Source organism: Marinobacter sp. L-80 (assembly GCF_056859395.1).
This window is the reverse complement of sequence record NZ_JBSXOI010000076.1, coordinates 56,202-171,544: the sequence shown is the minus strand read 5'-3', so window position 1 is coordinate 171,544 and position 115,343 is coordinate 56,202. Positions and strand designations below refer to the sequence as shown.

General features: G+C 55.6%; 93 protein-coding genes, 1 other RNA gene and 1 pseudogene (2 of these 95 cut by a window edge). 79 read left to right on the top strand and 16 right to left on the bottom strand.

Annotation, left to right across the window (positions count from 1 at the left end; translation table 11 throughout):
• The 4 genes in view from AC13E3_RS19400 to AC13E3_RS19385 are tightly spaced (at most 27 nt apart) and all read left to right on the top strand, a layout consistent with a single transcriptional unit that may run on beyond the window.
• Positions 1-966 carry the 3' portion of a polysaccharide deacetylase family protein gene (locus AC13E3_RS19400; RefSeq protein ID WP_482902387.1) on the top strand. It extends 21 nt beyond the left edge of the window, so 966 of the gene's 987 nt are visible here — the last part of the coding sequence; the start codon falls outside the window, past its left edge; the stop codon is at positions 964-966.
• Positions 963-2,093, top strand: a complete 1,131-nt coding sequence (locus AC13E3_RS19395; protein ID WP_482902386.1) for a glycosyltransferase — start codon at positions 963-965, stop codon at positions 2,091-2,093. The genes AC13E3_RS19400 and AC13E3_RS19395 overlap by 4 nt, the downstream gene beginning before the upstream one ends.
• 27 nt (positions 2,094-2,120) lie before the next feature.
• Positions 2,121-2,756 carry a GNAT family N-acetyltransferase gene (locus AC13E3_RS19390; RefSeq protein WP_482902385.1) on the top strand — a complete coding sequence of 212 codons (636 nt, stop codon included), beginning with the start codon at positions 2,121-2,123 and terminating at the stop codon, positions 2,754-2,756.
• A 21-nt stretch (positions 2,757-2,777) separates the two neighbouring features.
• On the top strand, positions 2,778-3,710 hold the full coding sequence (locus AC13E3_RS19385; protein WP_482902384.1) for a glycosyltransferase family 2 protein: 933 nt from the start codon (positions 2,778-2,780) through the stop codon (positions 3,708-3,710).
• Between the two features lie 198 nt (positions 3,711-3,908).
• Here AC13E3_RS19385 and asnB (AC13E3_RS19380) read toward each other — a convergent pair whose 3' ends face one another.
• Positions 3,909-5,804: an asparagine synthase (glutamine-hydrolyzing) gene (asnB, locus tag AC13E3_RS19380; RefSeq protein WP_482902383.1), complete on the bottom strand. Its 1,896-nt coding sequence runs from the start codon at positions 5,802-5,804 to the stop codon at positions 3,909-3,911.
• 482 nt (positions 5,805-6,286) lie between these two features.
• Between asnB (AC13E3_RS19380) and AC13E3_RS19375 the strand changes: the two genes are divergently transcribed.
• The 11 genes from AC13E3_RS19375 (at position 6,287) to xrt (ending at position 20,922) form a co-directional block, all read left to right on the top strand.
• On the top strand, positions 6,287-7,684 hold the full coding sequence (locus AC13E3_RS19375; RefSeq protein ID WP_482902382.1) for a hypothetical protein: 1,398 nt from the start codon (positions 6,287-6,289) through the stop codon (positions 7,682-7,684).
• Between the two features lie 78 nt (positions 7,685-7,762).
• A complete protein-coding gene (locus AC13E3_RS19370) occupies positions 7,763-8,653 on the top strand; it encodes a glycosyltransferase family 2 protein (protein ID WP_482902381.1) in 891 nt (296 codons plus the stop codon).
• Positions 8,654-8,813: 160 nt separating this feature from the next.
• On the top strand, positions 8,814-9,845 hold the full coding sequence (locus AC13E3_RS19365; RefSeq protein ID WP_482902380.1) for a polysaccharide deacetylase family protein: 1,032 nt from the start codon (positions 8,814-8,816) through the stop codon (positions 9,843-9,845).
• Entirely contained in the window at positions 9,838-11,253 is a 1,416-nt protein-coding gene (locus AC13E3_RS19360; RefSeq protein WP_482902379.1) for an O-antigen ligase family protein, read from the top strand. The genes AC13E3_RS19365 and AC13E3_RS19360 overlap by 8 nt, the downstream gene beginning before the upstream one ends.
• Positions 11,250-12,374 (top strand): glycosyltransferase family 4 protein, encoded by a 1,125-nt coding sequence (locus tag AC13E3_RS19355; RefSeq protein ID WP_482902378.1) that lies wholly within the window; start codon positions 11,250-11,252, stop codon positions 12,372-12,374. The genes AC13E3_RS19360 and AC13E3_RS19355 overlap by 4 nt, the downstream gene beginning before the upstream one ends.
• 1 nt (position 12,375) lies before the next feature.
• On the top strand, positions 12,376-13,890 hold the full coding sequence (locus AC13E3_RS19350; RefSeq protein WP_482902377.1) for an oligosaccharide flippase family protein: 1,515 nt from the start codon (positions 12,376-12,378) through the stop codon (positions 13,888-13,890).
• A 48-nt stretch (positions 13,891-13,938) separates the two neighbouring features.
• A complete protein-coding gene (gene asnB / locus AC13E3_RS19345) occupies positions 13,939-15,870 on the top strand; it encodes an asparagine synthase (glutamine-hydrolyzing) (RefSeq protein ID WP_482902376.1) in 1,932 nt (643 codons plus the stop codon).
• Between the two features lie 76 nt (positions 15,871-15,946).
• Positions 15,947-16,831 (top strand): glycosyltransferase, encoded by an 885-nt coding sequence (locus AC13E3_RS19340; RefSeq protein ID WP_482902375.1) that lies wholly within the window; start codon positions 15,947-15,949, stop codon positions 16,829-16,831.
• Between the two features lie 47 nt (positions 16,832-16,878).
• On the top strand, positions 16,879-18,123 hold the full coding sequence (locus AC13E3_RS19335; RefSeq protein ID WP_482902374.1) for a carboxylate--amine ligase: 1,245 nt from the start codon (positions 16,879-16,881) through the stop codon (positions 18,121-18,123).
• A gap of 57 nt (positions 18,124-18,180) precedes the next feature.
• Positions 18,181-19,338 (top strand): GNAT family N-acetyltransferase, encoded by a 1,158-nt coding sequence (locus AC13E3_RS19330; RefSeq protein ID WP_482902373.1) that lies wholly within the window; start codon positions 18,181-18,183, stop codon positions 19,336-19,338.
• 33 nt (positions 19,339-19,371) lie between these two features.
• The gene (xrt, locus tag AC13E3_RS19325) at positions 19,372-20,922 is read left to right on the top strand and encodes an exosortase (protein WP_482902372.1); all 1,551 of its coding nucleotides are present in this window, start codon (positions 19,372-19,374) and stop codon (positions 20,920-20,922) included.
• Between the two features lie 54 nt (positions 20,923-20,976).
• Here the strand turns inward: xrt and AC13E3_RS19320 are convergent, their stop codons facing one another.
• The 7 genes from AC13E3_RS19320 to AC13E3_RS19290 form a co-directional block, all read right to left on the bottom strand.
• Positions 20,977-21,663, bottom strand: a complete 687-nt coding sequence (locus tag AC13E3_RS19320) for a PEP-CTERM sorting domain-containing protein (protein ID WP_482902371.1) — start codon at positions 21,661-21,663, stop codon at positions 20,977-20,979.
• Positions 21,664-21,844: 181 nt separating this feature from the next.
• The gene (locus tag AC13E3_RS19315) at positions 21,845-24,427 is read right to left on the bottom strand and encodes a tetratricopeptide repeat protein (RefSeq protein ID WP_482902370.1); all 2,583 of its coding nucleotides are present in this window, start codon (positions 24,425-24,427) and stop codon (positions 21,845-21,847) included.
• Between the two features lie 50 nt (positions 24,428-24,477).
• Complete coding sequence (prsR, locus tag AC13E3_RS19310; RefSeq protein ID WP_482902369.1) at positions 24,478-25,851, bottom strand: PEP-CTERM-box response regulator transcription factor; 1,374 nt, start codon at positions 25,849-25,851, stop codon at positions 24,478-24,480.
• A 102-nt stretch (positions 25,852-25,953) separates the two neighbouring features.
• Positions 25,954-28,089, bottom strand: a complete 2,136-nt coding sequence (prsK, locus tag AC13E3_RS19305; protein WP_482902368.1) for an XrtA/PEP-CTERM system histidine kinase PrsK — start codon at positions 28,087-28,089, stop codon at positions 25,954-25,956.
• 236 nt (positions 28,090-28,325) lie between these two features.
• Complete coding sequence (locus tag AC13E3_RS19300) at positions 28,326-29,273, bottom strand: SDR family oxidoreductase (RefSeq protein ID WP_064226974.1); 948 nt, start codon at positions 29,271-29,273, stop codon at positions 28,326-28,328.
• Positions 29,273-30,088, bottom strand: a complete 816-nt coding sequence (locus AC13E3_RS19295; protein ID WP_482902367.1) for a lysophospholipid acyltransferase family protein — start codon at positions 30,086-30,088, stop codon at positions 29,273-29,275. The genes AC13E3_RS19300 and AC13E3_RS19295 overlap by 1 nt, the downstream gene beginning before the upstream one ends.
• The gene (locus AC13E3_RS19290) at positions 30,085-31,008 is read right to left on the bottom strand and encodes a D-hexose-6-phosphate mutarotase (protein ID WP_482902366.1); all 924 of its coding nucleotides are present in this window, start codon (positions 31,006-31,008) and stop codon (positions 30,085-30,087) included. The genes AC13E3_RS19295 and AC13E3_RS19290 overlap by 4 nt, the downstream gene beginning before the upstream one ends.
• Before the next feature lie 118 nt (positions 31,009-31,126).
• Between AC13E3_RS19290 and AC13E3_RS19285 the strand changes: the two genes are divergently transcribed.
• The 21 genes from AC13E3_RS19285 to AC13E3_RS19185 all read left to right on the top strand — a co-directional run bounded on the left by AC13E3_RS19285 (position 31,127) and on the right by AC13E3_RS19185 (position 50,238).
• The gene (locus AC13E3_RS19285) at positions 31,127-31,882 is read left to right on the top strand and encodes a 2OG-Fe(II) oxygenase (protein ID WP_482902365.1); all 756 of its coding nucleotides are present in this window, start codon (positions 31,127-31,129) and stop codon (positions 31,880-31,882) included.
• A 101-nt stretch (positions 31,883-31,983) separates the two neighbouring features.
• Positions 31,984-32,080, top strand: an RNA gene (gene ffs, locus AC13E3_RS19280) — signal recognition particle sRNA small type.
• A 151-nt stretch (positions 32,081-32,231) separates the two neighbouring features.
• On the top strand, positions 32,232-34,196 hold the full coding sequence (dnaX, locus tag AC13E3_RS19275) for a DNA polymerase III subunit gamma/tau (protein WP_482902364.1): 1,965 nt from the start codon (positions 32,232-32,234) through the stop codon (positions 34,194-34,196).
• Between the two features lie 3 nt (positions 34,197-34,199).
• The gene (locus AC13E3_RS19270; protein ID WP_053115401.1) at positions 34,200-34,523 is read left to right on the top strand and encodes a YbaB/EbfC family nucleoid-associated protein; all 324 of its coding nucleotides are present in this window, start codon (positions 34,200-34,202) and stop codon (positions 34,521-34,523) included.
• Between the two features lie 31 nt (positions 34,524-34,554).
• Positions 34,555-35,157: a recombination mediator RecR gene (gene recR / locus AC13E3_RS19265; protein ID WP_069183494.1), complete on the top strand. Its 603-nt coding sequence runs from the start codon at positions 34,555-34,557 to the stop codon at positions 35,155-35,157.
• A gap of 31 nt (positions 35,158-35,188) precedes the next feature.
• Positions 35,189-36,346: a ribonuclease D gene (locus AC13E3_RS19260; protein ID WP_482902363.1), complete on the top strand. Its 1,158-nt coding sequence runs from the start codon at positions 35,189-35,191 to the stop codon at positions 36,344-36,346.
• A complete protein-coding gene (locus AC13E3_RS19255) occupies positions 36,343-36,636 on the top strand; it encodes a YcgL domain-containing protein (protein WP_069183496.1) in 294 nt (97 codons plus the stop codon). Before AC13E3_RS19260 ends, AC13E3_RS19255 begins: the two co-directional genes overlap by 4 nt.
• Positions 36,633-37,079 (top strand): YcgN family cysteine cluster protein, encoded by a 447-nt coding sequence (locus AC13E3_RS19250; RefSeq protein ID WP_069183497.1) that lies wholly within the window; start codon positions 36,633-36,635, stop codon positions 37,077-37,079. The genes AC13E3_RS19255 and AC13E3_RS19250 overlap by 4 nt, the downstream gene beginning before the upstream one ends.
• Positions 37,079-37,423 carry a hypothetical protein gene (locus AC13E3_RS19245; protein WP_482902362.1) on the top strand — a complete coding sequence of 115 codons (345 nt, stop codon included), beginning with the start codon at positions 37,079-37,081 and terminating at the stop codon, positions 37,421-37,423. The genes AC13E3_RS19250 and AC13E3_RS19245 overlap by 1 nt, the downstream gene beginning before the upstream one ends.
• Positions 37,424-37,443: 20 nt before the next feature.
• The gene (locus AC13E3_RS19240) at positions 37,444-39,579 is read left to right on the top strand and encodes a VWA domain-containing protein (RefSeq protein WP_482902361.1); all 2,136 of its coding nucleotides are present in this window, start codon (positions 37,444-37,446) and stop codon (positions 39,577-39,579) included.
• A 17-nt stretch (positions 39,580-39,596) separates the two neighbouring features.
• On the top strand, positions 39,597-40,439 hold the full coding sequence (locus tag AC13E3_RS19235; protein ID WP_482902360.1) for an AAA family ATPase: 843 nt from the start codon (positions 39,597-39,599) through the stop codon (positions 40,437-40,439).
• A gap of 34 nt (positions 40,440-40,473) precedes the next feature.
• Positions 40,474-41,652: a vWA domain-containing protein gene (locus AC13E3_RS19230; RefSeq protein WP_482902359.1), complete on the top strand. Its 1,179-nt coding sequence runs from the start codon at positions 40,474-40,476 to the stop codon at positions 41,650-41,652.
• A 345-nt stretch (positions 41,653-41,997) separates the two neighbouring features.
• Entirely contained in the window at positions 41,998-42,546 is a 549-nt protein-coding gene (locus tag AC13E3_RS19225) for an AraC family transcriptional regulator (RefSeq protein ID WP_482902358.1), read from the top strand.
• A gap of 6 nt (positions 42,547-42,552) precedes the next feature.
• Positions 42,553-43,959: a tetratricopeptide repeat protein gene (locus AC13E3_RS19220; protein WP_482902357.1), complete on the top strand. Its 1,407-nt coding sequence runs from the start codon at positions 42,553-42,555 to the stop codon at positions 43,957-43,959.
• Positions 43,956-46,763: a tetratricopeptide repeat protein gene (locus AC13E3_RS19215; protein WP_482902356.1), complete on the top strand. Its 2,808-nt coding sequence runs from the start codon at positions 43,956-43,958 to the stop codon at positions 46,761-46,763. The genes AC13E3_RS19220 and AC13E3_RS19215 overlap by 4 nt, the downstream gene beginning before the upstream one ends.
• On the top strand, positions 46,753-47,238 hold the full coding sequence (locus tag AC13E3_RS19210) for a tetratricopeptide repeat protein (RefSeq protein ID WP_008171831.1): 486 nt from the start codon (positions 46,753-46,755) through the stop codon (positions 47,236-47,238). Before AC13E3_RS19215 ends, AC13E3_RS19210 begins: the two co-directional genes overlap by 11 nt.
• Entirely contained in the window at positions 47,239-47,586 is a 348-nt protein-coding gene (locus AC13E3_RS19205) for a hypothetical protein (protein ID WP_288365455.1), read from the top strand.
• A 16-nt stretch (positions 47,587-47,602) separates the two neighbouring features.
• Positions 47,603-48,229 carry a MotA/TolQ/ExbB proton channel family protein gene (locus tag AC13E3_RS19200; protein ID WP_053115389.1) on the top strand — a complete coding sequence of 209 codons (627 nt, stop codon included), beginning with the start codon at positions 47,603-47,605 and terminating at the stop codon, positions 48,227-48,229.
• Positions 48,226-48,756 (top strand): biopolymer transporter ExbD, encoded by a 531-nt coding sequence (locus AC13E3_RS19195; protein ID WP_482902355.1) that lies wholly within the window; start codon positions 48,226-48,228, stop codon positions 48,754-48,756. Before AC13E3_RS19200 ends, AC13E3_RS19195 begins: the two co-directional genes overlap by 4 nt.
• Positions 48,753-49,241, top strand: coding sequence for an ExbD/TolR family protein (locus AC13E3_RS19190; protein ID WP_405419934.1), 489 nt, complete (start codon positions 48,753-48,755; stop codon positions 49,239-49,241). Before AC13E3_RS19195 ends, AC13E3_RS19190 begins: the two co-directional genes overlap by 4 nt.
• Positions 49,234-50,238, top strand: a complete 1,005-nt coding sequence (locus tag AC13E3_RS19185) for an AgmX/PglI C-terminal domain-containing protein (protein WP_482902354.1) — start codon at positions 49,234-49,236, stop codon at positions 50,236-50,238. Before AC13E3_RS19190 ends, AC13E3_RS19185 begins: the two co-directional genes overlap by 8 nt.
• Positions 50,239-50,283: 45 nt before the next feature.
• Here the strand turns inward: AC13E3_RS19185 and AC13E3_RS19180 are convergent, their stop codons facing one another.
• Entirely contained in the window at positions 50,284-50,769 is a 486-nt protein-coding gene (locus AC13E3_RS19180; protein ID WP_008171821.1) for a MaoC/PaaZ C-terminal domain-containing protein, read from the bottom strand.
• Positions 50,770-50,957: 188 nt separating this feature from the next.
• Between AC13E3_RS19180 and AC13E3_RS19175 the strand changes: the two genes are divergently transcribed.
• From AC13E3_RS19175 to AC13E3_RS19165, 3 genes are all read left to right on the top strand, one after another.
• Positions 50,958-52,634: an AMP-binding protein gene (locus AC13E3_RS19175; protein ID WP_482902353.1), complete on the top strand. Its 1,677-nt coding sequence runs from the start codon at positions 50,958-50,960 to the stop codon at positions 52,632-52,634.
• 123 nt (positions 52,635-52,757) lie between these two features.
• Entirely contained in the window at positions 52,758-56,693 is a 3,936-nt protein-coding gene (gene hrpA / locus AC13E3_RS19170) for an ATP-dependent RNA helicase HrpA (protein WP_482902352.1), read from the top strand.
• A gap of 149 nt (positions 56,694-56,842) precedes the next feature.
• The gene (locus tag AC13E3_RS19165; RefSeq protein WP_482902351.1) at positions 56,843-57,964 is read left to right on the top strand and encodes a beta-ketoacyl-ACP synthase III; all 1,122 of its coding nucleotides are present in this window, start codon (positions 56,843-56,845) and stop codon (positions 57,962-57,964) included.
• A 12-nt stretch (positions 57,965-57,976) separates the two neighbouring features.
• On the opposite strand, the gene AC13E3_RS19160 is transcribed toward AC13E3_RS19165, so the two are convergent.
• Positions 57,977-58,384, bottom strand: a complete 408-nt coding sequence (locus AC13E3_RS19160) for an acyl-CoA thioesterase (protein WP_041645241.1) — start codon at positions 58,382-58,384, stop codon at positions 57,977-57,979.
• Between the two features lie 91 nt (positions 58,385-58,475).
• Between AC13E3_RS19160 and AC13E3_RS19155 the strand changes: the two genes are divergently transcribed.
• The 5 genes from AC13E3_RS19155 to dinG are packed head-to-tail and all read left to right on the top strand — an operon-like array spanning position 58,476 to position 65,421.
• Positions 58,476-59,264 carry an MlaA family lipoprotein gene (locus AC13E3_RS19155; RefSeq protein ID WP_482902350.1) on the top strand — a complete coding sequence of 263 codons (789 nt, stop codon included), beginning with the start codon at positions 58,476-58,478 and terminating at the stop codon, positions 59,262-59,264.
• A gap of 29 nt (positions 59,265-59,293) precedes the next feature.
• Positions 59,294-60,781 carry a DUF3336 domain-containing protein gene (locus AC13E3_RS19150; protein WP_482902349.1) on the top strand — a complete coding sequence of 496 codons (1,488 nt, stop codon included), beginning with the start codon at positions 59,294-59,296 and terminating at the stop codon, positions 60,779-60,781.
• A 1-nt stretch (position 60,782) separates the two neighbouring features.
• Positions 60,783-62,489, top strand: coding sequence for an ExeA family protein (locus AC13E3_RS19145; protein WP_482902348.1), 1,707 nt, complete (start codon positions 60,783-60,785; stop codon positions 62,487-62,489).
• Between the two features lie 2 nt (positions 62,490-62,491).
• Entirely contained in the window at positions 62,492-63,217 is a 726-nt protein-coding gene (locus tag AC13E3_RS19140) for a general secretion pathway protein GspB (RefSeq protein ID WP_014577213.1), read from the top strand.
• Positions 63,217-65,421 (top strand): ATP-dependent DNA helicase DinG, encoded by a 2,205-nt coding sequence (gene dinG, locus AC13E3_RS19135; protein WP_053115381.1) that lies wholly within the window; start codon positions 63,217-63,219, stop codon positions 65,419-65,421. Before AC13E3_RS19140 ends, dinG begins: the two co-directional genes overlap by 1 nt.
• 264 nt (positions 65,422-65,685) lie before the next feature.
• Here the strand turns inward: dinG and AC13E3_RS19130 are convergent, their stop codons facing one another.
• Positions 65,686-68,406 carry a winged helix-turn-helix domain-containing protein gene (locus AC13E3_RS19130; RefSeq protein WP_482902347.1) on the bottom strand — a complete coding sequence of 907 codons (2,721 nt, stop codon included), beginning with the start codon at positions 68,404-68,406 and terminating at the stop codon, positions 65,686-65,688.
• Positions 68,407-68,652: 246 nt separating this feature from the next.
• Here AC13E3_RS19130 and cysB point away from each other — a divergent pair, with 246 nt between their 5' ends.
• Positions 68,653-69,630: an HTH-type transcriptional regulator CysB gene (gene cysB, locus AC13E3_RS19125; RefSeq protein ID WP_008171800.1), complete on the top strand. Its 978-nt coding sequence runs from the start codon at positions 68,653-68,655 to the stop codon at positions 69,628-69,630.
• A gap of 27 nt (positions 69,631-69,657) precedes the next feature.
• Here cysB and AC13E3_RS19120 read toward each other — a convergent pair whose 3' ends face one another.
• Positions 69,658-70,398 carry a phosphoadenylyl-sulfate reductase gene (locus AC13E3_RS19120; protein ID WP_264622573.1) on the bottom strand — a complete coding sequence of 247 codons (741 nt, stop codon included), beginning with the start codon at positions 70,396-70,398 and terminating at the stop codon, positions 69,658-69,660.
• Between the two features lie 216 nt (positions 70,399-70,614).
• Between AC13E3_RS19120 and thrH the strand changes: the two genes are divergently transcribed.
• On the top strand, positions 70,615-71,229 hold the full coding sequence (gene thrH / locus AC13E3_RS19115) for a bifunctional phosphoserine phosphatase/homoserine phosphotransferase ThrH (protein WP_008171796.1): 615 nt from the start codon (positions 70,615-70,617) through the stop codon (positions 71,227-71,229).
• 65 nt (positions 71,230-71,294) lie between these two features.
• On the opposite strand, the gene pabB is transcribed toward thrH, so the two are convergent.
• Positions 71,295-72,635 carry an aminodeoxychorismate synthase component I gene (gene pabB / locus AC13E3_RS19110; protein ID WP_008171793.1) on the bottom strand — a complete coding sequence of 447 codons (1,341 nt, stop codon included), beginning with the start codon at positions 72,633-72,635 and terminating at the stop codon, positions 71,295-71,297.
• A gap of 234 nt (positions 72,636-72,869) precedes the next feature.
• On the opposite strand from pabB, the gene AC13E3_RS19105 reads away from it, so the two are divergent.
• The gene (locus tag AC13E3_RS19105; RefSeq protein WP_008171791.1) at positions 72,870-73,460 is read left to right on the top strand and encodes a hypothetical protein; all 591 of its coding nucleotides are present in this window, start codon (positions 72,870-72,872) and stop codon (positions 73,458-73,460) included.
• Between the two features lie 156 nt (positions 73,461-73,616).
• Positions 73,617-74,585, top strand: a complete 969-nt coding sequence (locus AC13E3_RS19100; protein WP_008171789.1) for a DUF6160 family protein — start codon at positions 73,617-73,619, stop codon at positions 74,583-74,585.
• 137 nt (positions 74,586-74,722) lie between these two features.
• Here the strand turns inward: AC13E3_RS19100 and AC13E3_RS19095 are convergent, their stop codons facing one another.
• The gene (locus AC13E3_RS19095; protein ID WP_008171787.1) at positions 74,723-75,340 is read right to left on the bottom strand and encodes a hypothetical protein; all 618 of its coding nucleotides are present in this window, start codon (positions 75,338-75,340) and stop codon (positions 74,723-74,725) included.
• Between the two features lie 189 nt (positions 75,341-75,529).
• On the opposite strand from AC13E3_RS19095, the gene AC13E3_RS19090 reads away from it, so the two are divergent.
• From AC13E3_RS19090 to AC13E3_RS19045, 10 genes are all read left to right on the top strand, one after another.
• Positions 75,530-76,564, top strand: a complete 1,035-nt coding sequence (locus AC13E3_RS19090; RefSeq protein WP_008171785.1) for a DUF58 domain-containing protein — start codon at positions 75,530-75,532, stop codon at positions 76,562-76,564.
• A gap of 5 nt (positions 76,565-76,569) precedes the next feature.
• Positions 76,570-78,651: a transglutaminase TgpA family protein gene (locus AC13E3_RS19085; protein WP_482902346.1), complete on the top strand. Its 2,082-nt coding sequence runs from the start codon at positions 76,570-76,572 to the stop codon at positions 78,649-78,651.
• Positions 78,644-79,675 carry a DNA polymerase III subunit delta' gene (locus tag AC13E3_RS19080; RefSeq protein ID WP_405419913.1) on the top strand — a complete coding sequence of 344 codons (1,032 nt, stop codon included), beginning with the start codon at positions 78,644-78,646 and terminating at the stop codon, positions 79,673-79,675. The genes AC13E3_RS19085 and AC13E3_RS19080 overlap by 8 nt, the downstream gene beginning before the upstream one ends.
• Positions 79,676-79,792: 117 nt before the next feature.
• Entirely contained in the window at positions 79,793-80,143 is a 351-nt protein-coding gene (locus AC13E3_RS19075; protein ID WP_008171779.1) for a PilZ domain-containing protein, read from the top strand.
• 28 nt (positions 80,144-80,171) lie between these two features.
• Complete coding sequence (locus tag AC13E3_RS19070; RefSeq protein ID WP_482902418.1) at positions 80,172-81,107, top strand: alpha/beta fold hydrolase; 936 nt, start codon at positions 80,172-80,174, stop codon at positions 81,105-81,107.
• Positions 81,100-82,014, top strand: a complete 915-nt coding sequence (locus AC13E3_RS19065; RefSeq protein WP_104271217.1) for a DUF4892 domain-containing protein — start codon at positions 81,100-81,102, stop codon at positions 82,012-82,014. The genes AC13E3_RS19070 and AC13E3_RS19065 overlap by 8 nt, the downstream gene beginning before the upstream one ends.
• Before the next feature lie 5 nt (positions 82,015-82,019).
• Positions 82,020-83,234 (top strand): patatin-like phospholipase family protein, encoded by a 1,215-nt coding sequence (locus tag AC13E3_RS19060; RefSeq protein WP_039881905.1) that lies wholly within the window; start codon positions 82,020-82,022, stop codon positions 83,232-83,234.
• Between the two features lie 88 nt (positions 83,235-83,322).
• Positions 83,323-84,225, top strand: coding sequence for a 50S ribosomal protein L3 N(5)-glutamine methyltransferase (gene prmB, locus AC13E3_RS19055; protein ID WP_104271219.1), 903 nt, complete (start codon positions 83,323-83,325; stop codon positions 84,223-84,225).
• A gap of 37 nt (positions 84,226-84,262) precedes the next feature.
• Positions 84,263-85,357, top strand: a complete 1,095-nt coding sequence (aroC, locus tag AC13E3_RS19050; protein ID WP_014577195.1) for a chorismate synthase — start codon at positions 84,263-84,265, stop codon at positions 85,355-85,357.
• A 122-nt stretch (positions 85,358-85,479) separates the two neighbouring features.
• The gene (locus AC13E3_RS19045) at positions 85,480-86,664 is read left to right on the top strand and encodes an MFS transporter (RefSeq protein ID WP_482902345.1); all 1,185 of its coding nucleotides are present in this window, start codon (positions 85,480-85,482) and stop codon (positions 86,662-86,664) included.
• Between the two features lie 3 nt (positions 86,665-86,667).
• On the opposite strand, the gene AC13E3_RS19040 is transcribed toward AC13E3_RS19045, so the two are convergent.
• Positions 86,668-87,540, bottom strand: coding sequence for a LysR family transcriptional regulator (locus AC13E3_RS19040; RefSeq protein ID WP_092032463.1), 873 nt, complete (start codon positions 87,538-87,540; stop codon positions 86,668-86,670).
• Between the two features lie 424 nt (positions 87,541-87,964).
• Between AC13E3_RS19040 and leuC the strand changes: the two genes are divergently transcribed.
• From leuC to cobA, 20 genes and pseudogenes are all read left to right on the top strand, one after another.
• Positions 87,965-89,383: a 3-isopropylmalate dehydratase large subunit gene (gene leuC / locus AC13E3_RS19035; protein WP_008171760.1), complete on the top strand. Its 1,419-nt coding sequence runs from the start codon at positions 87,965-87,967 to the stop codon at positions 89,381-89,383.
• A gap of 16 nt (positions 89,384-89,399) precedes the next feature.
• Positions 89,400-90,047, top strand: coding sequence for a 3-isopropylmalate dehydratase small subunit (gene leuD / locus AC13E3_RS19030; RefSeq protein WP_008171758.1), 648 nt, complete (start codon positions 89,400-89,402; stop codon positions 90,045-90,047).
• Between the two features lie 59 nt (positions 90,048-90,106).
• Positions 90,107-91,180 (top strand): 3-isopropylmalate dehydrogenase, encoded by a 1,074-nt coding sequence (gene leuB / locus AC13E3_RS19025; RefSeq protein WP_482902344.1) that lies wholly within the window; start codon positions 90,107-90,109, stop codon positions 91,178-91,180.
• Between the two features lie 131 nt (positions 91,181-91,311).
• A complete protein-coding gene (gene asd, locus AC13E3_RS19020; RefSeq protein WP_273156528.1) occupies positions 91,312-92,427 on the top strand; it encodes an aspartate-semialdehyde dehydrogenase in 1,116 nt (371 codons plus the stop codon).
• 314 nt (positions 92,428-92,741) lie between these two features.
• On the top strand, positions 92,742-95,990 hold the full coding sequence (locus AC13E3_RS19015) for a FimV/HubP family polar landmark protein (protein ID WP_482902343.1): 3,249 nt from the start codon (positions 92,742-92,744) through the stop codon (positions 95,988-95,990).
• 107 nt (positions 95,991-96,097) lie between these two features.
• Positions 96,098-97,006, top strand: coding sequence for a tRNA pseudouridine(38-40) synthase TruA (truA, locus tag AC13E3_RS19010; protein WP_273085490.1), 909 nt, complete (start codon positions 96,098-96,100; stop codon positions 97,004-97,006).
• Positions 97,003-97,632 (top strand): phosphoribosylanthranilate isomerase, encoded by a 630-nt coding sequence (locus AC13E3_RS19005; RefSeq protein WP_482902342.1) that lies wholly within the window; start codon positions 97,003-97,005, stop codon positions 97,630-97,632. Before truA ends, AC13E3_RS19005 begins: the two co-directional genes overlap by 4 nt.
• On the top strand, positions 97,625-98,833 hold the full coding sequence (gene trpB, locus AC13E3_RS19000) for a tryptophan synthase subunit beta (RefSeq protein WP_373274847.1): 1,209 nt from the start codon (positions 97,625-97,627) through the stop codon (positions 98,831-98,833). Before AC13E3_RS19005 ends, trpB begins: the two co-directional genes overlap by 8 nt.
• 19 nt (positions 98,834-98,852) lie before the next feature.
• On the top strand, positions 98,853-99,665 hold the full coding sequence (gene trpA, locus AC13E3_RS18995) for a tryptophan synthase subunit alpha (protein ID WP_008171746.1): 813 nt from the start codon (positions 98,853-98,855) through the stop codon (positions 99,663-99,665).
• A 46-nt stretch (positions 99,666-99,711) separates the two neighbouring features.
• Complete coding sequence (gene accD, locus AC13E3_RS18990; RefSeq protein WP_008171745.1) at positions 99,712-100,638, top strand: acetyl-CoA carboxylase, carboxyltransferase subunit beta; 927 nt, start codon at positions 99,712-99,714, stop codon at positions 100,636-100,638.
• On the top strand, positions 100,622-101,944 hold the full coding sequence (folC, locus tag AC13E3_RS18985; protein ID WP_482902341.1) for a bifunctional tetrahydrofolate synthase/dihydrofolate synthase: 1,323 nt from the start codon (positions 100,622-100,624) through the stop codon (positions 101,942-101,944). The genes accD and folC overlap by 17 nt, the downstream gene beginning before the upstream one ends.
• 123 nt (positions 101,945-102,067) lie before the next feature.
• A complete protein-coding gene (locus tag AC13E3_RS18980; protein ID WP_008171743.1) occupies positions 102,068-102,739 on the top strand; it encodes an SPOR domain-containing protein in 672 nt (223 codons plus the stop codon).
• Between the two features lie 91 nt (positions 102,740-102,830).
• Positions 102,831-103,400: a CvpA family protein gene (locus AC13E3_RS18975; protein ID WP_008171742.1), complete on the top strand. Its 570-nt coding sequence runs from the start codon at positions 102,831-102,833 to the stop codon at positions 103,398-103,400.
• A gap of 34 nt (positions 103,401-103,434) precedes the next feature.
• Positions 103,435-104,961, top strand: coding sequence for an amidophosphoribosyltransferase (purF, locus tag AC13E3_RS18970; protein ID WP_092032484.1), 1,527 nt, complete (start codon positions 103,435-103,437; stop codon positions 104,959-104,961).
• Between the two features lie 26 nt (positions 104,962-104,987).
• Positions 104,988-106,229, top strand: a complete 1,242-nt coding sequence (locus AC13E3_RS18965; protein ID WP_008171739.1) for an O-succinylhomoserine sulfhydrylase — start codon at positions 104,988-104,990, stop codon at positions 106,227-106,229.
• Between the two features lie 6 nt (positions 106,230-106,235).
• Complete coding sequence (locus tag AC13E3_RS18960; protein ID WP_008171737.1) at positions 106,236-108,818, top strand: DNA translocase FtsK; 2,583 nt, start codon at positions 106,236-106,238, stop codon at positions 108,816-108,818.
• A gap of 12 nt (positions 108,819-108,830) precedes the next feature.
• Positions 108,831-109,478, top strand: a complete 648-nt coding sequence (gene lolA / locus AC13E3_RS18955; protein WP_008171735.1) for an outer membrane lipoprotein periplasmic chaperone LolA — start codon at positions 108,831-108,833, stop codon at positions 109,476-109,478.
• Positions 109,478-110,815 (top strand): replication-associated recombination protein A, encoded by a 1,338-nt coding sequence (locus AC13E3_RS18950; protein WP_008171733.1) that lies wholly within the window; start codon positions 109,478-109,480, stop codon positions 110,813-110,815. The genes lolA and AC13E3_RS18950 overlap by 1 nt, the downstream gene beginning before the upstream one ends.
• An 88-nt stretch (positions 110,816-110,903) precedes the next feature.
• A complete protein-coding gene (serS, locus tag AC13E3_RS18945; protein WP_288365511.1) occupies positions 110,904-112,178 on the top strand; it encodes a serine--tRNA ligase in 1,275 nt (424 codons plus the stop codon).
• A pseudogene (cobA, locus tag AC13E3_RS18940) lies at positions 112,091-113,032 on the top strand (uroporphyrinogen-III C-methyltransferase); the annotation flags it as partial. The gene serS and the pseudogene cobA, both read left to right, overlap by 88 nt.
• Positions 113,033-113,059: 27 nt before the next feature.
• On the opposite strand, the gene AC13E3_RS18935 reads toward cobA, so the two are convergent.
• A complete protein-coding gene (locus tag AC13E3_RS18935) occupies positions 113,060-114,136 on the bottom strand; it encodes a 3-deoxy-7-phosphoheptulonate synthase (protein ID WP_288365512.1) in 1,077 nt (358 codons plus the stop codon).
• A 175-nt stretch (positions 114,137-114,311) separates the two neighbouring features.
• Between AC13E3_RS18935 and AC13E3_RS18930 the strand changes: the two genes are divergently transcribed.
• A protein-coding gene (locus AC13E3_RS18930; RefSeq protein ID WP_482902340.1) for a DUF1631 family protein crosses the window boundary here: on the top strand, positions 114,312-115,343 show its 5' portion. The gene runs 792 nt beyond the window's last position; only the first 1,032 of its 1,824 coding nucleotides appear in the window; the start codon lies at positions 114,312-114,314; the stop codon falls past the right edge of the window.

Sequence of the window (115,343 nt, the reverse complement as noted above, 5' to 3'; positions counted from 1 at the left end):
GCCGGGTTATATTTTCCGGAGTTTCTGGTCAAAAGGCATATAAACGAAAACCTTGAAGATAGCATGGGTTATATCCTGATGTATCACGAGGTGTTGCCTGAGAACGCATCTGTGCCAGCCTGGACGGTAGTCAAGGAAGATCAGTTTCGTTGGCAGATTGAATTCCTGCAGAGGCACTACGATGTAGTGTCCCTGGATGAGGCCCAATCCCGTATATTGGGCCAAAGCAAAGGCAACAGGCCCTTCGTCGTTATTACCTTCGATGATGGCTATTCCGGTAATCTTTCGACCGTGCTGCCGTTGATGAGGTCTCTGAATGCGCCTTTTGCAATCTATGTGGCAACAAAGGCCATACAGGATGGGGAACTTTACTGGTACGATCGGATTATTAATCTTCTACAGTCCGGTGAGGATATAGTCTGGAAACCCTCCACGGGCGACGCAACAGAGATCTTTCGTGTCCCGGCGAAAGGCACAGATGATCAGCGTTGGGTCGCAGTACAGGAGATGCTCACCTGGCTCAAAACCCTCAACGAAGACGAGCGACAGCAAGAGGTCGGTCGTATTGTTGATGCTTTCCCGGGGTTGAAGCCGAGTCTGCGAATGCTGACACCTGAAGAGCTCGGCCACCTTGCGGCTGATCCTCTTGTGACGATCGGTTGTCATACTCACGCCCATGAACTTCTTGACCAGTTGGATGACGAGTCTGTTTTAAGCTCGGTTAACACTGCCAATCGATTACTGGAAAAATGGACAGGTGAATTGCCCGTTCATTTCTCGTATCCCAACGGCAACGTAGATGAACGTGTCCGACAGTTGATCGAGAAAGCTGGATTTCGCAGCGCCGTGACTACGCAAAACCGGCCCTGTTCTATCGGAGACAATCTGTTCGCACTGCCCCGACCAGGGGTGGGGCGATTCGACAGCAGAGGGCAATTCAAGGCAAAAATGGCTGGGTTTCTATGAGCGACTCGCAGCCGATGAGCATTGTTTACGTTATTGATTATCTGTTCAGCGTAAACGGTGGAACAGAGCGCCAATTACACAGGCTGATCCGGGGAATGGTTGAAAAAGGCCATAAGGTCCGGCTTTATGTTTTCCGCCATACAGAGTTTACCAGGAACCTGGAATCATTTGAGTGCCCTGTAGAATCCCTTGAGATCGATTCACTGATGTCCTTGAAGGGGATCAGGCGCCTTCGAAAGTTCCGGAATATGTTGGAGCGTGACGAGGTTGACATTGTGCACGGGTTTTTCAATGACGTGGCCCTGGTATTTCCTGTTTTATTCTTGAAATCCACGTTAAGAGTGTTTACCTCAAGGCGCGACATGGGGATTTGGTACACGACGCCCAAGCTCATTCTCTTACGAATGTTTTTTTGGTCGAATGCTCGAATAATATGTAATTGTGAGGCCGTCGCTGACTTGACGGCGAGCCGGGAGTGGAAGCCAAGAAAAAAGATCGATGTAATTTACAATGGGATCGACAAGCAATACCAACAACCTGAAGAACTAAAGCCTGATGTTCTGGCTGACAAACTAAAAGAAACAGAAGGTATGACGAGGGTGGTTCTTGTTGCTAATGTACGACCTATTAAGAAAATATCAGATCTCATTTCCGCTGCGGCAATTATGAATAAAGATGACGTCCATTTTTTTATTATCGGTCATATTTCGGATAAAGGATATTATGGCGATCTACTAAGCCAGATTGATAGACTTCATCTCGACCGTTACTTTCATTTTGTGGGGCCGATTTCAGAGCCCCGTAGTATTTTGAAGTATTTTGATATTGGCGTATTGTGTTCTGAGTCAGAAGGCCTTTCCAATACTGTTATGGAGTACCTTGACTCAGGCCTGTCAACGGTAATATCAGATGTTGGGGGAAATCATGAGCTCGTTGAGCATAGTGTCAATGGATTTCTGTACGAGGTCGGAAACACCAGAGAATTGTCTAACTTCATGTTATCTCTGATTTATGATTCAGATTTGCGCTTCCATTTTTCAATAAAATCTAAAGATATGATGTCTGAGTTGAGTGTTCCGCGTATGGTTGAAAGTCATATCCGGGTTTATGAAAATAGCTTGGGGTAGGCGCAGGGATCGAGAGGTGAAATCGGCATGGCTGGCCAATTAGTGGATAAAATTAGTAAAAGATATAAAGAATCTGGCCTTTTAGGGTTGGTATTGCTGTTGATCAAAAGAATTGGTGTTTTTGATTACATATGTATTTTTTATTTTTACAGGGTGTCTTCAGATCTGATTATAGGACATGCAGGGTTTCCTTCAGGTATTGATGTAAAAATTGTTTCTTCTTTAGAAGGTGTTGATGAAATAATCAGGGTCCTTGATAAGGGCGACACCTTCAGGGACCGCTTAAATAAAGGTTTTTTCTCGGCAGTGATCTATGTTGACGACGTTCCGGTCGGTTATGTCTGGGGCCAGGTAGGCCCCGGGCAACACAGGGAAGAGCGATACGGATTCGTGATCGATGTTGAGACTGACGAGGTCTATGACTTTGATAGTTATATCGACCCGGAATATCGAGGCTTGGGATTGATGAAATATCTTACCCAAGGGTTTATTGAGCATGCGAAGAAAGAATACTCGAAAAGCCGTGTGACGGCGATTGTAGAAAAAACAAATTTAAGGTCGGTTCGCATACATGAGAGGCTAGGATTTAAACGAATGAACCTCCAGATCGCCTTCAAAATTTGTTCCCGAAGTGGCAAATTTTTTGCTCGAAAATACTCGTGATTTGTACTAGGAATTTATTTAATGGATCCCTTGGTTTCTATTGTGATTTTGACTTTTAATAGGCCCAAAGAAATATTTCGGAATGTAACCGAAATTCTTTCAAACGAGTATTCTCCGCTAGAAATAATAGTGGTTAATAATGGAGATGAAAAAGATCTTAGCGAGTTACCTTCTACTGACAGTAGACTGAAGATAATGCATTTAGATGATAATATTGGTGTGGGAGCTCGGAACATAGGGATCAGAAACAGTTTGGGCGAGTACATCATAACGTTGGATGATGATGTTTTCGGGCTAACCGATGAAGCAATACGATTGATAATTAAAAGATTCCATAAAAATAATAATCTCGGTGCGATTAATTTCAAAGTAATCGATGACCTTACAGAGCAACAGGTGAACTGGATGCACCATAGGAAAATTGAGGAGTTCCAAAATATCGAATTTGAGACTTATGAGATAAGTGAGGGTGCAGTGGCTTTCCGTAGTGATCTGTTACTGCAAACTGAATTATATCCTGAGAGTTTCTTTATAAGTCATGAGGGTCCTGATTTAGCCCTTCAAATAATGAAACTAGGCTCAATAGTCATTTATTTTCCAGAAATTGTTGTTCGACATTCTCATGCTGAAGGAGGAAGGTTGAGTTGGAGGCCTTACTACTACGATACCCGAAACCAGATATTTTTGGCGATTCGGCATTATCCGGTTTTTATGGCAATTAGAAAACTTTTTGTAGGCCTGGGAGCAATGTTTGTTTACTCTTTGAGGGACGGTTTTTTAATTTACTTTTTCAAAGGTTGCTTTGATGGTATTCGCTCATCTAATAAGTTATTAGTTGGAAGGAAGGCAATATCTGGGGATGTTTTAACGCACTATCTGGAAATAGAAAAAGAGAATCCGTCAGTTTTTTACATGTTAAAAAAGCGATTGTTCAACCGCAAGGTAAGAATATAGCCAGAAACTACCCGTCCCTGGCTATAAATTTTTAATTAAATTGGTCAACAGTTAATTTGATAATTGGAAATAATATAGTCGAACATAACAATATTTGTTGGCGGAATATCGATTAAAATTAAAAAATACTCTATATTTAGTTGCTTATGAAATTTGCCCATATTCATCGGGCAGAGCTACCGATGTCCAGATGCCAGGTCAGGCAACTTTTCCAATTCGGTGCGCGAAAATAGAACTCCATTGCATCACAGTGAACGCAGTGAACAGGCGCTTGGCGTGGTCTGCTTTACCTTCAATGTGTTCTTGGAGAAAGTGTTCGAGAGCCGAGTGATTTAGGAAGCTTTGAGCGTTATGAGCATCTTCTTTCATTGCGTCTCTAAATACTTTTTGGCCTTCCTCCCTTAGCCAGCTAGCAGTTGGCCCTTCGAAACCCTGCTTGGGGTGACTTAAGAAGCTCTCAGGCAGCCAAGGTGATACAGCTTTTCGGAACATTATTTTTTTGCTGCGGGTGGATACTAAATCTTGAGTTGGCAAACGAAAAGCTAACTCTGCCAGGACGCGATCGGCTAGGGGGGTTCTTATCTCTAGTGAGTGCCACATCCCAATTCGATCAGATAACGCAAGAACATCTTCTGGCAGGTAGGTGTTAAAATCCACGTACATTGCTCTTTTCACTGGATCAAGACCGCCGCCGCGGATTTGATGATCGCGAATGTGCCGATAAGTAAGGTCCATGTCTAGTTTTTCCAAAACGCGAGGCGCCAGGAGTTTCCGGCGAACCTGTGGTGTAGAGGCGGTGATGTACCCCAGGTAAGCATCATCTGATGAAGCCCCCAAGCTTTCTGAGAAACGTTGAAGCAGGTCTCCTCGGCGGCTCCCAAGCCCTACAATTCTGCCTGCTAGTTGAATTAGAGGGCTTAGAATGAAGCGTTTCGAAATTCTTGGTAGCTTTGTAATAATCCCGTGTAATGCGACCCCTTGATACCTGTTGTAGCCGCCAAACACCTCATCTCCACCAGCTCCGGACATTACTACTTTTAGCCGTTTAGCGGCCAATTCTGAAATAGCCATACTTGGGACTATTGAGTCATCTGAAAATGGCTCATCGAATGCAAGAATTGCATCGTAAGTTGAAGAATATTTGGAAGAGTCGACCGAGTGGACATGCAGGTCAAAGCCGTGGGCCATTTTTAACTCTTCGGCATAAGTTGTTTCGTCAAAGAGATGACTTTTGCTTTCAAACTTTACGGACAAAGCCTGGATGGGAAGGGGGGTTTGGTGCTGCATCCTGGCTACAATAGTGCTGCTATCAACCCCGCCGGAGAGAAATGCGCCGACCTCTACGTCACTGGTGAGGTGAGCCTTTATCGTATCATCGATGCTTTCTCGGATGTCGGAAATAGATGGCGTATCACCGTCTAGTGAATCCAATAAATCCCAATATCTGTGTTCTTCAACTTGCCCTTTATGCCATTTTAAATAATGACCCGGCTTAAGTTTATTCACGTTTTTCCAGATCGATAGGGGGGCTGGAATATAGGTATAAGCAAAAAGCGCATCAAGTGCCTGGCCATTTACATCTAGCTTCTCAGGTAAAACCTCTAGTAAGGCCTTAATTTCCGAGCCAAATATTATTGAGGAGTCATCTGTGCTATAAAAAATAGGTTTAATGCCTAATTGATCACGAATTAGCAACAATTCTTCAGTAACGGTGTTCCATATTGCAATCGCAAACATTCCCCTAAGCCGGTTCAGGGCTTGAAGACCCTCTTTTTCAAATAAATTGACAATGACTTCAGCGTCACCGTGCGAGCGGAAGTTAAAGCCACAATTTGTAAGCTCATCTCTCAAGGCTTGATAATTGTAGATTTCTCCATTAAATACAGCAATGTACTGGCCGCTCTGGCTGTGGACAGGCTGTTGGCCATGCTCGATATCAATGATACTGAGCCTCCGCATCCCCAGACCTACGCTGTCATTGACGAAATGCCCGGAATCGTCAGGGCCTCTCCGTTTCAATGCATCAGTCATTTTCTTAAGGTCTGTCCCAGTATACTTGTTATAGTTCTGACAGTAGCCGGCGATTCCGCACACTTGTGTTCCTCCTTGAAATGCTTAAAAGTATAGACTCCCAACGGCGTAAGAAGTAGAGCCGAGAGTTGCGCATTATAGCCTGAATCTGTAGCGCTGTTGATTGCCCCGGCATGGTTTTCCGGGTGGCTTTGAAGAGGCTGCTGTTGTCCGTCGTCTGTCAAGGCCAGTCCGCAATGGGGTGTATAGAGTTCGGTTCGGGGTTCTTGGAGAGTGAAAGTACGTATGAGCCGCATGCATTGACTGGGCGAAAGGATGCCAGGGGATATTGTATCGCAAAAAGCCTTGTTATTGCAGGCTTTGGGCGTAGTTTTGGAAGCTTGAAGTCACGGATTCAGGTGATAGTTATATGTCGTTGTTAGATACACGTTTTTTAAGGTAAAAGTATGTTGTGTTATGTCTTGCCGTGATTCAGGTCTGATTTCTTTGCGCGTGTGTGTTTAGACTGGTTACACTGAAAACATCACTTGGAAGAGGCTAATGAGATGGTCATTGAAAAGCTCCGGGGAGTCAATGAAAAAAACCGCCGCACGGGCCGCTCTGCGGGGTTAAATGGATTTGGCCGAATTGCGGCCTGTTTTATTTTTACATTTTCCCCGCTGGCTTCGGCTGTTGACGTAACTAGGGTGGAGGTGGTTGCTGGCGAGCAGCTCGTTGTTGAAGGTAGTGGTTTTGGTGAAAGGCCCGGTCAAGCCCCTCCCGTGTTAATGGACTTTGCGGAGTACGCGTACGAAAACGGGGTATTGAATGATCATCATGCAAGCTTTTCGCATGGTCAGGAGATCCAGAGGCCGAACACTGACCCAGAAACCTTGTGGGTGAAACCCCAGGTAGGATCTACTTTGGAGGTCAGTGCTCCGGTATTAGATAGGCTGGCGAACGATCGTCTTGAATCAAGCGAGGCGCATTACTTCATGAAGGGAGCAAACTCCTTCTTGGGTTGGCCCAAGGCTTACGGAGGCTTTGACACCCCTGTGGATAACTCGCAGCTTTATGTGGCCTGGTTTATGAAGCCGAAATATGATGCGAGGTTTTATTGGTCAACGACGCCTTTGAACCAGCGTGGCCAATTCATCCCTAATGAGGCGGTAGTTATCAATGGTATAGAAGGAAGCTTTATTGGTCGAAGCGAGATCGGGATTTCGAAGGACATGTTGCAATTTGTGCTTCCCGGCCAACGTAATGCCAATAATCTTGTTGGTCAAAAATTGGTAGGATTAAAGTCAGGGGCGGAGCTTACTTTTCATACGGATTTTGCAGGCGATTCGGGTACAGGATATCTTGCCCCGGGGGCGAATAAATACATTCGGGTCTGGGAAGACCCTAACGGACGAGAAGGCATCCGATTGGCTTGGACCAACAGGCTGATCGGCGGCACTGTAGGTTTCAGCCAGGAGCAAGCCAAGTTCTTGGCTGATCTTATGCCGGGCCAATGGAACTTTATGGAGCTATTTATTGATTCGAGTATTGGCAAGGTTACGGCAAGAGTGAATGGGAAAAAGGAGTTTGAAGAATTTTTCGGCCCCGGTAAAGATTTTGAGGGTAAGTGGAGCCCCACCATAGCGCTTCTGGGTTTCAATGGTAAAATCCAGGTTTTCCAAGAGGTCGAGGTCGATGATATCTACATGGACCATCGCTTCAGTCGCGTTTTGATTGGCGACAAGCCAAAGTTCAGTGATTTAAAGTCTTATAAGCTGCAGGTTCCCGTTGAGTGGTCGAACAACCGAATCACGATAAACCCGGGTAGGAATGATGTTAATTTTACAGAGGCAGCTTACTTGTACGTCGTTAATGAGGATGGGCAAGTGAATGAGCTGGGCTTTCCCCTCTGCGAAAGTTGCGGCAGCGCTCCAAACCCACCGCCGCGTGTGCAGGTTGAGTAAGTTCATGCTGCAGCGTAGCGTTGCGTAGAAAATCCCAATCAGTAAGGATGTTTTGTTACATGGATGAGGAAGAGTGATTTGAAGGAGGACGATAAGTGGGTGTCGGTAATAATTCCGGCATTCAACCGTGTGAGGTACATAAAAGAAACTGTGGACTCTGTCCTGGCCCAAGACTACCCAAACGTAGAGCTGATCGTTGTGGACGACGGCTCCACGGATGGCACCTACGAAATTCTCTTGGAATACGCCGAACTAAATAAGCTGAAGTTGCTGACTCACCCAGGACGGAAAAATAGGGGGCAGTCTGCCGCTCTGAACCTGGGGCTCGAGGCCGCATCCGGAGAATTTGTCGCCATTCTTGATAGCGATGACCTGTTCCTGCCCGGAAAACTCACTGCCCAGGTTGAGTATTTAAACAGCCATCCGGAAGTTGGGCTGGTGTACGGAATGGGGGAGGGTGTTGATGCCGATGGCCGCTGGCTCTACGACATCCACTCTCCCCATCATGTCGAGCCGAATGATGCCAACGCCGTTCTGCTGGACTGCTATTTTCTTCTTCCGCAAAATGCGCTGGTGCGTCGATCTGTTTATGATCAGATTGGTGGTTTTGAAGAGAGTTTTCGAGCCGCACAGGATCACGACATGCTGATTCGCATTGCGGAAAAGACCCGTTTCGGTTTTATTCCGGTAAAGGTTTTCCAGTACCGTCGCCACGGTGATTCCATAAGCAGTAACGGTCAACGGCGGCGCTGGACAAATGGCTTTGAAATTCTTCGCCGCGCCCAGGCGCGTTTTCCCTATCAGCCATCCACCATTCGCAAGCGCAAAGCCTTGCTGAACTTTCGCATGGCCCAGGTTTGCCGACAGGAGAAACGGTATATAGGCGCGCTCGCTTATCTGTTAAAATCCGGGGCGCTTGATCCCTTGCGTGCGTTAAAAGTGATAACGGGCAGGGAGCGTTTAACGTAGAGCCGCAAAAAGGTTGAGGCAAGGGAATGCAGTCCAGGGAACCCGTGTTATTTGTCATAGGCCGGCTGCTGACCCCCTATGCGGGTACTGAAAGCCAGCTTTTAAAACCGCTTGAAGAAATATCCTCTCCTGATTACGAGCCCAAGTTGCGGGTATCATCATGAATCTTTCACCTTTAGTCCGATTTCTGGGGCAGTGGGGCGGTTACAGGCTGGCTAAAACTCTGACGGCCGACCAAGCAAGAATGTTGATGTACCACCGCTTTGCTGCGGCGGAGTCTGATCCCCATGTGGTTGGAGTCAGTGCCGAGCGTTTTGAGGAACAGGTTGCGTACATCGCGCGCCACTTTAATCCCATCACGGTTACAGAAATGATTAGGGGTTGTTTCGAGGAGGAACAACTGCCGCGCCACTCCATTGCTATTACTGTGGATGATGGTTATGAAGACTTCTATCATATCGCCTGGCCAATCTTGCGGCGTTATAAAGTTCCTGCAACGTTTTACGTTACCACCGGGTTTGTTGATGGCAACCTTTGGCTATGGCCGGACCAGTTAACCTGGATTCTGGATAATGCGCCGGGTTTAGCCAGCTCGCATACCCCTTTCAGGGACGGTGTTGAAACTGTGGTGCCGCCCTCGACTCCTGAGATGCAACGGCAACTTTTTTCGCACCTTGTTGGTTATTTGCTGCGTATTTCCGATGAGAAAAAGCATGCTTTTTTACGAAATCTTGCTGCGCATTGGGGGCTTCGTGTGCCTGATAAAGCGCCGGGCTGGGCGAGCCCGGTTACCTGGGCTCAGCTTTCTGAAATGCAAGCCGACGGGCTGGAGGTTGGCGGGCACACGGTTACTCATCCCAGCTTAAGCCAGGTCAACCTGGAGCAGGCAAGGAATGAAATTATGGGAGCCCGGGATGCTATAGTGGCTAACTTAGGGGATAGGCCCCGCTCTTTCTGCTATCCAAATGGCACGCCAGAGGACTTTGTGGCCGAACAGGTTCCGATTATTCGCCAGGCAAATTTTACGGGTGCAGTAGTTGCCTTTGCAGATGCGCAAGGTCAAAGCCAGCGTTACGCCATGCGTCGCCATTCGAGCTCCGAGAGTATGTTTCAGTTTTACAAAGCGGCATCGGGTGTTGAATATCTGGGTCACAGGCTCCGGAAGACCCAACGGAACACAAATTATGAATAACTCGCACCCGACGACCAGGCAGTTTAGGGCGCAGGGCTCTCAAGGTGAGCGGCAGGCCTTTGAAAGCGCAGGCAGCGTTGGCGGGTTTGCCTTTTTTTTGTACCTGTACTTCCTATTGGACTTTTTTCTTCGCTTTTCCGCACGCATTCCCGGCTACGGAGTGGTTCGTCCTACGCTACTTGTGGTGCTATTGCTGACTATTCTTCTGGTGCTTCAGCGTGAAAAGTTCAAAGGCTGGACAAAAGACCCGGTTGTGCAGGCCATGCTGGTTTTTCTGGGCTACCTGGTGCTGTCTTTGCCGTTGGTGGAGTGGCCGGGCAGTGTTATCCGCAATAATCTGGCGGATTTTGTGAAAGCTATTGCGTTCCTTTTTTTCACCGTTCTGATTGTAGACAGCGAAAAACGCCTCAAGATTTTCCTGGTGGTGTTTGTAGGTTGCCAGCTTGTTCGGGTATTCGAGCCGCTATTTCTGAACATTACTCAGGGCTATTGGGGTAGCAAGACTTATATTGGTAGTGGAGAATTCTCACAGAGGCTGTCGGGCGCGCCGGCAGATGTGATTAATCCCAATGAACTGGGCTTTGTAATCACTACAGTAATTCCGTTCCTGCATTATCTGGTCTGGTCCGGTCGCTTCACCGCGAAGTTATTCTACCTGGCTGCAATGCCAGCTTTGCTTTACGCCCTGATTCTTACGCAGTCCAGAGGGGCATTTCTCGCGCTGCTGGTTGTAGCATGGATGGTTTTCAAGGAATCTAGTCGGAAGATGATGCTGATTGCTGTTGCTATCGGTATCGCCATTGCTGGCTGGGGCGTGATGTCTGCGGATCAGAAAGATCGATACCTGTCGTTGGTTGGTTTGTCTGAGTCTAGCAATGCCTCCACAGCGGATGGACGAATCGATGGCATGATTCAAGAGTTCCGCCTCGGTTTTAGCAGGCCTGTGGTTGGCCATGGACTAGGTACAACGCCAGAAGCAAAGACGCATATCCTGGGCAAGAGGCAGGCTTCCCATAATTTCTACGCCGAAATTCTTATCGAAACCGGGATTCTGGGGTTTGTGTTCTTTTTGCGATTTTTGGTGAAGATTTACGGCAAGTTTCGTGATAACAGCCAGCTTTTGGGGGACGCACAGCCAGGTACGACCTTGCGGTTCTATCAGAACCTGAATAAAGCATTAATCGCCGTTTTTTGGATGTACGTGGTTTACAGCACCAATTACTGGGGTTTATCTCAGTATTACTGGTATCTTTTCGCCGGAATGATGATTGTGTTTTCGAAGCTTTTGACAGGAAAACTGACAGCCTTGGAGTCCGGCCCGGAGAAAAGTGAACAGTTGCCCTCGCAACGATTCGGGCGGGTCTGGCAAAAACACAGGGAAAGCGCTCAGGGACTCGTCCAAAGATGAATATTTTGATGACGGCAATGCAGCCGGGTGGCGGAATACGAACCTTCTTCCGTTATATATACAGCCAGCCGGCGTTTGAGGGCCTCACATTTACTCTGTTAGCGCCGGATGATGGCCTGAGTGATTACCTTTCCGAATTTTTACCCGACGGGCGAATCACGGTAGTTCCCGCAGAGTCAACGGCCATAAAATTCATGTGGCAGGCCCGGCGGATGTCACAGAACCCGAGTTTCAACCTGGTTCATTCCCATGGTTTTTCGGCGGGGGTGCTTACCGAACTGGCGATGGTTGGCATTAGCAAACCCCATTTGATGACCGCTCATGATGTGTTTAATCAATCCCAGTTCCAGGGTGTTAAAGGCTATATCAGACACCGGGTTATGGCGGCTGCTTTTCGCCGTATGGGCGCAATTCACACAGTAACCGAAGATGCGAAAGCCAATCTGATCGAATTTTTTCCCGGTGTTGCGCCATCTCAGGTAGTGGGCATTTTGCACGGCGTAGACACGGAATATTTTCGTGACGGAAAACCGGAACCCCTGAGAGAAACGATCGGCCTGTCGCCGGATACGCCCCTGATCGGTTTTTTTGGCCGTTTCATGGGGCAGAAGGGTTTTCGGCTGATTGTGCAGGCCATAAAGCGTATTCGCGATGAACGCCTTCTGCCAGTGATGCCCCATGTCGCCACTTTTGGCTGGGGTGGTTTCATTCGGGAAGATTACGCCTACCTTGAGGGCCTTGGTTTGAAGGAGTATTTCCACCAGTTACCACAGACCAACAATATGGCCGGTGCGCTGAAAGGCGTTGACCTGGTTGCGATGCCCTCCCGCTGGGAAGCCTGCGGCCTTCTGGCGATGGAGTCCCTGGCGGCAGGTGCGCCCATTGTTGGGAGTAATTGCGAGGGGCTTGGCGAGGTACTTGAGGGCTCACCGGCAAAACGGGTGCCCGTAGGAGATGTTCAGGCCTTAACCGATGCACTGGTGGAAGAAATAACACATCTTGATCGGCGTACAGAGGCGTTCCGGGGTTATCAGCCTGAAGCAGTCGAGCGTTTCGCCATTGAACGCCCCGCCCGGGCACTTGCCGACCTTTATACACAACTGAAAGCACGGGCAAACTGACGTGTTCCGAACATTAATCGTCAACACCGGCTCCAATGTTCTGGTGATGCTGGTTAAGCTCACCCTTACCCTAATCATGACGCCCATTTATATTGGCTTTCTGGGTAATTACGATTACGGCATCTGGGAGATGGTGGCATCTGTGCTCGGTTACATGGGCATGTTGAACCTGGGTATTAACCCTGCCATCAGCCGCTTTGCTGCAAAACATAATGCAGAAACTGATACTGAAAGCCTGCGGAAGGTTTTCTCGTCAGCATTTGTTTTTCTTTTTGCCGGTGGCGTGGTGGTTGCGCTGTTGTTGGGTGGCTTTGGCTTGCTGTTCGCCGATACCATGGCGCAGGAAGGCGAGAAGGCAGTCGTTTATACACTGTTCATGCTCATTCTGGCCGGGCAAATGCTGGTGGTGTTTCCCGGGCATGTTGCGGAAAGCTTTCTTGAGGGCTTTCAGAAGTACCACATCAAAAACAACATCACGATCGTCAACAGCATCGCTGGGTCGGTCATTTTCTACATCTACGCGACGCCAGAAAACGCTTTGCTTCTACTGGCGGGAGTCAATGCCGCCGGCATGATTCTGAAATATCTGATCTATTTTCTGATGGTAGCGCGGCCCGCGTTCGGAGCTCTGGTTTTCCACCTGCGTGACTTCAGCCGGACAAAGTTAAAAGAATTGCTGCAATTCAGCCTGAAGTCTTTCGTTCAGGGTGTTGCAACCAACGTGGAAAATGCCACAGACAACATCGTTATCGGTTCGTTTCTGGGCCCGGCTGCGGTTCCTTTTTACAGTATTCCGCTGAGCCTTACACGTTATATTCGTGCACTGGGGTGGACGCTTTCCCATGCTTTCATGCCGTTTTTCAGCGACCTCGCAGCCAGGGATAAAAGGGATGAATCGCGGAAGGTTTATCTGGTAGCCAGTAAGGTAGTGGCTGGCCTGGTGGCGGCTATGGGTGTCGGCATTCTGGGTATTGGCACGCCGTTCCTGGCGATGTGGATAGGGCCGGAATATACCGAGCAATCCGATGAAATCATCCTGCTGCTGGTGTCCTTTACGGTATTACCTCTGATGAATCCTTTCAGCAGCCGTTACCTTACGGCGGTCAACAAGCATGGGATACTGGCGAAGCTCACGCCTGTTTCTGCTGCGGCCAACCTGGTGCTCAGTATTATTCTTGTTCAGTACTGGGGAATCATTGGGGTTGCCGTGGGGTCGCTGATACCAACGCTTATCCTTGTGCCTGTTGTGTTACGGGCAAGTTGTCGTGAACTGGGTTTGCCGGTGCGCCAGTATCTCTCCCAAAGCCTTGCACCACTGGTTTTGCCTTTGTTGGGGCTGGGCGCGGTACTTGCGAGTATCCGCTGGTACTCTGGCATCGATAACTACGGCGTTCTGATACTTACGGTGATACTCGGTGCCTTGGTGTACCTTTTAGGGTTCTGGTTTCTGTCCCTGACAGGCAGTGAGCGTGAATTTCTGGGAAGCCGTGTGCGGCAGAAGTTAAGGCGGAACTGAACGGCACCCTATCAATTCTCTGGAAACGGAACTCGGGAGTAAGAATCAGTGTGTGGATTTGCCGGCATTCTCGCCACAGGCGATGCAGCAGCCAAGCCCTGTGAGGCCCAGCTACGCGCGATGGGCAGGGCGTTAACTCACCGTGGCCCGGATGCTGAGGGTACCTGGCAGGAGTCAACTCTGGGCCTGGTTCATCGACGCCTTTCGATACAGGACCTTTCCCCCGCAGGTGCGCAGCCCATGGTTTCGGTCAATGGCCGGTTCGTAATTGCCTTCAACGGTGAAATCTACAATTTCGAAACCATTCAAAACGAACTGATAGCCCTGGGGCATATCTTCCGGGGCCACTCCGACACGGAAGTAATGCTAGCAGCGTTCGAGCAGTGGGGCCTTCAGCCAGCCCTTGAGAAATTTGCGGGCATGTTTGCGTTCGCGCTGGTAGACCGCGAAGAAGGCGTTCTTTATCTGGCGCGGGACCGGATGGGGGAAAAGCCCCTCTACTATGGCTGGCAGCAGGGCACGCTGTTGTTCGGGTCTGAGCTCAAGGCGCTGCGGCAGCACCCGGACTGGGCCGGGGAAATCGACAGATCGGTTCTGCCGTTGCTGCTTCGCCACAACCTTATTCCCGCCCCGCATTCCATCTATCAGGGTATCTGCAAACTGCTGCCAGCTTCCTACGTGTCTTTCAGGCTGGAGAATCTTCAGCCGGGCGTTATGCCAGAGCCACAGCGATACTGGCAGCTTGAAAAACAGTTTACTGAGCGCCCCGGCCAGACGCTGGAAGGCTCGGCCAATGAGCTTGAGAAGCTTCTGACGGAAGTGATTTCAGAGCAGATGATTTCCGATGTTCCCCTGGGGGCTTTCCTGTCTGGGGGCATTGATTCTTCCACCGTTGTGGCCCTGATGCAGAAACAGGCCAGCACACCGGTGAAATCCTTCAGTATCGGATTCAAAGAAGCGGGCTTTAATGAAGCCGAGCATGCCGCTGCCGTGGCCAGACACCTTGGAACCGAGCATACCGAACTGTATGTGAACGAGCAGGATGCGCTGGATGTGATCCCCAAGCTGCCGCAGATGTATTGCGAGCCTTTTGCTGACTCTTCCCAGATTCCCACCTATCTGGTGAGTAAAATGACAAAGCAGAAGGTGACCGTAGCCCTTTCCGGCGATGGCGGCGACGAGCTTTTTTGCGGATATACCCGTTATCCGGCCGTGGTGTCTGCCTGGCACAGCCGGAAAGCGCCGAAGGCCCGGCTAAAAAGCCTGCTTTCCCGCCTGCCGGAAACGCCCATGGCTGCGCTGATCAGGGCGGCTGTGCCGTCCCAGCGGGGGCGGTCCATGGGGGCCATAAAGCAGCGCCTGGCGTTTACCCGTGCGGTATCCGGTGCAGATTCATTATCGGAATATTATCGCCAGCGGGTGTCTTACTGGCCGTTTCCGGAGCAGTTACTGGGTTCAGCCGAAGAGGCGCCCTACGGGCTGACAGCTCCGTTGCCGGACAGTATTGCACCGGAAACCCTGAAAACGCTGATGTGGCGTGACCTGAACTGGTACCTGCCGGATGATATTCTGGTAAAAGTAGACCGGGCCGCCATGGCCTGCAGCCTGGAAACCCGGGTGCCATTGCTGGATCACCGGGTTGTTTCTTTCGCGCTGGGGTTGCCGACATCCCTGAACGTTCAGGATGGCGTTGGCAAACAGGTGTTGCGGTCGGTGTTGTATCGCCATGTGCCTAGGGAACTGATCGACCGGCCCAAGCAGGGGTTTGCGGTACCCATCGCCCAGTGGCTGCGGGGCGCCTTGCGGGAATGGGCAGAGGGGCTGCTGAATTATCAGACCCTTTCCAATCAGAGGTACTGGAATGCGGACGTTGTGCGTTGGTTTTGGAAGCAGCATCTTTCCGGGCGTGAGGATTACAGCTTTGAGTTGTGGGGAATTCTTATGTTCCAGGCCTGGCTGGCTGAGCAGGATCGAAGATGAGCAATTCAGAAGCAGAATTCAATGTCGGTAATTGCGAAGTATTGAGTTCAATGCTGAATGACTGGAAGTGGTTTTGATGAAAGATATGCCCCTGGTTTCGATTGTGACACCCACCTATAACAGGGCTGACTTTCTGCCTGCGGCAATCTCAAGTGTCTTGGCACAGACTTACGAAGATTTTGAGCTGATTGTGGTGGATGATGGCTCGGAGGACGACACCCGGGCAGTCCTCGAGCCTTTTCTTAGAGATAAACGTGTAAGATATTTCTATCAGGAAAATCAGGGGCAGAGCGTTGCCCGTAATTATGCCCTCGCACATAGTAGCGGAAAGTTTATCGCGTTTCTTGATTCAGATGACCTGTGGTGCCCGGACAAGCTTGAAAAACAGCTCAGGGCGTTCGATGCTAACCCTGACACAGATATCGTTCACGGTGATGAGGTGCTGATCAATGAGCAGGGTGAGGTGATCAGCCGCAAAAACATGAGGCGCCATTCCGGGTGTATTACGCGGCAACTACTGGCCGATAATAGCGTGAGTATTACTACGGCACTTGTTAAACGCCGATGCTTTGATGAGATGGGTGGCTTCGATACCTCGGTGGGTGTTGCTGATGATTATGATCTATGGCTGAGGTTTTCCGCGAAATACCGGTTTTATTATGAGCCTGGTATTGTCGCCTCGTACCGTGTTATGACGAATCAGATTTCTTCAGACAAGCGTCGGCGATTTGAAGCTAATGAATTTATCATCAAGCGGTTTCTGAAAAACTACGGATCTGCGTTACCGCGGGCTGATCAGCGCTGGGGCCTGGCAAGGTTTTATTGTCGAAAGGCGAGATATTTTGCAGTGGCAGGGCAGCGTGTCGCAGCCGTCAAAGCAATTGTTTTGGCATTCAGGAATGCCCCATCGGACCCGGTTGTCTGGAGGGCACTATATCGCACCGTGGTGCCTCGCAGGTGATAGTAATGCAGTTTTTCATAATGGAATTATTTTCTGGCAGGTAAATAATGCAAAAGATTTCAGGGTCAGATGCTGAGTATTCAGAACTTCAAAGAATATTGATGCGATCCGGACGAACCGATAAACCTCCAGCCTGGGTATTTGGCAGTTCCATAAATACTCTCAGCTTTGTGAGAAGCCTTGGGCGCAGGGGTATTCCCTGTGTTGTTCTGGATAAGGCGCCGATGATTGGTGCCGTATCCAGGTTCACTGATTTTGCGCCCATTTCGCTGTCTGGCCTGAGTTCGGAAAGAGGTATTGCCTGCCTTAAAGATGCGGCCAGAGCCAGCACTTCAAAACCGGTTATTTTCGCGACCTCTGATGAGCACAATGAATTTCTGGCACGTCACGGGCATGAATTGGAGGAATATTGTCGTTTTCTGGTGCCAAGGCCCGAAACGATCGACGCCGTTCTGAACAAACGAGAGCAGTACACAATCGCAGAACGAATAGGTGTGCCTCTCCCTTTATCGCTGTATCCGAAAAGTGTAGAAGACATTGCCTCATTTAAAGACAGGTTAAGATTTCCCTGCATTATAAAACCCTGCATGGCTCATGTTGGTCGCGAGTTACTGGGTGGAAAAAAAGTCAAAGTCGTTGAGACATATGATGATTTAATTGAAAAGTGGGGGGCGCTAGGAAGCCATTCTTCTGAATTTATGGTTCAGGAAATCATTCCTGGCGGTGATAGTGATCTGTTTGGGTATTTGGCCTTTTGGTCACACGATTCTGAGGAGATAGCTTGGGTTACCAAGCAGAAGTTGCGTCAGAACCCCCCCGTATATGGGGATGGCGCACTTCAGAAGACTGTAATGTGCGAGGAAGCAAGGGAGCTTAGCCAGCGCCTGTTAAAAGAACTTGGTTATCGGGGTTTTGTTGGCGTCGAATTTAAAAAAGACCCAAGAGACGGGCGCCTTAAATTGATGGAAATAAATCCGAGAACTGTGTCTGGAAATCAGTTGGCTATTTCCTCAAATATCGACTTTCCTTACATTTCCTATAATTACCTTACGGACTCTGATTATCGGTATAGCGGTAATTTCAAGCCTGATGTTAGCTTTATAAATGAGGACTGGAATTTTCGTGCCTACATGATATTGCGTAAAAAGGGAGAAATGCATCTGAGCAGATATTTGTCTGAATTATTCAAGTCTGATTCCAGGGCTATCTGGGCGCTGGACGATCTGAGGCCCGCCTGGTGTACTTTCAGGGCTTTATTTCGAGACATGATCAGGAAGCTGAGAAAATTTTAGGTGCGCTCGTCGCGTATACGGATGCACCTCTGATTTTTACGTTGGGTGGTATTGTTAATGTCTGATCATGAAATACCAAAGGACCTGGTGGTCAAACGGCTGACTGAGAATGAATTTTCTCAGCTCCAGGCAGAGTGGCGGAGATTAATGGTCAGCTCCGGTGCCGACCCGTTATTCATGAGTTGGGCCTGGTTATATAGCTGGTGGGAGGTATGGGCTGAACCCTACGGCCTGGAGCTTGTGTTGCTTGGTGTCTATGAGAAGGACACGGAGCAACTAGTAGGGCTTGCCCCTATGTTCCGACATGAAACCCGTTTATTGGGGGCAATGAAAATCCGACGGCTGCATTTTATTGGGAATGCCTGGCGTATCGGAGCTTCTGTACGAACGGAATATGTCGGGTTGATTGCACGCAGTGGTTACGAGAATAAAGTGGCGCATTCGGTTGCTGGGTGCCTTGGGGAAATTGTGTGGGATGAGCTCGTGATTTCGGATAGTCGCGACGAAACAGCCGGACATTTCGGCGAAGCTCTGGTTCAGAATGGGGATGTTCTGAGCTTGATTCGCAGTGATGCTAAGGGTATCCGCATCGATACAAACGGCAGTTTCGAGCAGTGGGTGCGACAGCTTGGCAGGAATACCCGCCTGAAGGCGATAAATAGACAGGTCTTTTTTGAAGACGAGCTTAAAGGGGAGTGCAAGCCCTACGAGCCTGATGCTGACGGTTACTCAGGTTTTTTCGAGTGCCTGAACCGCTTTCATTACCAACGTTGGGGCCGGCCATGTTTTGATGAGCGGGCCGTCGATTTTCATCTCAGGTTACTAGCGCGGCTTGGTGACGAGCAATCTCCCGATCTGTCGCAGTTGATTTGCAAGAATCAGATTGTGTCGGTGTTATACGATATACGGGCTGGCGGCCGCATCTATAACCTTCAGTCGGGTTTCGATGAATCTTTTCACAAGAAACTTTCCCTGGGTACTCTGCATCTGGGGTACGCTATCAGCCGGGCATTCGGTGATAGTGATGTGCAATGTTATGACCTTTTGGCGGGTTATGGCAAAAACACCTTTTACAAGGCAAAATTCAAGGGCGATCAAGTGGCATTTACGACGCTCGAGTTTGTCCGTTCGCCCCTGTTGAAGCTGGCTTATCGGTGCCAGACTACTTTGCCGCAGGGAATTAAGCGCAAAATTAACCGGGTGGTCAGGTTGTAGTGGACTAACTCAATAACAAAAGGAAGTTGAAACATGGCAGCCGGATGGGCCCCCGCTCGTATCTCTTTCAGGAAATTACTGTCATTATTGATTGTCTTTTCTACACTGTTATTCCTCGTATTCCCCACGCTGTTGGGTATTTTCTCCCGCTGGCTTAAGTTCGACGAATCCTACTCCCACGGTTTTCTCTTGCTTGCGGTTTCTGCCTTTCTGGTAGTGCGTGCGGCCCGGATGACTAAACCAGTTCCTGGCTTTTACCCCCTGTGGTTAATTCCCTTTGCTTTGGCCTTGCTGGCTTTTGGCTTGGGCGGGCTGCTGCGGGTTGAGGCGCTGCAGCATTTGATGGTGGTGCCGCTGCTGCTCGGCGCATTGGCGGTGCTTTTGGGGTGGCGGCAGGTGCGCTTTTTCATACTCCCTGTGGGCCTGCTGTTTTTCGCCATGCCCATGTGGGATTACCTCTCCTGGACGCTTCAGGTTATTACCGTTGAAATCAATCGCCTTTTACTGAGCCTGTTTGATATCGAATTCCGGGTTGAAGGTGTATTTGTGTACTTGATTGGCGTAGGGGCTTTTGAGGTGGCCAATGGCTGTTCCGGTTTGCGGTATTTGCTTGTTGGCCAGTCGTTGTCTGTGATTTACGGCGAGCTGAACTTCCGGTCTGTTCGAGCCCGGGTGATTTTGTTTTTCGCCGGTGTTGCGTTGGCGCTGTTTGCGAATTGGGTACGAGTGTTTGTGATTATTTACATGGGCTACGAAACCAATATGCAAACCAGTCTGATTGAGGACCATGACGGTTTTGGCTGGTGGGTGTTTGCCGCGACGCTGGTTCCTCTTTTCTTTATTGCCCGGCGGTTGGAGGGCATTGGCGCCGAACAGGTGCCGGCCAGGCCGGCTGAATCCGGCGGGCAAGGAACCCCGGCGCCATTCAGCCCTGCGGGTATTCTGGTTACGGCTGCTTTACCGCTGTTGGTCTGGGCGGCATTGCCGGGTTCGAGCAAATCCATCAAAACCGAGCCTCAGCCGCAGGCTATCAATCTGGTGGGGGAACAGTACGGCCCATTGTTCGCCAATAATCTTGAGGGCTGGAAACCGGAGATAAAAAATGCGGACAGAACCTATGTCCGGACTTTTTTTGATCGGGATCTTGCGGCTGAAGGGTCGGCCCAGAGCTTAGCGTTATTTGCAGGCGTTTACAGCTACGACTATCAACGGGAGTCTGCCGAAGTCATTCAATATGCCAACAGGGTTTACGATAGAGAGTTGTGGCATACCGAGGCCTTTTTTTCGGTCACAGGCCCTGATGGTGAGCCGTTCAAGGGGGTAACGCTCAGGCATCGGTATAATGGGCAGATCATCCACATTGCCTACAGTTACTTTGTGGAGGGGTATTGGGAGACCGATGAACTGCGGGCTAAATTGGCTCAGGTGTGGGGATTTTCCAACTCAAGAACCGATGCGTCTCTGATAGCATTCGGTGTGTCCTGCGAAGGGTGTGAGCCCGAGGTGGCGTTGCGCAAGCTGATTGCTTCTTCCCTTGATGAAATTATGGCTGGCCTTGAGGGAGGTGAGTCGGGGAGGAAGTAAAAAAAATCGACACATCCGGCCAGGATGTGTCGATTTTTCAGTGCCGATTCAGGTTCAAGCTGAACGCTTCTTCAGCCGCAGACCAAGGCCAAGCAAGCCAAGACCCATCAGTGCGAATGTACCGGGTTCGGGGACTTGGGTTACTTCGAAGCGCTGGACCAGACGGTTGTCGTCGGAATTGGTCGGATCGTAGTCCTGGATTTGAACAAGCGGAGTGCTGAAGTCACTGCCAATAAAGATGTTCTTGCCAGCAACATCCTTTGTTCCTGCCACCAGGCCCGTCACCAATGTGGTTCCGAGAGAAAAATCAATAACTTGGGTTGAGCTCGGGTTGGTCAATGAGAAATCGAAACCATCGTATGCAGGGCCTGCATAGCCCTCGAAGGTTACAACATCCAACGGACCGCCGACGTCCACGTAGGAGCCAACGTTATCAATGTGGCCACCTTCGAACTGAATTCCCTGAACGGAACCATCTGTGAGGTTTTGAAGGTTGATCGTTCCAAACCAGTCATACCACCCTGAATCTCCGAAGGCGTTACCGGTCCAACGTACGGACCAGTCATTACCTTCATTGCTGCTCCAGATGTAGTATCCGGCATCGTTTGAACTTGCTGCGCCGGGGTTGGTGCCGAAATCTGCGCCTGTAGGCCCGTTATACGTGGGGGTGGCAAGTGCAGCTGTCGACAGTGTCGCCATCATGGCGAGAGCCGTAGCGCTTGGTATCATTTTGTTGGTCATGCTTACTCCTCAAATCCTTTGAAATACGGGACTGCGAAACATGCTCGCAATGCGGGCATGTAATTTTATGCATACGGCGTGCCATTGTTTATCTTCTTGAAATACATGAAAAAAAATTGCGCTTATTCTCGCGGTGTAAGATTATTCGACACATGCCCCGGGCGTTGCGCTAGCTTTTTCGTCAATTCTCTTTCATCACTTCTCTGGCTTTTTCGTCGTTACCCATGGCGCGGTAAACTTCAGCAAGGTGCTCGGCGATTTCTTTTGAGTCGGGGGCAAGTTCATGGGCCTTTTGAAGGACTGCCAGGCTTTCCGAGGTCTCGCCATTGTTGAATAGAATCCAGCCATAGGTGTCCGCGATAGCTGCGTTATCGGGTGCTAAGTTATATGCTCGGAGAGCAAGATCGGTTGCTTCGTCCCTGCCTTGTTCCTGATAGATCCAGGCCAGATTGTTGAGTGCAACTGCGTTTTCGGGCTGACGTTCCACTATCTCTTCGTAAAGTGGAGTGGCCTGGTCTTGTTGGCCGCTGCCTTGGTAGGTAATGGCAAGGCTTAGCATGATGCCCACGTTCTGAGGTGCCTTTTCGAGTGCAAGCTGATAAAGCTCGGCAGCCTCTTTCGGCTCTTGCTGGCTTTCAAAATAGCGAGCCTCTACCAGAAATGGGGAAGGGGAATCCGGATGCGACTGTTTTACGTCGCTGAGAATGTCTCGGGCTTTTGTTGCATTGCCTTGCCGAAACTGGAGAGTTGCTGCTTGTAGTCCTATGGTTTCATTTTCGGGAAACAGCACACGTCCACGTTCGAATATGTCTGCAGCGTCGTTATGTCGATCTCTTTGAGCCATTTGGGTGGCAATGCCGCTATAGACCTGTGCAACCAGCTCTTCAGCGGGTGCCGGTGTGTCCGGTTCTTCGCGTTCGAGAAGACCGGCTGTGAGTTCGTCTGCGAGAGTTTGTTCATTATCGATTAAGGCAGATTCAAGCAATATCAAACGCGGGCCGATGGCTTCAGGATTGTTTTCCCGGATGTCCCGCATCAGCGGATTCATGTCTTCTCTGGGCATTACCGAAGCAAGCCCCTGCAGTGCCTGGCGGTTGTCGGGGGCAAGCCTCGCCGCTTTTATGAAATAGTTCCTGGCCTGCTCTTCGTTACCCAGGGACTGTTCTACTCTGCCCATTGCCAGCAGTGGAGCGGCGCTTTGCGAGTCGGCATCGATGGCCTGCTGAAAAAACTGTTTGGCCTGCTCGGTGTTCTGCGCCTGAAGAGCTATATTTCCGCGCGTCACCAATGCCTGAGTGCTATTGGGGGCGTTTTCGAGCCAGCGATTTGCTGTCTGGATCGCACTTTCCTGGTCCTCTGCTGCAAGGTGGCTGCGGATCAGCATCTGCCAGGCGGTGTTTGAGGAAGGCTCGCGTTCAACAGCGTCCTCGGAGAGACGAATCGCTCTGGCGGGATCGCCCTGGAGCGCATGATAGTTGGCGTAGCGAAGGCGAAGGTTGTTGTTGTCGGGGTTGAGTTCCAGCGACTTTTCAATCAGTTGTTCGCCGGTTTTGATTTCACCTGTAGCCAGTGAGGCAATGCCCACCAGGGCCAGCGTTGCTGGGTCGGAATCCTGATTATCGATGGTTTCGAGGATTTGCCGGGCACCCTCGGCATCGCGCAGTTGAAGGCGCGTGGCTGCCAGCAGTTTGGTGATTTGTTCCGAATCGTTCAGGTCGGCAAGCGGTTCCAGGATTTTTTCGGCTTCTTCTGGCCGGCCCTGCCGGAACCGGGTGATACCCAGCATGAGAGCTGCCTGTTCATTGCCGGGAGACTGGGTTAGTACCTCTTCCAGATACCTGGCGGCTGTGCTCAGGTCTCCATCAGCGAAGGCTTCTTGAGCGGCGATCAGGTTGCTCCTGATGGTGCCGGGTGCTGATTTTGCGAGTATCTCTTCGTAAACAAAGGCTTCGGAAGCCTTGCCTTGCTGTCGCAGTACGTCCACCAGCGCCGACATGGTTTCGAACTTGCGAAAGGTCATTACATCATACTGACCTATGGTTTCCAGTGCCTTGATGTAGGCCTGCTCGGCCTCTGCCCACTCGCCCTTGGAGTGAGCTAGCTGGGCTTTCCAGAGCCACAGGTGTTCGTTCTCCGGGTCTGCCTCTTCAGCCTGGCGGATATATTCCATGGCCGATTCGGTATTACCCTCGCTCTGGGCGGTTTTTGACAGGCCAACAAGGGGTAGGGCGGCTGTGGAGTCGATCTGGTGGGCGTTTTCATAGGCGGCCCGGGCTTTGTCATAATCGCCGAGCGTTCTGTGAATGTCGCCTTCGATTATGTTTGCATCGAGTTCCTGGGCGCGATCCGGATTGTTCAGCGTTTCCAGGGCTGCCAATGCCTCGTCAAATTCCCTTTGGCGAAGGTTGGCTTCCGCCCGGATCAGGGCAATGCGGTTCTGATTTTGCTCGTCAATGGACAGGCCTTCTATGGTGGTCAGTTCGTCCAGCTGGCGCTCTGCTGTTCTTGCGTCGCCTGCTGTGAGCAGGTTACTGATAATGATCAGGTAGGGTTCAGTCCGCGTGGGCTGTAAGTCGACGGCACTTCTCGCTTCCAGTGTGCTCGCTTTAAGTTCGCCCTGCTGCCGGAAAAACCGGGCCTGGTCAACATGGCTCAGGTACTGAATGTCTTCCTGGCTCATTTCTTCGCTTCCACCACAGCCGGCGAGCAGAATGGATAAAGCGACGGTTAATACGGTGGCTTTGATGCTCAACACTGATTTCATGGCGCTTTTTCCTTTTCCTTTCGATTCTTTTTATGAATTCCCTTGTGTGCTCACGCACTGGACGATTCGGAGGATGTTTCAATTCGGTATTTGTCGGTCAGATTGTAAAGTGTAGGACGGGTAACCCCGAGCAGCCTTGAGGCTTTCGCCATGTTAAAACTGCAGGTCTGTAACGCTTGCACAATGGCTGCCCGCTCAGCATTTTCCCGAACCTGTCGCAGATTCAGCTGCTTTTCCGGGCACGGCTCATCCGCTGCCAGTTCCAGATCTTCAGCCGTTACCCGTTTGCCTTCGGCCATAATTGTTGCCCGCTTGACCTTATTGATCATTTCCCGGACGTTGCCGGGCCACGAGTAATTGCTGATGGCGTTAACGGCATCTTCACTGAATGCCAGATTTGGGCGGTCCATCTGTTTGCCAAGCGATTTGAGCAACGATTGGGCAATAACGAGGGCATCACCGTCGCGGTCCCTCACGGCGGGTACATCCAACGTGATTTCGCTGATTCGGTAGTAAAGGTCTTCCCGGAATTCACCGCCATCTATCAACTGCCTGACATCACGATGGGTCGCGCATACAACGCGGACGTCCACTGGTACAGGGTTGACCGAGCCAACGCGATCAACGACCCGTTCCTGGAGAAATCGTAGAAGCTTCGCTTGCAGCGCCATGGGCATGTCGCCAATTTCGTCCAGGAAGAGTGTGCCGCCGTTAGCGCTTTCAATTTTTCCTTTTTTGGATTGAGTTGCCCCTGTGAAAGACCCTTTCTCGAACCCGAAAAGCTCACTTTCAAGCAGGTTTTCAGGAATGGCCGCGCAGTTAATGGCGGCGAAGGGTTTTTCACGGCGGTGGCTAAGATCGTGAAGAGCACGTGCGAGCAGTTCTTTGCCGGTGCCCGTTTCACCTTTGATTAACGTAGTCACATCGGTAGGGGCTACTTTTTCCAGCGTACGGCAGATCGACAGCATTTGTGGGCTGGAGCCGACAATGCCCTTGATATTGGCGCCATTACCTTGCATTCCGAGCTCTCTGTTTTCTTTCTCAAGCTCGGCAAGTCGGAAGGCCCGGTTAACGACAAAGGTGAGTATGTCGGCGTCCAGCGGTTTCTGGTAAAAATCCGAAGCGCCCATGCCAACCGCTTTCACTGCGTTTTCTTTGTCTTCACGGCCAGTGACTACGATAACTTTTGTCATGGGCGCCAGCTGAAGAATGTCTTCAAGGAGACGGAACCCTTCAGTAGCTCCTCCAGGATCCGGAGGAAGGCCAAGATCAAGTGTTACCACCTCCGGCTCTTCTCGTCGTAGGCACGTCAGGGCAGACTCTCTATCCGACGCTACGGATACATCGAGGTCTTCACTGAAACACCACCGCATCTGGCTCTGCAGGCCTGGGTCGTCTTCTATTATCAAGAGTCGTCTGGTCACAACAGCAACAAGTCCTTTGTAGTGATACTTCCACCCACCTGATTCTCAACCGAACATTGACACTTTGCAATGTCGATTTGAAATTCAGCTCCACGCCGGCATTTAATTGGCGCTTTGCAGCGGGTCTTCCGGAACAGAAACCGGCTGTAGGTCTCTAAGGTCTTCCACTTTGGGCTTTTCGGTAGCCAAAGGGATTCTCACCGAGAAACAGGAGCCAAGACCTGGCTCACTGGTTACGTCAATGTTGCCTCCGATCTTCCGGATATATTCTCGTGCCTGGTAGGCGCCAATACCCATACCCGTTAGGCCCTTTGTGCTCTCAAACGGTTTGAACAGCTGGCTGGAAATGAATTCTTTGGTCATTCCTGTTCCAGAATCCTGGATAAACAGCACCACGTTGCCTCTGGCGATTTTCAAAGTGATCGATATTTCACCATCATTCGGTGTGGCGTCCTGAGCATTCTGGATCAGGTGGCCGAGTACACTCCTAAGTTGTTCTGTGTCGGCTTTGATCATGACATCCGGAGCATCGCCTTCTAGATGAGGAGCGGGGGTTTGGTGCTGATGGTGTTCGATGAGATCTGTCACGAGATCTGTCAGATTCAGCAACTTGAGTTGACTCTCATCATCGCTGCTCGGTCTCCTAATATGATCCACCAGACCCGACATTTTGCGAACGGCATGGTCCGTGGTGTTGATCATGTCGTCGATGAACGCGGGATTATTCCTATGTTTCGGAGCGTTCTTTACCAAAAGAGAAAGCTGTGCAATTACGGTTTTGAGATCGTGAACCATAAACGCGGAGGCTTTGCTCACCGCCTCGAATTGCATTGCTCGGGAGAGCCGGTTCTGGGCATCCGCCTGGGCCAACAGGTTGCAGGTTTGCCGGGCAACGACCTTGATAAGGTCAAAGTTTTCCCAATTAAGCTCAACACGTGCGTAGGGATTACCTACTAATGCCATGCCATACAGATCGTTGCCCAGGTATAGAGGGATAATCAGCCAGGCATCAGGGGTTTTCGCGATGGCGTCTGGTATTTCAAGCAGGTTGTAGCTGACCGGGTCTGCCCCGTACTCGTGCAAATCGACAATCCACTCACGATCTGAAAAGAAGCGCACCAGTTCTGCATCGTGGTCGATCATTGTATGTTTTGGGGTCGACAGATTGATGGATGCTTTAAGCACATAGGCATCCCTTTCGCCTTTCAGCCAAATCGCCCCTCCGTTACTTTCTACCAGTCCGGCAAGAATTCGGATAACCCGTTCTGGGAGGGGCGGATCGTTGCTGAGATCGGCCAGTTCCCGAGTCATTTTCAGCCATTCTTCCCGGTAATCGTATTTATAGTCGAAGAAATTCTGGCTGATCAGAACCATGAGTCTGGCCCTGATACGGCGGGACAGAAGCAGCGTTGCAAGGAATACCAGGGAAATGGTCAGGAAAAGAACCTGCAGTGCTTCGCCCCAGTTGCCCCCCAAAGCCCGAACGTAATAACCACCCATAGCCAGGAAGAGCAGGTAACCGCCCGCAAAGACAAGCGTACTGGCATGGAAAACCGCTGTTCGGGACAGCTGGAACTCGATCGGCTGTTTTCGGGTGTTGATAACGTTGACCGCAAACAGGGGCACCATGGTGGCATTTATAAAGCCGCGGGCGTTCCAGAAGGAGTCCGATACCTGGCCGAAGAGCAGTGCATCGGTATACATGAAGAAATCGAATGCGAAGATGGTGATGACCCCGATGCACAGATATTTCATGCTGGAGCGGCCGAGACCGGTGGAGTTTCGCCAGATCTGTTCAATAACAGAGAGCCCGAGAAGGGAAAGTCCGATTTGGCCAAGAATCTTTGCTTTGCCGCTGAGCAGTTCCAGCGCCAGAAAATACTCCAGTACGCCGACAACCAGCAAACCGGCAATCAGAACGCCGCCACCAAGCGCCATCATGGAGCGTACGCGGGTATTGAGACCAGATGATTTAAAGGAATCCCTCAGGATCGCGAAGAGGAGCAGTAACCAGGAAGCATCCCTGAGAAGCTCAAGGAGGTAACGGATCAGAAAGTCTGGCTGGCCAAAAAGGCTCTGTGTGACAAGCGCCGCGGCCCATAGGAAAGAAATAATGGCCGCAAGAAAGAGCGCGCGGTCGACGTTTCGCCGCAGATATCGAGTGCCAACGATAATTGCCAGCAACAGAAAGCAGATTGCTGCTGCTCCGTGGCTTATAACGCCCAAATCCCTGAACATCTCGTGCTTCCCGTAGTTAATCCACTTTTATATTGAGCGGATTATTGAGGGTGATCAAGCAAGTCGACTGTAACGAAAATTGAACACTTATTTCTAGTGGTGTCGGCAGTCTTTACACATGCGGCCAGAAAAGTGTGGTCCCTACATACTACACCTGATGAGCATTACGTCGCTGCCGGCATGCTTAATTTCTCGGTATCGGGCTATGAAGGCGCGGGGCTTTTTGTTGGAAACAGTCAAACCGGCCTCTTGTTCTCCCGATAAAACCGGAAAATCTCCTTCAGCGGCCGCTTGGGCTCAAACCCGAACTCATTAACAAACGCCCGCCCGTCAATCACCACCGGATACTTGAAGAACGCCATCAGATAGGACGGAAAGCTCTTCAGCTTCAAGGTGCCAAGTATCATCTTCGGAATCATCGGTGGGATGGAGGGCACCTGAATCCGTTTGCAGCCACAAAGCTTGAGCGCGTGCTGGTACGCCACCCAGTCCTGCGGAGCCACGTTGTACACGCCACGTGTCGGTTTTTTATACGCCAGTACAATGGCATCGGCCATGTCGTCGATATGGATAAACTGCATCATGGGTGAAAAGCCCGCCAACACCGGTGCGCGTTCGCTGGCCAGGAGGGTGCTGATGGTGTTTCGCACGCCCGGGCCCACGATATTGCAGGGGCGCAGAATGGTGATGTTCAGCTCCGGGTAGCGCCACAGGTAGATGTTGGCCAGATTTTCCAGTTCCACGGAGTCAATCAGGTCGGCACTGAGTCCGGCGCTCTTGAGCGGTGCTGCTTCATCAATGAGTGCTGGGTTGTAGGCCACCGCTCCGTAGACGTGGAACGTGGAGAGCACCACCACCCGCTTGATGCCGTACTTGTGGCTCAGGTCCAGCAGTTTCTGGGTGCCCAGCACATTGGCGTTGTAGCGCCGCATACGGGTCAGCTGGCTGGACATGATCCGCCCCATGTGGATTACGCCATCAAACTGGTAGCGCCGGAACAGGTCCTCGAATACCCGCTTGTTGAAATCGATGCAGTAGCTGGGGATGTCGTCGCCCAGGTAGACCTGTTCCCGGAAATCCACGGCGACCAGGTCGCAGGTATCCCTGAGCTGTTCGATGACCTGTTGGGCGAGTGCACCGGCAGCGCCGGTAATCAGGATGTGCGGTCTGCGTTGTTCGGTCATCAGAAAAGCCTTTTTCGTTCGCTCAGTCCCTTGTCGATCAGCCGGCTGATCTCGGCCTTTACCTTCTCCACGCGTTCGGTGACCTGTTCTTCGGGGATTTCCAGATCGTCAAAGTACATTGGGGCTCCGAAGTTCAGGTGTACCTTTGCCGGCAGCACCACGGGCATGGCAACCGGAGCGTAGGGGATGCCCAGGGCCTTAGCCAGGGGCTTAATGTTGGCGATGGCCGGGATGGTTTCCTCGCAGCCGACCACGCCCACGGGCACAATCGGCGCCTTGTACTTCATGGCCAGGTGCATGAAGCCGTTGCCAAATCGTTTGAGCTGGTAGCGGTCCTGGTAGAGTTTTCCGGAGCCGCGTACACCCTCGGGGAACACAATTACGGCTTCGTTGTTGGCGAGCATCTTGGCGCAGTTGACCGGGTCGCCCAGCACGGCGCCCACTTCATTCAGCAGGTTGCCCAGCCAGGGCACAGTCGGGAAAAAGCGTTCAATCATTGCCCTTGGAATGCGGGGATCTTTTTCGCGGGAGGCGAGGGCGTAGCCAATCAGCAGGCCGTCGATAGGCAGTTGCCCGCTGTGGTTGGCGATAATCAGTACGGGCCCATCAGCGGGAATGTTCTCGACGCCGTGCGCCTGTACCCGGAAGTATTTCTCGTAGATCTGTTTGGTGAGCGAAAGCCCGTATTTCATGGCTTCGTTGTTGTAGCCCCAGGGGTCGTAGCCCAGGCTCCCGATGGGTTTGCGGATGCGGTTGATATGCTCCTCCAATTCCGCGGGAACCAGTCGGGTTTTGAGAAACGATGCCAGGCTCATGATTTCCTTCCAATGAATACGCCTAATGTGTGGCTTTGCCCATTATTTAGCACCCGGTAATCGCTGGCGGCATTGGCGGTTTCGACGCACACCATGGACTGCCAGGCCGTATCCGGAAAATCCGACAGCCTGGCTGCTTTCGCCGGGCCCGGGTTCCAGACGACGGTCGAGTCGCTGCCCACGGCGGAGAGTTTGCGACCGCTTCGGGGTGTCACGATGGTCAGGGGCTCGCCACTCTCGTAGATACGGTCAGTTTCGCCCTCGAAGTACACCGGCCCCTCCTGGTTGCGGTATTCCCAGTTATCCAGGGTGTCGATGTACTGGCTGTTTCCAAGGCCCAGCACCCGAGTGCGGGTTATGTCGCTGGTGGGCAGATAGGTATGGAGCGCCTGGGTAAAGGCGAGCGGATCTTTGCCCAGGTTTGTGGTGGTCAGCGCCAGCTGGCAGCCCCGGATGGAAAAGCTGAAAGTAAGCAGTGCGAGCGCATGGCCAATCCAGACATCGCTGAAATCTTCATTGGCATCCAGGGAAAGGCTGATTTCTACCTCGTGGGCGTTCTCCCGGACATCTTCCAGTTTCCAGAGCGCGGTGCGGGCAAACCCGTGGGCTTTGTCGGTGTGGATACGCTTGCGAACTTCCGGCGCATTGCGGGCCGGATCACCGAACCAGGGCCAGCAGACCGGAATGCCTCCACGAATGGCACGGCCAGGCTCGTAGCGGGCGGTTGGGCTCATCCACAGCCAGTCAGATTCGTCCTGGGGCTTGAAGCTTGCCAGGTGGGCGCCCTGTAAAAACAGGGTGGCCTGGAACAAGGGGTGGTGTACCTCAAGGGCTTCCAGTTGCCCGATCGTTTTCCAGCGCGTGAAGGACCATTGGCCCGGAGACAGTGAGAGCGGTGGCCTGTTACTGCTTTCTGACATGGTTATCTGCTAAGTGAAACCGGTTAAGTGTATTTGCCTACACAGAGAGTAAATTAAAACTCCCGCCCCGGCGAGAATTGCGCCTAAAATACGCTCAAATTTTGCGCGAGGCCCGCCGATGGAAACGCCGGTAATCATCCCGATCCACGATCCCCTTATCACCCCTTTGCATAGCGCCGAGGATGCGGTGGCAGGCAGTGATGTCCAACTGATGGACCCTGCGCCGGATCAACGTGCGGCCTTGCCTGAGGACTGGCTGGATGAGCTGGCTTCGGGGCTGAGTGAGCAGGGTTGGATGTCGCTGGATGTGCGATTACAGCTGGGGGCCAACCTGCTGGCGGCACTGAAACAGGAAGTGCAGATTCTGGATCGTACCGATGCCATGAAAAAAGCCGGCATTGGCCGCGGCAATGATCTGGTGCGTGACCGGTCGGTGCGGCGCGACAAGATTGCCTGGCTGCAAGGCATTACAGCTCCTCAGGCCGCGCTGTTCGGGTTTTTTGAGTCCATTCGGCAGGGTCTGAATCAAAGGCTGTTTCTGGGGCTGAAGCGATTCGAGACTCATTATGCTACCTACCACTCAGGTGATTTCTATAAACAACACCTGGACAGCTTTAAGGGCAGGGCATCCCGGGTGGTGAGTCTGGTGCTTTATCTGAATGAAGATTGGCAGGCAGCCGACGGTGGCGCCCTTCAGGTTTTCAACCGAGACAACGATCAGGAAGTGTGCGGAACCGTGTTGCCCGAGGCAGGACGAATGGCCTTGTTCATGAGCGAGGAAATTCCTCACGAGGTGTTACCGGCAAACCGCACTCGTTACAGTCTGGCCTGCTGGTTCCGCCAGGATGAAGTGCCGCTGCCTTTACAAGGATGATGCTGACGGGCGTGCTGATTTGTCATTGTAGTGTGCAAACCCTTTTGCTAATATGCGCGCCGCTTTCGGGGAATTGTCCCGGAACGCCGTTATGGTGGCTCCATTGGTGCCTCCGCAACATGAAACCGTGAACCCGGTCAGGCCCGGAAGGGAGCAGCCGCAGCGGTGGAATTGTGTGCCGGGGTGTCGCTGATGGAGTCACCCCCAGTTTTCTCTCCTCTCCTGTTTTTTCTTCTGATTATCCTTGATAGCCATGGACTTGTGAGCGCGCTTCCGGAATCAAGTCTGCTTCTTCTGGATCTTTGTCCGTGCTAAGGTTAAACCCGTTTTTCACTGCAGTTGGCGGAACATGAGCTACCAGGTACTTGCCCGTAAATGGCGCCCACGCACTTTCGAGGATATGGTGGGCCAGGAACACGTGCTCCAGGCGTTAATTCACGCCCTGGAAAGCCAGCGTCTTCATCATGCTTATCTGTTCACGGGGACCCGTGGGGTAGGCAAGACCACCATTGGGCGCCTGCTTGCACGCTGCCTCAACTGCGAAACCGGCGTAACCCCGAACCCCTGTGGTGAATGCTCGAGCTGCCAGGAGATTCAGGAAGGCCGGTTTGTGGATCTGATTGAAATCGACGCCGCGTCCCGGACCGGCGTTGATGATATGCGTGAGCTGACGGATAACGTCCAGTATGCGCCCACGCGTGGCCGCTACAAGGTGTACCTCATTGACGAGGTGCACATGCTGACGAACCAATCGTTCAACGCTTTCCTGAAGACCCTTGAGGAACCGCCGGAACACGTCAAGTTCCTGCTGGCAACGACCGATCCCCAGAAACTGCCGGTCACAGTGCTCTCCCGGTGCCTGCAGTTTAATCTCAAACGCATGACGCCGGAGCACATCGCAGGCCATCTGCGTCATGTACTGGGTGCCGAGGAAATTCCATTTGAGGAACCGGCCCTGTGGCTCCTGGCCCGGGCTGCGGACGGCAGTATGCGCGATGCTTTGAGCCTCACCGATCAGGCCATCGCCTTTGGCAACCAGAAGCTGTCCGCCAGTGATGTCAGTAATATGCTGGGGACGATTGATCAGCGGGATATTGAACGCATTGTGAATGCACTCGTTGAAGGCGACGGCCCGGCCTTGCTGGCGGAAATCAGCCGGATTTCGGACTTTGCACCGGATTACAGTGTGATCCTCGCCGATCTGCTATCGCTCTTTCACCGGGTGACCATGGAACAGGTGGTTCCGGGCAGTGCCGATAACGCCCTCGGTGATGCCGAGCAGGTTCAGGCTCTGGCTCGCAAGCTCAGTGCCGAGGATGCCCAGCTTTTTTACCAGTCTGCGCTGATCGGGAGGAAAGACCTCACCATCACACCGGATGCCCGGATGGGGTTCGAAATGACCCTGCTCCGGATGCTGGCCTTTCGGCCCGGGGCTGATCGGCGCGAGCCGCCCGCTATAAGCTCCGGCGGTCAGTCTGCGGCCTCCGAGCCACGGGATGAGCCCGACCCGGCGCCGAGACCAGAAGCAGAATCAGAACAGCCTGAAACGCAGCAGCCACAGTCTGAGGCGTCGACGGAAGTGGCTGAGGAGCCGGTTCGAGAGGCCAGCCAAACCCCCGTACAGCCAGAGCCGGAACCGGAACCCACACCTGAGCCCGAGCCCGAAATGCCGGTCGCCCCGCCTGTTTCGGAGGAGGATGCCTCCTGGCTGGCCAGCCTTGATGCCCAGGCCGAGGCGGCTGGAGAGTATGAAGAAAACTACCCTCTAAGCGATGACGCGCCGGTTATGGAAGAGCCGGCACTTGACGTCGCCGACGAGCCGGTTGATCAGCCCGCGCCGGCTCCGGAGCCCGCGTTTGTGGAGCCGGAGCCAGCGCCCGAACCAGCGATAGAACCAGCAGTTGAGCAAGAGCCTGTGCCGGAGGGCGAATTTGTGTGGCACCGGGATTTCCGGAGTCTGGACATTGTTGGTATGCCCGGTAATCTCGCCAGTCACGGCGCCATGTCGCGGGATGGGGATGTAATTACCCTGACAATCGACGAGGGCCACGCCCGGCTGCTGAACAGCCGGCACGAGGAAAAGATTCTCGCTGCCTTGAGAAACCGCTTTGGCGACTCCATTCAGTTACGTACCGAGCACGGTAATCCCGGCCCACACACGCCTGCGGCTTATGAGGAACGCCAGCGGAAGGCCCGCCAGGAAGCGGCGGAGGCGTCCATTCGCCAGGATCCGGTCGTAAAGTCTATTGTTGAACGATTCGAGGCGCGGGTAGTCGAAGAGAGTATCCGACCGGCCGAGACAAGCAGGAGATAAGTTATGATGAACAATATGGGCGATATGATGAAGAAAGCCCAGAAAATGCAGGAAGAGATGCAGAAGGCCCAGGAGGAAATTGCCAAGGCAGAGGTGACTGGCGAAGCCGGTGCCGGTCTGGTCAAGGTTACCATGAATGGCCGCCACGACGTTCGTAAAGTGGACATCGACTCATCGCTGATGTCAGAGGAAAAGGACATCTTGGAAGACCTTCTCGCCGCTGCAGTAAACGATGCCGTTCGCCGCGTTGAGGAAAACCAGAAGGAGAAGATGTCCGGTATGATGTCGGGCATGGGCCTGCCACCCGGCTTCAAAATGCCGTTCTGAATTTTACCCTGCCGTCGTTTGAGGACCTTTCATGGCGTTCAGCCCGCTGGTTGATGAGCTTGTAGAATCCCTTCGTTGCCTCCCCGGTGTTGGTCAGAAAACTGCCCAGCGCATGGCTTTCCATTTGCTCGAGCGTGGCCGCTCGGGCGGTACCCGGCTTTCCGAGGCATTGAGCCAGGCCATGACCGGTGTACGTCGCTGCGAAAGCTGTCAGAACTTTGCGGACACCGAAGTCTGCGGCATCTGTGAAAATCCTCAGCGCCGCACCGGGACGCTGTGTGTGGTGGAAAGTCCCTCGGATTTGCTGGCCATCGAGCAGGCGGGTGATTACCGGGGTGGTTATTTTGTCCTGATGGGACACCTGTCGCCCATCGATGGCGTGGGGCCTGAAGAAATCGGCATCGAACGCCTGCTGAAAAGGATCCGCGATGAAGGTGTTACGGAACTGATCCTGGCGACCAACCCGACCGTGGAAGGCGAGGCTACCGCCCACTACATAGCGGATCGTCTTGATGGCCAGGGGATCCTGATTACCCGGCTCGCCCATGGCATTCCGGTGGGTGGCGAGCTGGGCTATGTTGACGGATTTACCCTGACGCACGCATTCCGTGGCCGCAAGCCGCTCTCCGATTGAACCAGAACAAATAATCCTACCAGGCACGTTTATGGATATTTCTGCCCACGCCTCGATGGCTGTTGACGTTCCCCCGGCCCCGGCCAGCATTCATTGGGTCCGGGAGCCGCAGGCGCTGGACCAATGGCTGGAACGATCACCTGGCAAACCTCTGTCTCTGGACACTGAATTCGAGAGGGTAAACACCTTCTATCCGATTCCGGGCCTCGTTCAGCTGGGACTTGGTGGTGAGTTCTGCCTGGTGGACCCTTCCGTTGCGGAGAAATCCCGACGTTTCCGGGAAATACTGGCAGATCCGGGCACCCCTAAGCTCCTGTACGCCATGAGCGAAGACCTGGAATTGTTCCGCCAGTGGCTCAACATTGAGCCTGCCGGTGTGATAGACCTTCAAATTGGTGCTGCAATGGCCGGAGCCGGGTTTTCCCTCGGTTACGCGAGGCTGGTGGAAACTCTTTTTGGCGAGACGCTGGACAAGTCCGCCACCCGCTCCGACTGGCTGGCAAGACCATTGAGCGACGACCAGCAACGCTATGCGATCGACGATATCCGTTTTCTGGAGCCGATGTACCAGTGGGTTAGCCAATTATTGCGTGATCGCGGGCTAGAGGCGGCCCTCGTGGAGGAGTCGGCTCGTTTTGCCGATGAGCTGGCAGGGCAGGAAGATCCGGACAACCATTACCTGAAGCTGCGCGGAGGCTGGACGCTTTCTGCCCAGCAGCAGGGGGTGCTCAGAGAACTGGTTCGTTGGCGCGAACTGGAATGTCAGCGGCGGGACCGGCCGAGGAACAGGGTGCTGGCTGACGCTCTACTGATTGCCATTGCGGAAAGGCTGCCCGGTTCACTCAAGGAGCTTTCCAACATTCATGGTGTCCCTTCCGGCGCTGTCCGCCGATACGGTGAAACCATCCTTGAGCTTGTTAGCCGGGGGGCGACCGCGGATAATTCCTCCCTTGAGAGGATCGCGCCACCATTGTCACGGGATCAGCAGGGCTTCTTCAAACAGTTAAAGCGTCTTTTCAGGAAAGCTTCAGAAGATGCCGATATTCCGATGGAATTGCTGGCGCCCAGGAAGCGTCTTGAGAAGGTTGTGCAGCATCCCGATCTGGCGAAACATGAATTTTTCCAGGGCTGGCGGGCGCAAGTTCTCGCGCCGGTTCGCGCTGATATCGAGGAATTGCTGAAGTCATGAAAGAGCGAGAGTTCGTTTCCGTTTTCCGCAGCAGCAAGAAGAACGACACCTACCTTTTCGTTCGCCGCGGCCAGAACTGGGAGGATCTTCCCGAGAGCCTCCGGGGTATCTTCGGGCAGCCGGTCCACTCCATGGACCTCGTGCTGACACCCGACCGTAAGCTGGCACGAACCACTGGAAAGCAGGTTCTGGAAGCGATCGACGAGAAGGACTTTTTTCTGCAGATGCCGGAAGAGCAGGAAAGCTATGTGGTGGACTTCAAGCGTAAGCTGGAGCAGCGCAATCCATGATTGCCCAGGTGCCGTTCTGGCAGCGTAAACGCCTGAATGAGATGACGGCGCAGGAATGGGAATCTCTCTGCGACGGTTGCGGCAAGTGTTGCCTCAACAAACTGGAAGACGAAGACACCGGTGAGGTTTACCACACCGACCTTGTCTGCCGTTATATGGACGAGGAAACCTGCCAGTGCACCGTTTATGAAGAACGGCTAAAGAAAGTGCCGGGCTGCACAGTGCTGACACCGGATACCGTCAGCGACTACCATTGGTTGCCATATACCTGCGCCTACCGAACGTTGGCTGAAGACCGGCCGCTGGCCGACTGGCATCCTCTGCGAAGCGGGGATCCGGGCTCCGTTCACGAGGCAGGCGTTTCGATTCGCCACAAGGTCATCTCAGAGGACCGCGTGCCGGAAGAAGACTGGGAAGAACACATCATTCACTGGATCCTGTAATGATTGATACTGATGCACAACTGGCCTACGGGATATTCTGGGCCGCCTACGCCATCGCTTTTGTCGTGTTCTTTTACATGATGAAGAGCCTTGTGCGTTTCCTTCCGTTTTACGGGGTTCGTACCCTGATTCTTGCCGCCCTGGTGGCCTTGCTGCTTACCCCGGTGGAGTCGCCGGAACTGGCCGACTGGTGGATTCCGGCCTGGCTGTTTGGCGGTTACGAAATGATTCTCGGCGACGCCGACGCTTCAGGTCGGGCGCTGTTCAATCTCGGTCTGGCTGGATTGGTAATGTTGCTGGTCTGGGTACTGGATCTGGTTCGTTACCGCCTGGTTCGCAAGTAAATCGGGAAAACAATAAAAGGATGGATGCCTTGAGAGAGATGACATCGAGATGGTTGGGCCTGTTCGCGGCTTTTCTCGCGCTCAGCTTGTCTGGCGGGCTTGGCGCCCAGGAAAGTGATGACGTTCAACTGCCAGAACAGTCGGACGTGCGAATCATTGTCGATATCTCGGGTTCCATGAAAGACACCGATCCGGAAAACCTTCGTCAGCCGGCAGTCCGCCTGCTCGCCCGGCTCCTGCCTGAGGGAGCCACCGCCGGTGTCTGGACTTTTGGGCAATACGTCAACATGCTGGTGCCGCACCAGGAAGTGACCGATGCCTGGCGGGATATGGCCATCCAGCGCTCCGCGAAGATCAATTCGGTTGCCCTCAGAACCAACCTTGGCGCGGCTATTGAGACGGCAAGCGATGACTACTTTACGGATGGCGATCTGGGGCAGACCCACTTTATCCTGCTAACTGATGGCAAGGTCGATATCTCCGACGATGCCGCCGCCAATACGGCAGAAGAGAAACGGATTCTGGACACGATTGTGGCGGATCTCATCGAGCGGGGCGCCACGTTTCACCCTGTAGCCCTGTCAGAGGCTGCCGATACTGACTTTCTGAAGGCCCTGGCGACGGAGTCCGGCGGTCGTTTCCAGGTGGCGGATACAGCAGATGCGCTGAACCTGGCATTTCTTCAGGCATTGAATACCGCGGTCCCACAGGAGCAGATTCCCATTGAGGGCAATGGCTTTACTGTGGACGAGGGCGTTCGTGAGTTTACCGCCCTGATTTTCTGGGGCGAGTCTGAAACCTCTGCCACCCGGGAGCTTGCCCTCGTGCGCCCGGACGATCGGGTCGTTAATCTTTCGGAGTTTCCCGACAACGTCCGGTGGGCCAGGGAAGCCGGTTATGATCTTATTACGGTCAATGAGCCGTTGGCAGGGCAGTGGCGCATTAATGGCGAACTCGGAGAGGGCAGCCGGGTTACGGTCGTTAGCGATCTGAGGATGGTGGTCAATCCTCTGCCTCCATCATTCACATTGCAGGAGCCCCTCAAGCTCCGGGTCGGCTTTTTCGAAGAAGGGGAGAAAATCACTAATCCCGATTTTCTGGGTGTGATTGAGGTCAGCCTCAGTATCACCTCCGAGGATGGCAGAAGTGGAACCAAGGTATTGTCGGGAGAGCAGCCGCCGGAAGACGGCACTTACCGGGATACGGTAAGTCGTTTGCCAGCCGCGGGCCTCTACACCTTTGACGTGGTGGCCGATGGCCAGACCTTCAGCCGCAAGTTCAGCGCCACCGTCGGGTTTACGATGCCTGAAGGGGCTGAGCCCGCTGATCAGCCGGCTGAATCGCCGGAGCCGGAGGTGACAGAACCGGCACTCGCCCCTGAGCAGTCTGAACCGGAGCCGCCGGTGTCTCAGCCGGAGCAATCCGGGCAGGAACCGGCGATTACATCGCCCATCGACGTAAGCGAGGTGGAGGAGCCAGAGACGCCAGCGGTCCAGGAGCCTGAACCGGCCCCTGAGGAGCCGGAAGACGCGGAACCTGATTTTGCCGTGCCTTTGTGGATGGTCGGCGCAGCCGGCGGTGGGCTTCTCTTCATTGGCGGTCTGGTCTGGTTTGCCATCCGTAAGCGTAAACAGGATCAGCAGGCGCAAGAGAAAGCAGCATCAGAGCGCGAAACACTTGAGGATCTGCAGGAAGAGACCGAACCCGAACCAGAACCCGAGCCGGAGGCAGTCTCAGAGCCGGAAGAGGATGTCGAAGCCGAGGAAATCCCTGAGGTAACCGAGGAAGCATCTGAGGAGGATATGTCTGAGCTGGAGGCCGTCATTGATGAACATGAGGCCGCTCTGAAGTCGGAAGATGAAGCGCTTACGGAACCAGAGATTGAACCGACCGACGAACTGGAAGAGGACATCCCGGTAGCGGATACCCCGGTGGAGGAAGAGCCTGCGGATATGGACGAGGATATCCCGGAGCTGGAGGATGTCGCCGATCCCTCCGACGCTGATGCGCAGGAAGACGATGACGAGGAAGAGTTCGGGCTTGAGGATTTCGATCTGTCCGAGTTCGACGATTTACCCGATTATGATCAGGACGAGTCCGGATTGCCCGAAGACGACGCGAAAAAGAAACCTGATCAGAAAGACCAGAAAAAGTAACCAACAGGAACCAGAGCATGAAGTTTACCGGTACCGAGAAGTACGTAGCCACCGATGACCTGCAAATGGCCGTCAACGCAGCAATTGCGCTTCAGCGCCCGCTGTTGATCAAAGGCGAGCCGGGCACCGGGAAAACCCTGCTGGCGGAGGAAATGGCCGCCGGTCTGGGTATGAGGCTGATTCCGTGGCATATCAAGTCCACCACCAAGGCCCAACAGGGGCTCTACGAATACGATGCGGTTTCCCGTCTGAGGGACTCCCAGTTAGGTGATGAGAAGGTCAAGGACATCAGCAACTACATCGTCAAGGGCAAGCTCTGGGAGGCCTTCGAGGCGGACGAGCAGGTGGTTCTGCTGATCGATGAGATCGACAAGGCGGATATCGAATTCCCCAATGACCTTTTGCTGGAACTCGACCGGATGGAGTTCTTTGTCTATGAGACTCAAAAGTTGGTTAAGGCAAAGAAACGCCCGATCGTGGTGATCACCAGTAACAACGAAAAAGAACTGCCGGATGCCTTTCTGCGCCGGTGCTTCTTCCACTACATCAGCTTCCCGGACCATGACACCATGCAGAATATCGTGGACGTGCATTTCCCGGACTTGCAGCAGGAAATCGTTCGCGATGCTCTGGAAGTTTTCTTCGATGTGCGCAAGGTCCCGGGCCTCAAGAAGAAGCCGTCCACCTCGGAGCTGATTGACTGGCTGAAACTGCTGATGGCTGATGAGCTGTCGGCGAAAATGTTGCAGGAGAAGGATTCCAGTTCGGCGCTGCCGCCTCTTTATGGTGCTCTGGTGAAGAACGAGCAGGATGTTCACCTGTTGCAGAAGCTCGCGTTTATGGCCCGTCGCCGCAGCTGATTCTCGGCAAGATCATTGGCAAGAGTCACGTTTTATGTTGATTGAATTTTTTCTTGAAGTCCGGCGCGCACGGGTGCCTGCCAGTCTGAGGGAATTTCTGGACCTTCTGGAAGCCCTGCAGAAGCGGCTCGCCTTTGCGGACATGGAGGAATTCTATTACCTGTCCCGTCTTTGCCTGGTGAAGGACGAGCGCCACTTCGACAAGTTTGACCGTGCCTTCCAGGCTTACTTTGAAGGTATCGAGAACCTCGACGACCTGCTGGAAGCCCTGATTCCGGACGACTGGTTGAGGGCCGAGTTCGAGAAGCACCTGTCTGAGGAAGAGAAGGCCAAAATTGATTCTCTGGGAGGCCTTGAGGAGCTTATCGAGACCTTCAAGAAGCGAATGGAAGAGCAGGAAGAGCGCCACGCCGGTGGCAACAAATGGATCGGAACCGGCGGCACTTCACCATTCGGGGCGAACGGCTATAACCCCGAAGGCTTCCGTATTGGCCAGAAGAATGGCCGCCACGGCAGGGCCGTTAAAGTCTGGGAAAAACGCGAGTTCAAGGATCTGGACGACAGCGTGACTCTGGGCATACGGAACATCAAGGTGGCGCTGCGTCGGTTACGTAAGTTCGCCCGCCAGGGTGCGGCAGACCAGCTGGATATGGACGACACGATTCGTTCCACTGCCCGCAATGCCGGTTATCTGGATCTGAAGATGGTGCCCGAACGGCATAACGCTGTGAAAGTGCTGATCTTCTTCGATGTGGGCGGCTCCATGGACCCCCACGTTCGTGTCTGTGAGGAGCTGTTTTCGGCCGCACGGCTCGAATTCAAGCACATGGAATATTTCTATTTCCACAATTTCGTCTATGAAAGTGTCTGGAAAAACAATATCCGGCGGATGAATGAAACCACCAGCACCTGGGACATTCTTCACAAGTACACGCCCGACTACAAAGTGATCTTTGTCGGCGATGCGACCATGGCGCCTTACGAGATTTCCCATCCCGGTGGTTCAATTGAGCACTGGAACGAGGAAGCGGGCGCTACCTGGTTTCAACGTATCAATGAGCACTTCCGCAAGGTTGTCTGGATCAACCCGCTTCCGGAGAGTTACTGGGGTAACGGAGGTTCGTTGGGAATGACCAAACAGCTCGTCAACGACCACATGTATCCGCTGACCGTCGAGGGCCTTGAGTCGGCCATGAAACAGCTGAGTAAATAAAAAAAGCCGATGCGGTTGAGGGCATCGGCAAAGCTCGGCATATCAAGCGGGGTTGCCCGAAGGCACGCCCGCCGCTTTCCAGCGAGCAAATACGGGGCCAGTTGAATTAAAAGCTGCTAAAACAGTCGTTTAAAATTCAGCTTATCCGATTAGGTTTTATTTTGCTCCGATAACTCTCTTCACCCTGTCAAATAAGTCGACACTCTTCTCAATTTTTAACTGCCGGACTCGCGTTTTTCATTTGGTGATCTGGATACCGTTCTTGGCGGTTACCAAGTGTTACGCTTTCTGCCGATCTGTTACAGAAGTTTGCATGAGTTACAGAGGCTACAGGGCAGGAGGCTTATGTTCGGCACACAAAAATCACAAAGGCGCCGGATAGCACACAAAAGGTTAGTTCGCTTCGGTGCGGTGGTTCTGTCATTGCTGGCTGCCTCGGTGGCAGCCGCCGACGGGCTTGACGAGGAACTCGAACGCTTGAGTGCCGAAGTCGCCAGTCATTCGGAGCGCGTCTTCGCCCTTGAACAGAAGGTCCTGCATCCAGCCAATACCCGACTGGCAGTTTTTCTGACACTTCAGAGCCGGGATGCCCTCGATCTTGATTCCGTCGAGCTGTTCGTCAATGGCCAGCCCGTGGCTTCGCACCTGTATTCCGATAGAGAGCGGGCCTCGCTTGAACGCGGCGGCATCCAGCAGTTGTTCACCGGGAACCTGGAAAACGGCGAGCATGAGTTGAAAACGGTGATTACCGCCCGCTCTGCCGATGATGATTTCGTACGGCGGGAATCCACCCATCGGTTCAGAAAACGCCCCGGAGTGCTCCGTTTGCAGATGAGCCTGGAAGCCCGGGCGCCCGATTACGAACCCCGGGTTTCATTCATGGAGTGGGAATAGGGCGCCATGATGTTCCGGGTCCTGCTGATTGTGTTGCCTCTGACTGTTTCCGGTTTTTCCGTGGCGGCCACCCCGGCAATGCCAGACGACGTCCTTTCCGGTCTCAAGCAATTCCGGCAGGCCGGAGAACTCGGCCTCGATCTTGGAGATGGGCGACAGCAAGCACTCTATGAAGATGCTGAGACGGCACGAACCGCGGGCCGCACTGATGAGGCCGGGCGAATCCTGGCCGGTATGAAAGAAGGCTACTGGGCGGCTCTGGGTTACCTCAATCTTGCCAGCGATTACGCGAAAACCGATCTTAACCCGGCCAGGGCGCTGGTTGCGCTGCGAGTGGCGTTAGCCATGTCCGACGGTGACGCCGATTCCGGGCGTAGCCAACATCTGAAGAATAATCTGCTGGTCCGCGCGGGCTACCTTGCCTACCAGCACGGCGAATTCGATAAAGCGATCGGCTTTCTGGAGAAGGTCGATCTCGACAGTTTCAACACGCCGCGGGCCCTTTACCTGCACGGCTTGGCGCTGACAGAAAAAGGCAATCACCGGGCCGCTATGCAGAGCTGGCATCGAGCGAGGAAATATCCTTTGGCCTACCCGGGAGTTGCCGACGCATGGATAGGGATGGGGCGCGGCTACGATCTCTCCGGCTATCTCGGGCAGGCTGGAGAAGCCTACCTTGCGGCCAACGCTGCGTTCGAGAGTGAACGGGTCACGCTTCGTAAACTTGCCGGCAAGATTCGCGAACAGGGCGCCTACAAAACCCTGGTGGAAGATGCCAGGGAGACCGGGGTTGACTGGTTTCTTGCCGACAGCCGCACCTTGACTCAACCGCGAATGGCCTATCTTCTTGGCTTCATGGAGGACCCTGGCGTCCAGAGGGCCGCAGGGCGGGTGGCAGCCCTTCGTTCGATGGCGGTAAAACTTGAACGCCACGGTCACGATTTGGAGGTGTTTCAGGGCGCTCTGAAAGAACAGCTGGTCGGCATCCATCAGCAGGAATCCAGGCAAAGCACCGCTGATCTTAATGCGCGGGGGGCGGAGCTCGGTGCACGGCTGCTGCGCCTCGCGGATAGCGCCGGTCCCGGCCAGCAAGCCCGTATCGAGGCTCTCCAGAAAACCCTGACGGATGCCCAGACCCGTTTGAGCCAGGTCCGGAGCAAGGCATCGGGGCAACCGGAAATCCTGGAACGGTTACGTCACTCTGCCGCTGCGCTGACAGAGCGCAACGAAGCGCTGTTAGTGTCTGCTCGTCAGTTGCTTGAAGCATCTGAGACGGCGTTGGACGATTTGGCTCTCGACTATGTCGAAGCCAGTGACCAGAAGATGGCCTTCGCACTGGACAAAACCGAACAGCAGATAGCTCACCTGTATGAATATCTCGCCCTTCAGAACCTGGAGGAGACCCAACCATGATCCGGCCGTTTCAGAGCTTCTGCCTTTCCTTACTGCTGGCAGCGCCGGCTGTGGCGCAGGAATCTTTTCGTGTGGAACTGGGCCGGGACGGCGAGACCATCGGGGATATGCGCCCGGTGTTCCTGACCTTTGAAAGCCGGCCGATGCCGGCCATCTCGCCTTCGGAAGTTGCTCGTCGTTACCATCGCCTGTTCCGGACATCCGACGAGCCAGAGGTCCGGATTGATGCCCTTAACCGCCTGAGTAATATCCGGGATCGTTCAGGTGAAGACATAGGGTTTTCTCCGGCTGAAGAGGAAAGGGTCTACAGTGAGGCGATCAGCAGTTACGAATCCATCCTTGCGCGCGGCTCCTATGGTGGGCGGCTGGATGAACTGCTTTACCAGATGGCCAAGGCCCATGCCCTGACAGGACAGCAGGATGCGTCTATCCAGAGGCTGAAACAGCTGGTGGGGCTCTACCCTGATTCCCCTTTGGTACCGGAGGCCCGGTTCCGGTTGGCGGAATCCGCCTTTGCTGCTGGCCAGTACGCTGAGGCAGAAAGCGGCTACCGGCAATTGATTGAATCCGGCGACAGCGAAGAGTTCAGCACCAAGGCCCGATACATGCTTGGCTGGAGCCAGTTCAAACAGGGCCCGTCTGCATGGAACAGGGCCGCAGGCACGTTTGTCGAGGTTCTGGACGAGTTTCTGCCGCAGGAACAGAGCCTTGCGTCGGTCAGTGAATCCAGTGTTGATACCATCGACGATACCTTCCGGGTGCTGGCATTGATGGCGGCCCGAAAGGGTGGGCCGGACACCCTCATTGCGTGGCTGGATAAGGCCCAGCCGCGCCCCTGGGAACACCTGTTGTTCGACCGGCTCGCGGATTATTACGCCATCCAGGGCGAGACCAGGGCCAGTGTTGCCGCTAACCGGGCCTTCATCGAGTCTTCCCCGAATCACCATTCCGTTCCCGCCTTTCGGTTGCAGGTGGTGGATGTCTGGCAAGGGGCGGGTGACGCGGAGCGGGTTCGTACGGCCCGGGCCCGATTCGTCCACAGCTATAGCCTGGATTCCGCCTTTGCCGGGCTGAATGGGAGCCAGCAGGACAAGTGGCGGAGCTTCAGCAGACGGCTGGCGGACTATCACTATGATTTGGGCGCCCGCTCGGCGGAACAGGGGCAGGTTGCAAACTCTGAGTCTGCCTTTGCACAGGCTGCCACTTACTATGAAGGATTGGCGCCCCGGGTTGCCCAGAGCGGTGAGGTCTTGCGCCTTGCCGGGGATGCCCGATTGCAGGCGGGCCACTTTCCGAAGGCGCTGGCGAACTTTCGCAAGGCTGCCTATGAGGCGCCCGGTTACAGTGAGGCAGCAGATGCTGCCTGGGCCGCCGTCACTCTGTTGCGAGACGGCATCGACCAGCAGTACGGGGCTGCAGCGTTCAGGCCTGGTCTGGAGGATCTTTCAGACGAAGCCGATCGTTTTAACGAGCGATACGCGGGTGATAACAGGGTTTCCGGCCTGATGGCGGATCTGGCTGCCCGTTGGCTTGCTGCCGGCGAGCATGAGCGGGGGTTGCACTATGCTTCGCAGGTTCTTACCGCCCCCGGGGCATCGCCGGCAGAGCAATACGCTGCTTGGCAGGTAACGGCCCGGATCCGCCAGAAAGAGGGCGATTATGGACTGGCGGAACGCGCGTGGAATCAGGCGCTGGATCTTGCCGAGAGCGATCAGCTCAAGGATGTAAACGGCGACCAGCTGGCGGCCATTCGCAGGCAACTGGCGACGGCCGTTTATCGCCAGGGGGAAGTGGCAGCATCCCAGGGCAGGCTCGGAGAGGCTGTGGGTCATTTCCGGCGGGTTGATTCAGTGTTACCCGGCTCCGAAATCGCCATCCGGGCCCGTTACGACGCCGCCAATACCTTGCTCAAGGCATCGGACTGGACAGCCGCTGTTGTCGACCTGCAAGAGTTCCGCACCGACCACCCGCAACATGATCTGACTGCGGGTATCAGTGAAAAGCTGGTACACGCCTGGATTCAGTCCGATAAACCCACCCGGGCGGCATCCGAATTGCTGCAGGCCGCTGAAAATCATGCCACCCCCTGGCAATTGCGGCTGCGGGCTTCGGAATTGCTGAATGAGGCCGGCAATGTAGCGGAGCGGAATGCCCTGTACAGGGACTATCTTGCTACCGGCCCGAAGGCTGGCGACGGATCTGAACATGAGCGCCTGCAGACCTTCCGTTATCGCCTGACAGAAACTGGTGACGATCCGGATCACTGGCGAGAAGCACTGGTGCAGTCAGAACTGGGCAGCGCCTGGCACAGTGCCGACACCCTTGAGTGGGCATCCCGGTCTTCTCTGGTGCTTGGCGCCCGTGCGGCTGCCGCGTTTACCAGCATCAGCCTGAGTAAGCCTCTGGAACAATCTCTGGCGCGCAAGCAGAAGGCACTGGAAACCGCTCGACAGCGATTCCTGGACGCCGAAGCCCTCGGCGGCGAGCGCGTTCTGTCTGAATCGTTGTTTCGCCGGGCAGAGCTCTACCGGGGCCTGGCCAAAGACCTGATGACGTCAGCCGTACCTTCGGACCTGAATGAGCTTGAGGCCATGCAGTACCAGATGCTGCTTGAAGAAGAAGCGTATCCCTTCGAAGAGAAGGCCATTCAACTGCACACGGAAAACCACCGCCGGATTACATCGGAGGGCTATGACGCCTGGATAGGTCGAAGCCTTGGCGTTCTTGCGGAACTGCACCCGGGACGCTACGAGCGGAGTGTCAAATGGCTCAGCTGGAACATGGAGTCTAACGATGGGGTGTAATCCGTTACGTAAAGAAGGGCTGCGTTGGGCATTCCTGCTGCTGGTGTTTCTCACCGGTTGTGCCGGTCAGGAAGTCCGGCAGCCACAGGAGCCGGTCAAAGCCGATCCGGAAATGGCGGCAAGCTTTGAAAAGGAAGGGCGCAAGGCCTTCGAAGAAGGTCGCAAAGGTGCAGCGGCGAAAGCCTGGCAGAAAGCCGTGGAATTGGACCCCACCAATGCCGTGACCGTGAACAATCTGGCGCTGGTCCTGAAGGATCAGTACCGGTTCGCCGAAGCCGTGAAATTACTGGAAACAGGCATTTCCCATTCACCGGATGTAGCGGAGCTGCATTTCAATCTGGCGGTGATTGCCGAACTCTATCTGCTGGATCTGAAAACAGCCCTCACGCACTACAACCGGTACCGGGAACTGACCAAAGCAGACGACCAGGAGGTGGCCGGGTGGATTGCGGACCTGGAAAGGAGGCTGGAATAAATGATTGGTAGCCGGAAAACCTCTAAAAACCTCTTTAACGCGCTGCTGTTGGCAGGCCTTCAGGTGTTGTTCGTCAACCAGGCGCAGGCGGATCAGGATGACACTCTCAGGCTCAGTGTTGAGGGCCTGTCTGCAAGTCTTGGCGAAGACGAGCCCCGGGTACTTTACATATTGCCCTGGCAGGCGCCGAGCCTGCCACGACGGCCAAGGGCAGATCTGCATGACGAGGCGCCGGAACTGGTCCGTCCGGCTGACCCGGTCGCCCTGGAGCGGCACCGTCTGTTTCGCGAAAACCTCAACCCTCTGATCCTGAGTCCCCTCGGAGACTCAGCAGTGACTGCGAAGTAATAACGGGAGAACAAGCATGCTGGACACTATCGTACGTTTTTTCCAGGAAGGCGGGCCCTTCATGTACCCCATTGCCATCGTACTGGCGTTGGGGCTGGCCATCACTCTGGAACGGTTCTTTTATCTTTCGGCGGTGCGGCGGCGTAACCGGGTTGCCTTTGAGCGAGGCATCCTGCCGCTGCTGAGAAAACGGGACTATCAGCGGGCGATGAAAGCTGCCACCAACTCCGACAGCGCTATTGCCTCGATCATGGGCGCCGGCATTGGCCGGTTGCTCAGCAACAGCCGGCGAGAGGATATCGAGTACGCCATGGAAGAGGGCCTGATGGAAGTGCTGCCGCGCCTGGAAAAACGCACCCAGTACCTCGCGACCCTGGCCAATATCGCCACGCTGCTCGGCCTTTTGGGAACCATTATTGGTCTTATTGCTGCGTTTACCGCCGTGGCGGCGGCAGATCCCTCCCAGAAGGCAACCCTGCTGTCAGAAAGTATCTCCGTGGCCATGAACACGACGGCCTTCGGCCTGATGTCGGCGATCCCGTTGCTCATGTTCCACGCGGTACTGCAGACCCGCACCAACGAGATTGTGGACAGTTTCGAAATGGCCGGGGTGAAGTTGCTGAACATTGTGTCTGAACCATGAGACGCCGTCACCGCAGGTTAAGTAGTTCTCCGGAGCTGGATATCACCGCCTTTCTCAATCTCATGATTGTGCTGGTACCCGTCCTGTTGCTTGGCATGGTGTTCAGCCAGGTCCGGATGATCGAGCTGAATTTTCCGGGAATGGATGCCGGGCAGGCGCCGGATGCTAAAGAGTTCCGGCTCGTGGTTACTCTGATTCCGGAAGGTATCGAGATCGCCGACAGCGACCGCGGTCTGATCCAGGCGCTGCCCGTGGGCGAGGAAGGGCAGGATTTCGAGAACCTTCGTCAGGTACTTAGGCAGATAAAAACCCGTGTGCCGGATAAAACTGACCTGGTGCTGGAAGTCGGACCGGACATCGATTACCAGACACTGGTTACTGCCATGGATACCGTCCGCTCTTATCCGGCGGTAGTTGCGGCCAGCGTGGTTGAGGGGGAGCTGTTTCCCGATGTTTCGCTGATGGATGCACCTGAAGACCGGAAGCTTGCCGCAAACGCCAGGGCCGAATCAGGGGAGGGCGCATGAGAACGTCCCGAAAGGCGAAAAGAATTCGTCGGCATTACGGCCGGATGCACAAGCCCGGGGGCCTGAACCTGGTGTCGCTGATGGACATCTTTACCATCCTGGTCTTTTTCCTGATGGTGAATTCCTCGGATGTGAAAGTGATGCAGAACACCGCAGACGTGCCTTTGCCAAAGTCCACGGCTCAACAGGAGGCGGTTGAGAGCCTGACAGTCCAGGTAACGGCCAATGCCATTCTGGTCCAGGGCAGCGAAGTGGCAAGACTGGATGGCATCGAGACCAGTGACACCTATATCGCCGGTCTGTCGGAAGAGCTTTCCTGGCGCCGCAACCGCTGGTCTGAAGTTCCCGAGGAGGGGCTTGAAGTAACCATTATGGCCGGCCGGGATACCGATTACCGATTGCTTCGCAAGGTCATGCAGACCTGTGTTGATGAACAATATCGACAGGTGCGCCTCGCAGTGGAAGGGGAGGTCCGTAATGGCTGATAACGGATATTCCCCTGCGACGGGTTCGGGGCTGCCATGGAGTCGTGATCTCGGCGAGAGTCGAAGATTTACGGGTATTGTATTGTTGATGCTGGCGCTGTTTTTGCCACCGGCGTTCCTGATCCCAATGCTGGATGTACCGGAGGTTGAGCGCAGCGAGGCCGAGAAGGTTCGTCCCCGGCTGGCGCGGCTGGTGGAGAAGCCTAAACCGATTGTGCCACCGGAGCCAGTTCAGCCCGAGCCAGAACCTGAGCCAGAACCGGAAGTGAAGGAAGCGAAGAAAGAAAAACCAAAGCAGCCGGAACCGAAAGTTGCCAGGGTTGAACCCGACCCTGTGCCTGCCCCAAAACCAGAATCCGAACCTCAGGCCGTATCCGAGCCGAAGCCCAAGCAGACCACCGAGCAAGCCAGGGAAAAAGCGTCCCGCTCCGGGCTGCTGGCCATGAGAGACAAGCTGGCTTCACTCAGGTCGCCTGAACCCACACCAGCCCGTGAGTTTGCGGTCAACACACAGTCGGAGGCGGCCGAAGCAACGAAATCGCGCGAGGATTCTCAGCAAGTCCTCAGTGGAAGCGGTGGTGTGGAGGACGCTCCGGCGCCGGAAACCACTGTCGCTGTGGCTGAGCATGAGGTCAAAACGGTTGATGCGCCCGAGGAAGAATCCCGAAAAGTGGCCGCCAGGCCGGCAAAGGTCGAGCCATCGGTTGGCGAGCGGGCAATGAGTAATATCCGGCAAGTATTCGATGCCCAGAAAACGGCACTCTATTCCATGTACCGGCGGGAGCTTCGGCAGGATCCGACCCTCAAGGGCAAGGTGTTGTTGGAGCTGGTAATCGAACCGGATGGCTCGGTGTCTGCCTGTGAGGTGGTCAGCTCAGAGCTCGAGCACCCCACGCTGGAACAGCGGATTGCAATGCGCGTGCGGCTGTTCAATTTCGGGGCTGACAATGTTGAGGCCCGGAAGGTCAGATTTCCGATTGATTTCCTGCCCGGCTGATAACTTGATCGGGCAGCCAGCGAGGGACTGCCCGACACGGCGAGCTTAGTTTTCGATGGTGATTTTCGGCAACCGGGGTTTGTGCAGACACACTTTCTCCGATGGCGCGATGACCTTCGCTTCCCCGATGACCACCTTCTGATCGTTCTGATTACGTACGTCGCACTCGACCACGACCCGGCCTTTCGGTTCCTTGCGGAGGATTTTCAACTGAACGGTGAGGGTGTCGTCCAGTTTCACCGGCCGCTTGAAAGACAGGCTCTGGTCCAGGTAGATGGTACCGGGGCCCGGCATGACCGTTGCCAACGCCGCCGAGATCAGGGAGCCGCTCCACATACCATGGGCAATCCGATCCTTGAACATGGAGCCGGCTGCAAATTCGGAGTCCAGGTGTACCGGGTTTACATCACCGGAGACCGCCGCAAACAGCACCAGTTCGTCCTCGGTGAGGGTGCGCGTAAAGGTGGCGGTGTCGCCCTCGTTCAGCTCGTCGTAGGTGATATTTTCCAGGGTATCAAGGGTATCGCTCATCGCGTGCTCCGCACTGTTGTCATTTGAGTACAGGTGTTCGGGTAAGAGTCTCGAAAACTACCTCATCGGTTACAAAACTGCTATTCTCTCCCCACTTTTTTGAGGCTGATACCTTTGTAGGGTTGATTTTCTGATCAACCTGACATCGGTAAATCATTACAATCAAAAGCGCCAAACAGGAGATGGTGATGGATTTTGAGCAGTTCTATCAGGATAAATACCCCGCCGGCGTGCCCCGTGAGGTGGACCTGAACAAGTACAAAAGCATGGTGGATGTATTCGAGCAGTCGGTCAAAAAGTTTGCCGACCGTCCCGCATTCAGTGCTGTTGGCGCAACTCTCACTTACCGTGACCTCGACACCCAGAGCCGTAACTTTGCGGCCTGGCTTCAGAACAAGACAGACCTGAAGCCCGGCGACCGTATTGCCGTACAAATGCCCAACGTAAGCCAGTACCCGGTTGTTGTGTTTGGTGCCATGCGGGCTGGCCTGATTGTGGTGAATACCAACCCGCTGTATACCACGCGGGAAATGGAACACCAGTTCAACGATTCCGGCGCCAAGGCCCTGGTGGTGCTGGCCAACATGGCGGATAACGCGGAGAAGGTGCTGCCTCATACCGGCATCGAGCACGTGATTGTTACCGAAATAGCGGATATGCACTCGCCGATCAAGCGCACCCTGATGAATGCCGTGGTCAAGCACGTCAAGAAGATGGTGCCGCCGTTCAATATTCCCCAGGCGCACAAGCTTCCGGCAGTCCTGAGTGCCGGCGCCCGTGAAAAATTCACCCCGGTTGAGTGCAAGCAGGACGATATCGCCGTACTCCAGTATACCGGTGGGACCACCGGTGTGGCCAAAGGCGCAATGCTGACCCACGGTAACCTGGTCGCTAACCTGCTGCAGACCCGTCCGATGATGGAAGACATGGTGGTTGAGGGACAGGAAGTGGTGATTGCGCCCCTGCCGCTGTACCACATTTATTCCTTTACCCTGAACTGCGGCATCATGCTTGAGGCGGGCGCCCACAATGTCTTGATTCCGAATCCGCGGGATATCCCGGGCTTTGTAAAAGAGCTGAAAAACCACAAGTTCACCGCCTTCCTCGGCCTGAACACCCTGTTTGTTGCGCTTTGCAACAACGAAGAGTTTCAGGCTCTGGACTTCAGCGGCCTGAAGCTGACCTCCTCGGGCGGCATGGCGCTGACAAGCGACACTGCCAAGATGTGGGAGCGGGTCACTGGATGTGAGATCTGCGAGGGCTTCGGTATGACCGAAACGTCCCCGGTTGTGACCTTCAACCCCCACAGCGCCATTCAGATCGGCACCATCGGCCTTCCGATTCCGTCTACAGTGGTTAAAACCCTGGATGAAGAAGGCAATGAAACGCCTCTTGGCGAGCCCGGCGAGCTGTGCGTGAAGGGCCCGCAGGTTATGCGCGGTTACTGGCAGCGCCCTGAGGATACCCAGAAGTCCTTCACCGAGGACGGCTATCTGCGCACCGGGGACATTGCCCTGATTCAGGAAGACGGCTATATCCGTATTGTCGATCGCAAGAAAGACATGATCATTGTCTCTGGCTTCAACGTGTTCCCGAATGAGATCGAAGATGTGGTCAGCAGCCATCCGAAAGTGGTCGAGTGCGCCGCGGTTGGCGTTCCCGATGCCAAGAGTGGTGAGGCGGTCAAGGTTTACCTGGTGCCGACGGCTGAAGGCGTGACGGAAAACGAGCTCAAGGAGTTTTGTCGCGAGCGGCTAACCGCCTACAAGGTTCCCAAGAAATTCGAGTTCCGGGACGAGCTGCCCAAGACAAATGTGGGCAAGATCCTGCGCCGTGAACTGCGGGACGAGGCGAACAATAAGTAAGCCTTCCTGGCAGTGGATCAAGGAAAACCCCGCTTCGGCGGGGTTTTTCCGTTTTTAAGACACCGACTTTCCCGATAGACTGTCGCCCAATCGAATCCGAGTGAGCGCTATTCCGGCAATTCAATGACAGAAACCCGTTCCGATACTCCGAGCACACCGAAACCCAAGCCCGATGGCGAAGCCGCTGTTAGAGCGATGATGGAGCAGCTGGACGCCTGCAATCAGCAGGAAGCCGCCCGCATTGTGAAAACGGTGGCCCGTACCAAGGGCAAACCGGGCCAGAAAGACCTGGAGAAAATGGCCAGCTGGCTGGAGCGCGGGCTTGAAAAGGTTCAGCAACGCCATGCCCTGCACAAGCCGGCCAGCTTCCCCGAGGGCCTTCCGGTCTCCGAGCGTGTGGATGATATCCGTGAGGCCATCGAAAACCATCAGGTGGTAATCATTGCGGGTGAGACCGGTTCTGGCAAAACCACCCAGATACCCAAAATCTGCATGAACAGTGGCCGTGGTATTCGTGGCCTGATCGGTCATACCCAGCCCCGGCGGATCGCCGCCCGCAGTGTGGCTGCCCGTATTGCCGAGGAGATAGGTGAGCAGACCGGTCAGCAGATCGGGTATCAGGTTCGTTTTACCGATAACACCTCCGAGCAATCCCGTGTAAAGGTGATGACCGACGGCATCCTGCTGGCGGAGGTTCAGCACGACCGGTTTCTGGACCGGTACGATACGATCATCATCGATGAAGCCCACGAGCGCAGTCTCAACATCGATTTTCTGCTGGGCTACCTGCGCCAGCTTTTGCCCAAACGCCCGGATCTGAAGGTCATCATCACGTCGGCCACCATTGAGGTCGAGCGCTTCAGCGAGTTCTTCGACAAGGCGCCCGTGATCGAGGTGAGCGGGCGAACCTATCCGGTGGACGTGCGCTATCGGCCACTGACTGGAGATGAAGACGACCGGGATCAGGGTTGGACGGATGGCGTGCTGGGTGCCCTTGATGAAATCGAGCAGCACGAACGCAGCCAGAAACAGCCGCCTGGAGATATTCTGGTTTTTCTGCCCGGCGAGCGCGAGATCCGCAACCTAAGCAAGGTTCTTCGCCACGTCGACCTGCGCCATACCGAAGTGCTTCCGCTGTATTCCCGATTGAGCAACGCCGAGCAGAATCGGGTTTTCCAGTCCCACAAGGGGCGACGGATCGTGTTATCCACCAACGTGGCGGAGACCTCGCTGACGGTGCCGGGTATTCGATACGTGATCGATACCGGTGTTGCCCGGATCAGTCGTTACAGCGTGCGCTCGAAGATCCAGCGCCTGCCGGTGGAACCCATTTCCCAGGCGAGCGCCAACCAGAGGGCTGGCCGTTGCGGTCGTGTGGCACCGGGCATCTGCTTTCGGCTATACGACGAAACCGATTTTATCAACCGACCGGAATACACCGATCCGGAAATCCTGCGAACCAACCTGGCGTCCGTCATTCTGCAGATGGCTACTTCAGGTTTGGGGGAGATTCGCCAGTTCCCATTTCTTGAGGCGCCGGATAAGCGCCAGGTAAACGACGGCTACAAGCTCCTTGAAGAGTTGGGCGCGGTGGATGACAAACGCCGCGTCACCCGCCTTGGTCGAACCATGGCACGGCTGCCTCTTGACCCGCGCCTGGCCAGGATGCTGGTCACCGCCGCAGAGCTGGGCAGTCTTTCGGAAACGCTGGTGATCATTGCCGGGCTGAGTATTCAGGACCCCCGGGAACGCCCCCAGGACAAGCAGCAGGCTGCGGATCAGGCCCACGCGCCTTTCAATGACAAAGAATCCGATTTTCTGACGCTACTGAATGTCTGGAACTTCTACGAAGAACAGCGTCAGGAATTGTCCCAGAATCAGCTCAAAAAGGTCTGCCAGAAGAGTTTCCTGAGTTGGATGCGGATGCGGGAATGGCGGGACATCCATCGCCAGCTCACGTTGATCTGCCGGGAACAAAAGCTGGCGGTCAACAAGGATGCCGCCAGTTACGAAGCGCTGCACAAGGCGATTCTGGCGGGTCTCCTGGGCCAGGTGGCGGTGAAAGTGGAGAAAAAGGAATACCTCGCAACACGAAACCGCAAAGTCCTGATCTTTCCCGGTTCGAAGGTCGCCAAGACTGGCCCGAAATGGATTGTGGCCACCGAGATCGTGGAGACCAGTCGGGTGTTCGCCCGGGTGGTGGCCTCCATTCAACCGGAGTGGATTGAGCCCCTGGCCGGACATATCGTCAAGCACCACTACTTTGAGCCCCACTGGGAGCAGAAGCGGGCCCAGGTGATGGGCTATGAAAAGGTGACCCTTTACGGCCTCGATATCGTGGCCAAGCGCCGCATTCCTTACGCCAAGGTGGATCCGGCGGAATGCCGAAATCTGTTTATCCGGCGAGCCCTGGTGGAGGGGGATTACCGATCAAAGGCGCCTTTTATCGCCCGCAACAGGGAAATGCTCGACACGGTTGAGAATCTGGAGAAGAAGACCCGGCGGCGTGACCTGCTCGTTGACGATGAAGTGCTGGTGGCCTTCTATGATGAACGCCTGCCTGCCGACATCATCAGTGGCCGGCACTTCGAGACCTGGTGGAAGGGGCTCCCGGCGGAGCAGTTGAAGCAACTTGAGCTGACGGAATCCGACATTCTTCAGCGCCCGGTTGATGCCAAGGCCGCTGACCTGTACCCGGACTATCTGGAGTGGGAGGGTGTTCGTTACCCGCTGAGCTATGAGTTCGAACCCACCAGTGAAAAGGACGGCGTTACGCTTCAGGTGCCCTTGATGGCGCTCAAGCAGATACCGTCCCGTCGCCTGGAATGGCTGGTGCCGGGACTGTTGAGGGAGAAGTGCATTGCCCTGGTGAAATCCCTGCCCAAGGCATTGCGCCGTAACTTTGTTCCTGTGCCTGATTTTGTAGACGCGGCCCTCGAGAACCTGCAGCCCTCCAACGAACCGTTAACGCTTCAACTGGGCGAGCAGTTGCGACGGATGACCGGTGTACAGATTGATCCGGAGGCCTGGTCGGAATCGGAATTGCCAAAGCACCTCAGGATGAACCTGCGTGTCATGGGTGACGGCGGTCGAACCATTGCCGAGAGTCGCGAGACGACCGATTTGCAGCATCAACTTGAGGGTCAGGCGGAGCAGGCGCTGGAGTCGGCGACAAAAGATGATTCGCGGGCGGAACCGGTTGGCGAGTACACCGACTGGCGGTTCGGAGCGTTGCCCGAACAGGTCCAGACCGAAAAGGGCGGCATGCAGGTGACCGTCTATCCCGCGCTGGAGGATCTGGGTAAGCAGGTGCGCCAGATACGTTGTCTTGATCGGCTGACTGCTGAAGATACCACCCGGAAGGCTATCGCCCGCCTGATTCTGAACCGGTTCGGCAGGACGCTCGATGACCTGGAGCGGAAGCTTCCCCGGTTTAAACAGTCTGCGCTGATGTTTGCTCCTGTAGGCCAGTCGAAAGTGTTGCTGGATGACCTGTTGCTGGCAACGGCCATGCAGCACTTTCTCCCGGAGGGTGTTCCGAGGACAGCAGAGGACTTCGACCGTGTGTTTGACGCTCACCGGGGCGACTTCATCCCGGCTCTGGAGCAGGCAGACGAGCGGTTGTATCAGGCCATGTCCGGTTACCAGAAAGTGGCGAAGCAGTTGAAAGGCAAAATCAATCTGGCCCTCGCCAACAGCATGGCCGATCTGAAATTTCAGCTACAGAACCTTGTCTATCCCGGATTTCTGGTGGAAACACCGCCTGAGTGGCTGGCGGAATTCGGGCGTTACTTCGAGGCGGCTCTGATTCGGCTGGAGAAAATGTCCCGGGAAATGGGCCGGGAGCGGGAGTTTCTTCACACCATTGAGCCGCTCTGGTCCCGCTACGCGGTGAAGCGGGACGAACAACAGCGGCAGGGGACCCGGGATCCTGAATTGGTGTTGTACCGCTGGATGCTGGAGGAGTTCCGGGTGTCGTTCTTTGCCCAGCAACTGGGCACGGTGATGACCGTGTCGGTGAAACGTCTGGACCGGCAGTGGGAAAAAACCAGAGTCTGAGAAAGGCAGACTGCACCAATCCGGTGCTACTGACTGATAGCCGACGGGCAAAACCCCGATACTGTGTTAGTATTTCTGGCAGTAGGTCAATGAACGAATCAGACGGGACGCCAGTCATCCCGTTTTCACAATCATGACGTGGGGTTAGCGTGATTAAAGCCGTTATTAGCGGGACCGGTCTCTACACACCGCCAGCAACCATTGATAATGACGAACTGGTCGAAGCCTTCAACCAGTACGTTGAACTGTTCAACGCGGAGAACGCAGACGCCATCGCCAATGGCGATGTGACGCCGCTGCAGCCATCGTCCTCCTCGTTTATCGAGAAAGCGTCCGGCATCAAGCGCCGACATGTGATCGACAAGGATGGCATTCTCGATCCCAAACGCATGAAGCCCTATATTCCCGATCGCAGCAACGAGGAGCCCTCGGTGCAATGCGAAATGGCTGTGACTGCTTGCCGTGAGGCCCTTGAGCAGGCGGGTAAGTCGGCACAGGATGTCGATGCCGTGATCGTTGCCTGTTCCAACCTGCAACGGGCCTATCCGGCAGTTTCTATCGAAGTTCAGGAAGCGCTGGGTATCGACGGGTTTGCCTACGATATGAACGTGGCGTGCAGCTCCGCTACGTTCGGCCTTCAGGCGGCCGTCAATTCCGTCGAGAATGGCAGTGCCCGTTCCGTTCTGGTGGTCAGCCCGGAAATCTGTTCGGGCCACCTGAATTTCCGGGACCGGGACAGTCACTTTATTTTTGGTGACGCCTGCACAGCCATTCTGGTTGAGCGCGAAGAAGATACCCGTGAGGGGCAGGGGTTCGAGATCCTCGGTACCAGCCTGAAAACCAAGTTTTCCAACAACATCCGGAACAATTTCGGTTTTCTGAACCGCGCCGATGATTCCGGTGTTGGTAAACCCGACAAGCTCTTCGTTCAGCAGGGTCGCAAGGTGTTCAAGGAGGTGTCGCCGCTGGTTGCCGAGACCATCCAGAAACAGCTGCAAAGCCTGTCCCTCTCGCCGGATGATCTCCGTCGCATGTGGCTGCACCAGGCCAACCTGAACATGAATCAGCTGATTGCCCGCAAGGTACTGGGTCGCGATGCCACTGAGGAAGAGGCACCGGTGATTCTGGATGAGTACGCAAACACCAGCTCTGCCGGTTCGATCATCGCCTTCCACAAAAACAAGGATGACCTTGTCAGTGGTGATCTGGGGGTAATCTGTTCTTTCGGGGCAGGTTATTCCATCGGCAGCGTGGTGGTTCGCCGCCGATAGGAGTGAGCTGGGTCAAGACGTTGCCAGTGCCCTGAGGGTGTCTGGCAGCGGAGCCGATGAGCGCGTCTTTCGGTCGAACCAGACGATTTTTGCATAGCCCTCCGCATAGACGGCGCCGGTGTCGACATCTGTCAGCAAATGGTAGGTGTCGAGACTGGTGTTACCTGCCTTGTCAGCGTATGTTTTCACCTCAACCGTTGCCGGGTGGTTCAATTCCTTTAGAAAGGTAGCGCTGGTCTTTATAATGACGGGGCCGGTCGGCTCGTCAGGACCGCCGAGCTCCAGTGAGGCCAGCCAGACAATGCGCGCTTCCTCAAAGAATCGGAAGTAGACTGTATTATTGGCGTGGCCGTATGCATCCATGTCGCCCCAGCGGAGCGGCATGGTAATCGTGTTTACAAGATTTCCCGGTACTGACATCGGTTTCTCCGGAACAATGGTTTAATAATAAAAAGAATAGCGCCGGTATTTTCGACGAATTGAAACGAATTAAACAACCCAAGAGCAGATAATGAAACACATTTTTATCCGGCGCCGGCTGATTACGCTCACCATGTTGTTATCCCTGGCTGTATTCCTTCCAGTGGGCCAGGCTACCGCACAGACTATGCAGGAACCTGCGCCAGAAGGCTCTGTTCCGGTTGACCCGAAAGACCCCTGGGAGAACTGGAACCGCAAGGTGTACACCTTCAACGAGACCATTGATCGCTGGTTCCTGAAGCCGGTGGCACAGGCCTACAGAGACTTCACCCCGCAGATTGTTGACCGTGGCATTACCAATTTCTTCAATAACCTGACCGAACTCCGAAACTTCACCAACAGCGTACTGCAGCTGAAAGGGGAGTCGGCCGTGGTTGCGGTAGGGCGCTTTACCTACAACACGACCTTCGGTCTGGGTGGTCTGATTGACGTGGCAACCGCCTTTGACCTCCCGGAGCGGCCGGAAGATTTTGGTCAGACACTGGGTTACTGGGGCGTGGGTTCAGGACCCTACCTCATGCTGCCTTTTCTGGGGCCTTCAACCCCCCGGCATTTTACCGGGTTCATGACCGACGGCTTTGCGCTACCGTCGGCCTGGGATGAAGTTGACAGCCCTGAAGTTTACTATGCCCGTGCGCTGCAGATAGTGGACCGTCGGGCAGATCTCATTCCCGCTGAAAGCTTTATCTCGGGCGACAGCTACACGTTTGTTCGAAACGCTTTTCTGCAACGTCGGGAATTCCTGATTAACGACGGGAAAGTGGTCAACGACCCGTTTGCCAGTGGCGACGATGAAGATCTGATGCTGGATGATTTCTGAGTGTCATCCGGTTTGAAAGGAGGTCAGCGGTGCTCAAGGATCCAAGAATAGCCAAATTCCGGAAAATGCTGGCCGAGGCGCCAAACTACGAAGTGTGGAAGGCCGCGGCCCTGGAGTTGGACTTCCTGGAGGGCAACGCTGAGTGGAAAGAGGATTTCGCCTCCGATCTCTACCACTACGAAGTCATCTACGACCGGCTGAGCAACCTCAAACAGTATCGCCAGCAGAATGATGTAGAACGGCTCAAGCGGGCCCTTCGGGAGGGCCTCCACCATGACCTCGGGAATATGGGCAACCCGGCGCTTTATACGCGATCCCGGGTTGGCACCAAACATCTGATCGAGGAATACATTACCCAGGTCTGTGAATCGCTGGATTACCTGTGTGATGAACCGGTGCCCGGTTTCCCCGTTGCCGACAAACTTCAGTTCTTCCGGGATACGCTTACAAGCTATGGCCGGCCGGCACTTTTGCTCAGCGGCGGCGCTACATTGGGTGTGTTCCACTTTGGCGTCATCAAGGCCCTGTGGGAAAAGGGGCTTCTGCCCCAGGTCATTGCCGGTTCAAGTATCGGCGCGGTTATCGCGGGCATTCTTGGAGTACACACAGACGCGGAAATCCCGGAAATGCTGGTGCCCGAGAACCATAACCTGAAAGCCTGGAAATGGCGGGGGCTGCTCAGTGCGGTGCGTGGGGATGGCCTCATGGATCAGGAAGAGCTGCGCAATTGCCTGCGTGGCAATATCGGTGAATATACGTTTGAAGAGGCTTACCAGCGTACCGGCCGTTCGATCAATGTGAGTGTTTCACCAGTGCAGGCCCACCAGAAGGCTCGCTTGCTGTGTGGATACACCTCGCCTTATCTGATGGTCTGGAGTGCGGTTTTGGCCAGCGCCGCGGTTCCCGGTATTTTCCCGCCGGTTACCCTGATGAAAAAAGACATTCAGGGTAATACGCTACCGTATATGCCGCGCCTGAAGTTTGTGGATGGCTCGGTCGTCAGTGATTTGCCAATCGAGCGGTTGATGCACCTGTACGATGTCAATTACACCATCGTGAGCCAGACCAATCCCCACGTAGTCCCTTTCCTGAGCCAGCGGGGGCTGGATGAAAAACTGTCCCTCGGAAATCTGCCCATGCATCTGTTGAAATCCGAGATACAGTTTCATGGCCAGGGCGTGTTCGATTACCTGCGAAAACGGGTAAGGCCGGAACTTCTGCGGCAGATGTCCGGTCAGTTGTACACCATTATGGCTCAGCGTTACTCGGGAGACGTGACCATAGCTCCGTCGTATTCCTTCAAGGATTACAGCAGGATGCTGGCGAATCCGGATCCTGCTTACGTGCGGCAGATGATTCTGGCTGGCGAGCGAGCGACCTGGCCGAAGATCTCCATGATTCGCTCCCACGCCCGTATATCGAAAACCCTGGAGCGCTGCGTGCGAAGGCTGAAGCAACAGAACCGGCGCACGGCCGAGCTCAGGCTGATCAGCAACGCGGATTCCGGTACGTCCTGATATGTATTACGACTTTTTCGGCTTTCGCGAACCGCCGTTTTCCATTGCCCCGGACCCTCGTTATCTATATCTCAGCGATCGCCACAAGGAGGCCCTGGCGCACCTGATGTACGGAGTCCAGGGGCAGGGCGGTTTCATCGTAATCACTGGTGAGGTGGGAACAGGAAAAACAACGGTTTCCCGGTGTTTTATCGAGAATGTTCCCGATCATGTGGATATCGCGCTGATCCTCAACCCGAGGCTCTCTGCGCGGGAGTTACTGTCCTCCATCTGCGATGAGCTGGAAATCCCCCACGATATCAGTGCCACCATCAAGGAACTGGTTGATCTGATTAACCGGGACTTGCTCAAGGCCCATGCAGCCGGGCGACACAAGGTTCTGATGATTGATGAGGCCCAGAACCTTTCGGCCGAGGTGCTGGAACAGTTAAGGCTGTTGACCAATCTCGAGACGGCAGAGAAGAAGCTGCTGCAGATTGTCCTGCTTGGCCAGCCTGAACTGCAGGAAATGCTGGCACTTCCGGAATTGAGACAGCTGAATCAGCGGGTCACAGCACGCTATCACCTGGACGCCATCGGTCGGGATGAGCTGGCGGCCTACTTGAAATACCGCCTCAGTGTTGCCGGCATGCGGGGTGATATCTTTTCGCAGCGGGCGGTGAATCGCCTCTATCGCGAGAGCCAGGGCATACCCCGCCTGATCAACCTGATCAGTGACCGCGCATTGTTGGGCGCCTATGCCGAGGGTGAGCATGAGATTACGCCCGAGCATATCCGCCAGGCGGCAAAAGAAGTACGTGGACAATCCCTCGGCCCCACGCCCTCACGGGCTCACCAGTCACCAGACAGATCCCAGTACCTTATCGTTGCGGCTTCGATTCTGGTGGCCATCATCGGCACCGCCTGGCTTATTGAGCGTTGGTCACCGGGTGGATCGTTTCTCACCGATCCCTCCTCAGCAGAACCTTTGCAGGGAGCTGTTGAGCGAGTCGAGGAGCAGGAACAGAAACCATTGCAAGAGATCCAGGAAACCGGGTCGGGAGAGTCGTCAGCACCCGTTGAACTTGCCGTGCCAGGTCAGCTTCTGGATTCCGTGGAGGCTTTTCAGGTACTTTTCGGGATTTGGGGGCGCGAATATGAACCTTCGGAAGCGCCCGTTGCCTGCGAATGGGCCAACGAGGCGGGTCTTGGATGCCTGAGTCGTCAGGGTAGCCGCCGAAGCCTCGAGTTTCTGGATCGCCCGGCGATGCTTCAGTTGCAGGATGAGGCGGGTAACCGGGGGTTTGTCGTGCTCCGCCATCTGGATGGCGATACCGCAGACATCGCCTTGCCCTCCGGCAATCAGACTGTATTGTTTGCCAGTATCGAGCGCTATTGGTTCGGGGAGTATCGGGTTCTGTGGCGCCTTCCGGAATACCTGACGGGCGACGGCTTTTACAGCAATGGCGGGGGCGAGCAACTCTGGATTGGTGCGCGAATGATGGATCTGGCGGACCGTTTCAGTAATTCCCGTGCTGAAAGTGACCGGGTGAAACGGCTGGATTCCGAAGAGCAGGTTCGCTGGTATCAGTCATTGCGAGGGCTTACCGTCGATGGGATCGCCGGAGCCATGACGATTATCCAGATCAATAACGACCTGGAAGCTAACATTCCCCGTCTCAAGCCTCTGCAGTCCGAAGGTCGCCGGCAAGTTGAAGGTCGAGAGTAATTATGTCGTACATTCTTGACGCATTGCGGAAATCCGAAACTGAACGGAGGCAAGGGCGCGTACCGGACCTTGGTCAGCAGGTACAGCTGATCCATCGCCCGAAGAAAAAGCGGTGGTCGCCGGCTGCCTGGGTGTCTCTTGCACTCATGCTCAATGCCGGCGTCCTGGCCTTTGTCTTCTGGCCGGGAGCGCCGTTGCCCTGGGTTTCCGAGTCGCAATCCGAGACATCTGCGGCCTCGGCCAGAACGACAGCTCCTGAACCTGATGCGGTGGCGCCTGCGACAGAGCCAGCGCCGACATTGGAAGATCCCGTTGCACAAACGGGGACCATCCCTGAGCCCGATGCGGGCGAGGCGACGCCGGCGCCGATCGCTTCGGAACCTTCCCCATCACAAAGCCGGGAGCGGGCGACCGTTATCGTTCCCTCATCCGCAAATGCCGAAACTGCTGCACCAATGGTGCAGCCCGAGCAGGCAGGCAGAGTGCCACATCTGGTAGAGTTGCCGCTCTCATTTCAGAAGAGCGTTCCCGATTTGACCTTTAACAGCCATATCTACTCGTCATCCCCTGCATCGCGCCGGGTCATGATTAACGACACCTACCTGCGAGTGGGCGACGTCTTCGAAGGCTTGCGGGTAGACGACATAACGGAAGAAGGGGTGGTTCTGAGTCGTGACGGGCGCCGTTTTCGGGTTGGCGTTGTTCGGGACTGGGTGAGCCCTCGCTGATGGCGCTGACCGACGAGATCAAGCAATCGATCCAGCAGGGATATCGGGATGTGCTGGCAGGCAAGGATATTCGGGCGCGCTATGGGCAACGCCTGATGATTGCGGAAATCGCCAGATACATGGGCGACATCACCGAGAACGATGGCCAGCGAACGTCCCCTGCCTCTGCCTGTGTGGTCGAAGCCGGGACCGGGACAGGCAAAACCCTGGCCTATCTGATCGCTGCCATCCCGGTGGCCAAAGCCCTCGGCAAAACCCTGGTTATCTCCACCGCAACCGTGGCCCTTCAGGACCAGATTGTGCTTAAAGATCTCCCGGACCTGAAAAAGCACAGCAAGATGGATTTCAACTGGACTCTGGCCAAAGGGCGGGGGCGCTATCTCTGCATGTCCCGGTTGGAAGCCCGACTGCACGATGAAGGCAATACCGACAGCGACACCATGCCCCTGTTCCTTTTGGATGGGCCGAAAAATGAAGAACCGGGCACCCGGGCCTTTTTCGAAGAAATGCTCGCCAGTTATGGCTCCCGCGAGTGGGACGGTGACCGTGACCACTGGCCGGAACAGATACCGGACGACGTCTGGCGACAGGTAACCACGGACCACCGGCAGTGCACCAACCGCCACTGCAGCTATTTCGACAGTTGCGCGTTTTTTGATGCCCGTAAAGACCTTGATGATGCCGATATCGTGGTGGCTAACCATGACCTGGTTCTGGCCGACCTTGCCCTGGGCGGCGGTGCCATTCTGCCGGAGCCGGAGAACGCCCTCTATATTTTCGACGAGGCTCATCACCTTCCGGACAAGGCCCTGAATCACTTTGCCGCGTCGCTGCCACTCAATGCTACCCGGCAATGGCTGAAGCAGCTTTCCCAGGCGCTTGTGAAAATGCAGCCTTATCTGGCAGCCGGCACCCAGGCCGCCAAGTCCCTGGATCGCATCAGTTCTGCGTCGAGAGAGGTAGACCTGGTCCTCAACCGGGTTTACGAAGAAGCCGAGCAGAATACCGGCTGGGAGTTCAATGAGGAGCGACGGACGGCGCAGTGGCGTTATCCGGAAGGTGAATTGCCGGAGGCGATGGCCGAGCTTGCAGCCGAAAGCCGGATTGCTACCGCTAACATGGTCCGGCAACTGGGCGTTCTGGCGGACGAGTTGCAGGGCGCCTTTGACGAGCGCAAGGAGCATGAAATCGACCGGGAAACCGCCGAAGCCTGGTATCCGGTGATAGGCTCCTTTCACGCCCGGGCAGAGGACCAGTTGCGGCTCTGGACAGCCTGGTGCGACCCGGGCAATGCCAGTCCCCCCGTGGAAGCTGAAACCAACAGCGAGACAGGTGATGAGCCAGAAGCCAGGCCGAAAACGCAGAGAAGCCCGCCCCCAGCCCGATGGTCAGTACGCCAGCGCTGGGATCACGCCGAAGACATCACTCTTTACAGTTCACCGGTACTGGCAGACAACCTGTTGTATTCCAGGCTTTGGTCTCGCGCTTACGGCGCCGTGCTCACCAGTGCGACCCTGACTGCACTTGGTCGGTTCGATCGCCTGAACGCGCGGGCTGGATTGCCCCAGGGCAGCCGCTTCCTCGTGGTTCCCAGCTCTTTCCGTTACGGCGAAATGGCAACGGTGGAGGTGCCTGCGATGTCTGCCATGCCAACGGATGACGGCTTCGCCGATGAGCTTGTAAAACGACTACCGGACCTCTGGGCAGGCGAGAAGGCGACTCTGGTGTTGTTTACGTCCCGTCGTCAAATGCAGCAAGTGCGAGACGCGTTGGCCCCGGATTACCCGGACCTCATTATTACCCAGGACGATATGGCCAAGGGCGAAGTGCTGAGGCAGCATTGCAGCAGGGTGGATGAAGGCCGGCCGAGTGTCCTGTTCGGCGTTGCCAGTTTTGCAGAGGGTATCGACCTTCCAGGCAAGTACTTGCACCACGTCGTGATTACCCGTTTGCCATTTTCGGTGCCGGATGATCCCATTGAGGCGAGCCTGGCCGAGTGGGTGACGCAGCGGGGCGGCAATCCGTTTATGGAAATCACCGTTCCGGACGCGTCCATCAAACTCGTCCAGGCGGTTGGTCGGCTGCTGCGGACCGAGCAGGATACTGGAAGAGTGACGATCCTGGATCGCCGCATTATTGCCCGCCGGTATGGTCAGCTGTTGCTGGATGCATTGCCACCCTTCCGCCGGATCATCGAACACTGAATCCCACCAGAACCGTTCAGCCATAAAAAAAGAGCCAGCCCCTTTGGGGTTGGCTCTCATCAAGGGGTTCTTTCGAACCCGGGCGTCGAAACAACGCGGAACAAGAAATCTGAAGGCCTGAAGTTTCAGAATTCCTGGTGAGGTTTCCCTCACCGTTGAAAATATAATAGGGGATTAGAGGGCGTAGCCGGATCGTCCAAAGGGCGTAGCGGGTTTAAGTTGTTGGTGCAAAGTGTGAGGTGCATCACGTTTTTTGGCTCGAAATCAGCCTTGCAGCAACCCCAGTTCCCGGGCCCTGGCCAGAGCCTCGGTTCTGCGGCCAACGCCGAGCTTTCCATAAAGGTTGCGAATGTGGGCCTTCACCGTAGCCGGGGCAACGTCCATTTTTGCGGCAATTTCCTTGTTGGCGTGGCCCGCATGAATGAGCGCAAGCACTTCAAGTTCTCGCTGGCTGAGAGGTTCAGGCAGTGTTTCGGCGTTGAGTGTCGTACGACCGTGCTCACCAGAAATAGCACTGGCTTTTGTTTCAGAATGGCCCTTGCCAGACCGGCGCTGATCGAGAAGCATTTTCCTGACGCTGGCGTTCCAGCTTCCCGGTTCATCCAGTGCTGGCAAACCAAGGAGCAGGGCACGCAGATCCGGGCTTTCCTCCGCAAAGAGCCTCAGGAATCCGGCCTCGCCGGCGAGTTCTATCGCGCGGGTCAGCATTTGCTCCGATTCATCGGTCCGTTCCTGCTTCGCCAGGGCCTCGCCATAGACCAACAGAATTTCCACCAGGTGTCTGTTGTGGGCGTTGCGTTCAGCCGGTTGCAAAAGAGCGCTGAGTATTTCCTGGGCCCGCTCGGGCTGATCCAGTGCCACCAGCACTCGCGCCTCGCTAATACGGCTTTGTTCAAGATGAAGCGGATTGGTGAACTCGGTATCGGCTCGGGAATCCAGGCAGGCCCGGGCTTTTTCCGGATGGCCTGAAGCCAGGTAGCAGCGTGCCAGAAGGGCAGTGCTTGCGGGTGGCTCGAACACGATTTGCTCTCGCCGCTTGCGGGCGGTCTGGGATGCGTCTTCGAGCGCGTCAATCGCGTCCTGGAGCCTGCCCTCGCTGAAAGCCAGGTGACCACGCACGTACTGAATGATCACGTGCTGGCCCGGTTCGGTGCCCCGCTCAACATGTTCGAGCAGCGGTTTCAGGTGCGTGGCTGCTAGCTGGGGGTGATTTCGTTCGCGATGAATCTCACAGAGTGTACTGTTCTGCCAGCATGAGATGAGTCTTGGCTGGGTTGGGTCCGCATAGTGTTTGTCCACCCATTGCCTTATCTCGGTGCAGGTTTCCAAAGCCAGATCGATATCGCCGCGATTGTATTGAATCCACGCCAGCAGGCCGCCACTGGAAAGAACCGTACTGGGTTTATGTTCGACCTGTCCGTAGCGGACTGCCGATTGGAGCGCGTCTTCGGCTTCGGTGAGTTCACCCTTGCCGTAGTAATCCAGGCCCAGGCCGTAATAGGTCACCGACTTTAGCGGTATGCGAGTGTGATCAATCTCCCTGAGCACCTGTCTTGTGAGATCTGCGGCGCTCTTGTCGTCACTCCGGGTGCGAGCCAGATAGGAGCGCATCAGCGAGATCTCACTTTGCAGCCCGAGGGCCCCTTCGGCATCCGGATGGGAGTCCGCCACCTGCCGGTCCAGAAGATCCTCCAGGCCGGACAGCAGCGGCTCCAGACTATCCATTCGGTTGGCAAAGAACAGCCCCCAGATCCGGAGCATCTGGAGTTGCGGATTGTCGATGACAAGGTCCTGTGGCAGGGCATCAATCCAGTCCAGCACGGGGAGGTGATATCCGCCATGGATCAGGTTGTTGCCGTGCTCGGCGAGCACCCGGGCAAGCCGGGACCAGTCCTCCTGTCGGACGATCTGGGCAATGGCTTCCTGCACGTGGCCATGGGCCAATAACCAGTCCACCGTCCGGTGCCAGAGTCGCGCGGCCGAGTCAGGATCTTGGTGACTTACCCTGAGTTGCAGCGCATCCCGAAACAGGTCGTGATAGCGGAACCACTCGTTCCGGGTATCCAGCGGGATCAGGAAAAGATTCTGGCTGAGAAGTTTTTCAAGCAGCTCCTGGCTGTTATCGGACCCACGGATCGAATCACAGAGGGACGCACAGAGCCGGGGGCAACAGGCCGTTTCAAGCAGAAAGTCCGACAGCTCCCGGGGTTGCTGCTCAAGTACTTCGCTCAGCACATAATCGCTGATGTGGCGCTCATCCAGATTTATCTGGTTTCCACTCGTGCTGGCGTCCTTTCCGGACAATGCGGAAAGCTGCATGGCAGCGACCCAGCCTTCGGTTTTGCGGTAAATCGCGTGGACATCCTCGTCGGCGATATCAAGGCCCATGGTGTCGTGAAAGAACTGACGGCATTCGTCTTCAGAAAAGGCCAACAGGCCAGGGTGGATGTCCTGGATCCACCGACGGACGCGCCAGCGGGCCAGGGGCAGTGGCGGTTCGGTTCTGGACGCCAGGGTTATCAGAACACCCGGCGGAAGATAATCAATGAAATAGGCGAACTGCCTGTGAATGGCAGGGTTGCCAATGAAGTGGAAATCGTCCAGCACCAGCGACCACGGGCTGTCATCATGAGCCAGTGTGTTGATCAGGCCGGTAATGGCCTCGGTAAACGTGTCATCTGAGTGGTGAGCCAGTTGTTTGCGCAAATCGGACGCGCCGGTCAGCCCGGCTTGCTCAAAAGCTCCTATCAGGTACTGCCAGAATCGCCGGGGCTCATCGTCGTGTTCATCCAGAGAGAGCCAGGCGCTAGGGGAGGAAACTCTAGAACACCATTGCGAAACCAGAGTGGTCTTGCCAAACCCGGCCGGCGCAATCACCAGATTCAGTCTTTTCGGAGCCCGGGACTCAAGCAAGGCACTCAGCCGCTCACGTTTAACCGCGCGCGAGTCTGACGTTGGCCGAAGAAACTTTGTGGTGAGCAGCATGGGTTCCCTGAGAACTGGAGTGTTGATGTGCCCAGACAAGGCATTACGGATTGTGTCCTTTGTATTGGCCAAGTCAAGGGTTGGAGGGGCTTTTCATAGCCTCAGGGTTTTATCAGGGGCTGCGCAAATGCGATTTTGGTCTAAACTGTGTAAAAGCAGTTGCCTATATTAAAAAAGAATGAAAATCTGTATTTTTATGCGTATTCTTCAACAAGGTCCTTCGATCTCCAGGGAGCAGCAGATTCAATGAAACTACAACAGTTGCGCTATATCTGGGAAGTTGCGCATCACGACCTGAATGTCTCAGCAACCGCCCAGAGTCTGTTCACGTCCCAGCCGGGTATCTCCAAACAGATCCGCCTGCTGGAGGACGAGCTGGGGCTTGAAGTATTTGCCCGCAGCGGCAAGCATCTCACCAGAATCACACCGGGCGGCGAGATCATTATTCGCGAGGCCGGCGAAATCCTGCGGCGGGTTGAGGGCATCAAGAAGATTGCCCAGGAATTCAGTAACCAGCGAAAGGGTGATCTCAGCATCGCCACCACGCATACCCAGGCCCGTTATGCACTGCCCCCGATTATCAGTGGTTTTATAGAGGAGTACCCGGACGTCTCCCTGCATATGCATCAGGGGACGCCAATGCAGATCTCCGAAATGGCAGCCAGCGGGGCGGTCGATTTTGCCATTGCGACAGAGGGCATGGAGCTGTTTAACGACCTGATCATGATGCCATGCTACAAATGGAACCGGAGCGTCATCGTGCCGAAGGATCATCCACTGGCGAAACTGCCGGAACTGACACTTCCGGAGCTGGCAGAATACCCGCTCGTGACTTACGTGTTCGGCTTTACGGGGCGCTCGAAACTGGATGAGGCGTTCCAGTCCCAGGGACTGACACCGAAAGTGGTATTTACGGCAGCAGATGCAGACGTGATCAAGACCTACGTCAGGTTGGGGCTCGGTGTTGGAATTGTCGCGAGCATGGCATTCGATCCAAAAACGGACACCGACCTGGTTGCGCTCGACGCCCGCAAGCTTTTCCGTCCCAGCGTCACACGACTCGGGTTCCGAAAGGGGACTTTCCTGCGGGGCTATATGTATGACTTCATTCACCGTTTCGCGCCCCATCTCACCAAAGAAAAGGTGGACGAGGCGGTTTCCCATCAGGGCAGCCGGTCTGAAATCGAAGAACTGTTCAAGGATGTCGAGCTGCCCACTCACTAAAAGGTGAATGGGCAAGAGGCGCCCGGGTTATTCCCGGGCGATCAGGTTGCCGGCATGGAGGCCGCATTCTTTCTGGGTGGCTTCTTCCCACCACCAGCGGCCTTCACGTTCATGTTGACCAGGCAGGACAGGACGGGTGCAGGGCTGGCAGCCGATGCTGACAAAGCCTTTCTCATGCAGTTTGTTGTAAGGCGCCTCGGACATACGGATGTAATCCCACACCTCTTTTGATGTCCAGTTTGCAAGTGGGTTGAACTTTACCAGTGTCTTTTCATTGGTCGAGAAGGCGGTATCTTCCTGGATAACCGGGACGTCATTGCGAGTTCCGGGGCTCTGGTCTTTCCGCTGTCCAGTGATCCAGGCGTCCACGGTCGCCAGCTTGCGGCGAAGGGGGTTGACCTTGCGAATGCCGCAACACTCACCGTGCCCATCTTCATAGAAGCTGAACAGGCCCTTTTTGTTCACCAGATCCTGAACTTCGTGAGCATCCGGAAACAGAACTTCGATCTCGATGCCGTAATGCTTCCGCACGCGCTCGACAAACTCATAGGTTTCCGGATGCAGACGCCCGGTATCCAGGGTGAATACCCGCAGGTTGTCGGTGAGCTTGTGCGCCATCTCAATCAGTACCACATCTTCCGCACCGCTGAAGGAGATCGCGATGTTGTCGTACTGTTTCAGGGCGGCCTTGAGAATCGAACGGGGGCTCTGGCCTTCGAGCTCTTCCCGCAAGGTTTGAATATCGGTCATGGCCCGGGATTGCCTTATCTTGATGTGCAAAAGGATCTAAACGTGCGAAAAGGCTACCATTAAATGCCTCATATCCTGAAGGAATGACGATCTATATGGTTATTCCGCGCTTAAAAGTCAGGGGTTACACTTCTACGATGCAATCCCGCCCGGTTTTTCTTATCATACGCTCCGAATAGCGGCACAGACGGACAAACCGACGTTGCCCTTAACCAATTGAAGCAGGAGATCGTTGTGGAACTGGCATGCCTTGACCTTGAAGGAGTATTGATCCCGGAGATCTGGATCGCGTTCGCCGAAAAGACCGGCATTGAAGAGCTCAAGGCGACCACCCGCGATATTCCGGATTATGACGTGTTGATGAAGCAGCGCCTCAAGCTGCTGGACCAGCACGGCTATGGCCTTCCGCAAATCCAGGAAGTGATTGGCGAGCTGGACCCGCTGCCCGGCGCCCGGGAGTTTCTGGATTGGCTGCGCGAGCGTTTTCAGGTTGTGATTCTGTCCGACACCTTCTACGAATTCGCGATGCCCCTGATGAAGAAGCTGGGTTATCCGGCACTGCTTTGTCACAAGCTGGAAGTTGCAGACGACGGCCAGATCACCAACTACCTGCTGCGCCAGCGCGACCCTAAGCGACAGTCCGTGAGGGCATTCCAGTTGCTGAATTACCGCGTGATTGCTGCCGGTGATTCCTACAATGACACTACCATGCTGGGCCAGGCCGAAGCCGGTATCCTGTTCCATGCGCCGCAAAACGTAATCGACGAGTTCCCGCAGTTCCCTGCAGTGCATAACTTCGAGGATCTGAGGCAGGAGTTTCTCAAGGCCAGCGAGATCCATAACCCCTGATTGGAGGACTGAAATTGGGGTCAGAAGAACGCTCTCTTCTGCCCCCATGTTCACCCGAACTCACTTCAGTCGATCACCAACTCTTCCAGAAACCGCATTAAAGAGCCGACTTTTGCGAGCGTCTCCTGATATTCAGCCTCGGGATCTGAGTCCGCAACAATACCGCCACCACCCCAGCACCGAATGGTGCCCTCGCCATCACACAGCATGGTTCGAATCGCAATATTGCTGTCCAGAGTGCCATCCAGTCCGCGATAGAAAATCGAGCCGCAGTAGGGACCACGCCAGTGGGGCTCAAGCTCCCGGATGATTTCCATGGCTCGTATCTTCGGTGCGCCAGTGATTGATCCACCCGGGAAGGCGTCAAAAAGGGCCTTCATGGGTGTTACAGCCTCGGCAAGCTCGGCGCGGATGTGGCTGACCAGATGATGAACATTCCGGTAGGACTCCAGTGCAAACAATTTGTCGACTTTCACACTGCCCGGCTTTGCGTTCAGGCTCAGATCGTTGCGAAGTAAGTCGACGATCATCAGGTTTTCGGCAAGATCCTTTTCAGAGCCCTCCAGTTCTGTGGCGTAGGCTGAATCGCTCTCCGGAGTGCCGCCCCTCGGCCGCGTACCCTTGATGGGGCTGGTGGTGACGGTGCGATCGTGAATTTCAAGAAAACGCTCGGGGGAAACTGACAGAATGGATGCCTCGCCGGCGCGGATGAAGCCGCTGTAGGGCGTAGGGTTAGCATCCGAAAGCGCCTGGAATGCTTGCCAGGGATCCCCCGTGAAATGGCCGGAAAATTCCTGGGAGAGATTCGCCTGATAACAATCTCCGGCCTCAATGTATTGGCGAACCCTTTCTACGCTGGCCCTGAAGGCACTCGGTGTTTGCCTGGGCTGAAATCGGGAAAACATAGACCATCCGGTGGTGGCTGCGGGTTCGTCCGAGCCCAGCCACTGCTCCAGCAGATCCCGTGTCTCACCAGGGCACTTCGGATGAATCCAGAGCCAATATTGATCTGTCTTGCGATTGTGACTTGCCGTCCAAAGATAAAATCCTGCAGACATAAGGGGAGCATCCACAGATGGACAGAGCTGCCTGAGACGGCTTTCCCTGACATACCCGAGCTCATAACCGAGGAATCCAATCCACCCGCCGGACAGACATTCCGGGTTGGGTTCCTGTTCGATCTGGAACTGACGGACGAGGCTTTCCATGCTCTGGGCAAGCTGATCGGAGCAGAAATCCGGAGGCACAGGGTATTGGAGCACTTCGGTGGCGCGAGCTCTGGCAGAAAAACCGCTGAAGACTCCTCGGGCGGGGCCGTGACCGACACTCCCAATATAGGCGAAATCCGCTTCCCGGCAGGCATAGCTTAGCAGGCGATGGTAGCCCTCCTGATTGAGTTCACGCATGGTTGCCGGGTTCAAGGTTCCTCCGGAATGTTCAAAAAATGATAAACAGCACACAAAATCGGCGTTGTGACTTTTATGGATGCGCTGATCTAATTAACTAACGCTTTATTCAACTGCTGATTATACGGTTGATCGGCATTCTATCCGAGTTGGTAGGGCGTCCCCAGTATAAAAAAACTAAATGGAAGCGCTTGTCCCGAGAGGCAAGGGCAGTCCTTTGCACATGGAGTTTCTATGAATACCTTGCGATTTGGTTATTTAAAGGTCCTTTTTTTGATTCTTTCACTTGTCTGCTTCTCCGCGACAGCGACCTCTCAGGAACACCAGAGTGAAGGTTCCAGTGTTTTATCTGACGGCAAGCTCACAAAAAAGGAGCTGGCTGCAGCCATGTTAACGGCGGAAAAAGATCTCACTTCAATGCTGAAAGCCTCAATGTCCGTTGTAGAGGAAGAAGTAGAGAATTCGGGGATTTTCGGGCCGGGTGCATGGATGGTTTTAAAAGATCGGAAACTCAAAAAAGTGAGGCTCGATGAGGCAGCGGAGAGTGCACCTCCTTCAGCGAAGCTGCAAGTTTTCAGGGCTAGCCTGCGGTCTTTAGCCCGGCACAATAAAATTGATGCCGCGTTAATTGTTTATCCAGGCACCATAACCAAAGAAGGTGAGAAGCAGAGGGTTGTAGTAGTAGAGCATGAACATCGACTGGGCATCTCAGGCTTGAAATTGATTCCTCTTGAGTTAGACGAAGGGGATGTCTCATTTGGAGCTGCTATGTCGCAGGAAAAGTCATTTCAGATCTTTTATGACCAGAAGAAAAAGGGTGCCTGAGTGTCAGGCGCAAGCTGTAGCTTAGTGTTCCGGAACTGTGCGTTCATTCACGGACTCCGACTGTAAAACAATCTTAAATGGAGGTGTGAGGTTACAGAACTTCACAAAAATAAAACTCGGAAAACAATCAAAAAGAGTTTACTCAAGGAGATAATAATGAAAGGCCTGAAGAAACTTGCTCTTGCTACAGCAGTCGCTGCTGCCCCTTTCGCAGCAAATGCAGACCTCAAGGCGTTGGATGATAGCGCAATGGGGAACGTAACTGGTCAGGCAGGTGTAACTATCGAATTGGAAACCCGCGTTTCCATCGGAGAGTTCACCTACACCGATGAAGGTACATTCGCGGTCTCTGACATCGAAATCGGCGGTGCGAACGCTAGTGGTCTGATTGCTACAGACCCAAACACTGGTGACCCCGTTGCTGTGCCGGGTTTGGCAACTCAAAGCAATCTGCTGGATGACCTGAAGATCGATATTGATGTTGCCGCAGATGGCGACGCAGTTATTCATGTTGGCTCAAACACTGGTGCGCCCATCGACTGGGGTATGCAGGTTGGTGAGATGAGCTTACGTGACAATGTGGATGCTTCTTCTGCGACGGAAAACACCACACTGATTTCAGGAATGAAAGCGTGGGGTTTGTTAGGCGCTCTGGATATTCGGGTTGATACCACCGATGTTGCAGCTGGCCCTAACACGGGCACCTTGAATCTGGATGCAGCATTTACTGTCGAGCAGATGGACTTCGAAGTGGATTTCCTGGCAGTGGGTATTACCGGCCTGAGCATTAAAGGTGCGAACGCTGGTGGTCAAACCTACACTGACGCCGAAATTTCAGCCCTTCTGAACGATCCGAACGGCGAAGATCCGGTACTTGAGGGCACCCTTGCGGCGCTAGCTTCTGGCAATAACGGCGCCAACAAATCGTTCGCGGTTGCCCGCCTTGATATATACAAAGGTGACAATCTCGATGGAACCCGTTCAGATGTCTTGCGGGTAGACGTCGACGATGTTCTGATGGACGTAAACATCCAAGAGACTCGTATCGGTGGAACTAATATCGGTACCATTGGTATTGATAACCTGCATATCTCTGACACCACGCTTGCTGTTTACGGTAAGTAATCTTACCTGACGCCAAGAGATTGGTGATACGCCCCGCTCTGCGGGGCGTTTTTATTGGCTAGAAGAAAACTCGGGCCAATAAAAAAACGGCAGCCAATCCTGGCTGCCGTTTTCAAATCGAACCAACGAATTCTTCGTTACTGATCCGGCACCGCAATAGAAAGATCAAACCCACCACCAGGCCTTGGCGTCAAGGTAACCGGCCCTTCATTAATTGCTTGTGGAACCTGGATCTGGTCAATCCCCGGCGGGTTACCAATGCTGAAATTCACATTCTGCCCATCGAACCCAATCCCCAGTTGATCGTTAAGAAACGTCTGTGTAAAAGGCTCTTCCGGAATCTGTGCCTGCTGTCCGAAGATTATCGGTGGAATCGTTGGCGTAAACTCGGCCGGCGGCTGTGCCCGGGCGATTTCTTCCTGGGGCAGGAGCAGGGCGCGCCGTAGAAATTCCTCTTCGGCGTTTTCCAGCGCATCGGTCTTGCCTTCATCAACGTATCGTTGCAGGGCGTCCCGGTAGGCTTCTTCTTCCGCTTCGGTCAGCACCGGTTCGCCGGGGGAAATGGTGAGGGAGCGCAGGATGCGTTGCCGGTCGGCGTCGGATTTCTTCCGCTCTTTGGGTACAACAATAACGGCGGAATCCTTCACATAGGTTTCCACCATTTCGTCTGAGGTCATAGTCTGAACGCCAGCATAGGCAGGTAAAGCAACAACCAGACTGCTGATGGCGCTGGTGAGCAGGTGTCGGCGTTTCATAATCTGGACCCTTGTTGTTTAAAAAATACGCTCCCTGAGTCGAGTATTCGGTTTGTAGGACAGGAATTCAAGCTTGAAGATCCGGGATTGTGATCAGAATCTTTGATTTTTCGGTACTGTTACTAATCACAGCAAAATCATGGTCGAATACCATGAACTTTTTTGGCGTTGCAGGGCCTCAGTGACACTATGAAAAATCCGTTCAGAAACCGATTTCGTCGCTGGATTAACCGACGGATTCCGCGGTCCGATCTCCAGACCTTCAGTCAGAAAAACATCTTCATTCTGCCCACCGGCGCAGGGGTCGTGTTTGGCCTCTTGTTGGTCATCATGCTGTTAACCGGCATCAATTATCAGAACAGCCTGATTTATCTGGGCACGTTCCTCCTGGGTGCCGTTTTTGTCGGCGCCATGCACCAGACCCATCGGAATCTGTCTGGTGTTGAACTCACCCTGATCCAGCCGGGAGAGGGCTTTGCCGGCGATGATATTCCCTTCCGGTTCCGGCTCAGGGCGGGCCGGGACGATGCCATTGCCATCCTGCTTTCCTGTGAGGAATCGGGCCATGCCCCGGTGCATGTCCATTGCGGGCAGGCGCAGGACGTCAGCCTGCCAGTTCATTCCGCTCACCGGGGATACCTGCGCCCGGACAGGATCCGTATAGAAACCCGGTTTCCGTTTGGCTTGCTGAAGGCCTGGTCCTGGATCCGGCCGGTGTCCGCCGGTGTTGTCTTCCCCAGGCAGGTGCCCGCGCCGGAGGCGTTCAGCACCGTTGAGGACGGCGAGGAGTCTGCAGAGGTACGGTCCGTTGAAGGGAACGATCATGCCGATATCCGGCCCTGGCGGGAAGGTGATCTGAGCCAGCGGGTGCTTTGGAAGCGGTTTGCCCGAACCGGGCAGATGGTGGTTGCCGACTGGGAGGGTGAGCAGGGTAGTCCCTACTGGCTGGATTTTAATGCCTATCCGGGCGCGGATTATGAATTGCGGCTGAGTTACCTGGCGTATCTGGTAAACGAACGAGGCCGCAGTGGTGTGCGGTTTGGATTGAATCTTCCGGGGCAGATCATCGAGCCTGATTCCGGACCGGCCCATGCGGCCCGGTGCCTCCGGGTATTGGCAACCTGGGGTGAGGAGCGGCCGCGGGATGCGATGGCTGAGCCCCATGGAACGCGAAAGAAACAAAGAGAGACAACCTCCCAGTGGGTTACGGAGGGGCAGGCTTGAGTTTGATGGACCGCCTTAGAGGCAATGAGTCGGATGAAGGGACAACGACTAATCTGCCTTCCCGGGCTTTGCTCTGGCTGATTGCCAGTTTTGCCCTGTTACTGTCGCCCCAGTGGGACCGTCTGCCCCTGTGGCTGATCGCCGCCTGTGCCGTGTTGGCCGCGTGGCGATGGCTGGCGCAGTACGGGCGGGTAAGGCTTCCCGGCCGCTTGTTACGCACCGGGATCATGCTGGTGCTGATTGGTGTTTATGTCGCAACGGTTCAGGGGCGGTTTACGGTGGACACTGCCGCCTCGTTTTTTGTTCTCGCGGTGGGTCTCAAATGGCTGGAGACCCGGTCAGTCAGGGACTTCTATGTTCTGTTTTTTATCCTTGTCTATCTGGCAACGGTCAATTTTCTGTTCCATCAGGAGATTCTCTGGGCCCTGGTGAATTTCGCCGGCATAGCGCTATTGCTGGTGGGGTTACAGGTGCTGAATGCGCCGGAATTACCCGGGGGAATGACCTCTGGCTGGCGCAGGCTGGGTGGGATGTTTCTGAAGACACTGCCGATTGTGGTTCTGTTGTTTGTGTTTTTCCCGCGGATGTCGCCTTTGTGGAGCGTGCCGCTGGTATCGGGTGAGGCTCGTACGGGCATCAGCGACACCATGCGACCCGGCGATATTTCCAATCTTGCCCAGAGCAGTGAGCGAGCCTTCCGGGTAACGTTCGGAGGCGAGATGCCTGCCTACCGCGACCGGTACTGGCGGGGTCTGATTCTCGATTATCTGGATGGGGAGACCTGGCGCCAGGGCCAGCGCGAGGGTTTTCGCCCTCTTGGTCGGGTTGCGATTGATGGGGGCATAGGAGAGCTGGAATCGAACCAGTATGACGTTCTTCTGGAGCCAACCGATCAGCGCTGGGCGTTCGCACTTGAGAACTCCAGGGCGGTCTCGGACAACGTATTTGAAGACAGTGCCGATCTTTTCAGATTTCGACGTCCTGCCGACAGCCCGGTCCGTTACCGGCTGGCCCTGGAGGGAGAGGCTTCGACGGCTGAGACACAAGGCCCCGCCGAGTTGCGGCGTTACCTTCAGTTGCCCCGGGAAGGCAATCCGAGAGCCCGGGAGTTGGCCCGGGAGCTTCGTCGAAGTATGGGCGACGAGCAGGTGATTCGTGCTCTGTTGCAACGATTCCGTGAGCAGGAATACTTCTACACCCTGCGGCCACCGGCCATGCCCGATGATGGCATTGATTCCCTGTTGTTTGATGCAAAACGCGGTTTCTGCGCCCACTACGCGGGTGCAACCACCTTCGTTTTACGGGCTGCCGGTATTCCCTCGCGGGTTGTGGTCGGCTACCAGGGTGGCGAAACCGGAGCGGGGGGCGATTACCTGATTGTGCGCCAGTATGATGCCCATGCGTGGGTAGAAGCCTATGTCGATGGGCGAGGGTGGGTAAGGATCGATCCTACGGCGGCCATTGCGCCGGACAGGATCGAGTCCGGTCTTCGGGACGCCGTTGCCGAAGAGGGATCCTTTCTGGAGGATAACTGGGCCTCGCCTCAGCGTTACGCCGATGTCGCCCTGGTGCAGTGGGCAAGCCTTCAGCTTGATCGTATCAACTACCAGTGGCAGCGCTGGGTAGTGGGTTACCAGGGGCAGAGCCAGATGGATCTGATGTCCAGGCTGCCAGGTGGTTTCGGCATGCGCGAGCTGGGGTATATGACAGCCGGTATCGTTGGCGCCGGCTTGCTGATCGCCGGGCTGATTTCCGCTTTCCAGATGCGGCGCGGAGAACGACGTGACGCGTTTCGGAGAGTGGTGGATACCTGGCATCGGCTGTGTGCCAGTGCCGGGGTGCCTGTGCGCCATGGTGAAACGCCATCGGTGCTCGCGTCACGACTGGCGAAAGCGGAACCGGCGGCTGCGGATTCGGCGAGGCTTTTTGCCCGCCTGGTCAACAGCCATTACTATAGCGCTGATAAAGACGACGAGGGCGGTGAACAGCTGAAGCGAATGCGCCGCCTGCTCGCCACTATGAAGCGTCAACTACGGAAGCGCCAATTGCGCAGATCAAGGACCCGGACAGGAAGACCTCGTGACTGATATTGCCCAAGACATGCCCTGGCTCAGCCGCGCCTGGCAAACCGTCCAGAGCCGGGTAGCAGAAGACAGGCTCCCGCACGCCCTTATCCTTGCGGGGGAGCGTGGTGTGGGTAAGCGTGCCTGGGCCGGGGCGGTCGGCGGATTGTTGCTGTGTGATAACCGTCTGAACCGGGATTCTGGCCAGCCAATCGCCTGTGGCCATTGTAAGCAGTGCGAGCTCCTGGCCGCTGCCAGCCACCCCGATATCCGGGTTTATACGCCGGAAAAATCCCGCATGGTGAAGGTAGACCAGGTGAGGGCGCTGTCGTCGTTTGCGGTGGCGTCTCCCCAGGTGGCACACCACAAAGTGGCGATCATTGATCGTGCGGATCAATTGAATATCAATGCGGCGAATGCGTTACTCAAAACGCTGGAAGAGCCGCTGCCGGACGTGACCCTGATCCTGTTGCAGGAAAGCGGGCGTCCGGTCCTGCCCACCATTCGGTCCCGATGCCAGACATTGACTGTGCCGGTGCCCGCTAACAGCGAAGCGAACCAGTGGCTCGCGAGCCGTGTTCGGGAGCTGCCCGAGGATGCGCAACCGTCTTCGGAGGTTCTGGCCAAAGCCCTGATGCTGGCGGGGAATGCGCCGAGGCTGGCTCTCGACTATGCCACCGGCGATTTCATTGGTCTGCGGGATACGGCGCTGGAACGGTTCAAGGAATTCATGAAATCCCGGATTCCGGTGGGTGAAGCCGCCAAGGCGTTCAAGGCGATGGGCCTGGAGGACACCCTGTGGTTGTTCGAAACCTGGGCAGCGGATCTGGCCCGCCTGATTGTTGGCGGCAATGCGCGGGACACCGATGCGGCCGATATGCTCGGCTTCCTTGCCAGGACCACTTCCGCCTGGCGGGCCCATGAACTGCTTGATATGGTAAAGGACTCTAGGGCGGCAAGTGTTTATAACGCCAGCCCGGAGCTGGAAGCGAGCCGGCTTCTGATTGCCTGGCAAAAGCTGATGCCGGTCAAACGGCCGGCAGCTTAGTTGCCCGGCCTCCGCCGGATTGCGCCTTTGGTGCCAACAGCTGCTATGATTCCGGAATGAAAGGGATTTTCAGATCCCGAAAATTATTCAAAACGATCTATTAGAAAGGTGTCAGTTATGGGGCCAGGATTTGGCGCGCGCAGTGGCATTCTTACCCTGACGATTAAAGACAAAGCGGTACTTTACGCTGCGTACATGCCTTATATCCGTCAGGGTGGTCTGTTCATCCCCACCCAGAAACAGTACCAACTGGGCGACGAGGTTTTCCTGCTTCTCAATCTGATGGATGAGCCGGAAAAGATACCGGTCGCCGGCAAAGTAATATGGATAACACCCAAGGGTGCCCAGGGTAATCGGGCGGCGGGGATCGGCGTCCAGTTCAACGGGGATGACGAAACCGCCCGTACCAAGATTGAATCCTACCTGGCAGGCTCGCTGAGTTCGGATCGACCAACCCACACGATGTAAGGGTGAAGCCTGCATGAATGATATGGCGATGCTCACGGAAGCTTCGGAAGGCCAGGCAGGGAGAGAACTCACTGGGAAAACCTCTCAGGCCTTCAGGGAGTCTGAGTGGAAACTCAGGCACATCACCCTGGCCGGCCTTAGCTGGCCTGCCGCTACTGATGCCCAAGATAATACACCGATCATAATGCTGCATGGTTGGCTCGATAACAGCCTTACCTTTGTGAAGCTCGCACCGGAGCTGGCGCGACTCGGGCCCGTCTACGCGCTGGACTTCGCCGGGCATGGCCATTCCGGGCACCGGCCAGAGGGGCAGAGTTACCTCTTGATGGACTATGTGGCGGATCTTGCCGAGCTGGTTGAACGCTATTTCCAGGAAACACCGGATGGCAGGATCAACCTGGTCGGGCACTCGCTTGGGGGGATTGTCGGAGCGCTCTACGCGGCCGCCTTTCCGGAGCGAATTCGAAACCTTGTCATGATCGACAGCCTGGGCGCACTGAGCCGTCCGGTTAAGGAAACCATTCCCCAGCTCCGGAAAGCTGTGAAAAAACGCATTGCCGGCTCTGGCCGCCAGGTTGTCTATCCGGATATCGCCACGGCCGCCAAAGCACGGGAGGGCGGGCTGAGCCCGCTCAGCCCCGAGGCCGCGCTGACACTCATTCCGCGCAATATGAAACCCGAGGGAGAGGGCTACGTCTGGCAGACCGACCCAAGGTTACGGCACCCGTCTCCATTGATGATGACCGAAGAGCAGGTGCTGGCTTCGCTGTCTGCTATCGAAACCCGTGTGCTTTTTGTCAGAGCCGATGCAGGACTTCTTTCGTACAGAAAGGATCTGGATAAACGCGCTGACGCTATCGCCAACCTCCAGATCGTTAACGTGCCGGGAGGTCACCATTGCCATCTGGATGGCGAGACCGGGCCGGCTGCAACAGCCATCAGACAATTCCTGGAAAATGAGTAATCGCTTGCTGAAATTACTGTTCACACGTTTCTTGGTTCCGATCCTCGGATTATTGGCTCTGTCTTCCGGTGTGCAGTCTGCTCCGGAGGATATGCCCGAGGCCTATCAACAGTCGACGCTTGAAGATACGGTCTCGATTCAGTCGTCGGGACACCTGGTATTGTTCAGCCCCGTGCGGGAAGTCAATAACGAGATTCGCTCCGAAACCCTGGCCCGCTTGCCCGTGACTGGGGAAGGGCGCCTGTACCGGATTGCCCGAGACTCAAGTCGCGAGGAAGCGCGGGACCACTACCTCGCTCTATTGCGCGAGAGAAACGCCCAGATTCTGTTCGAGTGCTCCAGTATCCGTTGTGGAAGAAGCAACGTATGGGCGAACCAGATCTTTAATCAGGCGGTTCTCTATGGCCGTGATGCAACCCAGGATTATCTGGTGGCGGGCACCGTTGCCGAGGACGGCGCCCGTTGGCTGACCCTCATTTACACGGTGACTCGCGGCAACCTTCGGGAGTATGTGTGGGTGGAGCACCTGCGGGTCGAATCCGGCGCGACCATTCCCGGCTTTGGCACCATGGCCAACCGCGTTGAAGGGCCGATTATTGTTCCCTGGCAAGGCGGTGTAACCTACCGGTTCGACTGGCAGGCAACGGATCGTAGGCGGGTGAATGATCTGGCCCGTGAAGAGGGTACGGTGGTTGCACTGGTGGGCTATTCTGTATTGGAGACTGATGAGTCCTTCAGTGATGCGATGGAGCGTGCCCGCCTGGCTACCGAATCGTTGTCGGAGGTCCTGTCCAAAACGGGTGTCTCCCGGGCTCAACAGGAGATAATCGTTGTGGGGCCGGCAGGTGTCTTCAGTGATCCAGACAGGCAGGGCGACCGGGTAGAAGTGGTGGTGATCTCGAGGTAATGATTATGGGCACATCAAAGGATGACGATCAGGATCCAAAGGACAAGCCCTCAGAGAAAGATCCGCAGGACAACGTCTCGAAGGTCCTGAGCAGCTCTGATGTCTCCGCTACCCGTGCTCCGGCAAACCCGGAAAAAGGCAAAGACCGGAACAAACCGCGCAAGACCGTGGCTCTGACGCTGGGAAGTGGTGGTGCCAGAGGGTATGCCCACATCGGCGCCATCGAAGTTCTGGTGGAGCGTGGCTACGACATCGTTGCTATCTCCGGCTGTTCCATGGGGGCCCTGATCGGCGGTATGTTCGGAGCCGGCAAGATGCAGGACTACAAGGACTGGGTTACCGGTCTGGGCCAGTTCGATGTCCTCAAGCTCCTGGATGTAACGTTCAATTCCGTGGGCGCTATTCGAGGCGAGAAGATTTTTTCGGTTGTAAGGGAAATGCTGGGAGATACCCGGATCGAAAACCTGCCCATTGCCTTTACGGCCGTGGCGACAGATCTGCTCGCCCACAAGGAAATCTGGTTTCAGGAAGGGCCTCTGGATCAGGCTATCCGCGCTTCGGTGGCGATTCCAAGTGTTGTCACACCTCTCGTTCTCAATGGCAGAGTCCTCGTGGACGGTGCCTTGCTCAATCCTTTGCCAATCATCCCGACCATTTCCTCCCACGCTGACATCATCGTTGCGGTCAATCTCAGTGGCGAGGATGACCGCCGTCGACGGATTCCGGACGCTGCGTTTACTCCGGGCGAGGCTGAAAACACGGATATGGACGAGTGGGTGGATACCATCCGTGAGAAGGCCTCGCGCTGGTTTGACTGGGATGCCCTGAAATCCCTGACTGCCCGGAAGCCGGACAACGGTGACAGCCCGGAAGAAAAGATCAGCCGGGCAGTGCACAAGAAAGAGCATCAAAAGCAGACGGAGAAGAAGCCGGCTTACAAGAAGAGCCAGGAAGAGCACGAAACCATCGACTGGGACAAGCTCGGGATCGGCAAATTCGATGTGATGAACCTCACCATCGAGACCATGCAGAGTGCGCTTGTGCAGTACAAGATCGCGGGCTACCCGCCGGATTTGCTGGTGAATATCCCGAAGAATGCCTGTCGGAGCTACGATTATCACAAGGCCCCGGAATTGATTCAGCTGGGCCGTGAGCGGATGGCTGCTGCGCTGGATCGCTTTGAAGAAAGCCGGAACAGCTCCGGGCCTCTGGCTATCTGAACAATTTGTTGGCGGGGGCGGGCTGCAGTCGAGCGGGTAAACAGCGTATAATCCCGCGCTAACACGCTCTTGCACAGGATGTACGTTAGTGACCAGCCCTATTGACGACCTTCACAGCGTTCGGGATTACCTCCGCTACGCCTCCTCTCGGTTTGCTGCTTCGCCGCTGTTTTTCGGGCATGGCACGGACAATGTCTGGGATGAAGCTGTTCAGCTGGTTATGCGTAGCCTGCACCTTCCCCTTGAAAACAACACTCTGTTCCTGGATGCCCGTCTAACGCGGGAAGAGCGGGAGCTGGTACTGGAAAGAATCGCCCGGCGCGTGGATGAGCGCGTACCTCTGGCGTATCTGCTCGGTGAAGCCTGGTTTATGGGCATGCCCTTTCATGTTGACGAACGGGTGTTGGTACCGCGCTCCCCCATTGGTGAATTGATCGAGAATGGCTTTCAGCCGTGGCTCGGAGACAAGCCGGTGGAACGCATCCTTGATCTTTGCACCGGGAGCGGGTGTATTGGCATTGGTGCGGCATCTGTTTTCGGCGAGGCGGAAGTCGATCTGTCGGACATTTCTCCGGATGCACTTGAAGTGGCTGAATCCAATATCGACCTGCACGGAGTCCGCGAGCGGGTCCGTACCGTACAATCCGATGTCTTTGACAATATTGAAGGTCGCTACGACGTGATCGTTAGCAACCCGCCCTATGTGGATGCAGACGATCTCTCCAGCATGCCGGATGAGTACCGCCACGAACCTGAGCTGGGCCTTGCCGCCGGTAAAGACGGGCTCGACATCGCTCACAGAATCATTGCCAAAGCGGCCGAACATCTTACTCCTGGTGGACTACTGGTCGTGGAAGTCGGTAACAGCTGGGTTGCAATGGATGAGGCGTATCCGGATCTGCCACTAACCTGGCTGGAGTTCGAGAATGGGGGCGATGGCGTCTTTCTGATCACCGAGACGGACCTGCGTCAGTGGCAGGCTTCCAGTTAAACTGAATTCTCATAAAAGCTGAACAAGATACTGAATTATGTCGGGAAACTCTTTCGGAAAACTGTTTACGGTTACCTCATTCGGCGAGAGCCACGGGCCTGCGCTGGGGTGCATCATTGATGGCTGCCCTCCGGGACTTGAGCTTTCGGAAGCGGACATGCAGCGGGACCTGGATCGCCGAAAGCCAGGAACATCCCGGCACACAACCCAGCGTCGTGAAGCCGACGAGGTGAGAATCCTGTCAGGCGTTTTCGAGGGTAAGACCACCGGAACGCCGATTGGCCTGCTGATTGAAAACACCGATCAGCGGTCCAAGGATTACTCAAAGATCTCCGAGCAGTTTCGGCCGGCTCACGCTGATTACACCTACATGCACAAGTATGGTGTTCGCGACTATCGCGGCGGTGGTCGTTCGTCTGCCCGTGAGACCGCCATGCGGGTTGCTGCGGGTGCTGTTGCGAGAAAATTCCTTGAGCAGCGCCTGGGTATCCGGATTCGCGGCTATCTGTCGCAGCTGGGGCCCATCAAGGCCGAGAAACTGGATTGGGATCAGGTTCACCAGAACCCGTTCTTCTGCCCGGATGCGGACAAGGTTCCCGAGATGGAAGCTTATATGGATGCCCTGCGCAAGGAGGGGGATTCCATCGGTGCCCGGATCAACGTGGTTGCCGACGGTGTGCCACCGGGTCTCGGCGAGCCGATCTTTGACCGCCTGGATGCGGACCTTGCCCATGCACTGATGAGCATCAATGCGGTGAAGGGCGTCGAGATTGGCGCCGGTTTCGACTGCATTGACCAGAAGGGCACCGAGCATCGTGACGAGATGACGCCGGAAGGGTTCCTTTCTAATAATGCCGGTGGTGTGCTTGGAGGTATTTCCTCAGGGCAACCGATCGTGGCCAGTATCGCATTGAAGCCCACGTCGAGTTTGCGTTTGTCGGGCCGGAGCATTGATGTGAACGGCGATCCCTGTGAGGTGATTACCACCGGCCGTCACGATCCATGTGTCGGCATCCGGGCGACACCTATTGCTGAGGCGATGATGGCCATTGTGTTGATGGACCATTACCTGCGGCATCGCGGGCAGAATGCGGATGTTTCTGTTTCTACGCCGGTGATTGGGCAGCTCTGATTTTGTTTGTCAGGCTTGGTGAAGCTGCTTTGGCGGCACTCACTGCCCAAAAAACGCCCGTGAATACTTCCCTGTAGGGCTTGGTCGCGCCATCCTTGGCGCTCCACATTTTTGGGCAGTGAGTGCCGCCAAAACAGCCGGACTTGCGGGGTATTTCTATCTACTGGCGCCTCTCTAACCTCTATTTCTGGTTCTTCGCCCTCCTTGGCGGGCTCTTGCCGTATTGGTCCCTCTACCTTGCGGGCCAGGGCTTTTCCTACCTCCAGATCGCCACCCTCATGGCGACGATCCAGCTCACCAAAATCATTGCGCCCAGCGTCTGGGGTTGGCTCGGCGACAAGACCGGCCAACGGGTTCGTCTGGTCCGGTTCGGCGCCATCATCGGCTCGCTGTTCTTCGCCGGTGTGTTCATGGAACCGGGGTTCTATGGCCTGCTGCTGGTCATGCTGGCGTTCACGTTTTTCTGGAATGCGATCTTGCCGCTGTATGAGGTGATCACGCTTCGAACCCTGGGCGAGCAGAAAGAGAAATACGGGCGGGTTCGGCTCTGGGGCTCGGTGGGGTTCATCGGAGCGGTTGCGCTGGTTGGCGGTTTTCTGGAACTGGTGCCGATTCAGAATCTCCCGTGGTTGTTGCTTCCGGTGTTTGCGGGCATTGCCGTATCCGCATTTCTGGTGCCTGCGGAGCGAGGTGAGCGAAAGCCGCCGGCTCCGAAAGGCAGTTTAAAGGCCATCGTCACGCACCCGGCAGTGGTGACGTTTTTTCTGATGAATTTCCTGCTGCAGGTTTCGCACGGAGCTTATTACACGTTCTTCAGTATCCATCTGGAGCAGCACGGCTACGGCAAGCTGTCGATTGGTTTGCTGTGGTCGCTGGGTGTTTTTGCGGAGATCGCACTGTTTCTGGTGATGCACCGGTTAACGCGCAATTTCACGGTTCGCCAGATTGCGATCGGCGCGCTCACGCTCACCATGATTCGATGGGTACTGATTGCAGAGCTGACGGATGTTGTCCTCGTCCTGCTGTTCGCCCAGCTGCTTCATGCAGCATCTTACGGCGCGCTGCACGCTATCTCTGTCCAGTACATCCAGGGCTTTTTTGGCAAGCACCATCATGGGCAGGGGCAGGCCCTCTACAGCGGCCTCACCTTCGGTGCTGGCGGTGCGCTTGGGGCCTGGTTGTCGGGCTTCCTGGTGGATGGGTTCAGTACCTCGGCGGCTTTCTGGGGTGGTGCGGCCGCCATGGCCCTCGCAATCGTGATCACCTGGCGAGGCCTTCGGCCGCCGCCAGCCCATGGCGAGGGGTAAAACTCAGGCGCTTTCTTCTTCCTGCACGATGGTGAGTAACGCTTTGGCCGCGTTGCTGAGCTGCCGCCCGGATAACCCGATCCCCCCGAGGACACGAGAAACCGGCTTGCCCACGTCCAGTACCGTAAGGCTGTCGTCAATCATGCGCAGGGGCAGCACACTCCAGCCCAGGCCCACACTGGTCATCATCTTGATGGTTTCCAGGTAGTTGGTTGGCATTTGCGGATTCAGGTGCAGATTCGCCTCCAGAAACAACCGGCTCACAACCCGATAGGTTGCGGTGCTGGTGTCGGGCAATAGTGCCGGGTGGTCTGCTAAGTCTGTAAGCCTCGGATTTTCGAGTGACGCCAGGGGGTGCTCAGCGCCCGCCACAAACACCATCTGGTCCGGCCATTGAGCAAACACATGAAAGCTCGGTTCCATGCTGTCACTCAGCGTCACGAATGCCAGCTCCGCATTACGTTTACGCATCTGCTCGTAGGCGGCATCGGATTCCATGAACTGTAGGTTGATGGACACCTGAGGGTATTCCCGTTTGAACCGTCGCAGCCAATTCGGCAAATGATGCAGACCGATGTGATGGCTGGCGATGATTTGCAGCTCGCCCTCGACTTGCCCAGAGTCCGGCGACAACGCCACCCGGGCGTTGTGAATTTCATCGAGGATCCGACGTGCATGGGGAAGCAAACGACTGCCGGCATTGGTCAGACGAATCTGGCGGTGGCTCCGATCGATCAGGCTGGTGCCAAGCTGGTTTTCCAAGGCGGCCAGGCGTTTCGAGATGGCCGGCTGTGTCAGGTGCAGGATTTCCGCGGCTTCTGAGAAGGAGCCCTGATCGACAATGGTCAGAAAAGCTTTTAATGCGTTTGAATCCATGCATTCGTTCCTGATTTTCAATTTGGCCGAAGGTCCCGAGTTGGAACAGCGTTTTCAAAACACGCCGACAAGCACGTCCATGTGGGCTCGAATCGGGCCATCCCTGGCCCTCTACGGTTTTGAAAACGCTGCTCCAACCCGCTCCCCAGAGTGTGGCCAATATCCGCAGCGCATGGGGAGTATGGAGGGATGAGCCTCCCAAAACCGTGGAGCGCCAGGGATGGCGCGACCGAGCCCTACATGGATGTATTTACGGGCGTGTTTTGGGAGGCTTATCCCTTCATGCGACCTTCTCAGAATCTTAAAGTATTACCATAAGGCATGCGATAGATAAAAAACATGAATTGAGGTTATCCGGTCGCAGGCGGTAAGATACCGTTATCAAACGTCAGAACCAAAAACCCCCAGAGAGTGAGAGAGAACCATGGCGGGCAAAACCTTATACGACAAATTGTGGGACGATCATCTCGTCAAACAGCGCGATGACGGCTCCGCGTTGATTTATATCGATCGTCAGTTACTGCACGAAGTGACATCACCCCAGGCATTTGAAGGCCTGCGTCTGGCGGGGCGGAAGCCGTGGCGGATTGATGCCAACATTGCGACGCCGGACCACAACGTGCCTACCACGGATCGTGATCGTGGTGTCGAAGGTATTGTTGACCCGGTTTCCCGGATCCAGGTGGAAACACTGGACAAGAACTGCGACGAGTTCGGGATTCTAGAGTTCAAGATCAAGGATCAACGCCAGGGCATCGTGCACGTTATCGGGCCCGAGCAGGGCGCAACGTTGCCGGGCATGAGTATTGTTTGTGGGGATTCCCATACATCTACCCACGGTGCTTTCGGTTGCCTGGCTCATGGTATTGGCACCAGTGAAGTTGAGCATGTGCTGGCTACCCAGTGCCTGGTGCAGCAGAAAATGAAAAACATGCTGGTGAAGGTCAATGGCAAGCTGGGTCCGGGCGTTACCGGCAAGGATGTTGTGCTGGCCATCATTGGCAAAATCGGGACTGCCGGTGGTACCGGGCACGCCATTGAGTTTGGCGGCGAAGCCATCCGGGGCCTGAGCATGGAAGGGCGGATGACCATCTGCAACATGTCCATCGAAGCCGGTGCGCGGGTTGGTATGGTAGCGGTTGATGACACCACCATCGAATACGTTCGCAATCGTCCGTTTGGGCCCAAGGGCGGGCAGTGGGATGCTGCAGTTGAATACTGGCGCACCTTGCATAGCGATAGCGATGCAGTCTTCGACAAGGTTGTTGAGCTCGAAGGCTCGGAAATCCAGCCGCAGGTGAGCTGGGGTACGTCGCCTGAAATGGTGGCCGGAATTGATGGCAAGGTGCCCGATCCGGAACAGGAAGCCGATCCGATCAAGCGTGAAGGCATTGTTCGCGCTCTCAAGTACATGGGTTTGCAGCCCAATATGGCGATTACCGATATCAAGCTGGATCGTGTGTTCATTGGCTCCTGTACCAACAGCCGGATTGAGGATCTGCGCGAGGCCGCGGCCGTGGTGAAAGGGCGGAAGGTGTCGCCGATTCTGAAGCAGGCCATGGTGGTTCCCGGTTCCGGTCTGGTGAAAGCCCAGGCGGAGCAGGAAGGTCTGGACAAGATCTTTATCGAAGCCGGTCTTGAGTGGCGCGACCCGGGCTGTTCGATGTGTCTGGCCATGAACGCCGACAAGCTGGGGCAGGGGGAGCATTGTGCTTCCACGTCGAACCGGAACTTCGAGGGCCGTCAGGGCTTTGGCGGGCGTACCCATCTGGTGAGCCCGGCCATGGCTGCTGCTGCCGCAGTAACCGGTCATTTCGTTGATGTCCGTGAGCTGATGAACTGATCCACAGGAGAGAACCATGCGCGCATTGAAGCAACACCAGGGCGTTGTCGCCCCCATGGACCGTTCCAACGTGGATACGGACATGATTATTCCCAAGCAGTTTCTGAAGTCCATCAAGCGCACGGGCTTCGGCCCGAACCTGTTTGATGAGTTGCGGTATATGGATGAAGGCAAACCGGATCAGGATTGTTCCACCCGTCCGATTAATCCGGATTTTGTCCTGAATCAGGACCGCTACAAGAACGCCAGTGTATTGTTGGCGCGACGTAACTTTGGCTGTGGTTCAAGCCGGGAGCACGCACCCTGGGCTCTGGAGGATTTCGGGTTCCGGGTGATTATTGCTCCGAGTTTTGCCGATATTTTCTATAATAACTGCTTTAAGAACGGGTTGTTACCCATTATTCTTCCAGAGGAAATTGTCGATCGTTTATTCCGGGAAGTGGAGCAGAGTGAAGGCTATCAGTTGGCAGTCGACCTGGAAGCCAGGACTGTAACTACCCCATCCGGCGAAACCTTTACCTTTGAGGTGGATGATTTCCGTCGTCATTGCCTGCTGAACGGCCTGGATGATATTGGCGTGACGCTGGAAGATGCTGAGCTGATCCGGTCTTACGAAGATAGCCGCCGTAAAACTGCGCCCTGGCTGTTTGGTGCTGGGCGGTAATAGGCAGTCCGATTACGCTGGCTCTAATTCGACCTGAAGGAATGGAACAAGGAAAAAACATGCCCAGAACTATCCTGATGCTTCCCGGCGACGGTATCGGTCCGGAAATTGTCGCTGAAGCGGAAAAAGTGCTCAACAAGATCAATGATCAGTTCAGTCTCGGCCTGAATTTCGAGTCCGGCCTCGTGGGCGGTGCGGCGATTGATGAAACCGACACACCGCTGCCGGATGAAACCCTCGAAAAGGCCACCAGAGCCGACGCGATCCTTCTGGGTGCCGTGGGCGGTCCTCAGTGGGACAGTCTGCCGATGGCCAAGCGCCCGGAGAAGGGGTTGCTGGGGTTGCGCTCTAACCTGGACCTGTTTGCAAACCTGCGCCCGGCAATTCTTTATCCGCAACTGGCGTCCGCCTCTTCTCTGAAGCCGGAAGTTGTTTCCGGGCTGGATATCATGATTGTCCGTGAACTGACTGGCGGCATCTATTTTGGTCAGCCGCGCGGTATGCGCGAACTTGAGAGCGGAGAGCGCCAGGGTTACAACACCTACGCCTACACAGAATCGGAAATTCGTCGTATCGGGCGGGTGGCTTTTGAGGCCGCGCAGCAGCGGGGCAAAAAGCTGTGCTCCGTGGACAAAGCCAACGTGCTGGAAGTGACTGTTCTATGGCGGGAAATCATGAACGATCTCCGCCGGGAATATCCGGACGTGGAGCTGTCTCATATGTACGTGGACAATGCCGCCATGCAGCTGGTCCGTGCCCCCAAGCAGTTTGACGTGATTGTGACTGGCAACATGTTTGGTGATATTCTTTCGGACGAAGCGGCTATGCTCACCGGCTCGATCGGCATGTTGCCATCGGCGTCGCTGAACTCCGAAAAGCAGGGCATGTATGAGCCCTGCCACGGGTCTGCGCCGGATATTGCCGGGCAGGGCATTGCCAATCCGCTGGCCACCATCCTCAGTGCTGCCATGATGCTGCGGTACAGCCTGAATGAGGAAAAAGCTGCTGAAGCCATTGAAGCGGCGGTCAGCAAGGTCCTGGATCAGGGTCTGCGAACAGCGGACATCATGTCTGAGGGCGCAAAGAAAGTGTCCACCCGGGAAATGGGGGAGGCGGTTCTGGCTGCACTGTAAAGAGGCCAGGCCCTGACAGGCGTATTTGAGACCCGACGGCAACGCGATGCAGTTGCCGCGGGATCACCCATCCTGTCCCTGCCAGCGATAAAGGCATGGGGCGGGCATAAAACGAGGTCTGAAGATCGCACATGAAGCGAGTTGGACTTGTAGGTTGGCGTGGCATGGTGGGCTCGGTCCTCATGCAACGCATGCGTGAAGAAAACGATTTCGCCGATATCGAACCGGTGTTTTTCACCACATCCCAGGCTGGCAAGCCTGCGCCGGACGTGGGAAAAGACGACGTTCCTCCTCTGCAGGACGCGTTTGACGTCGAGATTCTGAAAACCATGGATGTCATCGTGACCTGTCAGGGTGGCGACTACACCGGCGCGGTTTATCAGAAGCTCCGTGACGCGGGCTGGGAAGGTTACTGGATTGATGCAGCCTCCACCCTGCGGATGGTCGACCACTCTGTGATTGTTCTGGATCCGGTCAACCGAAACGTGATTGATGCTGCGCTTGAGAAAGGCGTCAAGGACTACATCGGTGGTAACTGCACCGTGAGCCTTATGATGCTGGCTTTGGGTGGCCTGCTTGAACAGGATCTGATCGAGTGGGTGTCGCCCATGACTTATCAGGCGGCTTCCGGTTCTGGCGCTCAGAACATGCGCGAGCTGTTGAACCAGATGGGCGAGCTCAACAAAAGCGTCCAGTCCGAGCTGGATGATCCTTCCTCCGCGATTCTGGAGATTGACCGCAAGGTAACCGAAACCATGCGTTCGGACGGCTTCCCGACCGAGCACTTCCAGGTGCCCCTGGCCGGCAGTCTTATCCCGTTCATCGACAAGCAGCTCGACAACGGCATGAGCAAGGAAGAGTGGAAGGCGGGGGTCGAGACCAACAAAATTCTCGGGCGCTCCGATAACCCGATTCCCATCGACGGCATCTGTGTGCGGATTGGCGCAATGCGCTCCCACAGTCAGGCGCTGACTATAAAGCTGAAGAAGGATCTCCCGGTTTCTGAAATCGAGTCGATCCTTGCGAAAGCGAATGACTGGGTGAAAGTGATTCCCAATGATCGTGATGCGACCATTGAGGAACTTACTCCAGCGAAGGTGACCGGTACCTTGAGCGTTCCTGTCGGCCGTATCCGCAAGCTGACCATGGGGCCGGAATACATTTCCGCGTTTACGGTGGGTGATCAGCTCCTGTGGGGTGCCGCTGAGCCGCTGCGCCGTATGCTCCGGATCCTTCAGGAGCGTTAAAAATTGTTACACAGAGGCAATAAATGCCAACTGTGTCCGGTTTCGATAAACCGGTGAGGGGGCGGAGGCTGATTTCAGCCTCCGCCCCTGTTATTTTCAAGAGCGCTAGGTAGTTCCGCGTGATTGATAAAAAAATGGTACAAGGATTGCGGCTGATTGATTGATAAAAGAGGTTTTATCAACAATACTTGCCGGACTGAAAATTAAAAAGAACACATAATAACGAGAATTATCAAGACGAAAGTCATCCAACCTCGTCCGATTCTGTTTGAAAAAGAGCAGTAACGAATAACGGAGACTGGAAAGGAAAAAGCATGAAGGTACGCAAGCTTGCGGTTGCCCTGGCTCTGGCGGGAGGGCTCGGATCCGGCGTCGCACAGGCCCTGGGGCTGGGTGAAATAGAACTTCAGTCCTATCTGAACGAGCCACTGGACGCAGAGATTGTTCTGCCCCAGAGCCGTGGCGTCAATCCAGCGGACGTGTTCGTCAATATTGCCTCGGAACAGGCATATGAGCGGGTGGGGCTGGATCGCAACCAGTTTCTCAGTAAGCTCAGGTTCCAGGTGGTCACCGGCAATGATGGCAGTCTCATTGTCAATGTGTCCTCCCGTGAACCTCTGAGGGAACCGTACCTCAACTTCCTGCTTGAGTTGACCTGGCCAAACGGCCGGTTAATGCGGGAATACGCCGTTCTGGTGGATCCACCTGTATACGCGGAAGAGTCCGGCGTGCAGGAACAGGTCAGCACTCCAACAGTCTCCACGTCCCAGACAACCAGCCAACCGACGACCACTCGCAGTGCCGAATCAGTTCGTCGCCAGGCTCAGGCCGAGCGGTCGCTGGGTTCCGGATATCAGGCTGATACATTCGGGCCCACCGGAGCTTCAGACACATTGTGGACCATCGCGTCTCAAGTGCGTCCAGACAACAGTGTCTCTATGCAGCAGGTCATGCTGGCAATCCAGGACCTGAACCCGAACGCATTCATTGGCAATAACATCAATCGACTGAAGCGCGGTGAAGTGCTGCGTGTCCCGTCTCTGGACCAGATCCAGAGTCGAACTCGCGCTGAAGCTACTCGCGTGGTTGCACAGCAGAATCAGGAATTCCAGACTCCCCAGCGCACAGTCGATGCAACCGCCGAGCAGCAGGCAGCGTCCGCGCCTCAACAGCAGGCTGGCGCCGGAGGTGATGAACTCAAACTCGTGGTGTCCGAGGACGCCGGCAGTGAGGCCAGCGAAAGTGGCTCCGCGGGCGGTGACAGCGAACTGCCGGGCGGCGTTGATGCCGGCACAGCGGTCGCGATGGAAGAGCTCGAAAGCGCTCGCCGGGAGAACGATGAGCTGAACAGTCGTGTTGAGGACCTGCAGGACCAGGTGCAAACTCTGCAGCGCCTGCTTGAGCTCAAGAATACCCAGCTTGCTGAAATGCAGCAGACTGCTGGTGATGAAACGGCAGAGCAGACCGCACCCGTTGAAAGTCCGGCTGCCGATGACGGAGCAGCGGAATCTGTCGCCATGGACGAGGCCGTTGAAGGTGATACGGCACCCGTCGATTCGGACATGATGGACGGTGAAGCTGGGGATGCGGAAGCTGCGGGTGAATCAGGCGACATGGCCGAGTCCGAGGCTATGGTCGATGAAACTGACGAAATGGTCGGTTCCGATCAGGCAACCGATGATCAGATGGGTGCCGATGCCGGTGACGCATCAGAACAGGCTGAAATGTCTGGAGCGGATGAGCCCGCGGTTGCGGCTACCGATGATGCGGTTGAAGCAACTGAGGCGGCGGAGCCAGCCCCGACACAAACAGAGCAATCTGCAGAGCCTGCGCCCAAGCCTGCTCAACAGGCTCCGGCTGCCGATAAAGGTTTCCCCGGTAACGTTATTGATGCCATAACTGGTAATCCGATGTATCAGATTGCCCTTGGTGGCGGTCTGATCGTTCTGCTGTTGCTTCTCCTGCTGCTTGCCCGCCGCAATGCAAACCGGGAAAAGGCGTTTTACGAACAGCTGAACAATGAAACCGACGAAGAAACGGATTCCTTCGATCTGAGCCTGGATGAAGAGGATCAGCAATCTGCGGCGGGCGACGCCCTGGCCGAGGCTGACTCTTACATTGCCTATGGCCAGCATGATCGGGCTGCCCAAGCTCTGGAAACCGCAATTTCCCGTGAGCCCAGTCGCACCGATCTGCGCCTGAAGCTGCTGGGTGTCTACGCAGATACCCAGGATCGCGACTCTTTCGAAAAACAATTCGGAGAGGTCGAGGCTCTGGACGATGAAGAAGCGCTGACCACTGCGAACGAGCTGCGCGCGCGGCTGGAAGAGGCGGAGTCGATGCCCAGCATCGATGACCTTGAATCTCAGTTGCGTTCCGATTCGTTCGCTACGTCCTATGATTCTGACGAAACCGGTGATGAGTCCATTGAGAAGCAGGACAAGCCTGAATCTGAAGAACTTCTCGCCGATCAGTTTGATGCTGAGAAAGAAGAGCCGGCCGAGAACGAGTTTGGCGACTTTGATTCGGACCTTTCAGAGACTGACCTGTCTGATTTCGAGCTTGATGAGCTTGACGAATCCGAGGCCAGCAAGGAGGACGCATCCGGCGAGGGCAAAGAAGAAAGCCGTGACGATATGATCGAATACGATCTGTCGGGCCTGGAGCTGGAATCGGACGAAGAAAAGCCTTTGACCGAAGACACCTCCGAGCTTGAGGAGTCCACAGACTGGGATCTGTCTTCGGAATTCGAAGAGGACTATGACAAGCCATCCGGCGCAGAGCAGGAGCTCGACGATTCTGATGACGACCTGAGCCTTGATCTGGAAGAGGGTGATCTGGAAGAAGGAGACCTGGCGGAGGAGCAGCCAGCAGGAAAACCGGAAACAGCATCCGAGGAGGGCACTGAGCAGGTTGCTGACACTGACGGCGAATCTGATATTGATTCGCTGGACGAGTCATTCCTGGACGAGCTCGATGCTGAACTGGACAAGGTAGCCGGTGAAGAAGACGAGCTTGGTGGCAGTGAGATGGAAGAATCTTCGCTGGACGACCTGGAACTGGACGTCTCCGATGAAGACCTGGCCCTGATGGAAGAGTTTTCCGATTCTGCCGATTCAGCCAACCCCGAGGAGAGCGAAGAGGCGTCACTTGATGAAGAGCTTGGTCTTGAGGACACACTCGGTGAGGGCGATGCAGAGGAAGCGGATCCTGAACAGACGGTTGAAGATGCCGAGGATCTCGAGCAACTGGGTGTAACTGATGAGCTCGAAGACTCGGAGACACCTGAAAGTGATCTTGATCTCCCGGTTGCGTCTGATGAGGTTTCCGATGAGTCGCGCAAATCGCAGGTTGCGGACATTGATGAAAGCGAACTCGGTGACGAGGACGATTTCGACTTCCTGGCCGGAACCGATGAGGCCGCTACCAAACTGGATCTCGCGCGGGCCTACATCGAGATGGGTGATGCCGACGGAGCTCGCGACATCCTGGAAGAAGTCTCCCTTGAAGGAAACGAAGACCAGAAAGCAGAGGCGCAAGACCTCCTTAAAAATCTGTCCTGATCCGTTATAATCGGGTCTGACAGGTAGCAAGCGCCGGCCGCCGGGTATCTTCCCGGCAATAAGGTCGGCGCTTTGTTTTTATAGAACCATTCTCTTCGGATTCGCACTTGTTTCTCGAGACTCAGCAGCTCTCCACCGATAACGCCGTAGGCGCGGGCCGCGTCGCACTTGCCTTCGAATATGATGGGCGTGGGTTTCATGGCTGGCAGCTCCAGAAATCCGGTGTTCGATCGGTGGAAGCGGAACTGACGGCAGCGGTGGCAAAGGTTGCGAACCATGCAGTTGATCTGGTGTGTGCGGGCCGTACCGATGCCGGCGTGCACGCCAGCTATCAAGTCGCTCATTTTGACACTCCTTCTGTCCGTAACCTGCGCTCCTGGGTTATGGGAATAAACACGGCGCTGCCCGATGACATTTCCGTGCACTGGGCAGGAAATGGAGTCGGGGATTTCCACGCTCGATTTTCCGCGACCTATCGGCGTTACCGTTACATCATATACAACCATCCAGTGCGTCCGGGTATACAGCGGGGCCAGGTAAGCTGGACCTTCCGCCCACTGGACGCAGATCGCATGCACAAAGCCGCCCAGGCATTGGCCGGAGAACATGACTTTTCCTCTTTCCGTGCGGCCGGGTGCCAGTCTCGAACACCGATTCGGTTTCTGGAACGTATTTCGGTAACCCGGAAACGGGATTTTGTCGTAATAGACGTGCAGGCCAACGCGTTTTTGCACCATATGGTCCGGAATATCGCCGGTGCCCTGATGGCGGTTGGTTCGGGAAAGCAGCGACCGGAGTGGATTCATGAGATACTGGTCGCCAGAGATCGGACAGCTGCAGGTGTAACAGCGCCTCCCCATGGTCTGTATCTGGTCGATGTGGGGTACCCCGACGAATTCGGGATTCCCGCTGTCGAATGCGGCCCGGGCTTTCTGCGGCCCTGGTTCACTCGGGAAGAGAACAGTCCGTTCACCCCAACACACATCCATGTCAAACAGCGGGTTCCGAGCCAATGAGCGCAAGGGTCAAAATTTGCGGCCTTACCCGTCCCGAGGATATTGACGGGGCTGTTCAATTCGGCGCCGACGCCCTGGGCCTGGTTTTTTATGAACCGAGTCCCCGGTCAGTGTCGTTGGACCAGGCCGCCGAGTTGGCAAAGCGTGTTCCGGCGTTCATGTCGGTGGTCGGATTATTTGTTAATCCATCCAGGCAGGAAGTCGAGGCGGTTCTCGAGCGGGTGCCACTGGATTTGCTGCAGTTTCATGGCGACGAATCGGCGGATTTATGTGCCAGTTTTGGTCGACGCTGGATCAAGGCCATCCGGGTCCGAAAGGCAGGGCAGATTGAAGCCGCCTTCGAGGAGTTTCACAACGCTTCCGGCCTGCTGGTCGATGCCTGGGATCCAGACCGGTACGGAGGCACAGGAAAATCGTTTAACTGGGATCTGATCCCTGACTACCGGCCGCTTCCGATCATATTGGCCGGGGGTTTGTCATCTGATAACGTATTTGCCGCTGTGAAACAGGTGAAACCCTGGGCTGTAGATGTCAGTGGCGGTGTTGAACAGGACAAAGGCATCAAGGATATCCAGAAAATTTCTCATTTTATTAAAGAGGTTCACCGTGTCTGTAAAACTGACTGAAGAAATGCTGAGCGCACTGCCGGACGCGCGGGGTCACTTCGGCGCCTTTGGTGGGCGATTTGTTTCCGAGACTCTGATGGATTCCCTGATGACGCTCGAGAAAGAATACGCCCGCCTGAAGAAGGATCCGGAATTCCAGGCGCGGTTCGACAAGGAACTGGCGGATTATGTTGGCCGGCCAACCCCGCTGTATTTCGCCGAGCGTCTCAGCCGTGAAACCGGCGGCGCCCAGATCTGGCTCAAGCGTGAAGATCTTTGTCACACCGGTGCCCATAAGGTGAACAACACGATCGGCCAGGCGCTGCTTGCCAGTTTCCTCGGTAAAAAGCGGATCATTGCCGAAACCGGTGCGGGTCAGCACGGTGTTGCCACTGCCACTGTTTGCGCGCGTCTGGGTCTTGAATGCCATGTGTTCATGGGCGCGGAGGATGTCCAGCGACAGTCTCTGAACGTGTTCCGGATGAAGCTTCTGGGCGCGACGGTACATGCCGTTCAGGGTGGCACCAAAACCCTAAAGGATGCCATGAACGATGCGATGCGTGACTGGGTGGCTCACGTGGACGACACTTTCTATATCATTGGTACCGTTGCGGGGCCGCATCCATATCCGCTGCTGGTCCGGGATTTCCAGTCGGTAATCGGTCGGGAAACCCGTCGTCAGGCGCTGGAGAAAACCGGCAAGTTGCCGGATGCCCTGGTCGCTTGTGTGGGTGGTGGTTCCAACGCCATTGGCATGTTCTATCCGTTCCTTTCTGACGAATCGGTACAGCTTTACGGTGTCGAGGCTGGCGGCCTGGGCATTGATACTGGCAAACACGCGGCACCACTCTGTGCCGGTCGTCCTGGCGTGCTTCACGGTAACCGCACCTACCTGATGGAGGACGAAAATGGCCAGATCGCAGGTACGCATTCGGTGAGTGCCGGCCTGGACTATCCAGGGGTGGGTCCAGAGCACAGCTGGTTGAAGGACATTGGCCGTGCCAATTATGTGTCCGTTACCGATGACGAAGCGATGGAAGGGTTCCGGAAATTGACCCGCGTCGAGGGCATTATGCCCGCGCTGGAAACGGCTCACGCTGTCGCTTATGCCATCAAACTGGCGGCGACCATGGACAAAGACCAGACCGTTGTCATTAACGTTTCCGGGCGTGGCGACAAGGACATTAACACGGTTGCCAAGCTTGAAGGCATCGAGATCTGAAGAATTAACAGGAGCAGGCATGAGCCGAATTGAAGGGGTCCTCAAGGCCCTGAAAGGACAAGGTCGTAAGGCACTTATTCCCTATATTACTGCCGGTGACCCGCATCCCGATGTCACGGTAGATCTGATGCACACGCTGGTTGAGGCGGGGGCAGATATTATCGAGCTGGGGGTGCCGTTCTCTGACCCCATGGCAGACGGCCCGGTAATCCAGCTTGCCTGTGAGCGGGCCCTGGTGCACGGTACCTCGCTGAGGCAGGTGATTGCCATGGTCAAGGAGTTCCGGAAGTCAGACGACGCAACTCCGGTGGTTTTGATGGGCTACCTGAACCCGATGGAAGCCATGGGCTACGAGCGTTTTGCGGATGCTGCCAAGGATGCTGGCGTCGACGGCATTCTGACCGTTGACTTGCCACCGGAAGAGGCCGACGAGGTTGCTCCGCTGTTCACCCAGCGAAATCTCGACGCCATCTTCCTGCTTTCACCAACCACGACCGATGACCGGATCCGGGCAATCAGTGAGCACTCCTCCGGTTATGTGTACTATGTTTCTATCAAGGGTGTGACGGGATCGGCCACCATCAACGTGGAAGAGGTAGCTGCCAAGGTGAATCATATTCACGAACTGACAGCTCTCCCGGTGGGTGTTGGTTTCGGTATTCGTGATGCGGAAACTGCCGCGGCGGTCGGTCGGGTATCCGATGGTGTAATTGTTGGCAGCGTCCTGGTCGATACAATAGCCAGAAATCAGGCAGATACCGACCAGCTCAAGCGGGCATTGACGGATCTGCTCCACCCGATGCGTGAAGCACTGGACAGTCTCGCCTCCTGAATGAAGGGGAGGAGGGCAAACAGGCGTCAAAGGACAGGATGAGACCATGAGTAACTGGCTGGACAAGATAATGCCGAGCAAGATTCGCTCGGAGTCGAAACAGAGAACGGGCGTTCCGGAGGGGTTGTGGAAGAAATGCCCCAAATGCGGTGCCTTTCTCTACAAGCCGGAACTTGAGAAAAACCTGGATGTTTGCCCCAAATGCAACCACCACCTGAGGGTGACTGCGCGTCGGCGCCTCGAAATTTTTCTTGATCCGGAGGGTCGTGAAGAAGTTGCCGCTGAGCTTGAGCCTTGGGACCGATTGAAGTTCAAGGATAGTAAGCGGTACAAAGATCGTTTGTCCCAGGCGCAGAAAGCCACTGGGGAAAAGGATGCCCTCGTAGCAATGAAAGGCACGACGCTCGGGGTTCCTTTAGTTGCCTGCGCGTTCGAATTTGGATTCCTTGGTGGCTCTATGGGGCAAGTTGTCGGGGAGAAGTTTGTCCAGGCCGCAAATGTTGCTCTCAAGGAGCGTATCCCGTTGGTCTGCTTCTCAGCCAGCGGCGGCGCCCGCATGCAGGAAGCGATCCTGTCATTGATGCAGATGTCGAAGACAGCCGCTGTGCTTGAGAGGATGAAAGTTGAGGGTATTCCCTATATCTCTGTGATGACGGACCCTGTCTTCGGTGGCGTGTCCGCCAGTCTGGCCATGCTGGGGGATCTCAACATTGCAGAGCCAAACGCATTGATCGGCTTCGCCGGCCCCCGGGTTATAGAACAGACGGTTCGTGAAAAACTGCCGGAAGGTTTCCAGCGTAGTGAGTTCCTGCTTGAGCACGGCGCGATTGACATGATTCTCCATCGCCACCAGATGCGCGAACGCATTGCTCATGTGCTGGCCAAGTTTACCGGCCAGGAGCGCCCGGGAACCGAAGACCCGATCGAGTTTGAAGTCTCGGAGAAGCCCGAAACCGATGCCCCTGCCGAGTAACCCTGCAGACCAGCCCCCGGCATCGCCGGGGGCTGGTGCCACCGTCGATCAGTGGCTTACCTACCTGGAAGCGATACACCCTACAGAGATTGATCTTGGCCTGGACCGGGTCCTCGTGGTCCTGCGGCGGTTGTTCCGACGAAAGCCGTCCGCCCGGATCATCACTGTGGCTGGCACTAACGGCAAAGGCAGCGCGGTTGCTACTGTTGAGGCGCTTTTGCGCGCGGCTGGCCGCCGGACTGGCGCCTACACCTCGCCCCATCTACAACGCTATAACGAACGTGTGCGTCTTAATGGTGAGGATATCTCCGACGACGCGCTTGTCAGCGCATTCGAAGCCGTTGAAGAATCACGCGGCAATGTCTCTCTTACCTATTTCGAATTCGGAACCCTTGCCGCTTTCGTGGCCTTTGCCGGTGCGGGCCTCGACGACTGGGTGCTGGAGGTTGGCCTGGGTGGGCGGCTGGATGCTGTCAATGTCCTGGACGCGGATTTTGCCATCCTGACATCGGTGGACATCGATCATGTTGCCTTCCTTGGCGACAATCGCGAAGTCATCGGGTTTGAAAAGGCCGGTGTCCTTAGGCCGGGCATCCCCTCGGTCTATGCCGATTCCGATCCGCCACGTTCGGTGCTCCAGCAGGCCACTGCGCAGAAAGTCGAACTGGCTCTGCTGGGGCGTGATTATGAGCTGGTGACTGAGCAGCGAGCAGGCGATGATGCTCCGGCGGTAGAGCTTCGCCATAAAGGCCGGGCGATTCGTCTGCCCGCCGGTCCATTGCCGATCAAAAGCGTGGCAGCCGCCGTGGTTGCCATACGCGAGCTTGAACCGAACCTGCCGGTACCAGTCATTGAGCAGGTGCTTTCAGGTCTGAGTGTACCCGGGCGTTTCGAGCGTGTTGGTTCCGCACCGGATATCTTCCTGGATGTTGGCCATAACCCTCATGCTGCCGGTTGGTTGTCTGGTCAGCTGAGTCAACTAAAATCCCCGGGCAGACGGGTGCATGGTGTTTATGGCGCCCTCGCTGACAAGGACGTGGCAGGTGTGGGCAGAGCCATGGTTGATGTGGTCGATGCCTGGTATCTGGCCGGTCTCAAGGTACCAAGAGGCCTGTCCGGTCAAGACCTGCAAGCAAGACTGTCCGATTCAGGGATCCAGGCGACGGCTTTTGAATCCGTGCGGGAGGGCTTGGTTTCAGCATTGGCCGTGGCTGACCCGAACGATCTTGTGGTTGTGTTCGGTTCTTTCTTCACGGTCGCTGAAGCACGCGAGATTCTGCTCGCTGGCAAGGTAGCCGGAAGCTAGGCAGGCCGCCTTAAACTTTGTCCATGGCCGTGCCTGACACTTTGAGTTCCGCTTGCCGGCCAGTTAGTATCTGCGCATGGGTGCCCGTCGGGGCGCAGTCATAACAGTTGGGAGCCTAGCAACGTGGATGGACTGAAACAGAGAATAATCGGGGCGCTGGTACTTGTTTCCCTGGCGGTTATCTTTGTTCCCATGCTTTTTGATGAGCCTCATTCCGAGCGCACGTCCACAACCATCAAGATTCCGGAAGAGCCGCCTTTCCCTGAAGTGGAAGCGCCCGAATCGGAATTGGCGCCGGCGCCGTCTTACGGTCTTGAGTCCAGCGATAGCGGCCTGGCAGCACCCTCAAGCGCGCAAGAAGCAGGGGATTCCCCGGGTTATCGTATCCTCGAAGAGGCGCCTGGCCAGGATGAGATGCAGGACGTAACCGATTCGTCCGATGCTGCCCAGCCCGAGAGCGGCAACGCTCAGGAATCCACCAATGAGCCGGCTCAGACATCTGAACAGACCTCGGAGAATGCTGCCACAGAAGCTGCAGAGTATGAGCGGTCGCTGGATGGCGCCTGGGTGGTGCAGTTGGGCAGCTTTGGCAATGCCGACAACGCCCGACGCTTGAGAGATCAGGTCCGGGAAAAGGGCTATGGCTCGCATCTTCAGGAGGTTGTCCGCGGCGACACAACGCTGACAAGGGTCTTCAGCGGGCCCTTTGCGTCAAAAACCGAGGCCGAATCCGCCAAAAGGGCTCTGGACGATGCCTTTGGTCTTAACAGTCTGGTGACCTCCGGCGAAAAATAACGCCCGGGGTCCGGTTTATGTGTGTCTTGCGGTTTGGCGAACCGGGGTTTCCTGATAGAATTCGCGCTTCCTTTTCTCCACCGGGTTTTCAATGGAAGCGCTGATCTGGATTGACTGGGTCATTATCGCCCTGATTACAGTTTCCACCCTCATCAGTCTGAAACGGGGCTTTGTACGGGAAGCCCTCTCGCTGGTGACCTGGGTGGGCGCGTTTATCCTGGCCAGAACCTTCCACCCCCAGATGCAGTCCCTGCTGGAGAGCACGGTTGAAACACCGCTTGTCCGGCTTATTGCTGCTTTTGCCATACTTTTCTTTGGAACGCTCATCGTCGGTGCCATCATCAACAACATGATCGGTCATCTGATTCGGGCCACCGGCTTGTCGGCCACCGATCGGGTGCTTGGGATGGGGTTTGGCCTTTTGCGGGGCGTGGTGGTGGTGATCGTTGCGATTGCATTTACCCGTTACACACCGCTGGCCCAGGATACCTGGTGGCGCACCTCGATCATCATTGATCGTCTGGCGGTAGTGGAAGACTGGTCCAGACGGACGCTGGGCGATGAATTTGCGCGCTTTCTTGGGCCTGCGCCTGAAAACGCGCCGGAACCGGATTCCGTTACAGAGCAGGAAGGCGTGGAACCCGCGTCCGTGTCCCGCTAACATTCAGTTTTAACACTCGGAGATACACTTATCCATGTGTGGCATTGTCGGCATCGTCAGTACTTCCAACGTCAATCAGTCGCTCTATGATGCGCTGACTGTACTTCAGCACCGGGGCCAGGACGCGGCGGGCATTGTGACATTTCAGGATGAACGGTTTTTCCTCCGCAAGGACAATGGCCTGGTACGGGATGTTTTCCATACCCGTCATATGCGTCGTCTGGTGGGCAACGTGGGTATAGGCCACGTGCGCTATCCGACTGCCGGGAGTTCCAGCTCCGCCGAAGCCCAGCCCTTCTATGTAAACAGCCCGTATGGCATTACCCTGGCTCACAACGGCAACCTGACCAATGCTGATGATCTCAGCAAGGACCTGTTCCGGACCGATCTGCGCCACATCAACACGAACTCCGACTCGGAAGTGCTGTTGAACGTGTTCGCCCATGAATTGCAGAAGCTTGGCAAGCTGGACCCGACCAAGGATGAGATTTTTTCTGCGGTGAGCGCGGTTCACAAGCGCTGCCGGGGTGCCTACGCCGTCATTGCGATGATTACCGGCTATGGCATTGTTGGCTTCCGGGACCCGAATGGTATCCGGCCTGCCTGCTACGGTGAACGCACCGACGAGAATGGCCGCAAGGAATACATGATTGCCTCTGAAAGCGTTGCCCTGAACGCAGCGGGCTACACCCTCGTGCGCGATATTGCCCCGGGCGAGGCGGTCTATATCGAAACTGACGGTACCCTCTACACCCGCCAGTGCGCCGAGCAGCCGCATCTGTACCCGTGCATTTTCGAACATGTGTATTTCGCCCGGCCTGACTCCATCATAGACAAGGTGTCCGTTTACAAGGCTCGCCTGCGCATGGGCGAAACCCTCGCGGAGAAAGTGCTCCGCGAGACACCGGATCACGATATCGACGTTGTCATGCCGATTCCGGACACCAGCCGAACGTCGGCCATGCAGATGGCGCATCGTCTGGGGGTGAAATTCCGGGAAGGCTTTATCAAAAACCGCTACATCGGCCGGACATTTATCATGCCGGGCCAGAAAATGCGCAAGAAATCGGTCCGACAGAAGCTTAACCCGATCGATCTGGAGTTTCGTGGCAAAAACGTGATGCTGGTGGATGATTCCATCGTTCGCGGTACAACCTGCAAGGAAATCGTCCAGATGGCTCGGGATGCCGGTGCCTGTAAGGTCTATTTTGCGTCTGCGGCGCCTCCAGTTCGCTACCCGAACGTGTATGGTATCGACATGCCCTCCGCCAGTGAGCTGATTGCCCACGGGCGCACCGTAGAGCAAATCCGGGAACTGATTGGTGCCGACTGGCTGCTCTATCAGGATCTGGAGGACCTTATAACCTGCGTCAGTGAAGTGAACGATGACATTGAGGGATGGGAGTGCTCGGTATTCACTGGCGATTATGTGACCGGTGATGTCGATGAAGCGTATCTGAGCCGCATTGACGGCTTGCGCAATGACGAAAAGCGATCCGAAAGTGCCGGTGGTGCTGACGGGGACAATGGCATTATCGACTTGCATAACGACGAAGACTGAACGCCGCTTTCAGGCAGGAGATGTAGATGACTTTTCGCCGCGAAGAAACTGTCTGGATCCCGGAGTCCGACCTGGACGGGATGTCCGTGGACACCCTGGCCGTGAGGGCAGGGCAGATCCGCACCGGGCAGCTTGAGCACAGCGACGCGATATTCCCCACGTCCAGCTTCGTTTATGGCAGCGCGGCCCAGGCGGCGGCGCGATTTGGCGGCGAAGAGCCCGGAAACATCTACTCCAGGTTTACCAACCCTACGGTCCAGGCGTTTGAAGGTCGGATCGCGGCCATGGAAGGCGGTGAACGTGCCGTCGCCACCGCATCCGGTATGTCTGCGATCCTGAGCACCTGCATGGCGCTACTGAAGAGCGGCGATCATGTGATCTGCTCCCGGGGTGTGTTCGGCACCACCAACGTGTTGTTCCAGAAATACATGGCACGTTTCGGGGTGGAAACCACGTTTGTCAGTCTGACGGATATGGAAGAGTGGCAGGCTTCGATCCGTCCCGAAACCCGGATGCTGTTTATTGAAACGCCGTCCAATCCGCTGTGCGAAGTGGCCGATATGGAGATCCTGGGGCAGCTGGCAAGAGACAACGACGCCCTGTTCGTAGTCGATAACTGCTTCTGCACGCCGGTGCTCCAGCGCCCGCTGGAGCAGGGCGCAGACATCGTGATTCACTCGGCGACAAAATATCTGGATGGTCAGGGTCGCTGCGTGGGAGGCGTCGTGGTCGGATCAGAGAAGATGATGGAAGAGGTCTATGGCTTCCTTCGTTCGGCCGGCCCCACCATGAGCCCCTTCAACGCCTGGGTGTTTCAGAAGGGCCTGGAAACCTTACCAATTCGTATGCGCGCCCACTGTGACAATGCGTTAGAGTTGGCCCTGTGGCTGGAGCAACAGCCGGCAGTTGAACGTGTTTTCTATGCCGGGCTCCAGAGTCATCCGCAACATGAGCTGGCGAAAAAGCAGCAGACCGGATTTGGTGGTGTGCTGTCGTTCCAGCTCAAGGGTGCGCGGGAGGAGGCATGGCGCTTCATCGATGGCACCCGGATGATCTCCATCACCGCAAACCTCGGTGACGTCAAGACCACGATCACCCACCCGGCCACAACCACTCACGGGCGACTATCCCCGGAGGATAAGGCGCGGGCCGGGATCACGGAGAATCTGGTACGGATTTCCGTGGGGATCGAAGCCGTAGAAGACCTGAAAACCGATCTTGAACGCGGCTTTCAGGCGCTTCGGAACGAAAGCACCGATAACGTCTGAGCATTCATGGCCGAATCTGCAAAAGCGAAGAAAGCACCACAGGAACTGACAGAGAAGCAGCAGCGCTTTCGCCGGCTGGCCGCCCAGGGCGCTCGCGAAGGCGCCGTCATCGCGCTTATTGCCCTTTGCATCTACCTTTCCATGGCACTGGTTACCTTTAGCCCGTCAGATCCGGGCTGGGCCAGTATCGGTCATGACACCAGCGTGCAGAATTATGCGGGCCGCACTGGTGCCTGGCTCGCCAGCCTTTTCATGGATTTCTTCGGCCACGTTGCCTATCTGTTCCCGGTCATGATTGCGGGATACGCGTTGATGCTCATCCGTCGGCGTAACGATTCCCTGGATCTGCACTGGCCACTCTTCATGATGCGCTTCGGTGGCTTCTTGCTGATTCTTCTCTCGGCAACCAGTCTGTTGTCACTGTATTCCGTGTTTGGTCTGGGGGCGTCCTCGGGCGGAGTCCTTGGAACGGCTGTTGCCGACGCTATGGTGCGGTTTTTCAACCTGCCGGCAACAACCCTGCTGCTGATTGCCATTTTCCTGTTCGCGTTAACGGTTACTACCGGTCTCTCCTGGTTCTGGCTGATGGATCAGGTGGGCGGTTTGACTCTCAGAACGGGCCTTGCCATCAAAGGCCTTTTCAAAGGCAAGCCCAAGTCGGAAAAGCCAGAGCCCAAAGCAGAACCGAAAGCTGAGCCACCTGTGGTCAAGGACCGTGTGCCGGCCATGGACAGCAAACGGCAAAAAGCAGATGCCGACAAACCATGCTGGTGGCAACGGATTCCAGGCTTTGGGCCGAAGAAGCCAAAAGCCCCGAAGCCCGAGTCGAAGCCAGAAACCGGTCGAAAAGAGCCCGCGTTGGATGGTCTCTCTGCCGAAGTTGACCCGGAACCTGCAAGGCTCGAAAGCTTCAGTTCACGGGATGAGGCTCCTGTCGCTAACGGGAAACCCGCCAAACCCGAGGCATCTCCTCAGTCTGCCGGACGGTCGCTGAAGATTTCGCCCTTCAAGAAGGACGAACAGCCGACCCAGTCCAAAGACAAGGGCAACAAGCAGCCTTCATTGCTGGAAGATATTGAAAGCCCGATTCCACCGATTTCTCTTCTGGACCCGCCGGAGGAGCATAAGGAAAGAGGCTACTCCGAAGAATCCCTGGAACATATGTCACGGCTGCTAGAGGAAAAGCTGGGGGATTTCGGGGTATCCGTTGAAGTAGTCGAGGTCAATCCCGGCCCGGTCATTACCCGGTTTGAGATCAAGCCGGCTCCAGGTGTGAAGGTCAGCAAGATTTCCAACCTCGCAAAGGACCTGGCCCGCTCACTGGCGGTACTGAGCGTTCGGGTAGTCGAGGTGATTCCTGGCAAGTCTGTGGTCGGTATCGAGATTCCCAACGAAGAACGGGAAATGGTCCGGCTCAGTGAAGTGCTTGGCGCGCGGGTGTTTCAGGAGTCGAACTCACCGCTGACCCTGGCACTGGGTAACGACATTGGCGGCAACCCGATGGTTGCCAATCTCTCCAAAATGCCGCACCTGCTGGTGGCGGGCACCACCGGTTCCGGTAAATCGGTCGGCGTCAATGCCATGCTGCTCAGCATGCTGCTGAAGGCAGGCCCGGAAGAGGTCCGCTTTATCATGGTGGACCCCAAGATGCTTGAACTGAGCATCTACGACGGCATTCCGCACCTGCTGGCGCCGGTGGTCACCGACATGAAGGAGGCGGCCAACGCACTACGCTGGTGTGTCGCTGAAATGGAGCGCCGGTACAAGCTCATGGCCAGCCTCGGGGTCCGTAACCTGGCGGGCTACAACCGCAAGATCAAAGACGCCAGGGCCGCCGGTGAACCATTACTGGACCCGTTCTGGAAGCCGGACGAATACCTTGCCAACGACGAGCAGGAGCGCCCCGAGCTGGACACTCTTCCCTTCATCGTCGTGGTGATTGATGAATTCGCCGACATGATGATGATCGTCGGCAAGAAAGTTGAGGAACTGATTGCCCGGATCGCGCAAAAGGCGCGGGCGGCCGGTATTCACTTGATCCTTGCCACCCAGCGGCCATCGGTGGATGTAATCACCGGCCTGATCAAGGCCAACATTCCGACCCGGATGTCGTTCCAGGTCTCGTCCAAGATCGATTCGCGTACGGTGCTGGATCAGGGTGGTGCCGAGCAGCTCCTGGGGCATGGTGACATGCTTTACCTGCCACCGGGTTCGGGTCTGCCAGTACGAGTGCATGGTGCGTTTGTGGATGACGATGAGGTCCATCGCGTGGTGAGTGCCTGGAAAGCTCGGGGTGAGCCCGTATACGTGGACGATGTTCTCAATGGTGCTGAAGGCGAGAGCCTGCCGGGCGTTCCCAACCTCTCGGAAGGAGGCGGGGATAGTGAAGGGGATGCCCTTTACGACGAGGCCGTTGCGTTCGTTACCGAAGGGCGGCGCGTTTCGATTTCTTCGGTACAGCGAAAATTCAAGATCGGGTACAACCGGGCAGCGAACCTGGTTGATGCCATGGAAGCATCCGGCGTGGTAAGCGCCGCAGGCCACAACGGGGCACGTGAAGTTCTGGCTCCGCCGCCACCCAGAGATTAGGAGTAACAAGCAATGGGACGATCTTTTGTGAAATGCCTGGCCACCCTGGTCATGGCGGTGTTTATTGCCGGCCCTCTGAGTGCGAGTGAGGGCAGCGATAGCGCGAACGAGTTGGCCTCGTTGCTGAAGGGCTACGAGTCCTACCAGGCGGATTTTATCCAGATTGTTGTTAACGAGAATGGCAACAAGGTTCAGGAAACCCGTGGCTCCCTGAAGGCCAAGCGCCCCGGGCTGTTCTACTGGGAGACCAGTGCGCCTTTGTCGCAGTTTATTGTCAGTAATGGCGAAACCGTGGAGGTTTACGATCCGGACCTGGAACAGGTCACGATCCACAATCTCGACGATCGAGTGCAATCCACACCCGCGCTTTTACTGAGCGGTGAGGTGGATAATCTGGAGGATACCTACAGGGTGTCCGGTCGCCAGATAGGCGACAACACCCGTGAATTTACTCTGGAGCCAAGAAGCCCGGACTCCCTCTTTACGTCCCTCAGGCTGACGTTCTTCAAGGGTGAGCTCCAGGAGATGCGTATGCAGGATTCTCTGGCACAGCTCAGCGTACTGAGTTTCGACCGGATCAGGCTGAACGAACCGGTTGAAGCGGGTGCGTTCACCCTCGACTATCCGGAGGGTGTGGATATTATCCGGGACGGGGCCTGATGCAGGACAGTCTGTTCGCGGAATCCGCGGGCTTTCGGCCGCTGGCCGCGAGAATGCGGCCGGCAAGCCTGAATGACTATGTGGGCCAGGCTCATCTGGTCGGGCCCGGCAAACCGCTGCGGCGCGCTGTTGAGCAGGGCCAGCTTCACTCGATGATCCTCTGGGGCCCTCCCGGAGTCGGTAAAACCACCTTCGCCCAACTACTGGCCAATGTCAGCGATCTCAGTTTCGAGACGGTTTCGGCCGTACTGAGCGGTGTGAAAGAGATCCGGGCCGTTGTTGAGCGGGCACGTAATCGCAAGCAGTCACAAGGTCGGGACACTCTGTTGTTCGTGGATGAAGTTCACCGCTTCAACAAAAGCCAGCAGGACGCGTTTCTTCCCCACATTGAAGACGGTACCTTCATCTTCGTTGGTGCGACCACTGAGAATCCCTCTTTTGAGCTGAACAGTGCGTTGCTTTCCAGAACACGTGTCTACGTGCTCAAGAACCTTGAGGAAGAGGACATCCTTCAGTTGCTACGCCGCGCGCTGACAGTTGATGAAGGATTTGGTGGACGCCTGCGAGTTGATGAAGACGTGCTGACCCTGATGGCGGCCGCGTCTGGTGGCGATGCCCGCCGTGCTCTCAATATCCTGGAAGTGGCGGCTGACCTGGCAGAGCCGGATGAGGCCGGCACGGATCGGGTAACGGCGGATCAGCTTGAGCAGGTCATGCAGACCAGCCTCCGCCGGTTCGACAAGGGCGGTGACGTATTCTACGACCAGATCTCAGCGTTGCATAAATCCGTTCGCGGATCAGATCCGGACGGCTCGCTGTATTGGCTGTGCCGGATGCTCGATGGCGGCTGTGATCCGCTCTACGTTGCCCGCCGTCTGGTACGGATAGCCAGTGAGGACATCGGTAATGCCGATCCGCGGGCCCTGCAGCTAAGCATGGAAGCCTGGGACGCTCAGGAACGCCTGGGGTCTCCAGAAGGGGAGCTGGCGCTGGCCCAGGCGGTGACCTACCTGGCCCTGGCGCCCAAGAGCAACGCGGTTTACAACGCCTTCAATCGGTGTATGGCCGACATCCGCCAGGACCCGGACTATGAAGTGCCGGTACACCTGCGTAATGCACCCACCAAGCTGATGAAAAGCATGGGCCATGGGGATACTTATCGGTACGCTCATGATGAACCCGAAGCCTTCGCCGCCGGGGAGTCCTACCTGCCCGAGGCCATTCATGAGCGCCGCTACTACGAGCCCGTAAACCGCGGTCTCGAGATAAAACTGGCTGAAAAACGCCAGCGTCTGGATTCCCGCAACGCCGAAAGCCCCCGCAAACGCTACACCTGAGCCTTTTTTCGGCGGTAGCCACGAGCGCCAGTGCAGGTATAATGGCCAGTCATTCAAAACATCGCTAACCGGAAGATTCAGGATAATCATGCTCGATCCCAAACGTGTCCGCACCCAGACAGAAGAGATCGCCCGTCGGCTGACCATCAAGAATTTTGAATTCGATACCGCCACCTTCGAGCAGCTTGAGGAACGCCGCCGCGCCCTTCAGGTAAGCACGGAAAACCTGCAGAGCGAGCAGAACAAACGGTCCAAATCAATCGGGAAAGCCAAGGCAGCCGGCGAGGACATCCAACCGCTGCTGGATGAGGTGGAAGATCTGAAGAAAAAGAGATCCGAAGCTGAAGACGAGCTCCGTTCGTTGCAGGAGGAGCTCAACGGCTTTCTGGCCGGAATCCCGAACCTTCCGGACGAAGATGTGCCTGCTGGTGAGAGCGAAGACGACAACGTCGAGATTCGAATCTGGGGCACGCCCAAGACCTTTGATTTCGAGCCCAAAGACCACGTTGCCCTTGGCGAGGGTCTGAAAGGCCTGGACTTCGAGACCGCGACCCGCCTGGCCCACTCGCGGTTTGCTGTCATGCGAGGGCCGGTGGCACGGTTACACAGGGCTCTGGCCCAGTTCATGCTGGATTTGCACACCCGTGAACATGGCTACCTGGAGACCTACGTACCTTACCTCGTGAATGCTGATAGCCTCTATGGCACGGGCCAGTTGCCCAAGTTTGAGGAGGATCTGTTCAAAACCGAGGGCGAACACCCGCTTTATCTGATTCCAACCGCGGAAGTACCTGCCACCAATCTGGTCTCAGATTCCATCCTTGATGCCGCAGAGTTGCCACTGCAGATGGTCTGTCATACACCGTGTTTCCGCAGTGAGGCCGGCTCCTACGGCCGGGATACCCGCGGCATGATCCGTCAGCATCAGTTCGATAAGGTTGAACTCGTGCATGTCGTTCGTCCCGCCGATTCCGACGCCGCCCTGGAGGCGCTCACCGGGCACGCGGAAAAGGTTCTGCAAATGCTGGAGCTGCCTTATCGCGTCGTTGTACTGTGTGGTGGCGACATGGGCTTTTCGGCGGCCAAGACCTACGATCTGGAAGTCTGGTTGCCGGGACAGGACAAGTTCCGCGAAATTTCATCCTGCTCCAACACACGTGATTTCCAGGCACGCCGCATGCATGCGCGTTGGCGTAACCCGGAAACCGGTAAGCCGGAACCTGTGCATACGCTGAACGGTTCAGGTCTTGCGGTTGGCCGTGCGCTGATTGCGGTTATGGAGAATTACCAGCAGGCAGACGGCAGCATTGTGGTTCCGGAGGTTCTCAGGCCGTACATGGGAGGCGTCGACATAATCCAATGAGTGATCAGCAACAAAGTGCGCCAGGGAAGGGCGTTGGTGCAACCCCTGCACCGGTAAGGTACAGGGTAAACCCGGTGACCTCGAACCCGAACACATCAGCGGGCGAAGTGGCCCTCGTCGGGGCCGGGCCGGGCGACCCTGAACTGCTGACACTCAAAGCCTGGAGGCTGATTACGTCCGCCGAAGTGGTGCTTTACGATCGCCTGGTGTCGCCGGAAATACTGGCCATGATTCCAGACACTGCCGAGATGATTCATGTTGGCAAGCAGCGGGCCAACCACACCTTGCCTCAGGACCAGATCAATCAACGATTGGTGGATCTGGCCAGGCAGGGTCGGAAGGTGGTCCGTCTCAAGGGCGGAGACCCTTTTATCTTCGGGCGCGGGGGCGAAGAAATTGAAACTCTGGCCGACGCAGGCGTACGCTTTCAGGTGGTGCCGGGTATAACCGCCGCTTCCGGCTGCGCGGCCTACGCCGGAATCCCACTCACCCATCGGGATTATGCCCAGTCAGTCCGGTTCGTGACCGGCCATCTGAAGAATGATACCTGCGATCTACCCTGGAAGGACTTTGTCCAGAACAACCAGACCCTGGTGTTCTACATGGGGCTGGTTGGCCTGCCGATTATCTGCCGGCAGTTGGTCGCCCACGGTATGTCCCAGGAAATGCCCGTGGCGTTGGTCTCGAAGGGGACAACGAGGGATCAGCGCGTGGTTACAGGGAATCTCTGCAACATCGTTGAAAGAGTAGAGGCGGAAGCGGTCCAGCCGCCAACACTGGTTATTATCGGCCAAGTAGTCGCGCTGAGAGAAAGGCTGGACTGGATAGGTGGGGTAATAAAAACGGGGAGCTGAGGCTCCCCGTTTGGTATCCGGCTCCGATCAGCCGATCTTGCGCTTGGGAAGTACGTCTTTCAGCTTGTCGCGCATATCCCGAATCGCCTTTTCCGTGGTCGGCCAGTCAATGCAGGCGTCTGTCACAGAGACACCGTACTTCAGATCCGTCAGGTTCTCGGGGATCGACTGGTTACCCCAATTGATGTTGCTTTCCACCATCAGGCTCTGGATCGAGGTGTTACCTTCCAGGATCTGGTGAGTGACATCCTGCATGACCAGCGGCTGAATGGCCGGATCCTTGCTGGAGTTGGCATGGCTGCAGTCAATCATCATCGACTTGCGCAGGCCTGCTTTATCCAGCGCCTGTTCGCAGAGGGCGACGCTCACCGAATCGTAGTTGGGTTTGCCACCGCCACCGCGCAGAACAACGTGGCCGTAGTTATTGCCCTTGGTGCGGATAATCGCTACCTGCCCCTGCTGGTCGATGCCCAGGAAACTGTGCGGGTGAGACACGGACTTCATGGCGTTCACCGCAACGTCCAGGCTGCCGTCGGTGCCGTTCTTGAAACCGATCGCCATTGACAGGCCGCTGCTCATCTCGCGGTGAGTCTGTGACTCGGTAGTACGGGCGCCGATGGCGGACCAGGCAATGGTGTCCTGCAGGTACTGCGGGGAGATCGGATCCAGCGCTTCGGTGGCTGCGGGCAGGCCAAGCTCGTTGATATCCAGCAGCAGACGACGACCGATGTGAAGGCCCTGCTCAATATCAAAGGTGTCGTTCAGGTGCGGATCGTTGATGAGGCCTTTCCAGCCAACTGTTGTGCGAGGCTTCTCGAAATAGACACGCATAACGATCAGCAGCGTGTCGCTGACTTCATCGGCAAGCTTCTTCAGGCGCGCGGCGTAATCTCTCGCAGCTTCAACATCGTGAATGGAGCAGGGGCCCACCACGACGAATAGCCGGTGGTCCTTGCCATCCATGATGTCATAGATCGCCTGGCGGCCCTTTGAGACGGTTTCTGCGGCCTTGTCGGAGAGCGGCATCTCCTTCTTCAGCGCTTCAGGAGTGATCAGTGCTTCCTGGCTCGCCACATTCAGATTCTCTAGTTTGTTGCCCGACATGTTGTTCTGCTTCCCCGATTCTGATCGTTGCAGCCCTGGTGGACGATAGAATATGCCAACAGGGTTGCAGATTAACGCGAATAGCGCCGGTGCACGGTTGCGGTAAACCCCGGCGAGTTGGTTATACTGCGTTATTTACAGGGCCTTTTCAACGCTTCTTAAGTACGGGGAACGGATGTCGCAAAACAGGCAGAGACCGGAGGATGTGCCTTCCGTTGCAGCGGTTTCAGGCAAGATTGACGATGTCCTGGCCGGCATTCATGTTCCTGACCTTCCATACCCGGCTGGCAAGCTCGAACCAGACGCCGTCAGCGACTGGCGCCCACTGCTGGTTTCCTGCTGGTCCGAACAGCGTGACGAGCGGGTTACCCATGTTATCCGCTCTGTTCATCTGGAGTGGTCAGCCCGACAGGTGAACGCCGCCTATGTGGCTGACCGCATCATGGACGTGTTCCTGAAGACGAGCGGCCTGCATCCGAGCCTCGCCCGCCGGGTGGCAAGGCTGCGCTTCTATCTTGCCTGGCGCATGAATCTGGAGGGCAAGAAAGCCTTCAGCAAGGCGCTACTGGAGTGGCTGGACAGCCTTCAGGAGTGGCGCGGCTGGAGTGATTCCGGAGGCCGTTCCGCCAAGGTTCTGATGGATCAGCTGGATTCGCTGGTTATCGCCGTTTCCGCGAGTTTTGAATCCGGCAAGACGGAGCCGGTGAACGAATTCTGTCATCGCTGGCAGGAAGACGCCGGGAAGAGGAATGCCCAGGTTGGAAAGCTCCGCCAACGGCTGCTGGAAACCGAGCAGGGCGCTGCAAAGCAGCGCAAGGCAGAGCAGTCTTCCCGGGCATTGATCGGTCGGGCTCTCCAGGGGCGCAAGCTGCCGCTTCCGATCGTCCGCTTTATACTTGATCACTGGCAGGGTCTGCTGAAACAGTCGATCTGGGATTCCGGTCTCGACGGAGAGAACCTGCGACATGGCAGCAAGTTGCTGGAATGGCTGGTCTGGATTGGTGATCCGTCGCTTTCCGACAAGGACCGTAATCGGCTCTATCACGTGGGCGAACAGATCGGTGATCGGATCCTTGATGTCTGGAAACGGGTTTTTAATGAATCACTGCCTGCGGAGTCCCTGTCCGGGATCGAATCCGCTATGGTTTCCAGGCTGAGAGGAGAGGCGCCGGATCTTGTGGATGCCCTGCCGGCGGCGGGGAGCTTC

Coding starts and splice junctions, on each gene's coding strand:
- AC13E3_RS19395 (WP_482902386.1), top strand. CDS start 963: ATGAGCGACTCGCAGCCGATGAGCATTGTTTACGTTATTGATTATCTG.
- AC13E3_RS19390 (WP_482902385.1), top strand. CDS start 2,121: ATGGCTGGCCAATTAGTGGATAAAATTAGTAAAAGATATAAAGAATCT.
- AC13E3_RS19385 (WP_482902384.1), top strand. CDS start 2,778: ATGGATCCCTTGGTTTCTATTGTGATTTTGACTTTTAATAGGCCCAAA.
- AC13E3_RS19375 (WP_482902382.1), top strand. CDS start 6,287: ATGGTCATTGAAAAGCTCCGGGGAGTCAATGAAAAAAACCGCCGCACG.
- AC13E3_RS19365 (WP_482902380.1), top strand. CDS start 8,814: ATGAATCTTTCACCTTTAGTCCGATTTCTGGGGCAGTGGGGCGGTTAC.
- AC13E3_RS19360 (WP_482902379.1), top strand. CDS start 9,838: ATGAATAACTCGCACCCGACGACCAGGCAGTTTAGGGCGCAGGGCTCT.
- AC13E3_RS19355 (WP_482902378.1), top strand. CDS start 11,250: ATGAATATTTTGATGACGGCAATGCAGCCGGGTGGCGGAATACGAACC.
- AC13E3_RS19340 (WP_482902375.1), top strand. CDS start 15,947: ATGAAAGATATGCCCCTGGTTTCGATTGTGACACCCACCTATAACAGG.
- AC13E3_RS19335 (WP_482902374.1), top strand. CDS start 16,879: ATGCAAAAGATTTCAGGGTCAGATGCTGAGTATTCAGAACTTCAAAGA.
- AC13E3_RS19330 (WP_482902373.1), top strand. CDS start 18,181: ATGTCTGATCATGAAATACCAAAGGACCTGGTGGTCAAACGGCTGACT.
- xrt (WP_482902372.1), top strand. CDS start 19,372: ATGGCAGCCGGATGGGCCCCCGCTCGTATCTCTTTCAGGAAATTACTG.
- AC13E3_RS19320 (WP_482902371.1), bottom strand. CDS start 21,663: ATGACCAACAAAATGATACCAAGCGCTACGGCTCTCGCCATGATGGCG.
- AC13E3_RS19315 (WP_482902370.1), bottom strand. CDS start 24,427: ATGAAATCAGTGTTGAGCATCAAAGCCACCGTATTAACCGTCGCTTTA.
- prsK (WP_482902368.1), bottom strand. CDS start 28,089: ATGTTCAGGGATTTGGGCGTTATAAGCCACGGAGCAGCAGCAATCTGC.
- AC13E3_RS19300 (WP_064226974.1), bottom strand. CDS start 29,273: ATGACCGAACAACGCAGACCGCACATCCTGATTACCGGCGCTGCCGGT.
- AC13E3_RS19295 (WP_482902367.1), bottom strand. CDS start 30,088: ATGAGCCTGGCATCGTTTCTCAAAACCCGACTGGTTCCCGCGGAATTG.
- AC13E3_RS19290 (WP_482902366.1), bottom strand. CDS start 31,008: ATGTCAGAAAGCAGTAACAGGCCACCGCTCTCACTGTCTCCGGGCCAA.
- AC13E3_RS19285 (WP_482902365.1), top strand. CDS start 31,127: ATGGAAACGCCGGTAATCATCCCGATCCACGATCCCCTTATCACCCCT.
- dnaX (WP_482902364.1), top strand. CDS start 32,232: ATGAGCTACCAGGTACTTGCCCGTAAATGGCGCCCACGCACTTTCGAG.
- AC13E3_RS19270 (WP_053115401.1), top strand. CDS start 34,200: ATGATGAACAATATGGGCGATATGATGAAGAAAGCCCAGAAAATGCAG.
- recR (WP_069183494.1), top strand. CDS start 34,555: ATGGCGTTCAGCCCGCTGGTTGATGAGCTTGTAGAATCCCTTCGTTGC.
- AC13E3_RS19260 (WP_482902363.1), top strand. CDS start 35,189: ATGGATATTTCTGCCCACGCCTCGATGGCTGTTGACGTTCCCCCGGCC.
- AC13E3_RS19255 (WP_069183496.1), top strand. CDS start 36,343: ATGAAAGAGCGAGAGTTCGTTTCCGTTTTCCGCAGCAGCAAGAAGAAC.
- AC13E3_RS19250 (WP_069183497.1), top strand. CDS start 36,633: ATGATTGCCCAGGTGCCGTTCTGGCAGCGTAAACGCCTGAATGAGATG.
- AC13E3_RS19245 (WP_482902362.1), top strand. CDS start 37,079: ATGATTGATACTGATGCACAACTGGCCTACGGGATATTCTGGGCCGCC.
- AC13E3_RS19240 (WP_482902361.1), top strand. CDS start 37,444: ATGGATGCCTTGAGAGAGATGACATCGAGATGGTTGGGCCTGTTCGCG.
- AC13E3_RS19235 (WP_482902360.1), top strand. CDS start 39,597: ATGAAGTTTACCGGTACCGAGAAGTACGTAGCCACCGATGACCTGCAA.
- AC13E3_RS19230 (WP_482902359.1), top strand. CDS start 40,474: ATGTTGATTGAATTTTTTCTTGAAGTCCGGCGCGCACGGGTGCCTGCC.
- AC13E3_RS19225 (WP_482902358.1), top strand. CDS start 41,998: ATGTTCGGCACACAAAAATCACAAAGGCGCCGGATAGCACACAAAAGG.
- AC13E3_RS19220 (WP_482902357.1), top strand. CDS start 42,553: ATGATGTTCCGGGTCCTGCTGATTGTGTTGCCTCTGACTGTTTCCGGT.
- AC13E3_RS19215 (WP_482902356.1), top strand. CDS start 43,956: ATGATCCGGCCGTTTCAGAGCTTCTGCCTTTCCTTACTGCTGGCAGCG.
- AC13E3_RS19210 (WP_008171831.1), top strand. CDS start 46,753: ATGGGGTGTAATCCGTTACGTAAAGAAGGGCTGCGTTGGGCATTCCTG.
- AC13E3_RS19205 (WP_288365455.1), top strand. CDS start 47,239: ATGATTGGTAGCCGGAAAACCTCTAAAAACCTCTTTAACGCGCTGCTG.
- AC13E3_RS19200 (WP_053115389.1), top strand. CDS start 47,603: ATGCTGGACACTATCGTACGTTTTTTCCAGGAAGGCGGGCCCTTCATG.
- AC13E3_RS19195 (WP_482902355.1), top strand. CDS start 48,226: ATGAGACGCCGTCACCGCAGGTTAAGTAGTTCTCCGGAGCTGGATATC.
- AC13E3_RS19190 (WP_405419934.1), top strand. CDS start 48,753: ATGAGAACGTCCCGAAAGGCGAAAAGAATTCGTCGGCATTACGGCCGG.
- AC13E3_RS19185 (WP_482902354.1), top strand. CDS start 49,234: ATGGCTGATAACGGATATTCCCCTGCGACGGGTTCGGGGCTGCCATGG.
- AC13E3_RS19180 (WP_008171821.1), bottom strand. CDS start 50,769: ATGAGCGATACCCTTGATACCCTGGAAAATATCACCTACGACGAGCTG.
- AC13E3_RS19175 (WP_482902353.1), top strand. CDS start 50,958: ATGGATTTTGAGCAGTTCTATCAGGATAAATACCCCGCCGGCGTGCCC.
- hrpA (WP_482902352.1), top strand. CDS start 52,758: ATGACAGAAACCCGTTCCGATACTCCGAGCACACCGAAACCCAAGCCC.
- AC13E3_RS19160 (WP_041645241.1), bottom strand. CDS start 58,384: ATGTCAGTACCGGGAAATCTTGTAAACACGATTACCATGCCGCTCCGC.
- AC13E3_RS19155 (WP_482902350.1), top strand. CDS start 58,476: ATGAAACACATTTTTATCCGGCGCCGGCTGATTACGCTCACCATGTTG.
- AC13E3_RS19145 (WP_482902348.1), top strand. CDS start 60,783: ATGTATTACGACTTTTTCGGCTTTCGCGAACCGCCGTTTTCCATTGCC.
- AC13E3_RS19140 (WP_014577213.1), top strand. CDS start 62,492: ATGTCGTACATTCTTGACGCATTGCGGAAATCCGAAACTGAACGGAGG.
- dinG (WP_053115381.1), top strand. CDS start 63,217: ATGGCGCTGACCGACGAGATCAAGCAATCGATCCAGCAGGGATATCGG.
- AC13E3_RS19130 (WP_482902347.1), bottom strand. CDS start 68,406: ATGCTGCTCACCACAAAGTTTCTTCGGCCAACGTCAGACTCGCGCGCG.
- cysB (WP_008171800.1), top strand. CDS start 68,653: ATGAAACTACAACAGTTGCGCTATATCTGGGAAGTTGCGCATCACGAC.
- pabB (WP_008171793.1), bottom strand. CDS start 72,635: ATGCGTGAACTCAATCAGGAGGGCTACCATCGCCTGCTAAGCTATGCC.
- AC13E3_RS19105 (WP_008171791.1), top strand. CDS start 72,870: ATGAATACCTTGCGATTTGGTTATTTAAAGGTCCTTTTTTTGATTCTT.
- AC13E3_RS19100 (WP_008171789.1), top strand. CDS start 73,617: ATGAAAGGCCTGAAGAAACTTGCTCTTGCTACAGCAGTCGCTGCTGCC.
- AC13E3_RS19095 (WP_008171787.1), bottom strand. CDS start 75,340: ATGAAACGCCGACACCTGCTCACCAGCGCCATCAGCAGTCTGGTTGTT.
- AC13E3_RS19090 (WP_008171785.1), top strand. CDS start 75,530: ATGAAAAATCCGTTCAGAAACCGATTTCGTCGCTGGATTAACCGACGG.
- AC13E3_RS19085 (WP_482902346.1), top strand. CDS start 76,570: ATGGACCGCCTTAGAGGCAATGAGTCGGATGAAGGGACAACGACTAAT.
- AC13E3_RS19075 (WP_008171779.1), top strand. CDS start 79,793: ATGGGGCCAGGATTTGGCGCGCGCAGTGGCATTCTTACCCTGACGATT.
- AC13E3_RS19070 (WP_482902418.1), top strand. CDS start 80,172: ATGCTCACGGAAGCTTCGGAAGGCCAGGCAGGGAGAGAACTCACTGGG.
- AC13E3_RS19065 (WP_104271217.1), top strand. CDS start 81,100: ATGAGTAATCGCTTGCTGAAATTACTGTTCACACGTTTCTTGGTTCCG.
- AC13E3_RS19060 (WP_039881905.1), top strand. CDS start 82,020: ATGGGCACATCAAAGGATGACGATCAGGATCCAAAGGACAAGCCCTCA.
- aroC (WP_014577195.1), top strand. CDS start 84,263: ATGTCGGGAAACTCTTTCGGAAAACTGTTTACGGTTACCTCATTCGGC.
- AC13E3_RS19040 (WP_092032463.1), bottom strand. CDS start 87,540: ATGGATTCAAACGCATTAAAAGCTTTTCTGACCATTGTCGATCAGGGC.
- leuC (WP_008171760.1), top strand. CDS start 87,965: ATGGCGGGCAAAACCTTATACGACAAATTGTGGGACGATCATCTCGTC.
- leuD (WP_008171758.1), top strand. CDS start 89,400: ATGCGCGCATTGAAGCAACACCAGGGCGTTGTCGCCCCCATGGACCGT.
- leuB (WP_482902344.1), top strand. CDS start 90,107: ATGCCCAGAACTATCCTGATGCTTCCCGGCGACGGTATCGGTCCGGAA.
- asd (WP_273156528.1), top strand. CDS start 91,312: ATGAAGCGAGTTGGACTTGTAGGTTGGCGTGGCATGGTGGGCTCGGTC.
- AC13E3_RS19015 (WP_482902343.1), top strand. CDS start 92,742: ATGAAGGTACGCAAGCTTGCGGTTGCCCTGGCTCTGGCGGGAGGGCTC.
- AC13E3_RS19005 (WP_482902342.1), top strand. CDS start 97,003: ATGAGCGCAAGGGTCAAAATTTGCGGCCTTACCCGTCCCGAGGATATT.
- trpA (WP_008171746.1), top strand. CDS start 98,853: ATGAGCCGAATTGAAGGGGTCCTCAAGGCCCTGAAAGGACAAGGTCGT.
- accD (WP_008171745.1), top strand. CDS start 99,712: ATGAGTAACTGGCTGGACAAGATAATGCCGAGCAAGATTCGCTCGGAG.
- folC (WP_482902341.1), top strand. CDS start 100,622: ATGCCCCTGCCGAGTAACCCTGCAGACCAGCCCCCGGCATCGCCGGGG.
- AC13E3_RS18975 (WP_008171742.1), top strand. CDS start 102,831: ATGGAAGCGCTGATCTGGATTGACTGGGTCATTATCGCCCTGATTACA.
- purF (WP_092032484.1), top strand. CDS start 103,435: ATGTGTGGCATTGTCGGCATCGTCAGTACTTCCAACGTCAATCAGTCG.
- AC13E3_RS18965 (WP_008171739.1), top strand. CDS start 104,988: ATGACTTTTCGCCGCGAAGAAACTGTCTGGATCCCGGAGTCCGACCTG.
- AC13E3_RS18960 (WP_008171737.1), top strand. CDS start 106,236: ATGGCCGAATCTGCAAAAGCGAAGAAAGCACCACAGGAACTGACAGAG.
- lolA (WP_008171735.1), top strand. CDS start 108,831: ATGGGACGATCTTTTGTGAAATGCCTGGCCACCCTGGTCATGGCGGTG.
- AC13E3_RS18950 (WP_008171733.1), top strand. CDS start 109,478: ATGCAGGACAGTCTGTTCGCGGAATCCGCGGGCTTTCGGCCGCTGGCC.
- serS (WP_288365511.1), top strand. CDS start 110,904: ATGCTCGATCCCAAACGTGTCCGCACCCAGACAGAAGAGATCGCCCGT.
- AC13E3_RS18935 (WP_288365512.1), bottom strand. CDS start 114,136: ATGTCGGGCAACAAACTAGAGAATCTGAATGTGGCGAGCCAGGAAGCA.